The organism is Paraburkholderia sp. RL17-381-BIF-C (assembly GCF_046026435.1).
GTDB lineage: Bacteria > Pseudomonadota > Gammaproteobacteria > Burkholderiales > Burkholderiaceae > Paraburkholderia.
Genome location: NZ_JARESX010000034.1, coordinates 1 through 83,472 on the forward strand (window position 1 = coordinate 1; position 83,472 = coordinate 83,472).

73 protein-coding genes are annotated in these 83,472 nt (G+C 63.0%); 32 read left to right on the forward strand and 41 right to left on the reverse strand.

Translation table 11 applies throughout. From position 1 onward, the window contains the following. Nucleotides 1-467 precede the first annotated feature (467 nt). Nucleotides 468-1,379, reverse strand: coding sequence for a GDP-mannose 4,6-dehydratase (locus P0D70_RS20995; RefSeq protein ID WP_408185906.1), 912 nt, complete (start codon nucleotides 1,377-1,379; stop codon nucleotides 468-470). Between the two features lie 204 nt (nucleotides 1,380-1,583). Between P0D70_RS20995 and P0D70_RS21000 the strand changes: the two genes are divergently transcribed. Then, a complete protein-coding gene (locus P0D70_RS21000) occupies nucleotides 1,584-2,462 on the forward strand; it encodes a symmetrical bis(5'-nucleosyl)-tetraphosphatase (protein WP_095420179.1) in 879 nt (292 codons plus the stop codon). 141 nt (nucleotides 2,463-2,603) lie between these two features. Here the strand turns inward: P0D70_RS21000 and P0D70_RS21005 are convergent, their stop codons facing one another. The 8 genes from P0D70_RS21005 to P0D70_RS21040 form a co-directional block, all read right to left on the reverse strand. Further along, nucleotides 2,604-3,464, reverse strand: coding sequence for a lysophospholipid acyltransferase family protein (locus P0D70_RS21005; protein WP_408185907.1), 861 nt, complete (start codon nucleotides 3,462-3,464; stop codon nucleotides 2,604-2,606). Nucleotides 3,465-3,525: 61 nt separating this feature from the next. Next, the gene (locus P0D70_RS21010) at nucleotides 3,526-4,806 is read right to left on the reverse strand and encodes a dihydroorotase (RefSeq protein ID WP_408185908.1); all 1,281 of its coding nucleotides are present in this window, start codon (nucleotides 4,804-4,806) and stop codon (nucleotides 3,526-3,528) included. Between the two features lie 126 nt (nucleotides 4,807-4,932). After that, entirely contained in the window at nucleotides 4,933-5,958 is a 1,026-nt protein-coding gene (locus P0D70_RS21015; protein ID WP_012431924.1) for an aspartate carbamoyltransferase catalytic subunit, read from the reverse strand. 196 nt (nucleotides 5,959-6,154) lie between these two features. Next, nucleotides 6,155-6,709, reverse strand: coding sequence for a bifunctional pyr operon transcriptional regulator/uracil phosphoribosyltransferase PyrR (gene pyrR / locus P0D70_RS21020; RefSeq protein ID WP_408185909.1), 555 nt, complete (start codon nucleotides 6,707-6,709; stop codon nucleotides 6,155-6,157). Further along, nucleotides 6,696-7,136 carry a Holliday junction resolvase RuvX gene (gene ruvX, locus P0D70_RS21025; RefSeq protein ID WP_408185910.1) on the reverse strand — a complete coding sequence of 147 codons (441 nt, stop codon included), beginning with the start codon at nucleotides 7,134-7,136 and terminating at the stop codon, nucleotides 6,696-6,698. The genes pyrR and ruvX overlap by 14 nt, the downstream gene beginning before the upstream one ends. Continuing rightward, nucleotides 7,133-7,711 carry a YqgE/AlgH family protein gene (locus P0D70_RS21030; RefSeq protein WP_007178990.1) on the reverse strand — a complete coding sequence of 193 codons (579 nt, stop codon included), beginning with the start codon at nucleotides 7,709-7,711 and terminating at the stop codon, nucleotides 7,133-7,135. The genes ruvX and P0D70_RS21030 overlap by 4 nt, the downstream gene beginning before the upstream one ends. A gap of 252 nt (nucleotides 7,712-7,963) precedes the next feature. Further along, the gene (locus P0D70_RS21035; protein ID WP_408185911.1) at nucleotides 7,964-9,376 is read right to left on the reverse strand and encodes a FimL-related protein; all 1,413 of its coding nucleotides are present in this window, start codon (nucleotides 9,374-9,376) and stop codon (nucleotides 7,964-7,966) included. A 269-nt stretch (nucleotides 9,377-9,645) separates the two neighbouring features. Beyond that, nucleotides 9,646-9,816 (reverse strand): rubredoxin, encoded by a 171-nt coding sequence (locus tag P0D70_RS21040; protein WP_006047743.1) that lies wholly within the window; start codon nucleotides 9,814-9,816, stop codon nucleotides 9,646-9,648. Nucleotides 9,817-10,106: 290 nt separating this feature from the next. Between P0D70_RS21040 and P0D70_RS21045 the strand changes: the two genes are divergently transcribed. Then, nucleotides 10,107-10,967, forward strand: a complete 861-nt coding sequence (locus P0D70_RS21045) for a hydroxymethylpyrimidine/phosphomethylpyrimidine kinase (RefSeq protein WP_408185912.1) — start codon at nucleotides 10,107-10,109, stop codon at nucleotides 10,965-10,967. 173 nt (nucleotides 10,968-11,140) lie between these two features. On the opposite strand, the gene groL is transcribed toward P0D70_RS21045, so the two are convergent. Together groL and groES are read right to left on the reverse strand one after the other, a co-directional pair. Continuing rightward, nucleotides 11,141-12,781, reverse strand: coding sequence for a chaperonin GroEL (gene groL, locus P0D70_RS21050; RefSeq protein WP_091796573.1), 1,641 nt, complete (start codon nucleotides 12,779-12,781; stop codon nucleotides 11,141-11,143). 54 nt (nucleotides 12,782-12,835) lie between these two features. Continuing rightward, nucleotides 12,836-13,126: a co-chaperone GroES gene (gene groES / locus P0D70_RS21055; RefSeq protein ID WP_007178996.1), complete on the reverse strand. Its 291-nt coding sequence runs from the start codon at nucleotides 13,124-13,126 to the stop codon at nucleotides 12,836-12,838. A 438-nt stretch (nucleotides 13,127-13,564) separates the two neighbouring features. Between groES and P0D70_RS21060 the strand changes: the two genes are divergently transcribed. Further along, complete coding sequence (locus tag P0D70_RS21060) at nucleotides 13,565-13,873, forward strand: DUF4148 domain-containing protein (RefSeq protein WP_408185913.1); 309 nt, start codon at nucleotides 13,565-13,567, stop codon at nucleotides 13,871-13,873. A gap of 113 nt (nucleotides 13,874-13,986) precedes the next feature. Here the strand turns inward: P0D70_RS21060 and P0D70_RS21065 are convergent, their stop codons facing one another. Beyond that, complete coding sequence (locus P0D70_RS21065; protein WP_408185957.1) at nucleotides 13,987-15,645, reverse strand: NRAMP family divalent metal transporter; 1,659 nt, start codon at nucleotides 15,643-15,645, stop codon at nucleotides 13,987-13,989. 117 nt (nucleotides 15,646-15,762) lie between these two features. Further along, a complete protein-coding gene (locus P0D70_RS21070; RefSeq protein ID WP_408185914.1) occupies nucleotides 15,763-15,903 on the reverse strand; it encodes a hypothetical protein in 141 nt (46 codons plus the stop codon). A gap of 1,327 nt (nucleotides 15,904-17,230) precedes the next feature. Between P0D70_RS21070 and P0D70_RS21075 the strand changes: the two genes are divergently transcribed. Beyond that, on the forward strand, nucleotides 17,231-18,733 hold the full coding sequence (locus tag P0D70_RS21075; protein WP_408185915.1) for a carbohydrate porin: 1,503 nt from the start codon (nucleotides 17,231-17,233) through the stop codon (nucleotides 18,731-18,733). Between the two features lie 156 nt (nucleotides 18,734-18,889). Here P0D70_RS21075 and P0D70_RS21080 read toward each other — a convergent pair whose 3' ends face one another. Next, a complete protein-coding gene (locus P0D70_RS21080) occupies nucleotides 18,890-19,609 on the reverse strand; it encodes a Crp/Fnr family transcriptional regulator (RefSeq protein ID WP_091796578.1) in 720 nt (239 codons plus the stop codon). Nucleotides 19,610-19,971: 362 nt separating this feature from the next. Further along, the gene (locus P0D70_RS21085) at nucleotides 19,972-20,835 is read right to left on the reverse strand and encodes a sensor histidine kinase (protein WP_408185916.1); all 864 of its coding nucleotides are present in this window, start codon (nucleotides 20,833-20,835) and stop codon (nucleotides 19,972-19,974) included. A 491-nt stretch (nucleotides 20,836-21,326) separates the two neighbouring features. Here P0D70_RS21085 and P0D70_RS21090 point away from each other — a divergent pair, with 491 nt between their 5' ends. From P0D70_RS21090 to P0D70_RS21115, 6 genes are all read left to right on the forward strand, one after another. After that, nucleotides 21,327-21,569, forward strand: coding sequence for a hypothetical protein (locus P0D70_RS21090; protein ID WP_408185958.1), 243 nt, complete (start codon nucleotides 21,327-21,329; stop codon nucleotides 21,567-21,569). After that, on the forward strand, nucleotides 21,484-21,717 hold the full coding sequence (locus P0D70_RS21095) for a hypothetical protein (RefSeq protein ID WP_091796581.1): 234 nt from the start codon (nucleotides 21,484-21,486) through the stop codon (nucleotides 21,715-21,717). Before P0D70_RS21090 ends, P0D70_RS21095 begins: the two co-directional genes overlap by 86 nt. A 130-nt stretch (nucleotides 21,718-21,847) precedes the next feature. Then, nucleotides 21,848-22,021: a hypothetical protein gene (locus tag P0D70_RS21100; RefSeq protein ID WP_408185917.1), complete on the forward strand. Its 174-nt coding sequence runs from the start codon at nucleotides 21,848-21,850 to the stop codon at nucleotides 22,019-22,021. A 256-nt stretch (nucleotides 22,022-22,277) separates the two neighbouring features. Beyond that, nucleotides 22,278-22,802 carry a universal stress protein gene (locus P0D70_RS21105; RefSeq protein ID WP_408185918.1) on the forward strand — a complete coding sequence of 175 codons (525 nt, stop codon included), beginning with the start codon at nucleotides 22,278-22,280 and terminating at the stop codon, nucleotides 22,800-22,802. Nucleotides 22,803-22,861: 59 nt separating this feature from the next. Further along, a complete protein-coding gene (locus tag P0D70_RS21110; protein ID WP_408185919.1) occupies nucleotides 22,862-23,947 on the forward strand; it encodes a lysylphosphatidylglycerol synthase transmembrane domain-containing protein in 1,086 nt (361 codons plus the stop codon). Nucleotides 23,948-24,665: 718 nt separating this feature from the next. Then, complete coding sequence (locus P0D70_RS21115) at nucleotides 24,666-24,890, forward strand: hypothetical protein (protein ID WP_286161988.1); 225 nt, start codon at nucleotides 24,666-24,668, stop codon at nucleotides 24,888-24,890. A 74-nt stretch (nucleotides 24,891-24,964) separates the two neighbouring features. On the opposite strand, the gene P0D70_RS21120 is transcribed toward P0D70_RS21115, so the two are convergent. Beyond that, a complete protein-coding gene (locus P0D70_RS21120; protein ID WP_408185920.1) occupies nucleotides 24,965-25,396 on the reverse strand; it encodes an ester cyclase in 432 nt (143 codons plus the stop codon). Between the two features lie 678 nt (nucleotides 25,397-26,074). Between P0D70_RS21120 and P0D70_RS21125 the strand changes: the two genes are divergently transcribed. Continuing rightward, a complete protein-coding gene (locus P0D70_RS21125) occupies nucleotides 26,075-27,136 on the forward strand; it encodes a Dyp-type peroxidase (RefSeq protein ID WP_408185921.1) in 1,062 nt (353 codons plus the stop codon). Beyond that, nucleotides 27,129-27,932 carry a family 1 encapsulin nanocompartment shell protein gene (locus P0D70_RS21130; protein WP_408185922.1) on the forward strand — a complete coding sequence of 268 codons (804 nt, stop codon included), beginning with the start codon at nucleotides 27,129-27,131 and terminating at the stop codon, nucleotides 27,930-27,932. The genes P0D70_RS21125 and P0D70_RS21130 overlap by 8 nt, the downstream gene beginning before the upstream one ends. 225 nt (nucleotides 27,933-28,157) lie before the next feature. Here the strand turns inward: P0D70_RS21130 and P0D70_RS21135 are convergent, their stop codons facing one another. After that, nucleotides 28,158-28,538 (reverse strand): TraR/DksA family transcriptional regulator, encoded by a 381-nt coding sequence (locus P0D70_RS21135; RefSeq protein WP_408185923.1) that lies wholly within the window; start codon nucleotides 28,536-28,538, stop codon nucleotides 28,158-28,160. Nucleotides 28,539-28,801: 263 nt separating this feature from the next. On the opposite strand from P0D70_RS21135, the gene P0D70_RS21140 reads away from it, so the two are divergent. The 3 genes from P0D70_RS21140 (at nucleotide 28,802) to P0D70_RS21150 (ending at nucleotide 31,513) form a co-directional block, all read left to right on the forward strand. Beyond that, a complete protein-coding gene (locus tag P0D70_RS21140) occupies nucleotides 28,802-29,149 on the forward strand; it encodes a DUF6566 family protein (RefSeq protein WP_408185924.1) in 348 nt (115 codons plus the stop codon). A 437-nt stretch (nucleotides 29,150-29,586) separates the two neighbouring features. After that, nucleotides 29,587-30,189, forward strand: a complete 603-nt coding sequence (locus P0D70_RS21145; protein WP_408185925.1) for a hypothetical protein — start codon at nucleotides 29,587-29,589, stop codon at nucleotides 30,187-30,189. Nucleotides 30,190-30,460: 271 nt separating this feature from the next. Next, a complete protein-coding gene (locus P0D70_RS21150; protein WP_408185926.1) occupies nucleotides 30,461-31,513 on the forward strand; it encodes a hypothetical protein in 1,053 nt (350 codons plus the stop codon). Nucleotides 31,514-31,576: 63 nt separating this feature from the next. Here P0D70_RS21150 and P0D70_RS21155 read toward each other — a convergent pair whose 3' ends face one another. Both P0D70_RS21155 and P0D70_RS21160 read right to left on the reverse strand, forming a co-directional pair. Further along, complete coding sequence (locus P0D70_RS21155; protein WP_408185959.1) at nucleotides 31,577-32,650, reverse strand: glycosyltransferase family 4 protein; 1,074 nt, start codon at nucleotides 32,648-32,650, stop codon at nucleotides 31,577-31,579. Next, nucleotides 32,650-33,903: an oligosaccharide flippase family protein gene (locus tag P0D70_RS21160; RefSeq protein ID WP_408185927.1), complete on the reverse strand. Its 1,254-nt coding sequence runs from the start codon at nucleotides 33,901-33,903 to the stop codon at nucleotides 32,650-32,652. Before P0D70_RS21160 ends, P0D70_RS21155 begins: the two co-directional genes overlap by 1 nt. Nucleotides 33,904-34,244: 341 nt before the next feature. On the opposite strand from P0D70_RS21160, the gene P0D70_RS21165 reads away from it, so the two are divergent. Continuing rightward, on the forward strand, nucleotides 34,245-35,435 hold the full coding sequence (locus P0D70_RS21165; protein WP_408185928.1) for a glycosyltransferase: 1,191 nt from the start codon (nucleotides 34,245-34,247) through the stop codon (nucleotides 35,433-35,435). A gap of 118 nt (nucleotides 35,436-35,553) precedes the next feature. On the opposite strand, the gene P0D70_RS21170 is transcribed toward P0D70_RS21165, so the two are convergent. Beyond that, a complete protein-coding gene (locus P0D70_RS21170) occupies nucleotides 35,554-36,708 on the reverse strand; it encodes an acyltransferase family protein (RefSeq protein WP_408185929.1) in 1,155 nt (384 codons plus the stop codon). Nucleotides 36,709-37,052: 344 nt separating this feature from the next. Between P0D70_RS21170 and P0D70_RS21175 the strand changes: the two genes are divergently transcribed. Both P0D70_RS21175 and P0D70_RS21180 read left to right on the forward strand, forming a co-directional pair. Next, entirely contained in the window at nucleotides 37,053-38,546 is a 1,494-nt protein-coding gene (locus tag P0D70_RS21175) for a hypothetical protein (protein WP_408185930.1), read from the forward strand. Beyond that, a complete protein-coding gene (locus P0D70_RS21180) occupies nucleotides 38,543-39,757 on the forward strand; it encodes a glycosyltransferase (RefSeq protein ID WP_408185931.1) in 1,215 nt (404 codons plus the stop codon). The genes P0D70_RS21175 and P0D70_RS21180 overlap by 4 nt, the downstream gene beginning before the upstream one ends. Nucleotides 39,758-39,900: 143 nt before the next feature. Here the strand turns inward: P0D70_RS21180 and P0D70_RS21185 are convergent, their stop codons facing one another. Next, nucleotides 39,901-41,640, reverse strand: coding sequence for an FAD-dependent oxidoreductase (locus P0D70_RS21185; RefSeq protein ID WP_091796595.1), 1,740 nt, complete (start codon nucleotides 41,638-41,640; stop codon nucleotides 39,901-39,903). A gap of 220 nt (nucleotides 41,641-41,860) precedes the next feature. Further along, the gene (locus P0D70_RS21190; RefSeq protein ID WP_408185932.1) at nucleotides 41,861-42,481 is read right to left on the reverse strand and encodes a DapH/DapD/GlmU-related protein; all 621 of its coding nucleotides are present in this window, start codon (nucleotides 42,479-42,481) and stop codon (nucleotides 41,861-41,863) included. 185 nt (nucleotides 42,482-42,666) lie between these two features. Between P0D70_RS21190 and P0D70_RS21195 the strand changes: the two genes are divergently transcribed. Beyond that, nucleotides 42,667-43,158 (forward strand): hypothetical protein, encoded by a 492-nt coding sequence (locus P0D70_RS21195; RefSeq protein WP_408185933.1) that lies wholly within the window; start codon nucleotides 42,667-42,669, stop codon nucleotides 43,156-43,158. A 31-nt stretch (nucleotides 43,159-43,189) separates the two neighbouring features. On the opposite strand, the gene P0D70_RS21200 is transcribed toward P0D70_RS21195, so the two are convergent. The 9 genes from P0D70_RS21200 to P0D70_RS21240 all read right to left on the reverse strand — a co-directional run bounded on the left by P0D70_RS21200 (nucleotide 43,190) and on the right by P0D70_RS21240 (nucleotide 55,585). Next, on the reverse strand, nucleotides 43,190-44,524 hold the full coding sequence (locus P0D70_RS21200) for a glycosyltransferase WbuB (RefSeq protein ID WP_408185934.1): 1,335 nt from the start codon (nucleotides 44,522-44,524) through the stop codon (nucleotides 43,190-43,192). Nucleotides 44,525-44,582: 58 nt separating this feature from the next. Beyond that, entirely contained in the window at nucleotides 44,583-45,725 is a 1,143-nt protein-coding gene (locus P0D70_RS21205) for a glycosyltransferase family 4 protein (protein ID WP_091796599.1), read from the reverse strand. Between the two features lie 110 nt (nucleotides 45,726-45,835). Next, the gene (locus P0D70_RS21210) at nucleotides 45,836-46,795 is read right to left on the reverse strand and encodes a GDP-L-fucose synthase family protein (protein ID WP_408185935.1); all 960 of its coding nucleotides are present in this window, start codon (nucleotides 46,793-46,795) and stop codon (nucleotides 45,836-45,838) included. A 6-nt stretch (nucleotides 46,796-46,801) separates the two neighbouring features. Then, nucleotides 46,802-47,920 (reverse strand): GDP-mannose 4,6-dehydratase, encoded by a 1,119-nt coding sequence (gene gmd, locus P0D70_RS21215; RefSeq protein ID WP_091796601.1) that lies wholly within the window; start codon nucleotides 47,918-47,920, stop codon nucleotides 46,802-46,804. 96 nt (nucleotides 47,921-48,016) lie between these two features. After that, entirely contained in the window at nucleotides 48,017-50,251 is a 2,235-nt protein-coding gene (locus P0D70_RS21220; RefSeq protein ID WP_091796602.1) for a polysaccharide biosynthesis tyrosine autokinase, read from the reverse strand. Between the two features lie 49 nt (nucleotides 50,252-50,300). Then, a complete protein-coding gene (locus tag P0D70_RS21225; RefSeq protein WP_408185936.1) occupies nucleotides 50,301-51,440 on the reverse strand; it encodes a polysaccharide biosynthesis/export family protein in 1,140 nt (379 codons plus the stop codon). 66 nt (nucleotides 51,441-51,506) lie between these two features. Beyond that, a complete protein-coding gene (locus P0D70_RS21230) occupies nucleotides 51,507-52,892 on the reverse strand; it encodes an undecaprenyl-phosphate glucose phosphotransferase (protein WP_408185937.1) in 1,386 nt (461 codons plus the stop codon). Nucleotides 52,893-52,945: 53 nt separating this feature from the next. After that, nucleotides 52,946-54,505 (reverse strand): mannose-1-phosphate guanylyltransferase/mannose-6-phosphate isomerase, encoded by a 1,560-nt coding sequence (locus P0D70_RS21235; RefSeq protein WP_408185938.1) that lies wholly within the window; start codon nucleotides 54,503-54,505, stop codon nucleotides 52,946-52,948. Nucleotides 54,506-54,592: 87 nt separating this feature from the next. Further along, entirely contained in the window at nucleotides 54,593-55,585 is a 993-nt protein-coding gene (locus tag P0D70_RS21240) for a helix-turn-helix domain-containing protein (RefSeq protein WP_091796606.1), read from the reverse strand. A gap of 803 nt (nucleotides 55,586-56,388) precedes the next feature. On the opposite strand from P0D70_RS21240, the gene P0D70_RS21245 reads away from it, so the two are divergent. The 4 genes from P0D70_RS21245 to P0D70_RS21260 all read left to right on the forward strand — a co-directional run bounded on the left by P0D70_RS21245 (nucleotide 56,389) and on the right by P0D70_RS21260 (nucleotide 62,024). After that, a complete protein-coding gene (locus tag P0D70_RS21245; protein WP_408185939.1) occupies nucleotides 56,389-58,689 on the forward strand; it encodes a hypothetical protein in 2,301 nt (766 codons plus the stop codon). Nucleotides 58,690-58,815: 126 nt separating this feature from the next. Further along, nucleotides 58,816-58,965, forward strand: coding sequence for a hypothetical protein (locus tag P0D70_RS21250; protein ID WP_177205023.1), 150 nt, complete (start codon nucleotides 58,816-58,818; stop codon nucleotides 58,963-58,965). Nucleotides 58,966-59,049: 84 nt separating this feature from the next. Next, a complete protein-coding gene (locus P0D70_RS21255) occupies nucleotides 59,050-59,502 on the forward strand; it encodes a GDP-mannose mannosyl hydrolase (RefSeq protein WP_408185940.1) in 453 nt (150 codons plus the stop codon). Nucleotides 59,503-59,633: 131 nt separating this feature from the next. After that, nucleotides 59,634-62,024: an RICIN domain-containing protein gene (locus P0D70_RS21260; RefSeq protein WP_408185941.1), complete on the forward strand. Its 2,391-nt coding sequence runs from the start codon at nucleotides 59,634-59,636 to the stop codon at nucleotides 62,022-62,024. 27 nt (nucleotides 62,025-62,051) lie between these two features. Here P0D70_RS21260 and P0D70_RS21265 read toward each other — a convergent pair whose 3' ends face one another. The 3 genes from P0D70_RS21265 to P0D70_RS21275 form a co-directional block, all read right to left on the reverse strand. Then, nucleotides 62,052-63,137 (reverse strand): glycosyltransferase family 4 protein, encoded by a 1,086-nt coding sequence (locus P0D70_RS21265; RefSeq protein WP_091796610.1) that lies wholly within the window; start codon nucleotides 63,135-63,137, stop codon nucleotides 62,052-62,054. 479 nt (nucleotides 63,138-63,616) lie between these two features. Further along, nucleotides 63,617-63,997, reverse strand: a complete 381-nt coding sequence (locus tag P0D70_RS21270) for a hypothetical protein (RefSeq protein WP_408185942.1) — start codon at nucleotides 63,995-63,997, stop codon at nucleotides 63,617-63,619. Next, nucleotides 63,976-64,428: a hypothetical protein gene (locus P0D70_RS21275; protein ID WP_408185943.1), complete on the reverse strand. Its 453-nt coding sequence runs from the start codon at nucleotides 64,426-64,428 to the stop codon at nucleotides 63,976-63,978. Before P0D70_RS21275 ends, P0D70_RS21270 begins: the two co-directional genes overlap by 22 nt. Between P0D70_RS21275 and P0D70_RS21280 the strand changes: the two genes are divergently transcribed. After that, nucleotides 64,403-65,944 carry a glycoside hydrolase family protein gene (locus P0D70_RS21280; RefSeq protein ID WP_408185944.1) on the forward strand — a complete coding sequence of 514 codons (1,542 nt, stop codon included), beginning with the start codon at nucleotides 64,403-64,405 and terminating at the stop codon, nucleotides 65,942-65,944. The two genes, P0D70_RS21275 and P0D70_RS21280, sit on opposite strands and share 26 nt — an antisense overlap. Nucleotides 65,945-66,066: 122 nt before the next feature. Here the strand turns inward: P0D70_RS21280 and P0D70_RS21285 are convergent, their stop codons facing one another. After that, on the reverse strand, nucleotides 66,067-67,605 hold the full coding sequence (locus tag P0D70_RS21285) for an amino acid permease (RefSeq protein WP_408185945.1): 1,539 nt from the start codon (nucleotides 67,603-67,605) through the stop codon (nucleotides 66,067-66,069). Nucleotides 67,606-67,688: 83 nt separating this feature from the next. Continuing rightward, entirely contained in the window at nucleotides 67,689-68,465 is a 777-nt protein-coding gene (locus P0D70_RS21290) for an SDR family NAD(P)-dependent oxidoreductase (RefSeq protein WP_408185946.1), read from the reverse strand. A 251-nt stretch (nucleotides 68,466-68,716) separates the two neighbouring features. On the opposite strand from P0D70_RS21290, the gene P0D70_RS21295 reads away from it, so the two are divergent. The 4 genes from P0D70_RS21295 (at nucleotide 68,717) to P0D70_RS21310 (ending at nucleotide 72,102) form a co-directional block, all read left to right on the forward strand. Beyond that, entirely contained in the window at nucleotides 68,717-69,694 is a 978-nt protein-coding gene (locus P0D70_RS21295) for a helix-turn-helix domain-containing protein (protein WP_408185947.1), read from the forward strand. An 83-nt stretch (nucleotides 69,695-69,777) separates the two neighbouring features. After that, nucleotides 69,778-69,918 (forward strand): hypothetical protein, encoded by a 141-nt coding sequence (locus P0D70_RS21300; protein ID WP_177205024.1) that lies wholly within the window; start codon nucleotides 69,778-69,780, stop codon nucleotides 69,916-69,918. 379 nt (nucleotides 69,919-70,297) lie between these two features. Then, a complete protein-coding gene (locus P0D70_RS21305) occupies nucleotides 70,298-70,957 on the forward strand; it encodes a LysE family translocator (protein WP_408185948.1) in 660 nt (219 codons plus the stop codon). 356 nt (nucleotides 70,958-71,313) lie between these two features. Further along, nucleotides 71,314-72,102 carry a sulfite exporter TauE/SafE family protein gene (locus tag P0D70_RS21310; RefSeq protein ID WP_408185949.1) on the forward strand — a complete coding sequence of 263 codons (789 nt, stop codon included), beginning with the start codon at nucleotides 71,314-71,316 and terminating at the stop codon, nucleotides 72,100-72,102. Between the two features lie 80 nt (nucleotides 72,103-72,182). On the opposite strand, the gene P0D70_RS21315 is transcribed toward P0D70_RS21310, so the two are convergent. After that, a complete protein-coding gene (locus P0D70_RS21315; RefSeq protein WP_091796617.1) occupies nucleotides 72,183-72,431 on the reverse strand; it encodes a hypothetical protein in 249 nt (82 codons plus the stop codon). A 249-nt stretch (nucleotides 72,432-72,680) separates the two neighbouring features. After that, a complete protein-coding gene (locus P0D70_RS21320; RefSeq protein WP_091796618.1) occupies nucleotides 72,681-73,034 on the reverse strand; it encodes a BON domain-containing protein in 354 nt (117 codons plus the stop codon). A 584-nt stretch (nucleotides 73,035-73,618) separates the two neighbouring features. On the opposite strand from P0D70_RS21320, the gene P0D70_RS21325 reads away from it, so the two are divergent. The 3 genes from P0D70_RS21325 (at nucleotide 73,619) to P0D70_RS21335 (ending at nucleotide 77,131) form a co-directional block, all read left to right on the forward strand. Beyond that, nucleotides 73,619-75,175 carry a TAXI family TRAP transporter solute-binding subunit gene (locus tag P0D70_RS21325; RefSeq protein WP_408185950.1) on the forward strand — a complete coding sequence of 519 codons (1,557 nt, stop codon included), beginning with the start codon at nucleotides 73,619-73,621 and terminating at the stop codon, nucleotides 75,173-75,175. A gap of 92 nt (nucleotides 75,176-75,267) precedes the next feature. Further along, nucleotides 75,268-75,918, forward strand: a complete 651-nt coding sequence (locus P0D70_RS21330) for a 2-hydroxychromene-2-carboxylate isomerase (RefSeq protein ID WP_408185951.1) — start codon at nucleotides 75,268-75,270, stop codon at nucleotides 75,916-75,918. A gap of 232 nt (nucleotides 75,919-76,150) precedes the next feature. Beyond that, nucleotides 76,151-77,131: a LysR substrate-binding domain-containing protein gene (locus P0D70_RS21335; protein ID WP_408185952.1), complete on the forward strand. Its 981-nt coding sequence runs from the start codon at nucleotides 76,151-76,153 to the stop codon at nucleotides 77,129-77,131. 80 nt (nucleotides 77,132-77,211) lie between these two features. On the opposite strand, the gene xdhC is transcribed toward P0D70_RS21335, so the two are convergent. From xdhC to xdhA, 3 genes are all read right to left on the reverse strand, one after another. Beyond that, on the reverse strand, nucleotides 77,212-77,778 hold the full coding sequence (xdhC, locus tag P0D70_RS21340) for a xanthine dehydrogenase accessory protein XdhC (protein WP_408185953.1): 567 nt from the start codon (nucleotides 77,776-77,778) through the stop codon (nucleotides 77,212-77,214). A 90-nt stretch (nucleotides 77,779-77,868) separates the two neighbouring features. Then, nucleotides 77,869-80,235 carry a xanthine dehydrogenase molybdopterin binding subunit gene (gene xdhB / locus P0D70_RS21345; RefSeq protein ID WP_408185954.1) on the reverse strand — a complete coding sequence of 789 codons (2,367 nt, stop codon included), beginning with the start codon at nucleotides 80,233-80,235 and terminating at the stop codon, nucleotides 77,869-77,871. Nucleotides 80,236-80,264: 29 nt separating this feature from the next. Further along, on the reverse strand, nucleotides 80,265-81,788 hold the full coding sequence (gene xdhA, locus P0D70_RS21350; RefSeq protein ID WP_408185955.1) for a xanthine dehydrogenase small subunit: 1,524 nt from the start codon (nucleotides 81,786-81,788) through the stop codon (nucleotides 80,265-80,267). A gap of 389 nt (nucleotides 81,789-82,177) precedes the next feature. On the opposite strand from xdhA, the gene P0D70_RS21355 reads away from it, so the two are divergent. After that, nucleotides 82,178-83,389: an MFS transporter gene (locus P0D70_RS21355; protein ID WP_408185956.1), complete on the forward strand. Its 1,212-nt coding sequence runs from the start codon at nucleotides 82,178-82,180 to the stop codon at nucleotides 83,387-83,389. Nucleotides 83,390-83,472: the final 83 nt, after the last annotated feature.

Consider the following 83,472-nt stretch of genomic DNA (forward strand, 5'->3'; position numbering starts at 1 on the left):
GAAATTCCCTTCTAGATGTTGGCGGCAGGTCGAAAATGGTTCGCTGACCTGCTACCGCGCGTTGTGGTGCGGAATTTTTGTCGACGCCCGCCCCGCCCCTCGCAGCGCGGGCAGGCGCTCAAACGCCAATCTTATGAAGCCCCGATTATAAAGCGGCCAAGGTTAAAAACTAGAACCCTAACAACTTGAAACAGCTTGACAAATTTGGTTTCCATCTCTTAATTCGACCGTTAGTTTGACGGCGAATGCCGCGGCAAGCGGTCGCAAGTATGTCGAACCATTGTGCCGATGAAATGTCCAGCGGCCTGAATCAAGGGGTTGCACCGGGGGCAACGCGAGTCAAACGCTGCACAAGTCTGATCAAATCAGCCGCTCACACGCGACGCATTACGATTGTTTATACGCGAACGAAAGTCGCACGTCACCACGACTCAAAAAGAACAGCAGACGGACGTAGATGCGGCCGCTTAGGCCGCAAGCATCCAGCGCAGCGTATCCATGAACGGAATCGCCTCGACTTTCGGCACGAGCGTGCGCAACCTGGCGGGCGAACCGGCCAGCATCTTCACATCGGTTTGCCGCACGAAGGCGGGGTTGATCTGGATCTCGAGTTCGTGCCCGGTCAGGTCGCTTGCCGCTGAGAGGATTTCGCGCAATGTGAAGGGAGTGCCGGTACAGACATTGACTGTCTCGGCGGCGGCTTCGGAGTCGAGCAGCGCTTCATAGGCGCTCGCCACGTAGCGCACGTCGGAGAAATCGCGCGCAACATCGATATTGCCGAGTTCAATCGACGGTTCACGGCGCGCAAAGTGCTCGACGATCTTCGGCACGAGGAAGTTCGATGCCTGGCCGCGGCCGGTGTAGTTGAACGGCCGCACGATCAGGATCGGCAGCCGGTCGAACCAGGTCCGCACCATGGTTTCCATCGCCGCCTTGCTGGCGGCGTAGTGATTGACCGGCGTGACCGGAAAACTCTCGTCGATCGCGTCGCTCGTCACATTGCCGTAGACGTTCGCGCTGCTCGCAATCAACAGCTTGCGCGGCGTGTGACCCACGGCGGCGCAAGCCTCCAGCAGATTCAACGTGCCGAGCACGTTGACGCGGTAAAAGTCGAGCGGATCGTTATGGCCCACGAAGCTGATTGCAGCCAGATGGACGATGTAGTCGGGGCGCGCAATCTCGATCGCGCGCCGGCAGGCGTCCGGCGACGTGATGTCGAGCCTCACGCGAGTGGGCGTTTCCGGCTCGTTGCGCCCGGCGACCGTTTCGATCACAGTGTGGCCTCGGCCGAGCAGGTTATCGACCAGATAGCGGCCAGTGAAGCCGCTCGCGCCGGTTACGAGCGTACGGATGGGTTGCTGCGCATGAAAAGACGACATGCTGTTCTCCGTTCACGAGGGTCATCGTGTTGTGCTGCAATATCGCGCGCGCCGTTCGCCGGGGCGCTTGCCGGCGGCGTCTTGCGCCGCCTGACGCGATACGGGCACTTCAAACGGGCTATTATGTCACGCTAGCATGCTGCACTGCCCAACGCGGCACGCCTCGTGCGTAACAGCATGTATCAAACCGCCCTTATTTCCTCGATGACACCCGCCACTCCGTCTTTCGCTTCCTCCGCCCAGCACCCGGTCCCGCTCGCGTTCGGGGATCTGCAAGGTTGCCGCACGCCGTTCCAGCAACTGCTCGCCAAGGCGGCGCCGCCGGCCGGCACGCCGCTGTGGTTCGCGGGCGACCTGATCAACCGCGGCGCAGAGTCGCTCGCCACGCTGCGCGACGTGATCGCGCTGGGCGAGCGCGCGGTGCCGGTGCTGGGCAATCACGATCTGCACCTGCTGTCGGTGTCAGCGGGGATTCGCAAGTCGAAGAAAGGCGACACGATCGACGAGATTCTCGCCGCGCCGGATGCCGCCGACCTGCTCGAATGGGTCCGGCACCGTCCGCTCGCGCACTTCGACAACGGCATGCTGATGGTCCATGCCGGCGTTCTGCCGCAGTGGGATGCGACCATGACGCTCGAACTCGCCGACGAATTGCAGCGCGCCCTGCGCGCGCCGAACTGGAAGGAGACGCTCGCCGGTTTGTACGGCAATGAGCCGAACCGGTGGAAGCCGGGACTGAAGGGCATCGAGCGGCTGCGCCTGACGTGCAGCGCGTTGACGCGACTGCGCTTCTGCAACGCCGAAGGCGCGATGGATTTCAGCAGCAGCGGCGGCCTGAACGCGGCGCCGCCCGGTTGCATGCCGTGGTTCGATGTGCCGTCGCGCGAGACTGCCGACGTGACGGTCGTGTTCGGTCATTGGGCCGCGCTCGGCTTGACCTTGCGCGACAACCTGATCGGACTCGACTCAGGCTGCGTGTGGGGTGAAAAACTGTCTGCCGTGCGACTCGCGCGGAATCCCGCGGAACGCACGCTGACGCAGGTCGATTGCGATAACTGTCGTGCGCCGGGCGGCGGCAACTAAGGCAGTCACTAAGGGCGGTCACTAAGGGCAGCCACTAAGCGCCACAATTACGCGCGGGCAAGTGAGGAAGACAACCAGGAGCGGCAATCGAGCGCGCCAACCAGGGGCGCCACATAAGCGCAGCGACCCGGCCCAACGCCGTTAGGCCGAACGCCCTGATTGATCGACCTCACTAACCTGATTCGCCTGATCGGCCACTTCGATCGACGTTACCGTGGAGGCGGGTGTGGCACCCCGCTCCACGATCACCGCGCCGCTCACCGCGGCGCCGCTTTGCATCTGCCGCAACGCCTGCGCAATCACGCCTTCCGCCTCCGCCGCCAGCGTGCGACGGTCCGCCCCCGGCGCGAGCGGCGCGCCCACGTAGACATGCGCGGTCAATGGTCCGCCACGCAGCAGCAGATTCAACGAATCGGCGAGCGACAGATCGTCGATATAGGCCGGCGCGGTGGACTGCCGGCCCTGCGCGTCCTCATACATGATGCACAGCGGCTGCACCGGCACGCACGCCGAGACGGCAGCCTGAAACATGTTCGCGTGAAACGGCAGCACCGCGAGTCCATTGGACGTGGTGCCCTCGGGAAACACGCACATCAATTCGCCTGCACCGAGACGGTCGGACAGTTCGTGCATGATCCGCTTCGCGTCGCTGCGCTTCTCGCGCTGAATGAACACCGTGTCCAGCTGCTGCGCGAGCCAGCCGACCACCGGCCATTGCCGGATTTCGGCCTTCGAGACAAACGGCGTGGGACGCCACGCGTTGATCACGTAAATGTCGATCCACGAAATGTGGTTGGCGACCACCAGCGCGCCGCGGTCGAGCCGCTCGCTGTCGTTATGCACGACGAGCCGCATGCCGCACAGGCGCAACATCTTCAGCGACCATTCGCGATTGAGCGCGTGCCGCACGTCGGCGCCGGCTTTGGGAAAGCGCGTCGCCACGATCCACATGCCGTGCAGCAGATGAGCGACGAGGCGGGCCTTGCGTAACGCGAGCTTCATGGTCGGGGCGTTCCTTAACGAGCCAATGAGGGGGCCGCTAAACGGCCCAATGCTGCGGACATTAGCGCTGTTCGAATGCGACGTGACCGGACACGATGGTCGCACGCACGCGCGCCGGCAACTCGTAGCCGAGGAACGGCGTGTTGTGCCCCTGGCTCTTCAACGCACGCGGCTCGACGCGCCAATGCGCGTTGCGATCAAACACGCAGAGATCGGCCACGCCGCCCACGGCGATACGCCCCGCCGCTTCCAGCTTGAGCACGTCGGCCGGCGCCGTGGTGATGCGATTCAGCGCCTTGGCGAGCGGCACGCCCGCTTCGTCGGCCCACTTCACCGTCAGCGACAGGAACAGCTCCAGCCCGGTCGCCCCGGGCGTCGCTTCGGCGAACGGCAGCAGCTTTTCGTCGTCGTCGACCGGCGTGTGGTCGGAGCAGATCGCGTCGATCGTGCCGTCGACCAGACCCGCGCGGATCGCTTCGCGATCGCGCTGTTGGCGCAATGGCGGATCGAGCCGGAACTGCGCGTCGAAGTAACCGATATCGAGGTCGATCAGATGCACGTGATTCACGGTGACATCGCACGAGACCGGCAAGCCCTCCGCCTTCGCGGCACGCATCAGCGCAATCCCCGCCGCCGACGAGACGTGCGACAGATGCACCCGCGCGCCCGTCACACGCACCAGCTCGAAGATGGTGTGCAGAGCGATGGTTTCCGCCGACACCGGCACGCCCGACAGCCCCAATCGCGACGCCAGCGCGCCGCTCGCGGCCACGCCGCCCTTGCCGAGATACGCGTCCACCGGACGCAGCCACACGGTGTAGCCGTAGGTCTTCGCGTATTGCAGCGCGCGCATCAGCACCTGCGTATCGACCACCGGCACGTCGGCCTGCGAAAAGCCGATGCAGCCCGCCTCCGTCAGCTCGACCATCTCGGTGATCACCTGGCCTTTGAGGCCGACCGTGAGCGCGCCGAGCGGATAGACGTGCGCCTGGTTCAGATTGCGCGCCCGGAACTTGAGCATCTCGACGAGGCCCGGTTCATCGAGCGTCGGATCGGTGTCCGGCGGACAGACGAGGCTCGTCACGCCGCCGGCGAGCGCCGCGGCCATTTCGGATTCGAGCGTCGCCTTGTGTTCGTAGCCTGGTTCGCGCAAACGCGCGGACAGATCGACCAGCCCCGGCACGACACAGAGGCCGCGGGCGTCGATCGTCTTCGCCGCGTTGAAGTCCGCGGGCGCGTTGCCGATGGCGACGATCTTGCCCGCTGCGATAAAAATGTCCTGCTGCTGTTCGGTGCCCGCTGCCGGATCGATCAGCGTGCCGCCTTGAATATGAATCTTCATGCGCTGCCTTATGTTCAGCCTAACGTTCAGCTACGTTCCGCGTGATATGCCGCGTGTCCGCACTGTGCTTTCGGGACGCCGCGCCGTGACGCCCATGCGTGACGGCGGACCGAGCGTCTTTCGGAATTAGTCGTGATTGCCCGCGACGATCCCCATCACCGCCATGCGCACCGCGATGCCGAAGGTCACCTGGTTCAGAATCACCGATTGCGGGCCGTCGGCCACTTGCGAATCGATTTCGACGCCGCGATTCATCGGGCCCGGATGCATCACGATCGCGTCGGGCGCGGCGAGCGCGAGACGCTCGGGCGTCAAGCCCCAGCTCTTGAAGTACTCCTGCGCCGACGGCAGCAATGCGCCGCTCATGCGCTCGTTCTGCAGACGCAGCATGATGATCACGTCGACGTCCTTCAGGCCTTCGTCGAGGTTGTGAAACACGCGCACGCCCATCTGTTCGAGGCCGCCCGGCAGCAGCGTGCGCGGACCGATTGCGCGCACTTCCGGCACGCCGAGCGTGGTCAGCGCGTGAATGTCCGAACGCGCGACCCGCGAGTGCAGAATATCGCCGACGATCGCCACGCGCAGCTTTGTGAAATCCTTCTTGTAGTGGCGGATCGTGTACATGTCGAGCAGCCCCTGCGTGGGGTGCGCATGACGGCCGTCGCCGGCATTGATCACGTGCACGTGCGGCGCGCAATGCTGGGCGATCAGATACGGCGCGCCGCTCGACGCGTGGCGCACGACAAACATGTCGGCGTGCATTGCCGAGAGGTTGTTGATCGTGTCGAGCAGCGACTCGCCCTTGCTGGTCGACGACGCGTTGATGTTCAGATTCAGCACGTCGGCGGACAAACGCGTCGCCGCGATCTCGAAGGTGGTGCGGGTGCGCGTCGAGTTCTCGAAGAACAGGTTGAACACCGACTTGCCGCGCAATAGCGGCACCTTCTTCACTTCGCGATCGGTCACGCTGACGAACTGGTCGGCGGTGTCGAGAATGTGATTGACGATCGCCTTCGGCAAGCCCTCGATCGACAACAGATGTTTGAGCTCGCCGTTTTTCGTGAGCTGCGGGTTGCCCTTCAGGAAGCCATAACGGAAGCGCTCGGTGGCGCTATCGGCGGAATCCTTGGGAGCCTGGGTGGCGGTGTTCATGATTTACCTGCTTCAAATACGGGCTTCAACGTGATCGGTGTCGATGCTGACTGCGTGTGACCATCCCGAACCGGTCTTCGCGCACGAGGCTGCGGCGACCGGCTCGAAAAATCCGGTTTGCGTGGCGTGGGATGGCTCGATGCGATGCGCCAATGGCCACGGGTTCGATGCGCGGCTCGCGCACCTCGCGCCGCATTCAATCGACGCGTGCTTCTGTGTGAAAAGTAAAACCTTGCGAATGAGGCGCGCCGCCTGCTTCGCCGCCGTCCGTGCGGGCCAGCACGAGCGTGGCGTCGGCAGGAACGTTCACCACGCCGCCGACAAAGCGCGCCGCCACCGGCAATTCGCGCCCGCCACGATCGGCGAGCACCGCCAGTTCGACCGACGCCGGGCGGCCGTAGTCGTACAGCTCGTTGAGCGCCGCGCGAATCGTGCGGCCGGTGTACAGCACGTCGTCGACCAGCACGATATGGCGGCCGTCGACCGAAAACGGCAGCGAGGTCGGGCTTGCCTGCGAATGCAGGCCCTTCTTCGCGTAATCGTCGCGATGCAGCGCAACGTTCACCACGCCGAAGCTCGGCAGGTTCAGGTCGCTCGCGAGCCGTTGCGCAAGCCACGCGCCGCCGCTATAGATGCCGGCCAGCACGGCGCCTTCAGTGCCGTCTTGTGCGGCGCCGAGCTTGTCGCCGTACACCGCGCGAATCTGGTCGAGCAACGCGCGATAAAGCGCTTCGGCGTCAATGGAACTCATGATCGTCGGAAAGTCCGTCTAGATATTGCTGGAGGATGATGCTCGCGGCTTCGGCGTCGAGCATGTCGGCGCGGCCGTTGCCGGCGCGGATTTCCGCCTTCGCCTCGACCGACGAATAGCGTTCGTCGATCCACGTGACCGGGAGATTGAAGCGGCCGTTCAGCTGATTGCCGAAGCGCTTCGCGAGTTGCGTCATTTCGTGCGGCGTGCCGTCCGGATGCATCGGCAAGCCGACAATCAAGGCGTCCGGCTTCCATTCGGCGATCAGTTTGCCAACCGCTTCGAACCGGTATTCGCGGCTGCGATTCTGCACGATCACGAGCGGCCGCGCGCTCTTCGTCAGCGAATTGCCGACCGCCACGCCGATGCGTTTTTCACCGTAGTCGAACGCAAGCAGCGTCGCCTCACGTCCGGCCGGCAGGCTCATGCGTGACCCGCCTCGCCCGAGAGCATGGACAGGTTGATGCCCAGAAGCGCCAATGCGGCTTCGAGACGCTCTTCGGCGGGCACGTCGAAGACGATTTTCGGGTCGGCTTCGACCGTCAGCCAGCCGTTTTTCGAAATCTCTTCTTCGAGCTGCCCCGCCCCCCAGCCGGCATGGCCGAGCGTGAGCAGGAAACGTTCGGGACCCGTGCCGCTCGCCACGGCTTCGAGCACGTCTTTCGACGTGGTCATCTCGAGACCGCCCGGCACCGACATGGACGAGGTGTACGCATTGCCGTCTTTCGGATCGTGCAGCACGAAGCCGCGCTCGGTTTGCACCGGGCCGCCGAAATACACGGGTACATGGAGAAGGGGTTCGATCTCGAGCTTGAGATCGATGCGACTGAAGAGCGCTTGCAGGTCGATATCGGTCGGCCGGTTGATCACGAGGCCGAGCGCGCCGCGCTCACTGTGATCGCAAAGGTAGACCACCGTTCCTGAAAACGTCGGATCCGCCATGTTCGGCATGGCGATCAGGAACTGGTTGGTCAGATTGATGCGATCGGTACTCTTGGACATAGTTCGGATTTTAGCAAAGACGATGCAGGATGGCGGGCTTTGAGCGTGGAACCGCGATGTGTGCCATGGAGCGTGCCGCGAGCCATCGACGGCGAATCAAGTTGCACTCTATCACGCACGCGGGCGCTCGCCACGGTGCGGCTTCGCGCTGTTTTGCGGCACGGCTGTTGCGTGCCGCCGGGTTGCGCCATGGCGGCCCGGTGCGGGCGCCTTACCAACGGACCAGCGCGCCGAACCTGCGACGGCGGCCGCTCATGCGCCGCCATGTTCGATCGAACGGGTCAACGCGGCCAGCGCGGCATTGCCGCCAGCCGGTGCGACACCCGCCGCCACTTTGTGCAGCGTGGCACGCAGCGCCTCCGCGGCCTGCTCGAGCGTGCTCGCCGCCGGTGCGCCGACGATCACATGGGCGCGCACCGCGGGCGTCGACACACCGGCATGCGCGCGACGCCGCCACGCGAGCCCCAGCGCGTCGGCCAGCAGCGCGACATGGCCGAGACCCAGCGCGCACGCGGCGGAGCCGAGACGGTAGGCGGCGTCGCCGGCTTGCAGCGCTTCGCTGGGGTCGGCCTTCTCCGGCTGGTCGGCCGCACGGGCATGCTCGGTCAGCGCGGCGATCGAGGCGTCCGCCGTCTGCAGAAAATCTTCGTACGCGTTCGCATTGACGGTCAGCACGCCCAATTCGCGCGTCAATGCGCTGCGGGTCGCGCTGATCGCCTGCGCCTGTACTGCACCCGCCTCCCAAAGCATTTCCGATGCCTGGGTGCCCGCGACGTGCCAGTCCACCGTCAAGCCATAGTCGTGCAGCACCTCGACCTGATCGGCGTCTTCCGCCGCGGCGCCAAACAAGGCGTAATCGCGCCACAGCAGCGCGAGCGTGGCGCGCACGAGAGAGCGTGGCGCAAGCTGGATCCCGCGCGCATGATCGGCCAGCGCGAGATTGCAACGCGCGTAGAAACGCCGCGCGTCGGTTTCCGCCGCGGCCCGGCCGCTGACCCGCAAGGCCTTGGCGCAGGCCTTGGCGAGGCGCCAGAAATCGTAGGGGTCCGGGCCGGCCAGTTCGCTGAAAACGGCGTCCAGTTCGTCGAGCGCCGCGTTGGTGACGGCAAGCGCCGCCGCACTGCCGGTATTCGCCTGCGAGCGCAGCACCGGCAAGAGCGCGCGCTCATAGCGTGCCCGCAGATGCGCCAGTTGGTCAGCGGACTGCGCGTGAAGCGAGACGGGCGGCACCGGCCGCGCGGTCAACGCAAGATCTTCGAACGCGACGGTAGTGCCGGGCGTGTGCTCGGACAGGTGCGTGCAGAGTGACCGGTAATGGTTGAACAGAACGGGCGAACAGGACAGCTCGCGCAGATTGTGACGCTCCAGCGCGCCGCGGAACTCGCGTAAAGCCGCGCCGAAGACGGGCCGCGCGCTTGCCGCGTCGGACGGGTCGCCCTCCGCGAGGGGAGAAAGCCGCACCAGCGCGTCGGCGAAGCGCTGCGCGCTGAGCCAGCCGGCTCCACGCAATGCATGTGATGCACGCAGCAGCGCCGAAGTGCTCTCGCTGTGCTGTTCGAACGCCAGCAGCGCCTCGGCCAGGGCGAGTTCGGCGGGACGGACGGCGCCGCCGCGCGGATTCGGCAAAGCGTCGAAGGAAACGGGTGCAGCGGATCGAAGGGTCATGGGCAGGCGACACGAAGCTGACGGGCCGTCGCTTCGCGCCGCGCGCCGACTGATCGGCTAACGCGCGAACCGGCGACAGGACAATGACAGACTAACGTTGCGACACGGCGCGCCCAGGGACGTTCCGTATCGACGCATTGGGGCACACTTCAGAGCACGCCTCGCGCGTTCGATCCGGCGCGACGCGCTGGCCGCGAAACACCTGCCAACGCCGCGCCGCAGACACGCGGCGCGCCCCCCAAGGCCGACATGCCGGCCGCCCCCGAACTTCAGATCTGGACCATCTCGAAGTCTTCCTTGCGCGCACCGCACTCCGGACAGGTCCAGTTAATGGGAACGTCTTCCCAGCGGGTGCCCGGCGCAATGCCTTCGTCCGGCAAACCGGCTTCTTCGTCGTAAATCCAGCCGCAAATCAGGCACATCCAGCTTTGATATTCCATTCTTGTGTCGCGTCGTAGAGTCCGTGGAAACGGGAGCCATGATGGTACCGTGTTGCCGCCCCAATGCCTAGCAATCAGAAACGCGCAATCGTAGCCTGCGACGGCCTTTGACTATGCCGTCTGCGTCGGCCGCCACGGTGATTGCGGCGCGATGCCGCGCGCGTGCCGCCGCCCGCTTGCCGCAATGCGTCGCAGAATGCGAAAAAACGCCCCGGCGGCGGTTTAGGCCGCATAATTGAGCTGATTGCGCACCCTCTGCGCCCAAATTCAGCTCTTTTTTGTCAATCTTCATGCCCAGCGATACGCCTCCGATCGTCCTCACCTTCGGCCTTTCCGATCCCACCGGCGGCTCCGGCCTGCAAGCCGACCTGATGACCCTTGCCAGCATGGGCTGCCACGGCGTCTCCGTGCTGACGGGCTACACCGTGCGTGACTCGGCGAGCTGCGACGAAGTTACCGGGCTCGACCCCGAAGTGGTCGCGACCCAGGCCCGCATGCTGCTCGAAGACATGCCAATCGCCGCGTTCAAGGTGGGGGCCTGCACTCGCGCGGAAGTGGTGAGCGCGATTGCCGAAGTCGTCGCTGATTACGACGATATTCCGCTGATTCTCGCCCCCGACTTCACGCTCGACGACGAGCACGTCCTCTCCGCTGACGAACTGCGCGAAGCAATCGCCGATCTGCTGGCGCCGCAAACCACCTTGCTGGTCGCCGACGCGGCCACGCTGCTCGCGCTCGCCCAGCCGGACGGCGACGCGGAGGCGCCAAGCCTCGACGCCGCGATCTCGCATCTGCTGTCGCAAGGCTGCGAATATATTCTGTCGACGGAGACCGGCACGCACCGCCACGTCAACACGCTTTTCAGCGAAGACGGCCAGTTGCGTCAGGACATGTGGGACCGTGGCAGCCACCGGATCATGGGGCTGACGGATACGTTGGGCTCGGCGATTGCCGCGTTGCTGGCGAACGGCCAGGAGCCTGCTGAAGCCGTGCGCGAGGCGCAGGAGTATTTGTACCAGGCCGTGCGCAACGCGTTCCGGCCGGGCATGGGCGCGTATATGCCGGACCGTTTCTTCTGGGCCCGCAGCAGCGACGACGATACGCCGCCCGCGGCGGGCAAGGACGCGGCGCCGGGCGAAGCGCGGCATTGAGCGCCAGCACGCGGCTCGCCGGCCGCGTTCAGTAATCCGGGCGCCTAAGTCTACGGCGAGCGCCCATAAAAAAACCCGCATTGTCTGCGGGTTTTTTCTTTTGGGAAGCACCCCTCGCGGCGCGCTTCCCCATGTGTTCCCAACCGGGCCTCGAAACGAGGCCCGATCCGGAATTACATGTCCATGCCCATGCCGCCCATGCCGCCGGGCATGCCGCCAGCCATCGGTGCATCTTCCTTCGGCAGTTCGCAAACAGCTGCGTCGGTCGTCAGCAGGAGACCTGCGACCGAAGCTGCGTTTTGCAGCGCCGTGCGCGTCACCTTCGTCGGGTCGACAACACCGGCGTCGACCAGGTCGACGTACTCGCCGGTTGCTGCGTTGTAGCCGTAGTTGCCTTGGCCAGCAGCAACTGCTGCCACCACGACGCTGGCTTCTTCGCCACCGTTCGTGACGATCTGACGCAGCGGCTCTTCCATCGCGCGCAGCACGATCTTGATACCTGCGTCCTGATCGGCGTTAGCGCCCTTCAGGCCAGCGATAGCCGTACGTGCGCGGATCAGCGCGACGCCGCCACCTGCCACGATGCCTTCTTCCACAGCTGCGCGCGTTGCGTGCAGTGCGTCTTCGACACGTGCCTTCTTTTCCTTCATTTCGACTTCGGTCGCAGCGCCGACCTTGATCACTGCAACACCGCCTGCCAGCTTGGCAACGCGCTCTTGCAGCTTTTCACGGTCGTAGTCCGACGTTGCTTCTTCGATTTGCGTGCGAACTTGCTTCACACGTGCTTCGATGTTCGCAGCTTCGCCAGCGCCGTCGATGATCGTGGTGTTTTCCTTGCCCACTTCGATACGCTTCGCCTGGCCCAGTTCAGCCAGCGTTGCCTTTTCGAGCGTCAGGCCGGTTTCTTCAGCGATGACTTGACCGCCGGTCAGGATCGCGATGTCTTCCAGCATGGCCTTACGACGATCGCCGAAGCCCGGAGCCTTGACAGCAACAGTCTTCAGGATGCCGCGGATGTTGTTCACAACCAGCGTTGCCAGTGCTTCGCCTTCGACGTCTTCTGCGATGATCAGCAGCGGACGGCCAGCCTTAGCGACTTGTTCCAGGACCGGCAGCAGATCACGGATGTTCGACACCTTCTTGTCGTGCAGCAGCACGAACGGGTTCTCCAACACGGCGACTTGCTTGTCCGGGTTGTTGATGAAGTACGGCGACAGGTAGCCGCGGTCGAATTGCATACCTTCGACAACGTCCAGCTCGTCTTGCAGCGACTTGCCGTCTTCGACGGTGATCACGCCTTCCTTGCCGACCTTGTCCATCGCTTCAGCGATACGATCGCCGATCGACGAGTCGCTGTTTGCCGAAATCGCGCCAACTTGTGCGATTTCCTTGTTGGTCGTGCACGGCTTGCTGATCTTGCGCAGCTCTTCGATTGCGGCCGTCACAGCCTTGTCGATACCGCGCTTCAGGTCCATCGGGTTCATGCCCGATGCAACGTACTTCATGCCTTCGCGGACGATCGACTGAGCCAGGACCGTTGCGGTCGTGGTGCCGTCACCTGCGTTGTCGCTGGTCTTGGAAGCCACTTCCTTGACCATTTGCGCGCCCATGTTCTGGAGCTTGTCTTTCAGTTCGATCTCTTTCGCGACCGACACACCGTCCTTGGTGACCGTCGGGCCGCCGAAGCTGCGTTCCAGCACAACGTTGCGACCCTTCGGGCCCAGCGTGACCTTCACAGCGTTCGCGAGGATGTTCACGCCTTCAACCATCTTGGCACGGGCGGAATCACCGAATACGACGTCTTTAGCTGCCATCTTCTAACTCCTTGAATTCTTTGGGATATGACCGGGAAAAGTAGCGGGTTGCGCTTACTTCTGCACCACGGCCATGATGTCTTCTTCGCGCATCACGAGCAGTTCGTTGCCGTCGACCTTGACGGTCTGGCCTGCGTACTTGCCGAACAGGACGCGGTCACCAACCTTCACGTCGAGTGCGATCTGGGCACCCTTATCGTCACGCTTGCCCGGGCCGACTGCCAGGATTTCGCCTTGATCCGGCTTTTCCGCTGCGGCTTCGGGGATCACGATGCCCGACGCAGTCTTGGTTTCTTGATCCAGACGTTTGACGATCACGCGATCATGCAAAGGACGAAGGTTCATACATACTCCTCTCTTGATTGAGACTGAAGAACGCTGAGAAAACCCGGCTGGCTGAGCCAACCGGCGATGTTGTTAGCACTCTCGTGCAGCGAGTGCTAATTATATGGACGGGTGGTGACAAATTCAAGAAGGGAGGGAGCGGAGATTCAGTTAACTTTGAACGCCGTTCGCTGAGCGTGCATTCCCAATGCACATCCGGACCGCGCCTCGACCGGCGATTTTCCGCTAAAACAGAGACTTAGGAACGAATCGTTATCACCCGTATCGCGTGAGCAGTGCAACGCAATGCCCTGACTAACTGCATTCGACCGCGCGTTACGGCGGCTTCCCCAGGGAAAGCCCTAACCAGGTCGTACGCAAAGCTCCCCGCCGGCACGGCAGTCGCTTCAGCCGTTCGACGCCGCAGCATTGTGACGATTGAATGGAAGGAGACGCAACATGGAAAACTTACGGGAAAAGTGGCTGACGCTTTCCGCGCTGGCTTTGTTGCTCGCTGGCTGCGCGGCGGGCAGCAGCCCGCAAAGCGAAGCGCATCTGAGCACATCGCAATGCCGCGACCTGGCCGCGCTCAAGAACAACGCCCCTCCGACCCTGGAGCGAAACCGCAGCGAACTGGCTGCTCTCAGGAAAGCGGGCTACGACCCGTCACCGTGGTTCGACCCGCACTACCCGGAGGATCTACAAGCGGCACAGCGCCAGGTCGACAGCTGGTTCCAGGCGGAATGCCCGCAGGCGCCGCCCGCCTGACGGTCAGTTCATTTGAGCTCTAGTACACCCGACGTGCTTTGGCCAACCTCGCGAAGCGAAAAGTCTGTCCTCCAGGACGCTTAACGGCTGTTCGCCGACGCGAAGTGGTTCGCTCACCGCAGCAGGGTCATCTGCACGACTTTAGCGATGACCAGGCACACAGCGACGATGAGATAGCCGCGCAGCACACCCATCCAGATGCGGCTGGACAACGTCAGCCGCGGCGCCGGCAACTCGTTCAACGGTGGCATGCGCCACGTGTCACGCGCCTCCTTCGGATCGCCCGGCACGTCGCCGTGAGTTTCGCCATCCGCCGGATCCTGGCGAAGCTTGCGAAACCCCGTCGTGCCGGCATAGCCCGCGATCGCAAGCAGCGTGCCCCCACCGAGCACCTCAAGGATGGTCTGGCCGGAGATATCTGGGTACATGACCGAAGCGGTGAGGATAATCGACAGCATCACCAGAACCCAGATGACGGCGCCCGTGAACAGGTTCAGCTTCCTCGAATTGACCCACGGACCCAGCACGGCCTTGTCGTTACACAGAAGCAGCAGGAACACCGTCGCACTGGGGAGCAACACGCCAGCAAGCGTTTGCACGGCTTCAGTCAGGAGTCCGAGCGGGCTTCCGGGAATCAGAACGAGCGCCGCAGCCAGCATGACAATGCCGAAGTACACCAGGTAAAAGCCCTTCGCGTCCGTCACGCTGCGGTGAAGCGAGTGGCGAATCTTGAACACGTCGCCGATGGCATATGCGGTCGATAGCGATACCGCCGCCGCGCCGATGATGCAGGCATCGAGCAGCGCCACGGCGAAGATGACAGCCGCCGTGCGCCCCACGTATTTGTCCAGGCCGGCGATGACGCCACCCGCGTCCGTGAAATTGCCAAACTCGGGCTTCCCGGCAAACAGCGCGGCACAGAACGAAATCATCGCCACCGCACCGATCAGCACGAACACAATGCCAATCCACAGGTCTGCTTTTTCGTACTTCATGAAACGCGGCGTGATGCGTTTGTCGACTATGTAGCTTTGCTGGAAAAACAGCTGCCACGGCGCGACGGTAGTACCGACAATGCCGATGACGAGCAGCATCACGTCGCTCAGTTTCGAGTGGGCAGGCCAGTTGGGAATCAGGAAGTCTCGCGTTATCTGGGCAACCGGCGGGTGAACCGACACCAGCACGGGCACCAGCAACAGACTCAGCAGGCACAGCACCAGGGCGAAGCGTTCGAAGCGCCTGAAATTGCCTGTGCTGACAGCAGCCATGGTCAGCGCCGCAGCAATGCAGACGCCCAGAACCTTGGAGACGCCGAAGAATTCGAGCACGAAGGTGATGCCGATGAACTCGGTCACGATAGTGAGCGCGTTCAGGATGAAGAGGTCGACAACGCTGAACGCGCCCCAGAATTTACCGAATCGTTCGAAGATGAGGCGCGCGTGGCCGACACCAGTGACGGCGCCGAGTCGCAGCACCATCTCCTGGTTGGCGAAGAGGACTGGCACCAGCAGCAGCATGGTCCACAGCAAGGTGGTCCCATAGTTCTGCCCGGCCTGGGTGTACGTACCAAAGGCGCCGGCGTCGTTATCGCCGACCATCACGATAAGGCCGGGGCCGAGAATGGCAAGCAGCGTACGCAAGCGTGCCCACCAGTTGGTGCGTGGCGCAGTGTCGTGGTGGGCGATCGTGCCCAACGCACCCTTGATGTCGCCAATGTGCGCAGAGTCGAGCACGGCGCTGCGTGGCGGTGAAACGTTAGCTGGAGTGGCCATTTTGTTTTCTTTCCCGATTCTGATTATCAAAAGGAAATTGCGCGCCTCGGCCATACGTCTGGGCGTGCACCGTCGAACGACGGAGCCGCGTGGGTATGGCGGAAATAGCGCAGTGGATTACGAAACGAGAGCTTTGAGGCGTTGCCAGAATGCAGCGAACCTGTGCGATTCATTGGCATGCAGCGCCAGCATGGCGTCGTAGTGGACGCGTGACTCTTCAACGTGCGGCAGTTTCGACAGAAGGAGGCCGAAGTTCATGATATTTCTCCAGGCGTTGGCTCAACGCGGTTCTCGGAAAGCCAGCGGACATGGAGGTCGGGCGCACTATGCGCGCATCGACGAACGTCTACTCGCTTTCCTCAGGCAAAGGTAAAGGTGAGTGGCATAAGGGATAACTGTCACTGTCCGGCATGGCGGCTCCTTATCGGCGATCTGGTACGCGTGTTTGCGACACGCGTGCTTATCCACGCGTTGGTTCTCGCCTGAATCGAACAGGCACGAACGAACGCTGCCACGAGCCAACGCTCGCGGCGCGGTGCCATATAGACGCGCACAAACGCTGCGTCCACATGGCGCTAATCAAGGTGCACGGGAGAGGGATACTACGGCGCGCACCGTCTGCCTGAAGGCAAGACGGCGGCTGGGAAAAGAGAGCGCGGACGTCCTGCCGGTCAGGCAGCGAAACTATTCGAAGGTCGACTACTGCAGGTGTCCAAGGCATTAACCCCGTTTGTGAAGATGCGCGAATTTTAGGCGGCGCCTTAATCCAAAGTCAACATGATTTGCTAAGCACCACCAATATAATTTCCCCGCACCACTCAGCCTTTCAGAATGACAGGAACGACAGGCATACGAAAGAAAATACCTGCTTCTGCGGATGTGAAGCAGAACCGTTTGCCCGCTGTATTGGCGGCAGATTCGAAGTGCGCTTTTCGTTACGGTTTTTTTACTTGCGGTTTGCCACGCGTGCCGAATACAATCCGCCCGTCTCATCGAAAGGAGTCCCCCGTGGACACATGCTCTAGTAGTGAAAGTACGCTGCCGGCCCAGGCCGGCGTAGTCACCGCGAGATAGCCGCCGCAGGATCACTCCTTCGCCGCTAACTCGCTTTTGTCGGGTTAGCGCGCTTCATTTACTGACTGGCTTTGCGCCGGTCTGTCAGTAGCACGCTCCCTTTGTTTGGCCGCTTATCGCAAGTCCGCTTGCGAGACGCAGTCACGTCGTCACACGTCGCCCGGCTTGGCCGGGCAGGACGGGGGTGCGCTTATGTTCATCAAATCATTCGTTACGTTTTTCGGCAGCGGCATGCCGGGCCGAAAAAATAGCCGTGCGTTCCGCACTTGGGGCACCTACACAGGCAACTCCCTAACGCCTATCGGGTACGCGATTGTCGCCGTCACGGTCGCTGCTTTTGCGTTGGTCGCGATGCTATGCACTTCCTCTGTCGGCAATGAACTGGGGCGCTCGTTACGGCTGAGCTGGTGGTTCTCCTGAACCAGGCCCGGTCACGGCCCTGTCTCACATCGTGCGTCATATCGATCAAATAAGCGGACTGATCCGCCTGACAATCTCGACTCCACCTGTTATGAAGAAAACCCTCAAGACCACATTGCTGATGTGCGGCGCGCCCCTCAGCTTGACCTGCCTGCTCTCTCTGGGCATTGTGCAGCCCGCGCTGGCCCAGGCGAGCGGCGAAGCCTCGCCTGCCACGACGCCGGCCGAGTCCGCGCCGTCGTCTTCGCCGCTCGCAACGGACGCGACTCAGGCGGAACAAACCCCGCCGGCGCCTACCGGTTTCTGGGACCGTGCGGCACTTTTCGGTGACATGGGTGGCTTGCGGCCCTGGCTCGGCGACCACGGTGTGACCTTAAGTCTGCAAGAAACCAGCGAGTACTTGAATAACCTCTCCGGAGGCGTCAAACGCGGTGGCGCCTACGACGGGCTGACGCAACTTGCTGTCGTGGTGGATACGCAAAGGGCGTTCGGGCTGCCGGGTGGGACGTTCAACGTTTCGGCACTGCAGATTCATGGCACCAACCTCACCCAGCGCAATTTGCTGACGCTGCAGAGTGCGAGCGGCATCGAAGCCGATGCGACGACCCGCCTGTGGGAACTCTGGTATCAGCAATCGCTATCCGGCGGCAAGGTGGATGTCAAAGTCGGTCAGCAAAGTCTCGACCAGGAATTCATGGTGAGCCAGTTCGCGACGCCGTTCATGAACGCGACATTCGGATGGCCCGTGCTCCCCTCGGTCGACATGCCGGCGGGTGGCCCGGCTTACCCGCTTTCGTCACTGGGTTTGCGGGTACGCGCCAAACCGTCCGACTCGTGGACAGTGTTGGCCGGCGTGTTCGACGGTAATCCCGCGGGCAGTGATGTCGGCGACCCGCAGAAACAGAACAGTCACGGCACGAACTTCAACCTGCACAACGGCGCGCTGTTCATTGGTGAAGTGCAGTACGCGCTCAACCCGGCACCGTCTGACCCTTCTGACCGGAAATCTGCCGGCCTCCCCGGCACCTACAAGCTGGGCTTCTGGTACAACACCGGACAATTCGCCGACCAGCGCCTCGACAACACTGGTGTGTCGCTTGCGAGCCCGGCGACCACGGGTGTCCCGCAGCCTCACCGGGGCAACTACAGTTTCTACGCCGTTGCCGACCAGATGATCTGGCGCCCGAGCGCGGACAGTCCGCAATCCGTCGGCGTGTTTGCCAGAATCATGGGCGCGCCGGGTGACCGTAACCTGGTTGACCTTGGCGTGAACGCCGGCGTGACATTGAAGGCGCCGTTCAAAGGACGCGACAACGACATGGTTGGGTTGGCGGTGGGCTACGCGAAAATCGGCTCACACGCGCAGGGCCTTGCCAGCGACACGGCCTCTCTGACCACGCCGGGTTATCCGTCGCGCAGCGCCGAGACCATCATTGAGGCGACCTACCAGTTTCAGGTCACACCGTGGTGGCAGATGCAGGCCGACTTCCAATACGCGTTCCGTCCGGCGGGTGGCATCCCGAATCCGGAGAAACCTTCGGAGCGGGTCGGCAATGAAGCGGTCGTGGGCGTGCGCGCCACTATCGTGTTCTGACCCGCTGCAATTGGGACCTTCCGCGTTGTACGAAACACTCGTGAGGGTCCAGAAGGATGACACCCCAAAAGCACGTGCACGACGACCTGGCCAGGCCGGAGCGCGGCCGTCGCCAGGGAAATCCCTTGGCAATCTGAAAACGAATGACCGCGTTCCTCATAACGCTTTCAAAGCGGGCAGCAGCCGGTCGAATTCGCGCCTCACCACGCCGTAGCATTCGCACACACGTTTTTCGAGTCCCGGCCTGTCCAGCACCTCGATATGACCATGGCTGTAGCGAATCAACCCCGCGTCCTGCAATTTCAGCGCGGCCTCGGTGACGCCGGATCGGCGCACGCCCAGCATATTGGCGATCAGTTCCTGCGTCATCTTCAGTTCGTTTGAAGAGAGGCGGTCGATGCTGAGCAGAAGCCACCTGCACAACTGCTGATCGATCGAGTGGTGTCGATTACAGACTGCCGTCTGCGCCATCTGCGTGATCAACGCCTGCGTATAGCGCAGCAGGAGGCGCTGCACAGGGCCGGCGCGATGAAATTCTTCTTTCAGTATCTGGGCGTCGAGGCGATAAGCCTTGCCTGCGCTTTGTACGACTGCCCGGCTGGGTGTGGTCTCGCCGCCCATGAAAAGCGCGATGCCGATGAGCCCTTCATTGCCGACGATCGCGATTTCGGCGGATGCACCGTCCTCCATCACATACAGCAGCGACACGATACAGGTGGTCGGAAAATAAACGTAATTGAGCCGATCGCCCGATTCGTAGACGACGTTGCCAAGCGGCATATCCACGAGCACCAGATGCGGCGCCAGTCGCTCCCACTCGAGGTCAGGCAGCACGGCCAGCAGATGATTTTCGTTTTCTTGATGACCTTGGGCCATTTCGCACTCTCCGCAGCTCGCCCGGAACCGCGCCGCTTTCGCCGACGATTTCCTGACGGTAAATATCGATAGAAGGAGGAATGCTCCAACGCCTTGACGGACAGTGCCGAAGCACGAAAACGGGCGGCAAGCTTCACGCGCCCGAAGTCTGGCCCATATGTAATGGATTATAAGTCGCGTCGAGATGACGGCGCAGATCCGCGCCCTGGCGTGACACCGCATGACGGCGCAACCGTGGACGCGCATCGCACGAACTTCGAGAATGACGCCCCCGTTCGCCTGTCAACCTCAGTTCACAGGCTGAAAAGCGATCGCGCGCTTCACTTATACGCTGACATAAAAAGACCTGCTGCCAGACGTGACTACGCGACGATCGGCAGCTTGAGCGTGAACTCACTGCCTTGCCCCGGACCTGCGCTCGCTGCCGAAACCGCCCCGCCGTGAGCTTGAGCAATCGCGTTCACAACCGCGAGGCCAATGCCAAGGCCGCCCGCGCTGAAGGCGATCGTTCTGCTGGATTGCGCGAACAACTCGAAAATGTGCGGCAGCAGGACGGGCGAGATCCCCGTCCCATCGTCCTTGATTTTGATGACAACGTTGTTTCCCTCGGCAAGCACGGTCATGCGTATATTGCCGCGCGCCTGCGTGTATTTCACCGCGTTGTGCAAGAGGTTGCTGACGGCCTGCGTCAAACGCACGGGGTCACCCTCAACGCGCAAGGTCCGGTCTGGAATCGACACGCTAAAAGCCTGATTTTTTGCCGTGGCGGCGGCGGCCGTAATCTCGCAACTGTCAGCGAGCAGGGTGGCAATCTCCAGATCGACTTTGTTGAGCCGGAGCGCGCCCCGATCGACGCGGGTTGCATCCATCAAATCCTGCGCGAGCCGCGCGATTCCATTGACCTGCCGATCGATCATATCGATCAGCCGGAGTATCTCCGGACGTTCGGCCGAGGCGCTGCGGATCAACTCGCTGGCCATCCGCAGCGGCGTCAACGGACCGCGCAACTCGTGCGCCACCATCGCCAGAATCTCATTGCTCAATGGTGGCGCTTCGACAGGTTGCTCCGTCGCATACGCACCCGTCAGGAAGCCACCCGCGGAAGCACGGCAAGCTGGCTTCATCATCGCGTCGGTCACGACCAGACAGTTCAATGCAGAACCAACCGAAGAGAATTCGGTGGACGCCAGATGTGCTGACATGTTGATCCCCATTTCGCGGCCCATTGGGCAACGAAGAGCAAAGCGAGATGCGTATCGGCCGAGTGTTCAGGGAAAGCAGCAGGGCTGCTTGCAAGGCACCGGCACCGCGCGGTTCGCTAGTGCCTGCCTCGCCTGACACGATTCAGGAATCCGCGGGCGGTGGGCAGGTTGAAAGAACAGCATCGCAAATGCGGTTCGGTAAGTCTGTACGGTGGCGTTCAGATCGGCAAGAGCGACCGATTGACATGGAATCCGGTCGAGCCCCAAAAGGGAAAGACACCTGGTAATCCCCATCAGTCGGCGGGAGTATGCCTGTCCGACTGCACGGCTGTGTCTGTGACGATCAACATGGATTGTGCGTTCGAACATAGACAGCCGTCTGTACGTTGTCGTACCGCATTTCTGCGTGCGGACGCGTAGCGTGGTGGTTCGAGGGGCGTGCGTGAAACCGCGAACGCAGCGTCGGTCACGTATCGGATGTCATCTACGACGACGCCGACGGGGCGATTCGCTATCTGGTCGTGCAGACCCGCAATAGGTGGTCTGGCGGCAAAGCCAAACAACTTCCAACGGACTGGGGCGCCACGCGGACCGCGGCTCTCGTCGAATCCGGAAAGCACCGGATCGATTGGAAGCGAAAAGCTTTAAATGCACCAAAGGCAGGAGCAGGTCATGAGGCAAAACATTCAGAAGTTATATCAAGCGCGCATCCACACATTCACTCCCGAATGCCTGGAACTGCAGGACGGCACATTTAAATTTCACCTTCGGCATGCGGTGGAAGGCACGCTTCCTTCAGCGGATAAGCACTACGAGGTCGGCATTTTTTCGACGAGCGAGGAAGGCTATGCGGCCGCACTTGCCTATGGCGACAAATACATTGCGGAGCATAAATTCGGCATGTAGCAGCGCCGACGCTTATCGGTGACCCGCAAGCCTCAACCAGCACGGACGACAACCAGTATGGCTATCGTTCAATCAGACGGACGGCGCTATGGCAGAAAGAATCATTTCAAGCACGACACACGACGCGTACATGAGCGTCAAGGATCATATAGCCGATGGCTGGGTGGCAAGTGTACGTATCGTTCCGAAGGGCGCATCGAAGGGCGGCGAGCGCATCGAACTCGACACGGTCTTCGAACGTGAAGATCTCGCATGGGAATCCGTCGAGACGCTAGCGCGTGCCGAGCTCAACAATCTGAAGTAGCGCGCCGCCGCACTTTCGGACCTCGGCGTGCACGATGCAGCGCCCGATGCGCCCGTGCAAAAGCTGATCGACATCAAACTTCTGACGGGTTCCGACCGGCTGTTACGCTGCCGATGTTCAGACCGGGGCCAGCGGAATAAACTGTCGGAAGAAATGCGTCATCGTCGACGGCAAGGTTCACGCTGCGGCGCTTTGAGCGCAGACAATCCAATCCCACGGCGGGGCTCGCCATCCTGGCCAATTCCTGGAGGCCGACATGTATCAACGCATTCTGGTAGCGATCGACGGCAGCGAGACGTCCGAACATGCATTCGCCAGCGCGCTGCAAATCGCTCGCGACAATGGCGCACAGTTGCAGCCGCTCTATGTGATCGACAACCCACTGATGCCATACGACGCGTCCGGCTACGATCCGACCATCTTGCGCGACGCCTGCATGCAGGAAGGCCAGCGGTTGCTCGCGGACGCTCTGGCGCGGATGAGGCATGAGAACGTGGCCGGCGAGCCGAGGATCGTCGACGTCGCACCGATCGGCGAAGACATCGCGGAACGGATCCGCATCTCGGCCGACGAATTCAATGCGGACCTGCTGGTGCTAGGCACGCACGGGCGGCGGGGATTCAAGCGCATGGTTCTGGGCAGCGTGGCCGAACGTGTCGTGCGCGGTGCGCACCTGCCGGTGTTGCTGGTGCCGAGCCGGCAAGCGCAAACCACCGTCGCGCCGACCGCCAGACACGGACACGCCGACGTCGCCGCGGCGATGTACGAATTGCGCCGCTAACCGCGGCGCGGTCACTGCGACAAGCCAGGACCGCACGGCCCTCTATGGCGTCTCGACCCATGAGTACTCCGCAGCACCGCGCCGCCAGCGCCCCGCTCATGCCGGAAAGCGGCGAGCTGCCGCCCACGGCGAAGCCCGGCGTCGAGACCGGCCTCGTGCGCATCGCTCCCGGCTTGCTCGGCAAAACATCGCGGCTGCGCTCCGTCATGTTCTGGATCGTCGGGGTGACGGGCTGTATCGCGGTCGTTCTGGTGGTGCTGCACCTCGGCTCACTACAGAAGATGGCCGAACTGATCCGCTCTGCTCGCCCCGGCTGGATGCTGGTCGCGCTTGCGGTTCAGTGCGGCACCTATGTCAGCGCGGCGTTCGTGTGGCGCGAGGCATTGCGCGAAGCCGGACATCCGCTGTCTCTACGCACCCTGACTCCACTGGGCATCGCCAAGGTATTCACCGATCAGGTGCTGCCTAGCGGCGGCATCAGCGGCACGATGCTGGTGGTGCGCGGTCTCAGCGGCCGGCATGTCCCAGCCGGAATCGCGATGGCCGCCATGCTGGTCGGCATGGTGTCTTACGACATCGCCTACCTGCTCGTCGTGCTTGCCAGCGCAAGCATGCTGTGGCTGCAGCATCGGCTGAACATGGCACTGATCGCAGGGGTGGCGATCTTCGTCGTGATCACGGTGGCGGTACCGGCTGCCGTGCTGGGACTCAAACAATGGGGGCAACGCGCGCCGATCGCATGGCTCAGCAAATGGCTGGGTGTCACCACCCTGCTTCGGCAGTTGACCGACGCGCCCACGCTGCTGCTGCACAACCCTCGCCTGCTACTGCGAACCGTCGGGCTGCAACTGGCCATCTTCGTATTCGATGCGTTGACGCTCTGGCTCGCGTTCCATGCGATCGGCGAAGTGCCGCCGTTCTGGGTCGTATTCGTCAGCTTCATCATCGCGTCGATGGTGGCCACCATCGGTCCGATTCCGGTCGGCCTCGGCACTTTCGAAGCCACCTCCGTGGGCATGCTGAGTTTGCTCGGCGTGTCGGTGGAAGCGGCGCTCGCCGCCACGCTTCTGTTGCGCGCCCTGACCTTCTGGCTGCCGATGCTGCCCGGCATCTGGCTGGCGCGCCGGGAGATCCGGCTTCAGTAGGCGGCCCCGCTCGCTTGCGAAATCAGCGATCCCACTCGCGGTACGCTAGCGCAAACAGGTGCGGACGCCTCGCCGGCGATCCTATTCGAAAGCTCACTTCGGGCTACGAATCGTCATAAACGGCGAAAGTGCCTGCATTTCGCGGCAGTCAGGAGTGGGGTCTGACCGTTGCGGCTGCAACCTTTGTAAATGAAAGCGTGCTTGCGCCGACCGAAGGGTATACAGTCAGTGTACGGGTCGCGTTCGGCGCCCCTTGTTCTGGAATGACCATGCGATCACAAATCAAAGTTGCACCACGTACGAGCGGCACGATGAGCGAATATGCTCTGTCTCGTCAGGCACAAGCACTTCTGCTCGAACAGGCGGACCGGGCACGCGCGGAACAACGGCGCGTCAATGACGCTCGCATTGATTCCAACGCGAGCAAGTGGCGCTATTCAGTGGCGTTGGCAGGGAGTTGATCCCGGTCAGCCAAAGTTGAGGAGGGAAAGATGACCACAGCTATGTGGGGCGTTCTAGTCGGGATGATGTTAATCATCACAGTATCCCATTACAGGTATCGTCAAGTTCCAGTGGGAAAGTGAAAAGCAGGCTGACTGAATAAGAATGAGATGGTCGCGAAATCAGACCACGTTATGCAGTAGGGCTCTGTGCGCGCAGCGGCGGAGGGACCGGTCCGACATTGGCCGAAACATCAGTATTGCGGAGACTCTCCTCCATGCAAAGGACCGATGTGTCGCACCATCAGCTTGAACAAGATCTCGTTCATCTCGAACACATATTGCCGCAACTCGTTGCCAATAGTGCGCTCGGCATGGTCTATTGGCGCCAGCGTATTACCGCACTCGAAACCGCTCAGTCATTGCTTCCCGATGGCGCTCGCAGAGTGACGCGCCTCCTGTCGATGATCAACCAGATAGACGACGCAACGCGCCGATCCTGAAGGCAGCGTACGCAGTCTTTGTACCGGTAGCGTAGTGCACTCAACGACGCGCCTCTCCGCGAACTGAACGCCCCTCAAAGAGTTGGCGGTAACGTGCCAAGTTGCCGGAACACGGATAGCCAATCCTCCAGGTGCCATGTTTTCGCAATCAGACTTCCGCGCATCTGGTGAAAAGAGTGAATGGCGAATCTGATGTGTTTAGAACTCGCCGCAATGCCAAGCAGTGTTCCGGTTTGAGTGCCGCTGATCTCCGCGCGAACGCCCACGCGGTCGCCATGAACGAGCACGTCGAGAATAGTCACCTTCATATCGGGCAGCGCTTTAGCGATGTCGTCGAACAGTTGCACCATCTGGTCCGGTCCCGCAATAGCGCCAACGGGCTCGGGAATATATTCCCAATCAGGCGTGACGACCTGCCGCAGCAAGGCAACGCTCTTCTGCTCGAATGCGCGATAGAACCCTTCAGTCGCTTGACGAGCAAGAAGTTCATCGGCGGGCAAGGTCATCTCCAATACTCCTGACGAATGTGCGGTAAAGCGTCGACTGACGATACTACACGCTTTCCCTGTCTAATTCAGCGACGTGCCGGCGAGCGGACATGGCAGTGCAAATGCCCGCGACACATCTGTCTTGCCGAAACAGTGATAGTCGCGACACGAATGCTTTCCTGAGGGCCTGCTTGTGCGGCATTAGAGATACTCGCTTGCTCACCCGCCCTGCAATGGATGCGCATGGCACCTAAAAGACAAGCGCAGAAAAAAGAAGGTATTCTTCCTTATCGACATGCCGCATTGAGCCCGGAATGAACGCATGATAATGATGTGACAGAGAATGAGAAGGCGCCGAATGCGATATGAAGCATCGGAAACGAGTATTAACGTCGCAATGCGATACCGACAAAACACGCTCATAGAAATTGAACGCCAAAGCCTTGATGAAGTTTCATAAACAGCCTGGGCGGTATAAGATCTGTGAAAATCGTGAACGTCAACTGCGTCGCGCACTGGTGCTCCTCATCCTGGTGAGGTGAGGCTAAATGGTCGCGCGAAGCGGTACAACAGCCAACCTGCTTCAGTCATTCGAACCAAAGATTCCCGCTTGCCTCGAGCAGGCAATCGCGCAGTCGCAAAAGCATTCGCTGTACTGCTGTCGGAATTCGCAACGATCCATTCATACCCAACCCGATGCCCAACGACATCCCAGAGCCGCAAGCCATTTGTAACGACGTCACCCGCAGCGCGATCTTTATCGTCGCGACGATCGAAGCCGGCAACGACCATGCAGAAAAGGTACGCGCATGGTGCGGCGACGTCGCCGCTCTCGTGCGCTCTGTCGGCAAGCGGGTTCCTGCCGGCAATCTGTCGTGCGTGTGCGCCTTCGCCTCCGACGCGTGGGACACCCTGTTCGGCGCCCCTCGGCCCGCCTCCCTGCATCCGTTCCGGGAGTTCGGCTCGGGTGAGCGCCGGGCAGTCGGCACGGCGGGCGACGTGCTGCTGCATATTCGCGCCGACCACATGGATCTCTGTTTCGAGCTAGCCACGCAGCTACTGGGCGCACTCGGCGACGCAATCACCGTGATCGACGAAGTTCACGGTTTTCGCTACTTCGATATGCGCGCCATGGTGGGATTCGTCGACGGCACGGAAAACCCGACGGGTCGCGCCGCCAATGAATTTACCTTGATCGGTGACGAAGATCCGGCGTTCGAGGGCGGCAGTTATGTTGTCGTGCAGAAATACCTGCACGACATGACGGGCTGGAACGCGCTTTCCGTCGAGACTCAGGAACGCATTATCGGTCGCACAAAACTGTCCGACATCGAACTCGACGAAGCGGTGAAACCGTCCTGCTCGCACAGTTCGCTCACCACCCTCACCGAGAACGGCAAGGAAGTGAAGATACTGCGCGACAACATGCCGTTCGGCAAACCCGGCTCGGGCGAGTTCGGCACCTACTTCATCGGCTATGCCCGCTCGCCCGCGCCGATCGAGCAGATGCTGGAAAACATGTTCGTTGGGCGGCCGCCGGGCAATTACGACCGCCTGCTCGACTATAGCCGCGCGGTGACGGGCGGCCTCTTCTTCGTCCCGTCGGCGACCCTGCTTGAAGAACTCGCAGACCGCGATCCACAAACCGCCGCTGCTGCCCATGTCGAACAGCAGACCGATACGTCTTCGCCCGCAGAGCCGCATGAAGCCGGCTCGTTGAACATTGGCTCTCTCAAGGGAACGTCCCAATATGAATAACCTGCATCGCGAGCTCGCCCCAATCTCCCGTGCTGCCTGGTCGCAGATCGAAGACGAAGTGGCGCGCACCTTCAGGCGCAGCGTCGCCGGCCGTCGCGTGGTCGACGTCAAGGGTCCTGGCGGCACCGAACTGTCGGGCGTCGGCACCGGGCATCAGATCGCGATCGCCGCGCCGCAGCAGGGCGTCGTGGCGAAACTGGCGGAGGTCAAGAGCCTCGTCGAGTTGACCGTGCCGTTCGAATTGCAGCGCGAGGCAATCGACAGTGTCGTGCGCGGCGCAAAAGATGCTGACTGGCAGCCCGCGAAAGAAGCAGCAAAACAACTCGCCTACGCCGAAGACCGCGCGATTTTCGACGGCTATCCGGCTGCGGGCATAGGCGGGATTCGCGATGGTTCGTCCAATCCGCCGCTCGCCCTGCCGGCCGATGTTAGCGACTATCCGAACGCCATCAGTAACGCGCTCGAACAACTGCGGCTCGCCGGCGTGGACGGCCCCTATTCCGTGCTGCTCGGCGCCGATGCGTACACCGCATTGGGCGAGGCACGCGACCAGGGTTATCCGGTTATCGAGCACATCAAGCGGATTGTGAACGGCGACATCATCTGGGCGCCCGCGCTCGCTGGCGGCAGCGTGCTGTCCACACGCGGCGGCGACTTCGAGTTACACCTCGGCGAAGATCTGTCTATCGGCTACACGAGCCATACCGACACCGTGGTGCGACTTTATCTGCGCGAAACACTGACATTTTTGATGCTGACGAGCGAAGCATCGGTTTCAGTGACGCAGGTGGAATGAGCAGGTTGAGCGGCTCGATGTTCCGGTAAGGCCTCACCCGGCTGAATGCCCTTCTGGTCCGGCATTCAGCGCCTTCCTCTGCGCAGTGATGCAATCACATCATGGTTAGCATAACGAACCCTGAATCCGTCCATGTATTTCATGAACGGACTGCGCAGAAGGGAATATTGATTTTCCAGTGTTGAGCATTGGCGGATCGACCCGACAAGTATCACCGGAAAGCCGTCATTTGCCGGTCTCGCGGCGACTCTGTTCCTCGACAGTGAAAATAGCTTCCGGCGTGACTTCGAGCCGAGCTTTCGGTATCGGAAGACCGCTCCCGTCGGAAAGACCGTAGGTGCCTTCCTTGATCTTCTGCAACGCGCGCTCGATGTCCGCGATGCGGTGGTCGTTCACGTCACGCAGCGCCTGGTTGACCTCCTTCTGGGCCATTGACTGCGCTTCGTCCTCGTACTCCTCCGCTTCATCGCCATGCTGCTCCTGCGTTGCCTGCTCGTCGGCGAGCGTGTTCTCCTCCCCGCCCAGCAGTTCCCGGCGAAGCGCCTCGAGGCGCTCGCGCTGCTGCGCGATGAACCCCTCACTCAACTCACCCTGTTGCTCCGCCATGATTCTCTCCCTTGCGTCGATTCGCTTTGCACGCGGTAGCGTGAAGCGTCACTCACCCAACTCCCGAAATGCGTGGCCATTCAGCTTCTCGTCTTGAAGTCTACGAGCAAGTCATGCCCAAGTGAAGCTGGGCTTCGCCGATGAGAGCGATTGACGGCATGCGCGCGGCGCTTTGCTGTTCAGGCTGAATATCCCGCTGTCGGCATGGTGGAATTACGGCATGATGGATTCTTATGAGAAGCATGCGCGCTGAATGCGGGCGGATGTCGATCACGAACGCTGCAAAGGAGAAAACGATGCCAACATGCACAGTTTCTTACGGCGAGTTTGAAATCGTGGTGCGGCCTGAACTTAACGAGCGCGGCGCCTGGGTTGCGAGTGTGAGCGTCAGCCGAGGCGCGGGAGCCGCAGTCTACGACCGTCCGATGACGACCCAACCGGAATGGCTGACTGAAGAGGAAGCCACGAGAGACGGGGTCGAATGGGCTTACCGGTTCGTCGATCAAGACTTGAATGCGCGACAACCCCACTCCAGCGTTGCCGAGCGCTCCCGAGCGGAAACCTGGTTCCGTGACGTCGAGCAATCGCGCAGCGCCAAGCCCACCCCATAGCAACCACAGGGACGGAACATCGTTCCCGGTAGGCTTGCGTAGCGGGCGAGAGACCGGGCGCGCTGAAGACACGCGCCCGCCTTCCGTCAGCCACGACAAGCCAGGTAAGGTTGGTCATCATGCGCCGCCAGAACAGGAATTTCCCGGGTTTGACGACGCCCGCTTCGACTAGCCCGCCGCTCCCGGCACAGCCGGCATGCCCAGGGATAGCCCTGACTTTCCCGCCAATTCGCGCCGACGTGTCTTGATTCGACTGCAGGATGGCGGTTTCGCGCGCTATGGCAGTGTATTGCGTCGACAATACACGGTGTTACGCTCAGGAAAGCAGCCTTCGCGGCAGTGAGCCGCCGTTCAGCGGCAAAATCAGCAGCTATCAGAACATACCGCGAAGCGCGATTGCCTACGACAGGCGAAACATCGCTGCGGGAGCGACTGCGATGCAAATCAAAACATATACCGTACTGACGCTAGTGGTGTGTAGCAGTGCTGCCTTCGCATGGCAGCCGCTCACCTATCCGATTCGAAGTCAAAGCCCTTACCAGCGCAGTATCGACAACGCAACGTGTTACGCGGCGGCGAACAAGCAGACCAAGGTCAACATCACCCGGGAACCGCAGATTCCGCCACGCAAGCCGGCTGCCACCAAGACCTCGTCGACGGGTGTGCCGTCGCGACCGCCATTGCCTTCCAGCAGTTTCTCGAGCGCGCCGATTGGCGCCAGCATGCCGGCCGCGGCCGCCGCAGCAGGCGCAAGCGCGCCCGCCGCTACCACGGCTGCTACGGCGCCGACCAAAGGTGCTTCGGCGCCCAAGGCGGCGAGCGCTCCGGTGGCGGGAACCACGACTACGGCGGCATCGGCGACATCTGCGACAAGCGCGGAAAACGGCGCCTCGGAAACGGCGGCTGCGAGTGCGGCCCAGGTGGCTGCGGCATCCGGTGTGAAGCTGCCGCCTCTGCCGGCGCCCGAGCCGCCAATGACACAGTATTGGGCCGCGTATGGCGCGTGCATGCAAGCGCGGGGTTACGTAGTCGCACAGTAACCTTGCTTGCAAGCTTCGTTACGGTGCCTTGTTTTTCTGATTGTGGCGCCGGCATTCGACGCCCCTTTGCGACACGGCGATGCTTAGCGACTTGACCTCCGATCAGCACGATCCATCCCGATGCGGACACTGCGGTGTCCCGCTAGCAGGTCGCTTCACGCCTTGTCCTTCGTGTCATCAGTGGCCGCACGAGTCGCTCGGCGCGCGCGCTGCCCCGCGTTCTTCCCTGCAAGTCCCGTTACACGAGCCGCTGAACGACTCACAGCCGCTGGTGGACAGCCGACTGCCCATCCGCAAGATCTGGAGTCCGTCCTCGCGCGCGCTGGTCAATCCTTATGAGTTCGTCGAGAAACCCGTCGTCGCGGTGCCCACGTATCAACGGTTGCGCCAGCCACTCGTGCTGGCCGCGTCGGTGCTGGTGGTGACGTCCGCGGTGTATCTGGGGTTCATCCGTAGCAACGACTCGAAGGTCGGCACGCCTATCGCGGTCTCCGGCAAGGTGCAGACACAGAGTGTCGCGCCGCTTGCCGTCTTGCCCCAGAAGTCCGCGCCGGCGGGCGCTCAGCGATCCGCGACCGCCCTGCCTCAGAAACCCGCGACCATCCTCGCGCAGAAACCCGTTGTCGCTGTCCCGCAGAAACCCGTTGCCGCTGCCCCGCAGAAGCCCGTTACCGCTCTCGCGCAGAAGCCCGTGGTCACGCTCCCGCAGAAGCCCGTTGCCGCCCTCGCGCAGCAGCCCGTTGCCGCTCTCCCGCAGAAACCCGTGGCGACCGTGGCCGCACAGAAACCTACGACGGTCGCCGCGCTTCGGCCCGCGCCGGCGCGCTCGCCACCGATTCCGCCACCGGCCGCTTCACCGCCGCTCGCGCGCCGCGTCGCATCCGTTGAGCCCGGCGCGAAAAGCGATTCGGGCGGCCAGTCAGGCAAGCCACCGGATAAGGTACGCGCGGACGTGTCCCGGCATCTGCGCGCCGCGCGCGCCAATCTTCAGGAGAACAATTTATCGGCAACCAAAGCGCGCCTCGCGGCAGCGATTGCCGCGCAACCGGATAATCGCGACGCGTTGAATATACGCTCGACGCTGAGCGCGCGCGAACAGCAACGCGATGCGTTACTGAGTCTCGCGCGAGGCTGCGGATATATCGCGCGATGGACGTGTGTCTCGCACAATGCCGGCACCGCGCTGCAGATCGATTCCAGCAGCAAGGAAGCTCAGCGTCTTGTCACGCTTGCGCAGCGCGAGACTGAACTCCAGATGCCGCCGGCCGCGGAGCCCGCGCCCGAGTCGGTACCCGACACACGCGACCTCACCAGCCATCACTGATGGCACAGTCAGTTGCAAGCCGGTCATGAACCAACGACGACGAACGCTTGCGGGTGACGCGCCCTAACGGGCCGACACGGCAAGGCTTACCTGACGCGCGATCGCGCGATAACGGTCGGCGGTATCCCTGAGCGTCAAGCCAGTCAGCGAACGTTGCGCCCGCTCCTGCCCCAACGCGGCAATCACTGCGTCGGCGTAGCACTGCACACTGTCCGTATCGATCAGCTGGACACCCGGAAAGCCGTTCGCGAAGGCGAAGGCCGGAATTTTGCTCGCCACGATCGGCACGCCGGAGGCCAACGCCTCGAGAAATGCCACACTGTGTGCCTCGGATTCCGACGGCATGACGAACACATTCGACTCGGACAGCACAGTCGCGACGTCGGTGCGCGGGCCCGCGACCACGACGCGTTCCGCAATGCCAAGCGTTTTCGCCAGCGCAATGACCGCGCGTTGATAGTCCGGGTCTTCGACCACGCCGTACAGCACGAGACGCGCGTCTTTCCCCCGCCTGAGTACTTCGCTGAAAGCCCGCAACGTCGCCAGTTGATTCTTCACGGCCGCGTACCGGCCGATCTGCACCACCTGCGCCGTGCGGCCGTCGCGCTCCGCGCCGTCAGTGAACGAAAAGCGTTCGAGGTCCACGCCGTTCGGCACCACGGTCATGGATGGATGCGGCCCGATGGCCTGCACGTAGTCCGTCACGCCCTGCTCGGAAACGCCGATCACCACGCGGGCACGTCCCGAGAGGATATGCTCGACGCGCCTGAACAGCGGGCGCTCGAAGTCGTTGGTCGCCGAATGCATGACGTACACCACCGGCACGCGCAGCGGCAACGCACGCGCGTAGAACGACGGAATGGTCGCGTGCGCAAAAATCACATCCGGGCGAAAGCGCCGCACCGCGGCGAACAGATGACATAGCTTGATGAGCGCGCGATGCCGCCGCTGCGGAAATACGCACTCCACGCCATGGCGCTCCAATTCGTCCTGCAGGGGCGCGAATTCCGCATGCGCCGGCAACAGCGAAGCCACGCACACCGCCATGCCCTCGGCGCACTGATCGAGCGCGAGGTCTTTCGCCAGGACTTCGGCCCCCGACAGGCGCGGTGCAAGGACCAGATGAAATACGCGCATCATGGGGTCCTCGTTGTCAACGTCCTGAACAGCATCCACGCGGCGGCGCAGCCGAGGCCGAGCGTCATGGACCAGGCAATGCCCGTCACGCCCCACCAGTGAACGGCGGGAGGCGCGCTCAGCAGCAGCACCACGACCTGGATCGCCGATGCGTGCACGGTGGCTTTCGCGTCGCCCACTGCGCGCAGATAAGCCACCAGTACCGCGATCAACGCACCGATCGCCATGTTGATCACGAGGATTTTGAAGAGCGGCACCGCCGGCAGCCACGCCGCGCCGAGAACCAGCGAGAAGAGCGGCTCGGCGACCAGCCTCAGCAGCGCGACGAAACCGGTGAGCCCGATCGCGACCGCCAGCAGATAGATCTTGATGACGCGCGCCGCCGACTGCGGATTGCGCCGGTAATGCGCCGCGAACGTGGGGAACAGGTATTGCGACATGGCGATCGCGGCGTCCGCGAGCAGCATCTGTGCGAGCCGCGACGACATCTGATAGCTGCCCAGTTGAGCCGGCCCGAGCAGCTTGCCGACCACCACCTTGTCGAACTGGTTGAGCAGCAGGTTGATCACGCTGCTGGCCCAGATCCAGCGGCTGAAGCCGACATAGTGGCCGATGCCCGACCACACGGCGCGGATCGGCGGGCGCGGTTTCATGGTCGCCCAGGTCAGCGTGCTCTTCAGGCTTTCGCCTGCCACGAGGCCGAGCAGCACGGACGCAGCGCCCGCGCCGAAATACGCGAGCACGAGCCCGACCGAGCAATCGACGAACGCCGCCGCCACCTCCACCCCGGCGATGTGCTGGAACCGCCGCTCGCGCTGCACCACGTAATAAGCAGGCGAAGCCAGCCCGCGCAGCAAAGGCAACAGCGCGGCGAGCTGGATCAATACCAACGAGCCGTTCAGGTGAAACTGATCGCTCAGCAATGGGGCGAGCGCGACCAGCAGCAGCGAGATGAGCACGCCTCGCGCCGTCAATGTCGTCCACAGCGCGCCGAGTTGCGAGCGCGACGGCGGATGTTCGCCTTGAATGACCGCTTGCGCCAGCCCGGTGTCGGACAACGCCTCGGCAATCGCCACCGCGAGCAAAGCCACGCTCACGCTGCCGATCGCCGCCGGCCCGAGCATGCGCCCGATCGCAAGAAATTTGATCGCTACAAGTCCACGCACAGCGAACTGTTGCAGCAGGACCCACGTCGCCGCACTCGCGCCGAAGCTGCCCGCCATCGAGAACGCCGGAAGCCTGATCGCCCGCAAGCTATCTCTCCGTCGAATCGCAGCGCCGGTGAATCGGCCACGCACAGCGATTTCACGCATCGCTGCGAACGCCGCCGGCGCATAATCAGTTAGATTGCACCAGCAAGCTGGCGAAGTTTTTCATCGAATTCCATGCACGACCATACCGCGAGAGAATCGCCGACAACCGCCATCAGCTAGGCGGGTTCCGCCGCGGCCAACACCCCCTAGTACGTTAACTAACAAAGCGGGTCAAATTAGTGCTTCTACCCATTCCGGCGGTGCTAACGTTGCTCAGCCGACGCCGCTCAGGAACAGGCGCACGAGCACTTTTTCACCCAACGTAAATGGCTGCCGACGCAATGGAACAAGACTACGTCCTGATTGTGGAACCGAATCTGACCGGGCACCGCTGGCGCTATGTCGAGTGGACCATGCAGGCCTGCGCGGAGGCCGGCTATCCGTGCATGCTCGTGACCGAATGCGCGAACGAAGACCACCGGCTCGCGCGGCAAATCACCGCCGCCAACCGCCCGGACCAGCAGATCGCTTTCGTCGATCCCGAGGAGCGGCCGCGCAGCCGCCTGCGCGAGCCCAACGAATACTGGCGCTTTCACCGCTACTTCAAGCGCGTGTACACGATCATCAGCCGCATGCAGTCCATCCGTCTCGTGGTGGTGCCTTACGTCGATTACTTCTTTTATTCGCTGCCGTTTCTCGGCTCGCCATTCGGCGACACGCCGTGGATCGGCATCACGATGCGCGCGACGTTTCATCACCACAAGGTCGGCATCAAGGCGCCCGATCGTCCGCTCGTCAATGCGGTCAAGTCGCAGCTATTCAAGCGCGCGATCCGCACCGCCGGCCTGCGCACGCTGCTGACGATCGACCCCACGCTGCCCGAATGGGCGGCCCATAACGCGTGGAAACACAGCGCGGCCATCGCCTATGTGGCCGACCCGTTCCCCGATGAGCAGGCGGAGGACCCGGCGCTGGCCCGCAACCGTCTGGGGCTCGATCCCGAACAACGCTATTTGCTGGTGTACGGCGCGATCACGGAACGCAAGGGCATCTACGAACTGGTTCATGCGCTCACGCGACTCGAACATGCCCCCACGTTGATCGTCGCCGGCGAGCAGGACGCGGGCACGCGCCACTTCATGCGCAACCATGTGCGCAGCCTCAAGCCTGCACCGCTGGTGCTCGACACATTCATTTCCAATGATACGGAGCGCGACCTGTTCTCCGCGTGCGACGCGGTCTGGCTCGGCTATAAGGGGCACTACGGCATGAGCGGCGTGCTGGTGCAGGCGTACCGCTTCGGCAAACCCGTCATCGCGACGGAAGACGGTTTGATCGGCTGGTTCAGCCGGCGTTGCGAGTTGGGGCCGATCCTGAGCGACCTGAGTTCCGCGTCGATCGGCCGTGCGATCACCGAGACGATGACCTCCTGGCCGCACGCGCCTGAAACCGTACCGGGCGCGCGTGAAGATCTGTTGTCACGGCATACGCTTGGACAGTTCAAGCAGACCTTGCTGCAACAAATGGCCTGACTGCACAGCAGAAGTCTTTAAGAAACAAGAGGCGTCCGTCAATACGATGGACGCCTCTCCATTTGTGGCATCTGTTAATTGGCCGGATACACGCGTAACCGGCCGCATTTCCCCCTGCTCAGGACAACTGGCCACCCGCCGCGGCGGCAGGCACCTGCTCGCGCACCGAACTGCTGCGCCTTTCCGGGAACAGCGCGTTGCGCATCAGCAGGAACGGGTACTCGATGGCGCGCGTGGTCACGTAGCCGATAGTAATCGCAATCGCAAACTGCGCCGCAAGCGCGACAACCCAGATTAGGCTCGGCGCAAGACCCAACGCGGTCGCTTTGCGAATCAGCATGTCGCCGGGCGCGAGCGCGAGCGAATGCCACAAGTAAATACCGTACGAATAAAGACCGATCCACGCGACGCCGCGATACAGCCACGATTGACGCAGCGACCCGGAGTACTCCAGCACCAGCACGATCAGCGCGGCGAATCCGATCGCCTGGATCGTATAGCCGATGCTTTCATCCAGTGCGAGATTCTTCGTTGCGAAGGCGAGCCATGCGCAAAGCAGGACGACGCTGAAAATCAGCAGCCACTTACGCTTCGCGAGTTGATGGTAGACGCCGGGTTTCATCCAGTAGATCGCGGAAAGAATCACGCCGACCAGCAAACTGTCGATCCGGTATTGCGTGTACGCGAAAGCCGCCTCGAGGTTGCCGCCCGCCACGGCGAAACAGCGCGCGGTGAGCACTATTGCGCAGATGCCGGTGAGCACGCTGACGATCGTCCAGGCGCCGAGACGCCAGCGCGCGAACAGAAGCAGAAGCGCGGGCAGCACCAGATAGAAGTGTTCTTCGACGGCAAGGCTCCACGTCTGCGTAATCGAGGTGCCCAGATAGTTCTGCAAGTGGGTCAGGTTCTGGATCAGGAAGGAATTCCACGGGTGGCGTCCGGCCAGCACATGAAAGACGATCAGCACGTAATACGCGGGCCAGATGCGGAAAATCCGCCGGATGATAAAGCGCCGTGCGTCGACGTGCCCGGTCTCGGCGTACTGTCGAAGCAGCAGGCCACCCACCAGAAAACCGCTGAGCGTGAAGAACAGATTCACGCCTTCGCGGCCGAAATTCTTCAGCGGGTACTCAATAATCTGAATGAGGTAATTGCCGGTGTGAACAGCATGAAAGTGAAAGCCCATCACCATGATGATGGCGATGCCGCGCACGAAGTCCAACTCGACCGCCCGCCCGGCTGTTGTGGGTCCCGCCCCGCCGAATAATTTCATGTTGTTCCCCCTGTCGACCAAAGTTGGCGCTTTAGCGCTTTTAGCCCTACTCTGATCCCATGCAAGATGGTCGCTGTCGTCGTTCACGGGCGCGTGGCCCTTTTTGCATCTTCGGTGTCGGCAAGCGTGCGTGCGCGCCAACTTCAAGGCATTGGCCGACAAGATACGCAAGTTTGCGCGCGTCTTGCAGAGCATGCGCTTTCCGCCGACGCCAGAACCCAGGCAATGCTCGACGAATGCGGTCCAGCCAACTAACAGCGCGGGAGATTCCTTCAAAATAACCCGATGCGAGACCGTCCGCTATAGACCGACGGCGGATCGAAGGCGACGGGGAGGAATCAGTAATGCGCCATCAGTATGCAACGCCCTGGATATGGATTTTTCTGCTACCGCTTGCGTTCGACTATAAGGCGACCGACGCGAATACCGGCCACTTCGCGCAGTTCATCTTCGTCCTTCCGGCGATCGCCGCGGGCATTGCGCTCCTTCTCATCGCGCCGCGCTTTCGCGAACGTTCGCGGCTACGCTCGGCCGTGACGTGGAGTGTGATGCTGTGCGTGTTCGGCAGCATCGTCGCGCAACTGGTTCAGGATAACGACACCGGCAACTACTTGCGCGTGCTGTTGCCATTCGTCCTCTTCATGCTGGGCTATCTCGTGGCATGTCGCCCGTGGAGCGAATTCCGCATCGCCCAGTTCGAAAAAGCCCTGTTCGTCGCCAACGTCATCAGCCTCGTGTTCACCCTGGTCTACGGCATGGCGACCGGCGGCGGTCTCGACGACGTGCGCTTCCGCATCCTTTCCGTGACCTTGCTCGGTTTGCAAGGCGTGTTGCTCCACGAATTTATCGTGGCGAAGCGTTTTTCCTTTTTCACCGTGTCGGTGTTCGCCCTGAGCGTTGTCATCGAGCTGCTCAGTGTGACCCGCAGCGCGATGATCGGAACCGTGCTGCTGTTCCTGATCGCCATGGCGCTCAGCGCGCCGTCTATCCGCCATATCTGGCGCGCGATGAGCCGCACGATCATTATCAGTGCCGTGCTCGCCGGCGCGGCCGGCGTTGCGGCGCTGAGTTTCCCGACCGTCGCCGAGCACTGGACGCAGCGCATTTTCTTCTCCGAAGAGACCCGCTCCGGCAAGGATCCGACCACCGTCACGCGTCTCGCGGAAATGCGAGACCAGTACGACCAGGTGACGGCGGAACCGGAGACGCTGCTATTCGGCGAAGGCTACGGTCACTACTATCGCTACTCACCGGTCTATCTGCCTGACCTCGCCGGTCAGATCAGCGAGAAAGACTTCTACGCAATCAGCGAGTGGGCCGCGGGACACAATTTCTGGGTCTATCAGTTCTTCGCGGGCGGCCTGCTGTTCGGCCTCGCCATGCCGTTGGTCACGCTCGCGGCGCTGGCGATCTGCTTCTTTTCGTATCGCTACTGGCGCTCTGTCGTGCCCGACGCGCCGATGTTGCCGGTGCTCGGGCGCGCCATCATGCTGTTTGCCGCGTTGCCGGCCACGTCGATCGGCGGCAATCCGCTCGGCCCGCGTTTTTCCGGCCTGATATTCGGCGTCGCGCTCGGCTTGATGATCGCCACTCACGCGCGCTTGCAGCGCGCGCTGCCGGCTCGCGCGCGACGCTTGCACCGTCCGCCGTCTGTACGGGCGGAGGCAATGCCCGAACTGCCCGGCCGAATCCAACCCGGTATGGGCCGCGCCGACCTCCCGGCCACGCTCGGCATGTCGAGCACAGCCAATACCGGCACCGACTCCCGCCAGTACGGCGCGCTCGTCCCGCACACGCCGCAGAGGCACCGCTCCAACCGACCCGGTATCATTCGATGAAAATCCTCCACCTGCTTGCAAGCGTCGACCCACGCGCCGGCGGTCCCGTTGAAGGCGTGCGCCGCAGCGGCGTGGCCATGCAGGAAGCCGGGCACGAGATCGAAGTGGCGACGTGCGATGCGCCCAGCGAGGCCTACCTCGCGGCTTTCCCGTTCCCGGTCCACGCCTTCGGCCCGACCCGCGGCCGCTACAGCTTCAGCGAGCGCCTCGCGCCCTGGCTTGCCGCCAACGCGAAGCGCTTCGACGCGGTGATCGTCCACGGCTTGTGGCAATACCACGGCTTCGCGGCCTGGAAAGTCCTGCACAACAGCGAGGTGCCGTATTACGTATATGTACACGGCATGCTGGACCCGTGGTTCAAAGAGGCCTACCCGCTCAAGCATCTGAAGAAGTGGCTGTACTGGCCGTGGGCCGAGTATCGCGTGTTGCGCGATGCGCGCGCCGTCATCTTCACGACGGAAGAAGAACGCACGCGAGCGCGCCAATCGTTCTGGCTGTACCGGGCGCACGAACGCATCGTGCCGTTCGGCACGGCGGTGCCGCAACTCGAAGCCGCGCCGCTGCGCGAAGCATTCCTGCAGGCCATCCCCAGCTTGCGCGGGAAGCGCATCGTGCTGTTTCTCGGCCGCGTGCATGCGAAAAAAGGCTGCGATCTGCTGATCGACGCATTCGCGCGCATTGCCAGCCGCGATCAAACGCTGCACCTCGTCATTGCCGGTCCGGACGAAACCGGCTGGGCCACGACACTGCGCACTCAGGCGCAGGCGGCCGGTGTCGCGCATCGTGTGAGTCTGCCGGGGATGCTGCAAGGCGACCTGAAGTGGGGTGCTTTTCATGCGAGCGATGTGTTCATTTTGCCGTCGCATCAGGAGAATTTCGGCGTGGCGGTGGCGGAGGCGCTCGGCTGCGGCCTACCGGCGCTGATCTCCGACAAGGTCAATGTGTGGCGCGAGATCGAAGCAGACGGTGCGGGGCTGGTGGCCGCGGATACGGTCGACGGTACGGAAAAGAATCTCATACGCTGGCTCGAACTCGACGACACCGCTCGCGAGGCGATGCGCGCGCAGGCGGCTCGCACATTCAATGCGCGTTTCCGGGTCGAGACCATGGTCAGCGCACTGACCGCCCTGCTCGAATCCAAGGGCCGCCACGAAGACGTGCGTGACAACACGCTCACCACACTGCGCGAAGCCACCCAGCAAAGCCGCTGAACGCGCGGGGCCAGTCACGCGGCGCGCAGTACGCGCACGCGCCTGGCTCATGACATCGCGACACTACAGCGCACAAAGTCCCAACCTGAATTGAAAATGGCGCGCCAGGGGCGCGCCATTTTTCCCTCGTCTTCATTGCGCGTTCACTGCTCCTTCATCAACGGCGTCAAGGTCGATGCCGCGATCGGCAACGTATCGACCTGAGACTGCGACTGAAGCGACATGCTGGCGCTGTTCGCGGCGTCGACGCGGCTCGTGCCGACGAGATCCGGCAAATCGAGTTGCCGCTTCAGATGACCGGCGAGGCGCAGCGACAGCGCGGCAATCGTGATGGTCGGGAAATTGGCGCCGACGGTCGGAAACACCGAGCTGCCGCCAATGTACAGATTGCTCATGCCATGCACCTTGCAATCGCGATCGACCACGCCCTCGCGCGGCGAATCGTGCATGCGCGTGGTGCCCATGTGGTGCCACGTGCCTTCGAGTTTCACCGGCCACGTCCGGCCTTCGAGCGGCTCGTCGAGCGTGACGTCCGCGACGTTTGCCATCTGCAATTCCTGCGCGAGCAACTGGAACGTCTTATCGAAAGTGCGCTGCACCTGTTCGCCGAGGCGCCACTCCACGCGCACGCGCGGCATGCCGAAATGGTCGCGCTTATCGGTCGACAACGTCACGCGGCTATCCGGATCGGGCACCGCTTCGACGATCGCCTGCAGCGTGACGTCCGTGATCAGCGCGGGCCATTGCAACAGCCGCGTCAAACCGAAGCCGACGGTATGCAGCGGGTGCGAAATCATCGTCTCGATGTCGCGCTTCAGGCTGCGACCCGGCTGGTCCTTGCCCATCAACGCTTCCTTGAAGCGGATCAGCGCCTCGGAGCCCGCACTGCCTTCGCCGTACCATTTCGAGTAGAGCCAGACACGCGAATTCAGCAGTTTCTCGCGCTCCATCCACTCCTGCTTTGGCGCGAACTGGGACGAGATCTTCGTACCGTGCGCCGACACCGCCGCATTCTGATAGTGATACTTGATGTCGTATAGCTTGTTGCGCGCGACGCCCGGACGAAAGCGCACTTTGCCCGACATCATGCGCGGATGGTCCATGAAGTAGCGGCCGACCAGATCGTTGGCATTGCCGAGGCCGGCGGCCTGCACATTATTCGACGCGAGCAGCAGGCGCGCGTTTTCGATGCCACCTGTAGCCAGCACGAAAATCCTCGCGGTCACCGAAATTCGGCGGCCGCTGATCGTGCCCACTTTCACCCTCGAAATCGTCGTGCCTTGTGCGTCGGCGTCGATATTGAGCACGTTTGCGTGGAGGAACACGCGCACCCTCGTGGAGTGCGACAGTTCCTCGCGATACGTCTTGCCAAAGCGCACCGGCGGGCTGAACTGCGCGACGGTGTCACGCATATCGCCGGTGGCGAGCGGCAGACGGCGCACATCCTGGCGCCCGATCTCGCGCTCCCAGTAAGCGGGGTCGAAATTCTGCGGACCGAGCTTCAGCAGCTCATGCGTGCGCGCATAGTAGGGCGCCAGTTCGTCCAGACCGAACGGCCAGCCGCTGTGCGCGATCCAGTCGCGCTTTTCGAAGTCCCAGGGGTCGAGCGGGCGGCACCAGCCGCCCCAGCAGTTGCTGCTGCCGCCAAAGTACCGGCTGCGCGAGCCGTCCGCGAACGTATAGGGAAGCCCGACGTTCTCGCCGCGATACAGGTCGCGGGTTGCGTCGTCAGGCCCGAAGCCACCGCTTTCGAGCACGCAGGCGTCGATACCCGCCCTGGACATTTCGAGCGCAAGCGTAATTCCGGCAACGCCTGCACCGATGATGCAGACCGTCGTTTCAACAACCGTGTTTTGTTCAACAGTACGCGTATCGATGAACATCCCCTACTCCCGATCTTCTTCACGCATTTCTTGAGCGCGTCACGGTTCGCCGGCCACGGCCGGCAACCATGCTACGCAAACGTCGCAACCGGGCTCTGCAGGCGTGCCGCCTCGGGTGCCGCTCACCCTATCGCGCGACAATCCCTTGCGGCAGCCCACATTCCGGCACTGCGACCTCGGCCTCCTCAGCGTACGAACGCTGTGGTTCTATGTCTGTGGGTCAGGTCACGGAGTCGAACCGTTTCCTGATGAAGCGGCACGGATTTCCACCGTACACGCCCTCGGCGTCCAGCGACCGATGCACGACCGACAAAGGCGTCACGACCGCCGAACGGCCAATCGTCACGCCCATTTGCACCACGCATTTCGACGTGATCCAGACGCCGTCCTCGATGATGATCGGTGCAACGTGCAGATCCATCGTGGTGCTCATGTCGTGTGAGCCGGCGGTGAGGAACGTGCCTTGAGAGATGCACACGTTCGAGCCGATGCGAATCAGCGTCTGGTTGTAGATCCAGACATCGACACCGAACCAGCAGTTGTCGCCCACCTCGAGATTCCACGGCGCCTTCACGCGCACCGGATGCACGAACCGGCAACCTGTACCGATCTTCGCGCCGAACAGCCGCAGCAAGGCGACGCGCACACCGGAAAACGGCAGCAGCTTGTTGTTGATCACGCAGGCTTCGAGCACGAACCAGATCAGTTCGATCAGCGCGCCGCGCCGCGCCTGATAGTTTCCTTTGCCGGCCTGCGCCAGCTCGATGACGCGACCGTCTTCGCGCACAGCATCAGCCTGCGGCATGCGGCCGATATGGGGATTGTCGGCAATGTTACCCATCAGCTTTCTCCGAACCACGAACAGTGGTAAACATACGCAGGCATGCCAGGCAAATTCTTTACATTATGTTGCGGCGCCTTGCGGGACTTTTCACTGTGGCCGTGCCGGCAAGCGTTTTGGCGGCTACACGCGTACTGGTTGGCGCACGATAGCTTTATCCCGACCGCAACTCCTTGGGGAACAAGATGAACACCTCGCTTCGACACACCGCTACCTGGATGCTTCTCGCGATCGGATCGTGCGCGATGCCGGCTTTCGCGCAGAAGGCCGCGCCCGAACCCGCTCCCGCCGCGACCGCGGTCAACGCCTACGGTGTCAATGCTCAGCTTCCCGCCAACCGGCGCGCCGCGCACCGCGACAGCGAGAAGGCGTTGCTCGGCTCGCCGAATCCCTACGGCACGGACAACATGCAAGGCAATACCGACGACGCCCAGCGCGCCGCGTTGCTCGATACGCAACGCATGACCGTGCTGGGTGGGGGGCAGGGTGCGCAACCGGCGATCGGCAAGGGCCAGCGCAAGGCGCCCGCCGCGGCCAACGGCCCGGTGCGTGTAGCGGGCCAGCCGGGTCGTCCGAATCCGGCTGCCAACGCGCTGGCGGCGGACGGCACCGCGAAAACCACCTATGCCGATCCCTACACGTCGGGCAAACGCGGCGTCTACCGTTCTCCGTGGTGAAATCAGCTTCATGATGAGGCCGCGGTCCGGATCAATCCGGCGCGGCTTCCTCCGCCGTCGCCGGCTTGTGCCGACGCCGGCCGGATCCACCTGAAGCGCGCGGGCCGACTGGGGATGCCGCGCCTTTCGATTGTTTTCCTCCCGACTTACGCAACAGCACCGCGAGCCGTTCTTCGAAGGTGCGAATCGTCGACTCCGGCGAGAGCGCGCGCTCCGCATAATTGCGCGCGGCTTTGCCGAGCGCAGTGCGTCGTTCCGCGTCGCTGGCGAGCACCGTGATCGCCGCGGCCAGCGCCTTCACGTCGTCTGGCGGCACGACCACGCCGCGTGGCGCCACGGCTTCGTAGAGCGCCGTGCCACGGCGCGCCATCGCAATGGTCGCGCGCCCGCTTGCGAACATCCCGGTGAGCTTGGAGGGCATGACGAGATCCGCCGCGTCGCCGCGTTGCGGAAGCACGTGTATATCGGCGAGATTGAGCAGTTCGTTCAGGCGTTCGACCGGTTGTAGCGGCAGGAACACGCAATTCGTCAATCCCGAGCAGCGTTCCAGCAGATTCTCTTTGGCGGCGCCGCTACCGCAGAACACGAAGGTGAGGTCCTTGCGCGCGGCGAGCGCGACCGCCGCATCGGCGAGCGTTTCGATGCCCTGCTTCGCGCCCATGTTGCCGGAGTACAGAATCACTTTCTGTTCGGCAGGAATTCCGAGGAGACGCCGGAATTCGCTCGGCCGCCCAAGCGGGAAGATGCTCGACACGTCGACCCAGTTTGGCAGGCACACCACCTTCGATGCGTCGACGCCTTTGGCCGTCGCGCGGGCGCTCATCTGCCGCGTGATCGACGACACCGCATCGAAGCGCCGAAGCAACGCGCTTTCGATCCAGCGTGCCGTGCGAGCCGCGCGTGGGCTTTTCAGCAGGCCCAGATCGAAAGCCGCATCGACCTCGTAGTCCTGAATATGCAGCCACGCGCTTGCGCGCGTGAGACGCGCGAGCATGAGCGAGCCCGGCGCGCACATCAAGGTCGGAGCGATCAGCATCACCGCATGGGGACGCCAGAGCACGTGCCGTGCGAGCAGCGGCAACGAGGTCGCCGCGAATGTCGCCAGATGCAGCATGCGCTTCAGGCCGCTCGGACGCGACGGCACCCACAGCGGCGCGCGCCAGATGGCCACACCGTCGCGCGTCTCGTGCTGATACCGCCACGACGCGTAGCCCTCTCCGACACGCCACTCCGGATAGTACGGCGGCGCGCACACCACCCGCACTTCATGTCCGCGGTTGGCCAGCAGCACGGCCATTTCCGCCGTGTACTTACCCACCCCCGTCAGTTCAGGCGCATAGTTGATGCCGTAGATCAGTATCTTCATCGTGACTGCCAGTGCGAGTGAGGGCGTCGTGCGCGCGACGTGGCTGGGCGTTAGCGACTCAGTCGCTCAACATCAACGCGCAGCCCCGGGCGATATTGGCAGCCGCGGAAGGCGGGTCGAAACGGCGAATCACATCCATGCACCGGCGCGCGGTGCCGCCCGCATCGGCGAACGCTTCCATTGCCTTGAGCATGGTGCGCTGCAGCCCGGCGACATCGCCCGCGGTAAACGCGTAGCCGCTCACCCCGTCGATCACCAGTTCCGGCACGCAGCCACAACTCTCGCTGACCACCGCCGGACAACCATGCGCGAGCGCTTCGTTGACCACCAGTCCCCACGGTTCGCTGTAGCTCGGCAGCACCATGCAGGTCGCGCCGTAATACTCCTGCGTAAGCGGCTCGTCCTGCAGACTGCCGACGAATGTCACCGCGTCGCCGAGTTCGAGCTCGGCCACCTTCGCATGCAAGGCTTCACGCATTGGGCCCGTGCCGACAATGCGCAGCTTCGCCGCCGGAACACGCCGCCGCAATCCGGCGAGCGCCTCGATCAGCGTGCCGATGCCTTTCTCTTCGGACAGACGCCCAACGAACAGAAACACCGGCTGATTGCCCGCGCGAGCGGCAACCCGCTCGACCAGCGCACGCTCCGGCGAAAACGAACCCGGCAACGCTGCCGCCTGACACGGCACGAAAATCTTCTCGCGCTTCGCACCGAGCGAGAGCAGATACTCGCGGCTGCGCTCGCCAAACCCGAAATAGCCGTCGCACAGCGAGAAAAACACGCGCTTGGGAATCGACGTCAGCAGCTTCTTGGGCCGGTCGCGCGCGGTCGAATCACAGAACACCGCGCGCCGTTTGCCGGTCACGATGCAGGCCGCGAGCATGGCCCAATATTCCGGGCGGTGATAGCCCGGCAGCACGATCAGGTCCGACTTGGTGCGCAAGACTTCCCACGTGAGGCGCGCGATCAGCTTCATGGTCGGCACGTCTTCGTAGCAGCCGTCGAACAGCTTCTGCATTGGATAGCGGTGAAACGAATAATCGACGTCGGAAAACCCGACGCGGTCGTGCTCCGTATCGGCGATCTGCACCATTGAATAGCGAATCGCGCCTGAAGCCGAAATGTTATGCAACGCGGAAAACACGACACCCTTGTGGCGCGACCACACGACGTTGTGAAAGATCGTGACTGACGCTGTCATTTTTATGCCACTCCTCGAAGATTCGTCCTGCGTGCATCGCGCGTTCCGCGCTCGCACAGCGTCCCCAGCTAGTCATTTCAAAAGCCGCGTTGAAGCGGCAACCCGTGCGCCTATGCCTCGACGGCGGCAGCGGGTGTCGAACCGGCATGGGATTCAACGAAGTCCCGGTACGTGGATGCGATCCCCTCTTCCAGACCGATCGTTGCGCGCCAGCCCATTTGCGCGAGGCGCGAGACGTCGAGCAGCTTGCGCGGCGTGCCGTCGGGTTTCGAGGCGTCGAACACGAGTTCACCGTCGAAGCCCGCCACCTTGCAGATGCATTCGGCCAGCTCGCGAATCGACAGGTCTTCACCCACGCCGACATTGAACAGGCCTTCCGTCACGTTGTGCTCGAGCACGAACAACGTGGCCGCGGCCAGATCGTCGACGTGCAGGAATTCGCGGCGCGGCGTGCCCGAACCCCACACCGACAGCGTGGCGTCGCCGTTCACCTTCGCTTCATGAGCCTTGCGCAGAAGCGCCGGCAACACGTGGCTGCTATTCAGATCGTAGTTGTCGTTCGGACCGTACAGATTGGTCGGCATCAACGCCACGTACTGGGTGTTGTACTCACGGTTGTAAGCTTCGCACAACTTGACGCCGGCGATCTTCGCGATCGCATAGGCGTCGTTGGTCGGTTCGAGCGGCGAAGTCAGGAGATACTCCTCGCGGATAGGCTGCGGACACTGCTTCGGATAGATGCACGACGAACCGAAGAACACCAGCCGCTCGACCTTGGCCCGGTACGCCGCGTGAATCACGTTGGTTTCGATCACCAGGTTTTCATAGATGAACTCACCCGGGCGCGTCGCGTTCGCGAGAATGCCGCCCACGCGCGCGGCCGCGAGCAGCACCACGTCGATCTGTTCGCTTTCGAAGAAGCGATTCACGGCCGCCTGATCCGTGAGGTCGAGCTGCTGCCGCGAGCGGGTGATCACATTCGGATACCCCTCGGCGGCAAGACGCCTGACCAGCGCGGAGCCGACCATGCCACGGTGGCCCGCGACGAAAATGCGTGCTTGTTTGTTCATCGCAAGTTACTCGTGATGTTCCAGCGCCGTGAATCCGGCCAGCGTGACGAGCGCGTCACGTCGTGCAATCTGATAGTCCGCGCGCACCATTTCCTTGACGAGCGAGGCGAACGACGTGGTCGGCTGCCAGCCGAGCTTCGCATGCGCCTTCGACGGATCGCCGAGCAGCGTCTCGACTTCGGCGGGCCGGAAGTAGCGCGGATCGACGCGCACGATCACGTCACCCGGCGACATCTTGATCTCGCGCCCTTCCACTTTCTCGACGATGCCGATTTCATCCACGCCGGTGCCTTCGAAGCGCACGGTGACGCCAAGCTCGGCGGCCGCGTGCTGCACGAACTGACGCACGCTGTACTGCACGCCCGTGGCGATCACGTAGTCCTCCGGCCGCTCCTGCTGGAGCATGCGCCATTGCATCTCGACGTAATCGCGGGCATGGCCCCAGTCGCGCAGTGCCGACAGATTGCCGAGATACAGCGTCTTCTGCATGCCCACCGCGATACGCGCGACGGCGCGCGTAATCTTGCGCGTGACGAACGTCTCGCCGCGCACCGGCGATTCGTGATTGAACAGAATCCCGTTACAGGCATAGAGGCCGTAAGCCTCGCGATAATTGACCGTGGTCCAGTACGCGAACAGCTTGGCCACCGCATACGGGCTGCGCGGATAGAACGGTGTAGTCTCCGACTGCGGCACCTGCTGCACGAGGCCGTACAGCTCCGAAGTCGAAGCCTGATAGAAGCGCGTCTTTTCCTGCAGCCCGAGAATCCGGATCGCTTCGAGAATCCGCAGCGCGCCGAGGCCGTCCGCGTTAGCGGTGTATTCCGGCTCCTCGAACGACACCGCAACGTGGCTCTGCGCGGCGAGGTTATAGATCTCGTCGGGCTCGACACGCTGAATCACGCGCAGAAGGCTGGTGGAGTCGGTCAGATCCGCGTGGTGCAGAAAAAGTCGCTGGTCCGGATCGTGGGGATCGCGGTACAGGTGATCGATCCGGTCTGTATTGAACAGGGATGACCTGCGTTTGATGCCGTGTACGTCGTAATCCTTGGCGAGCAACAACTCCGCCAGATACGATCCGTCCTGTCCTGTGATGCCGGTGATCAGCGCGACCTTACGTTTCATGGAGCATTCTCCTCGTTAACCTTTGCAATCCCAGTGCCACAGCCTGGTGCCATAGCCTGGTGAACTTCGTCGAACCGCCGGCCGCCAGCCGCCGTCTCAACCGGCGATACTGTCGTACCCGTAATAACCGCCCTGATAGCCCGAGCCGAGGAACGCCCCTTCCTGCGGCACGTCGGTCAGCAGCACGCCTTTGAGCGGCACGCCGCCGTTGCGCAGCCGCTTGGCCGTCTCCATGACCTCGTTGAGCGGATGGCGGCCGTGGCGCACCACCAGCAACGTCGTGCCCGCGTACTTGCCGATCAACGTCGAGTCGGTCACCGCGAGAACCGGTGGCGTATCGACGATCACGAGGTCGTAGTGCGACTTCAGTTCTTCGAGCATCGTTTCGAAGCGCTTGCTCATCAGCAATTCGGCAGGATGCGAGGGCAGCGTGCCCTTGGCGAGCACGTCGAGACCCGGCAGCACGTCGCGCTGGATCATCGCGCTCAGGTCGCCGCCGCTCAGCACGTCGGACAGACCCGGCTGGTGCGCGACACCGAAATGCGAGTGCACGTCGCCGCGCCGCATATCGCCGTCGATGATCAGCACGCGCTTGTTCGCCGAGGCCACCAGCGCCGCCAGGTTCACCGAGAGGAACGACTTGCCGGAATCGGGCCGCGAGCCGGTGATCATCACCACGTTGTTCTCGGCGTGATCGAGCGAGAGTTGCAGCGAGGTGCGCAGATTGCGCACGCCTTCCACGGCGATGTCTTCCGGCGCCTGCTGCGCGAGCACATGCAGCCCGCGACGGCGCAGCATGACGTTCTCCTGCAGCTTCAACTGGGTCTGGCTGCGCGGCACCACCGCGAACACCGGCACGCCGAGCATGCCTTCGAGTTCGTCCGGCCGCTCCACGCCGCCGTACATGGCGCGCTTGAAGAAGGTCAGCAGAATGCCGAGCACGAGGCCGCCGCCGAGCGCGATCAGGATCGCGATCACGCGCTTCGGACGCACGGGTTCGTCAGGTGCTTCGGCGAAGTCGACCACGCGCACGTTGCCCACCTGGCCCGCTTTCGCCACGCGCAGTTGCTGCGCGCTGTTCAGCAGATTGGTGTACAGCTCCGTGTCGACGTGCACGTCACGCAGCAGACGCAAAGCGGTCTGCTCCGTATCCGGCATCACCGCTACGCTGCGGTTCATGTTCGCCGCGGCGCCTTGCAACGCGGCGATCTGCGCGTCGAGCGCGGCCACCGCCGGGTGATTCGCCGTGAAGCGTTGCGACATCTCCGCGCGTTGCTGCTGCAGATCCATCAGCTTGGTCTTGTTATCGACGATCTGTTGCAGCAACAGGCGGCTTTCTTCGCCCAGGTCGACCGTGCCGTGCGTATTGCGGAACTTGTTGTAGCGTTGCTCGGCGTCGTCGAGTTCCTTGCGCAAGCCCGGCAGTTGCTGATCGAGGAAGGCGAGCATGTGCTCGGCTTCGGTCGAACGGCTCTCCACATCCTGACGCACGAATTCGCGCGCCATGCTGTTGACGATCGCCGCGGTCAAGCCGCTGTCGCCGCCTTCCAGGCTCGCGCGGATCACGCCGGACTGCAACGTGGTTTCCTGCACCACGAGCGCCTTTTGCAGGCGGTCCACCGTGCTCAGCGTCGAGGCGCGCTGCAGTTCGAAACGCGAGCCGGCGGGGCCGACCAGCTTGTCGACGCGCAGTGTGATCGGGCCGTCGGCGGTATCCGTTTCCACGGTCTCGCCCACTTTGCCCGACAGAATCGCGATGCCGTTCTTGTCGCGCAGCACATAAGAACCGTCGGCGCCGGAAACCAGCGTGAAGGTCGTGTCGTACATTTCCTTCGACGTGTCGAACTGCGACACCGAAATGCTCTCGTCACCCCAGGCATAGCCGGACAGGTTGATGAACTGCGGCAACTTGAAGCCCCATTGCCCGTTCACCAACCCCGCAATCATTCCGCCGATGATCGGGAAATAACGCGGCCCAGCCGTGATATCCAGGTGCAGTTTCTTGACGGTTTCTTCCGTGACGAGACGCGACTTCAGCAACTCGATCTCAGCCGCCGTCGAAGGCTTGGTGTCGAACATGCCGGTAAGCGGCGGCAAGGAATCCTTGCCGTTCGCGTTGGCATTGGCCGTCTTGTCCTCGACGTGGAACAGGACATCCGCGCGGTAAGTCGGCGGCGCGAGGAAAGCGTACGCGCACCCCAGCGCGAGCGCGATCAGCGTCACCATCACGATCGTGCGCCAACCTCGCACGATCGTACGCAGATAGTCCGACAGATGAAGCTCGTCCGGTCCGGACACGTCGGTGTAGCGGTTTTCGAAGTTGATTGCCATTTTCTTCACCCAACAAAGCCCGGCGGTTCAAGATCACGTTGCACGGTTGTTATTTCGCGAGGACCACACCCGTTACAGCCGCATTGATCGCCGGCAGCAGCAGGTTCAACACACGGTTGAAGCGGACCAGACCGCCTTGACCGACGTACACCACGTCCTTCGGCTGCAGCTCGAACTGGTTGGCTAGCACCATCGACACCGGCGAGGTCGCATCGAGGTGGTACACCTCGGGCTTGTCGCTGGTCGAATTGCGGATCACGAACAGTTGCCGGGCCGCGGCCGTGTTTGAGTCGAAGCTGCCGCTGTCGGAAATCGCCTGCGAAAGCGTCAACGAACCGTTGCGCATCGGCAGGATGGTCGCCGGCTTGTTGACCTCGCCCATCACGTAGACGCCGCTGTCTTCACGCGAAGCCACACGCAGTACGTCGCCCGGTTGCAGATAGATATCCGACGGATTGCGGCCACGCTTGATCAGATCGTCCAGGTTGAGCTGATACGGCACGCCGTTGCGGAGCAACACCACGCGGCTGCGATCCGCATTCGCGCTAAGACCGCCGCTCAAGCTGATCGCGGTCGTGAGCGACATCGGAATGTCGTTGACCGACTGGGCGCCCGGCGTGCGCACTTCACCGTCGACATACACCTGCGCCGCGCGGAACGAGGCCACCCGCACCGTCACTTCCGGCTTCTGATACACCTTGCTCAGACGGCGCGACAGGTCCTTCTGGATCGAGGCGACGTCTTTGCCGGCCACGTGAACGGTGCCTGCATACGGAAACTGCACATCGCCGTTTTCGTCGATCAGGAAGCCAGGTGCGGCATCCGTCGCCTTCGGGTTCTGTGCCGGCTGGCCGAGCGCGGCGGCGAGTTCCGGGTGATCCCACACGACAATCTGCAGCACGTCGCCGGGGCCGACCTTATAAACGGTCGGCTTGCCGAACAGTGCGACCATTTGCGGCGAAAGCGGCGCGGTGCTCTGCGCCTGGCTCATCTTGCGCAGCATCGTGAGGTTGATGTCGGTGATTGGGATCTGTTGCTGCGTGTTCGCTTCGGTACTGAAATCACCACCCGTGTCCTGAATTGCGGCAGGCGTGATCATCCGCTGGCCCGGTGCGATCCCGCATCCGGAAAGCAGTGCTGCAGTAGCGAAAACCAGGAGACTTCCCGTGCGTAAACCAAGCGAGCTCATGATGTTTCCTCCGTGCGCCACGGCGTGTTCCTCGAGAGAGGTAGCGTCTGGCGTTTTGTTAACCACTTAGTAAGCGTTTCGATGCACCAGTCCGGCGACTATCGTCGCGCCGATAATCCGCATGTCGAGTGCGAACGACCAATGTCCCAGGTAATACAAGTCATGTTCCACCCGACGTTCCATCTTCTCGATGCGGTCGGTCTCGCCACGAAAGCCGTTGATCTGTGCCCACCCCGTGATCCCCGGTTTAATCCGGTAGCGATTGATATAGCCCGCGACCACTTTCTGATAGAGGTCGTCGTGCTCGAGTGCATGGGGACGCGGTCCAACGACCGACATGTCGCCAAGCAACACGTTGAAGAATTGCGGCAGTTCGTCAAGACTCGTGCGGCGCAGGAACGCGCCCACTTTAGTGACGCGCGGATCGTTGCGCGTGGCCTGGCTGACGGTGCCTTTTTGCTCGGTATGCAGACGCATCGAGCGGAATTTGTAGATCGTGAATACCTGGCCGTCCGCGCCTTTGCGTTTCTGTTTGAACAGAACCGGACCGCGCGAGGACAGCTTCACTGCGATCGCGATCGCGAACATGACGGGTGCAAGGGCGATCAGCGCCGTCAAGGCGAACAGGCGGTCGAAAATCTCTTTCTTCAGCATGGAGCTCGCCGACAGCGGCGAAGCCACCAGGTTGATCGCTGGCACGCCGAGCAGATCGATCACGCCGCTGCCCTCGAAGAGCGCGAGGCTGCGCACGTCCGGCATGAAGCGGATGTTCACCAGATCGTCGCGGAATTCGCTCACCAGCGAACAGATCAGCGGCTCCTCGCTGAGCGAGAGCATGAGCCACAGTTCGTGTACGTCGTTGGTGCGCATATAGCCGGCCAGCGCATCGACCGTGTCGAAGACCGGCACGCCTGGACTCGTGACCGGAGAGACATCCGGGCGCGCGTTGAATACCGCCGTGGCGCGAAAACCGGTGGTCGGCGCGGCGCCGATCCGGCGAATGATGGCGTCGCACTGCGAGCCGCTGCCGACAATGGCGACCTGATGCAGATTCAGGCCGGCGCTGCGTGCGCGCGCCAGCACGGCATGCGTCATCAGCCGGTACGCGATTAGCAGGCCACCGGTCACTGCCGTCCAGTACGAGAACCACAGACGCGACACGAAGTCGATACGATGCAGCGAATACATCAGCACGAGCGCGCTGCCCTGCACCATCAGCCATGCGAGCGAGACCTGGCCCGCCAGCGCCAGCTTGGAGCGGCCGCGCCATGATTCGTAGACGCCGAACGCCGGAAAGATGGCCAGCGCGAAGGCGGCGGAAAACATCACGAGCGCCCAATAGAACCCGGATTGAGCGAGGTAATCAAAACGGATCTGCGACGCCACCGCCGCACCCGCCAACACCAATGCAACATCAAAAACTCGCGCGAGCAAATCCTGAAACTTGCGCATTTTGGTCACCTCGTTCTTGCCGTTCTTGTCTGCAGTTGAATCCGGCGTGCTGTTTAGGAGCAGCGGCCGTAGTTGTCGTTGAACCTCACAATGTCGTCCTCACCGAGATAGGTGCCTGACTGGATTTCAATGATTTCGAGCGGCACCTTTCCCGGGTTTTCGAGCCGGTGGCGGGTGCCGAGCGGAATGTAGGTCGATTCGTTCTCACTCAACAGGAACTGCTCTTCACCGCGCGTGACAAGCGCCGTGCCACGCACGACGACCCAGTGTTCAGCGCGGTGGTGATGCAATTGCAACGACAGTTGCGCACCGGGCGTCACGACGATGCGCTTGACCTGGAAACGCTCGCCATGGTCGATCGAATCGTAGAAACCCCAAGGGCGGCGCACCTTGCGATGCGCGTCGGCCTCCGGCGCGTGCTGCGCCTTGATACGCGACACCAGACCCTTCACGTCCTGCACGTGCGAGCGGTCGACCACCAGCACCGCGTCGGCGGTCTCGACCACGACGACGTTAGTGGTGCCCACGCAGGCGACGAGGCGCCCTTCCGAATGCGCGTAGCTCGATACCGCGCCTTCGAACGTCACGCGGCCGCGTCCGGCGTTACCGTTGGCGTCCTTTTCCATTGCGGCCCACACGGCGTCCCAGGAACCCAGGTCCGACCAGCCGGCATTCAACCCGACCACGACGCCGGCCGGGTGCGCCGGCGCGTTCGCGGCCACGTCATCTGTCGAGTCCGCTTCGGCCGTCTCGGTCAGGCGCTCCATCACTGCGTAGTCGATCGAATTCGCGGGCGCACTGAGGAACGCGTCGACCAACGGCCGGAAATACGCGCCATCCTGGTGCCCGCCGGTGAATGCGCGTTCACAGGCCGCGTGCATTTCGGGTTGCAAACGCTTCAACGTATCGAGCCACACGCTCGCCCGGACAATGAAGATGCCGCTGTTCCACCAATACATGCCCGCCGCGACGTACTTCGCCGCGAGTTCTTCTGCCGGCTTTTCGACGAAACCGTCGATCGCATGGCCGCCGCCCGCCAACTCCGCGCCGATGCGGATATAACCGAAGCCGGTGTCGGGGCGCGTGGGCGGCACGCCCAGCGTCGCGATCGAGCCCTGTTCCGCGTAACGCGCTGCCAGTTCGAGCGCGGCCTGCAACGCGGGCACGTCGGCGATCGAGTGATCCGCCGGCATGACGACGAGAATCGCGTCGCCACCGTCCGCGCACGCCAGCGATGCCGCCAGCGTCAGCGCGGGCGCCGTATCGCGTCGCGCCGGCTCGACAATAAGACGAGCGTCGACGCCATTTTCATGAAGTTGTTCGGCGATCACGAAGCGATGTTCCTCGCCGCACACGATGATCGGCGACGCCTCCACTTTCCAGCCCGCGGGAAACCCGTCCATGCGCCGCGCGGTGGCTTGCAGCAGCGAGTCGGAACCGACCACGTCGATCAGTTGCTTCGGAAAGTTTTCGCGCGACACCGGCCACAGCCGCGTGCCTGAACCGCCCGCCAGAATGACCGGGACGATGCGCGCGCAACGCCCGTGCGCCACTGCGGCACCCGCACCGTTAGGTTCGACCGACACGGCGCTCACAACTCCCTGAGTCAACATATTCGCATTCCTTATAATTCTCAAAGATCGGCGGAAATTCGGACCGGATGCCGTATTGCCACACGGCCCCCGGCTGGCCCCGTCGCGCTATTCGCCGACCAGTCGGCGGCTTTGAATCCGAAACTCGGTTGGCGAAATTCTCATCCGCTTGCGGAACACCTTCGCCAGGCGGTCGCCATTGCCCATGCCGGTGCGCCGCGCGATCTTGTCGACCGGCAATTCGGATTCGGTCAACAGGCTGCAGGTCACCGCCAGACGCTCGTGCAACAGAAAACTCGAGGGCGTAATACCCATTTCCATCTTGAAGCGGCGCAGAAAGTTGCGCTCGCTCATCGCGGCGAACTGCGCGGCGTCGGCAATCGAAATCGCCTGCTGGCAATTCTCCTGAAGCCAGCGAGCGGCCGCGCGCACCTTGTCGCCAGGGCTCAGTCCGCCGTCTTCACCGAGCAGCGGCGCGAGATTCGAGCACGAATCGGCCAGCAGGCGCTCGGCAACCGTGCGCGCCGTGGCGCTGCCCAGATCGCGCTTGATCATGGCGAGCGCGCTTCTCATCGATTCGAGGCGATCGCCCGCGTCGGCACCCTGTTCAGGCTGGCGCGCCTGCGCGGACTGTCCATTCAGGTCGGCGCTGTCCTTGCTGTCCTTGTTCTCGGGCACGTACGCAGCGTCGAGCAGCGCCCGGCCTTCCGCGATCGGCCGGATCATGCCGGTGTTGCGGCGCACGCGACGCAGCCAGGCAATCAGCCGCTCGTCGCTCGCGGCGGCGAATGCGCCTTTACCGCCCGCCACATACAACGCATCGAAACCGCCGTAATGCCGTGCGTCGAGTCCGTCTGTCCACACCCGCAGCGCGGACGACGAAGTCACCATGCCGCCGTCGGCCGACAGGAACGAAACGTCGTATAACCAGCCGCCCGAACCGGACGAAGCCATTTCATTCGCAGCCTGGAACACCTCGGCAACAACCCCTGCTCCTTGCAGCGAGCAGTCGTTGAACATCAGTATCGCGATGCGACGCATACCCTTGTTCGGAGCGTGCACCCAGCGCAGCATTGCAGACTCGAGACTCGCGCAGGTCATAGTCATCCTCTCACCAGAAAACGGATCTACTTATCACTTCAGGCGGCCACAGAGAGGCCTCCTCTGTGCAGCGCATCATAGTCACCGCCAATCAAGCATTTAGCCGCCATGACCGAAAGCGCGTACATGTTGGCGTATTGACAGGGTGACCACCCAGGGATTTTCGGAACAACCCCGCTACCGCTGTCTTTTCAACGAATTAATTGCCGATTCCACATATGAATGAATTGGCATTCTGCGAATGTTAATGCAAATAAAACCGCGATTTCGTTCGGCACCGCACACACGGCGACTACTCGAAAAAGGCCGACTTACCATTCGAACCATCCATCACCAAACCGATTTGAAGTGACTTTTTCCCGCCGCAACGTCAGAATGAGCGCAGCCGGCTTCGCTATACCGGCACCTGCTCTGCGGCAACGCCAGACTGGCTATCTTCTGACGATAAATCGTCGGAGTGGCAATAAGTAAAACGAACATCCAATATAAGCACTTGAAGGCGCGACAAAATTATTTAATTGGTTGTTATTGGATCGCGTGAATATAAAGCTGGCGATTAATGTTTCAAACGTGAAACACCGGAATAAGACAACTTTAGACCGCGCGGCAATAGACGGGCCAGTGGCGGAATCTGTCGAGTGGGAAGCGGGCCATTTCCGCCAGGGGTTTGCGGAAATACACTATGCGGTTTCCGCAACACATTGCCTGAAGAGGTGCCGCAAGGCGGGTCTGACCTGGTGAACTAGCAAATGGGCGACGCGTTTGTCGTCTGGGGGTAGTACAGCGAACGACACGGGGAACACATGTCGAATGTACGCGAACAGCGCGCGCTGCGAAAGCGCGCCGGCGGCTTGTCCGCCGAGCGTAGAGGACTGCGCATCAGCATGGTCGCCTCGGTGGCGGCTTCCATCTTGCTCGGCGTTTCAACGTTTCGATGCGCGGCGGCAGAAGCCGCACCGCAAGCGAATGGTGTGAGCAATGCCGAGTTCTCCGCGGACGGCAGAAAGTGGACACCGTGCGCGGCCGAATACGGCACCTGTCGGTTCAGTGGCACGCGCGACGTGCTATATGGCACGCCGCAACAGCATGTCGTCAAGACGTTCTCGAATAGCGCCGAATGCAACAACGGCGTATTCGGCGATCCGGCGCCCGGTGTCGAGAAGCGCTGTGCAATGGCGCCCACCGCAGCGGGCAGCACGCTCGTGCCTGCCACGAAGCCTGCCATCAATAGCGACATGGCATCGAGCGCCGCAGCGCAATCCGCCACACCCTCCGATCTGAAGGCGCCGCCCGGCGAGGGCTTGCGTTGCTCGGCGCCTTCGTCACAAGTACCCGCGAGCGCGAACGGCGATGTGCTCGAAGCCGACACGCCCAGCGACGGCACACGTCTGTTCGCCGTGGCGAAACCATTCGCGCTGGTTTTCACCTCACGCCCCAAGCAAAGCGACACGCTCAACTGGCAAATACGCGACGCGTGGAATGTCGTGCGCGCCAGTGGACGCTTCCCCGTTGCGGCCGGCGCGACCCTGTCCACGCTCAGTTGCGCCTCCAGCGTCGCGGGCTACTTCGCGGTATCCGCGTCACTGGAGCGTGCGCATGGCCAGCTCGAATCACGCGGCACACGTCCCGCAGGCATCGCGACGTTCGGCGTCTTGCCCGATCCCTCCGCGGCGTTACCCTCCGTCCGTTTTCCGTATGAAGATCTGCACCGCTTCGGCGGGCAGGGCGCCGCCTATCTCGCACCCGGCCAGCACTGCTGCGACGGCGACGGCTACCGGCCGGTCTACACCGCGCTCGGTCTGACGTGGGTCAACGACAATCGCAACTGGTATATGGAAGAGCCGAAAAAAACCGGCACATTCGACCCCGCGTCCAAACAGCTCACACCGTTCTTCCGGCGCGGCGACCTCTTGCGATTGATCCAGCTCGACGGCATTCCCCAGTGGGCGAGTCCGACCGGCAAAGAGACGCACAGCTATGTGCCGACTTCGCTTGCGCAGATGAAGGACTACATGGCCAAAGTCGGCGCCGAATCGAATCGCGTTCGCACGACTTACTTTCCCAAACAGCGCGACAACTACTATCAGGTGACATGGGAGCCGGACGCCGACGGCGGTCTGCCGTGGCGCGACACCGACGCGAATTTCGTCGCCATGTACAAGGCGGTCTGGGAAGGGATCCATCAGACGGATCCGCATGCGGTGGTGATGGGACTGACCTATTCCTCGGTGCAGGGCAATGTCACGTGGATGCGCAAACTCGGTCCGCTTGGAATCGGCCGCTATATGGATGGCATGACGATTCACGGCTATTACGACATCGGCACGACGCCCTCGCATCCACCCGAACGGGTTGCGGACACCGGCAATCAGGGCACGGTGCCGGGCGCGCTGCCTGCTGCAATGCGGGCGCTGCGCCACGAGATGCGTCAATACCTGAAACCTGGCGCGCCTTTGTTCGTCACCGAAACCGGCATCAGCTACGACATCGGCCAATCGTATGGCAAGAACTATCCCGGCGCGAACGTGTTGTATGCCCAGGCGGCGGTAACGGCGCGCACGCATCTGATCCTGCTAGGCGAAGGCGCCGACATGACCTACGTGTTCTATCTGGCGGATATGCCGGACGCCGCGCCAGGCTACGGCATTTTCTTCGAACTCGATCATCCGACCGGCGCTTACGGTCCGACTCGCATCAGCCCGAAGCCCGCGGCGCTCGCGGTGGCGGCGATGACGCGCATCATCGACGGTACTGTGACGCTCGGCCCGCTCAAGGGCGTGCCCAAAGGCGTCTACGCGTACGCGTTCCGCCGGCTCGGCGGCGGCAAGATCGTGACCGCGCTGTGGACGCATGACAACGACGCATGGAGCGCGAAAACCGGTTTCGACGCGAGCCGGAGCGTGGACTATCGGCTGCGGGTCGATGCGCCGGGCACCACGGGCGAAGTGACGGTGTTCGACATGATGGGCAACGCGACGGCGTTGCCGTATCGCGACGGCGTGGCGAGCCTGAAACTCTCGCCCGCGCCCGTCTATGTCGTCTCCGGCAACGCCGACGTCTTCAGGGAAGCGGTGACGACACCCGAGGGTTACGTGGCGCGCTAGCGGCGCGATGTGACGATACTTCGGCGTGATGTGACAGGCTCTGCGGCGACTGGCGCACATAGCATGCAGACGGGGGCACGTTAGCATGCCTATCAACACGCTGGAGCCGAACGCCGGAGCCGAAACATGAGCGGCCTTGCATGGACGATGCTGGTACTGGCCGCAATGATCGGCGCGTTTCTCTTCGCGACGATCGGCGCGATTCTGCTCGCTCTTTTTCTGGCGAGCGTGTCGCGCCAGCTCACACGGAACGATGACCATCATCGCGACTACTAGCGAATCGTGACGAACGCTCGATACGCTGCGGGATCACGCTGATCGGACACGTTCGAGCGGCGCAAAAAAACCGGGGGAAATGACATGCTGACCGAGATCGATTTTCTGGACGTAGTCCGTCTCACACCGCTGGTCGCATTCGATCTGATCGTCAGCGACGCCCAAGGGCGCGTGCTGATCGGCCGCCGCCGCAATCGCCCGGCCCGTGGCACCTGGTTCGTTCCCGGCGGCCGCATTCACAAAGACGAAACACTCGACGCGGCATTCGCGCGCATCGCCGACGCCGAGCTCGGCATAGCGAATCTGGCGCGCTCGACGGCGCGCTTCGAAGGCGTGTTCGAACATCACTACAGCGACAACTTCGCGGGCGAGCCGGACGTATCGACTCATTACATCGTGCTGGCCTATGCGCTGACGCTCGCGGCCACGGCGCCCCTCGGACGGCCCGAGCAGCACAGCGAATATGTGTGGCTTACGCCGTCGGAACTGCTCGCGCGCGCGGACGTCCACGACAACACCAAAGCCTATTTCCGCTAACGCGCGCGCAAGCAGACGCGCGGGCACGATTCCGTGCCGGGCCGCATTCTGTCGCCGACTGTGAGTTCGGCAACGTGGCCGCCAGAGCCGCTACAGTATGATTCGAGCTCACCGTCAGGGCTCGAATCACTATGCGATCATCGGCAACCCGGCTCGTTCGCGATTCCATCATTGCGTGTCTCGCGCTGCTCTTCTTCGCCTGCCTTCCAGCCTCCGCACGCGCGGCCGACTGTGGCGCCGGCACGCTGGTCACCGTGGTCGCACACCTCGACGACGATCTGCTATTCGTGGACCCCGCCATCAGCGAGCGTCTCGATGCGGGATGGTGCATCACCACCGTCCATCTGATCGGCGGCGCCAATGGCGCGGACTTCGCTTATGTTCAAACCCGCGAACGGGCTTCACGGCTCGCCTATGCGCGCATGGCAGGCGTGCCCGACGAGTGGCTCGAGTCCAACGTGACGATCGCCGGCAAGCTCGTGCATCAGATGGTGCTGAAAGCGAGGCCGCAAGTGCGCCTGCTGGAGCTGCGCCTGCCCGGCGGCGCCGTGCGCGGCGGCCGCGTGCCACTCGGTCTGCTGTGGGAACAACACGCCACGCTCTCGACTTATCCGATGAACGCGGACGGCTCCGTGCGGGTGAAGTACGATCGCGATGCCTTGTCGGCCACATTGAAAGCGATACTCGCGCCGGCCACGCTGATCTATACGCTCAACCCGGATACCGTGCCGTTCATCGAGCATCCCGATCACATCCTCTCCGCGCGCATTACTCGCCACGTCGCCCAGACGCTCGGCAAAGGCGTGCCGATCGTCTACCACGTCACCTATCCGACCGGCAGCTGGCCGGGCAATCTGCCGGCCGCCGAAGTGCAGCGCAAGCGCGACATCGTCGCCAGCTATTTTTCGATCGACGGCAGCGAGTCGTCGCATGTATTCGGTGAATTTCAGTGGGACGGCAACTGGATTTCGCGCCGCTATGCCTTTGCCGACCGTACCGATCGCCGCGTGCCGGACTTCGTGTCGCATCCGGTTCAGCTCTTCAATGCGGCGGCCAGCCGCTGTCTGAGCTCGGCTGGGCCCGGCCGTGCGCCAACGCTCGCGGCGTGCACGGACTCGCCGGCCCAGCAATGGCGCTGGGATCCGTTGAGCGTCTATCCGGGCAATACGCGCAACGCCGCGCTCGTGAGCGTCGCGACTTCGCAATGCATCGCCGAACGCGACGGCTATCTGATCGCGGAGACTTGCGATCAATGGGACGTGGCGCAGCGCTGGACCCCGTGGGATTTCGGCCTCGTCTATACGCCGATGCGGCATTGCCTCGGCGAAAACGACGGCAAGCTGACCATGCGCGGCTGTACCGCGCTCACCACGCGCTATCGTTGGGCCACCACACAACACACGCAGGCGAACGACCTGCGGCTCGCCACCGTGATGGCGGGCGATATCGCCGGCTCGGGCGAGCAGTCCGCGGTGTATGTCCAGCGGCAACACGACGGCCCAGGTTTCAACGTGTATGCGGCCTCGCTCGCCAAGGTGTCGCCGCCCGCGCTGTGGTACGCGAGCGTCGTCCCGTTCGATCCGCGCGCCACCGCGGCAAGTTGCGCCGGCGACAAACTGTGCTTCGACAGCGTGCGCTTTCTGCTCGGCGATTTCGACGGCGACGGCAAGGCGGATCTGATGATCGTCGCGGCGCGCCAGGGCGGCACCGCCTTCTGGTTGCTTCGCAGTGCTGGCGACCACTTCGAGGCGCCGCGCCTCTGGCTGCAAACCAGCAATGCGTTCAGGCCGGAACTGACGCAGCAATATGTGGCTGGAGACCTCACCTCATCGGGGCGGGCCAGCGTGCTGATCGCGCAAAAACGGGCCGACCGCGGACTTGATCTATGGGTCGCGTCGGCGCAAGGAGCAGGAGCCTCGGTGGCGTCAGCGCCGGCGCTCTGGGCACAGGCCAGGAACCTGCCGCAGAACGTCAATCTGCTGGTGCGTGAGACAGCCGGCTCGCGCGCCTCGCTGATCGCGGTCGACGGGGCAAACGGACGCCTCGCGCTCACTTCCATCGCCAATGAAGGTGCGCGCTTGAGCGTCGGCGAGCGCAACGTCTTGCCGGCGAGTTTCGTCCCCGGCTTCGTGAAAGTGACAATGGGCGCCGTGCGTGGCCGCGACAGCAACACGCTGATCCTGCTAACGCCGCATCTCGACGAGACGAGCGAGGAAGCCATGATCGATGTCGCCACGCTCGACGTGAGCGGCGCAGCAAGTTCGCCGGTGCGGGCGGCGACATTGCACGACATGTCGTGGTCGGATGTCTTTCCGGCTTTCGTGCGCGACAAGCAGGGGCCCGCACTGGTGCTGTTTCGCCGGACCGACGCCACCCTCGGCGATTTCTATTTCACCGGCGGAGCGCCGGCGTTGTCGCGCTATCCATCAGGAAACGGACTCGCGTTGGGCGAAGCTCAGGAATTCGGCAACCTGCCGGGGCTTTTCTCGGAGACAGTGCGAATCGACCGGCTCGCGCAATAGCATGCGAGCCGGCCGGTCCGATTGGCGTCAGGCCGAAACCTGGAGCGGTTGAACGAACTTCCGCGCGATCGTCATGTAACGATCCGCCGTGTCGTGCAGCGTGTAGCCGGCCAGTTGCCGGTTCGCGCGCGGTGTGCCGAGCGCGCTCAGCAATGCGCCGCCGTAGGCTTCCGGGTCGGTCGTATCGACGAGGTTGACGCCGGCAAATGCGCTCGCAAAGCCAAAAGACGGAATCCGGCTCGCCACGACAGGAATACCCGAGGCAAGCGCCTCGAGAAAACCGATGCTCTGCGCTTCGAAACGCGACGGCATCGCGAAGACACGCGAGGCGCGCAGCAGCGCGGCCACGTCGGAACGCGGTCCGTTCACCGTCACCTTGCTTTCCAGACCCAGCTGACGGACGAGCGACAGGACCGCACGGTGATAGTCGAGGTCTTCGACGACACCACACAGCAAGAGGCGCGCATCCGGTTCCGATTGCAGCACGCGTTCGAACGCGCGGATCGTGTCGAGCTGGCTCTTGCCTTCGATATACCGGCCAAGCTGGACGATCTGCTTCGGGTGCGCGTCGATATCCGGCGCGCCCGCGTCGCTGGCCTCGGCGAACAGCTGGGCATCCACGCCGTTCGGAATCACGACCATGGACGGATGGCGGCCGATCTCGCGGAGGTAATCGTCGATATTCTGCTGCGACACGCCGATGATCGCCCGCGCCCGTCGCGAGAGCAGGCGCTCGGCCCGCTTGAGCGCGCCGTTTTCGAAGTCGTTGACGCCGGAATGCATGACCCAGGCAATCGGCGTATTCACCGGCAGAAGACGCACATACAGTGCGGCAAGCGTTGCGTGAGCCACGATGAAGTCGGGGCGAAAGCGCCGCACCACGCGATACAGGTACAGCAACTTGCCTACCCTGCCGTAGCGCACATCGGGAAACAGACAGGTGACGCCCGCCGCCTGAAGCTCGGCGTGAATGTCGGCAAAGTCGTCCTGCTGCGGAAGCAGCGATGTCATGCAGACTTCATGGCCACCGCGCTGATGGTGAATGGCCAGCCCTTTTACGAGTACTTCTGCCCCGGACAATCGCGGTGCATGAACCAGTTGAAGAATCCTCACGATTGATCTCTCAGCCTTAACTGCCTTTTTGCGCAGCGGACGGGATGCCGCCCCCGTTATTGCAGACCCCAAATAACGTCGGCACCCATCTTCGTGTATGGCGCGCTCCTTTTTGCGGAGCGCACCAATGTCTCCGTAAAACAGCGACAGTTCCGCCGCGAACTCCATGTCGCGAGGAAACCTTACACCCAAGACCCAGCACTTTTACGCCAAGCCCAAGACTTTTTCGGCTGGCCCATGAGCGCTAGCGCCCATTTCTCAGTCGATTGACGCTGCCGGATAGTTAGGCATCCATTTCAAATAATTACGACCCCAATTCACAGTGGCGGAAAAAGACTGGTCTTACCTGACAGATCTTTTTCATTCGATCAATGTAATTAGTACTGCATTAATGATCATACGTAACGACTCGTTACTTCTTTTAAGCACACTAATGCGTATTGTTGCGGTCGATTCTTCCCAAATTGAGCATTTCTAGCTTACGGAACAGTAAAAAGTTCATCGGCTAGCGCCGTGAACTCAAGTACTGCGATCTGAATCGCGCTGTTCCTCAACACGCTGGCCGGTTCGTCGTACGTTCTCAGGTCGTCCGATTCCGCCAAAACCGCTCGCGTCAGCGGCCCGGTTTCGCGCGACAAGCGTTTCTCTGCAGAGAAATGCGTTCGAGGCCGACAACCCGGGAAGGCATCACCTTCGCGCAGCCGGAAATGCTGCGCATCCAGGACGCCAGTGTCGAAGCCTCGGTCATCGGCTGGCTTGCAAATGAACCCCGATGTTCGCTCCACCTCCTGACGCGCTTTGCGCGAGGAGCCGGACGAATGATCAGCCAACGCATTGCTTACAGATTGATGAAATCGCAACTACTCCTACTCTCGACACTGTCCCTCGCACTCGCCGCATGCGGCGGCGGCGGCGGCAGTAACGGCACCGTCAGCAACGCGGCATCCCAGTCCAACGGCAGCAGTGGCACCAGCAGCCCGGCCAGCGCGGCCACCACGTCCGCCGCTGGCAACGCCAGCACCGGCACCGCTGCGCTGAACGCCACGGGCGGCACCGCGGCCATGACCTGCGCCTCGCCGACCACATCTGCCGGCTCGGGCAGCGCGACGATTTCTGCGGATACGCCGAGCGCCGACGGCACGCGCATCTTCGCCTCCGGCAGCACGTTCCAGATCGCCTTCAACACCAATGCACCGAGCGCCGACACGCTGAACTGGGCCGTCACCGACACGCTCGGCCGCGTCGCCGCGAGCGGCACCACCGCCGTGGCGAGCGGTGCGAAGACCATCACGTTCAATTGCACGTCGACGCTCGCCGGTTATTTCGCGGCAACGGGCACGCTCGCCAAGAACGGCGGCCAGTTGCCGCAGGCCGGCACGCGTCCGGTCGGCATCGCGACTTTCGGCGTGACGCCGAACCTGTCCGGCGTCGTGCCGGCCGTCACGTATGCGCGCCAGGAGCAGCATCGCTTCGGCATGCAGGGCGCGAACGACAACGGCCCGCTGCTGGCCGCGCTGGGCATTTCGTCGACCATCGACGACCGTCAGCTCTCGACCATGGAGCCGAACGGCCCGAACACCTTCAACCCGTCGGCCGACAATCTCGATCCGTTCTACAAGAGCGGCAATGTGATGCGGCTGATCCGCCTCGACGGCATTCCGGCCTGGGCGAGCAGCACCGGTGCCTTCCAGGACGACACCACGCTGCCGACCGATACGTCGTACTACCAGAGCTACATGAGCCGCGTCGGCACCGAATCGAACGCGATTCGCGCCGCGTACTTCCCGACCCAGTCGGCAAACTACTATCAGGTGACGTGGGAACCGAACCAGATGTGGACGGATACCGACGCCAACTTCGTCGCGCTGTACAAGGCCGTCTATCAGGGCATTCATTCGACCGATCCGCACGCGATGGTGATGGGCCCGGCAGATGCATTCCCGAGCCTGACCACTTCGCACCTGAAACGCCTCGCGCCGCTCGGCTTCGGTCAATACATCGACGCCGTCGCCACCCACGGCTACTACGACGCGGGCACGTCGCCGTCGCATCCGCCTGAGCGCTACGACAGCGACCCGTCCACCGCCGACGGTTCGTTGCGCGGCCAGATGCGCAACCTGCGCGCGGAAATGGCCACCGACTACCGTACGGGCATGCATCTGTTCTCGACGGAAGCGGGCATCAGCTACGATCTCGGCTCGTCGTACGGTCCGAACTATCCGAGCGCCAACGTGCTGTACGCGCAAGCGGCGGTCGCCGCGCGCATGCACATCATCACGCTCGGCGAAGGCGCGGACCAGACCTACGTGTTCTACGGCGCGGACTATCCGGATGAAGTGGGCTACGGCACCTTCTTCGACCTGAACGACGCGCAGGGCGCATTCGGCGCGACCAACATCAGCCCGAAACCGGTGGCGATGGCGATCAGCGCGATGACGCACACGCTCGACGGCACCACGACGCTGGGCCCGGTCAACGGCACGCCGACCGGCGTGTACGCTTACGCGTTCCAGCAGGTGGGCAACGGCGCGGTGATTACCGCTCTGTGGGCGCACAACAACAACGTGTGGAGCGCGAGCGCGGGCTTCAGCTCGACTTATAGCGTCGCGTACAGCCTCAACGTCGATCAACCGGGCACGAGTGGCACGGTCAAGGTGATCGACATGATGGGCAACGCGACCAATGCGAACTACAGCAACGGTGTGCTGACGCTCAACCTGACCGAATCGCCGGTGTATGTGGTGTCGAACAACGCGTCGGTCGCCAAGGCCAATGCGACGACGCCGGTCGGATACGTCGGCATGTAAGCCGCGCGTTCAAAGTACCCGGATTCGGGTACTGCGGCCGACATGAAAAACGTCAGCCGGCTCACGGGCCGGCTGACGTTATTTTTTTGGGCGTTCAAAACCTGCATCGCAAGTGCAGTGCTTCAACTCTCTCCCAACTGCCCCTCCATACCGCGCAATTCGCTTTCGCGTTCCGTGGACACCTTGCCGATCGGCGGGCCGGCGAAACTCTTGCGCACGCCCGCGCCATACCAGATCGTCAGCAGCACCGCGAGCAAACCGGCAATCACGTAGACCACTTTCTGATTCGGCGGCTGCATGCCGACATACGCGAGCACCAGCGCGCCGATCACCGCCGCCACCGCGAACGGCTTCGACAGCATGCCCAACTGGAACGGGCCTTTTTCGTTCCACGTACGGCCTTCGGCGAAAATGCCCGCCGCAATCGGCATGGCGTACGAGATGAACAGGAACACCGCGCTACCGGCGCTCAGCACCGTGAAAGCGTCGCCATATAGCGTGACGACGATCGCCAGCACCGCCGAGGTCCAGATGGCGGCGCCCGGCGTGCGATGCGCGGCATTCACCTTACGCAGCCACTTCGATGCGGGCAGGCCGCCGTCGCGAGCAAACGCGAACATCATGCGCGACGTGGAGGTTACTGCAGCAAGACCGCACACGTAGTTGATGAAGAACATCAGCAGTTCGATCACAATGCGCAGCGGCCCCGGAATCGGCGCGAGAATCGCTTCGAAGAAACCCGTGCCCTGCTTCACGGCCGCGCCGATATCCGGCATGACCAGCACGAACGCGCACACCATCACGTAGCCGAAGGTCGTGGACCAGAACACCGAGCCGACGATACCGCGCGGCACATTGCGCGCCGCCTGATGCGTCTCCTCGGAGGTATGCGCCGATGCGTCGAAACCGGTAATCGTATAAGCGGTCAACAGAAGGCCGGAGAGAAACGCCATCGCCATGGTCTGCTTCGGCCATGCGCCGCCGTCCACACCCGTAAAGTTAGTGAAGGTATAGAGCCGCGACAGATCGATCTTGACTGGCGAATACACCAGCAACGCCCCGACCAGCAGGATCGTCACCGCGAAGATCAGATAGCCCGACAGGTCGGTGATCCTGCTCGTGATACGAATGCCGCGATGATTGAGGAATGCTTGCGACGCGGTGATCACGGTCAGAAACAGCGTCTGCTGCCACCAGCCGAGCGACTCGGGCTTAACGCCGAACATCGGCGCGATCAGCGTGCGGAAGAACGGATCATAGGTGCCGAAGTTGATCGCGGCGACCACGAACACGAGGCCGAGCAGATTCAGCCACGCGGTCAGCCAGCCCCACGTTTTACCGCCGAGAATCGAACTCCAGTGATAGAGACCGCCCGCAGTGGGGTACGACGAGGCGATCTGCGCCATCGCCGCGGCCACCACCAGCGCGAACAGCGAACCGAGCGGCCAGCCGAGTCCGATCGACGCTCCGCCTGCCGCCGACAGGCCCATCTGAAACGACGTGATGCCGCCCGACAGAATGCAGATCAGCGAGAACGACACCGCGAAGTTCGAGAACGCCCCCATGCGCCGGGACAGTTCCTGCGCGTAACCCATCTTGTGCAACAGCTTGACGTCGTTGTCGGCGGATTCCGCCGACGGCAAGGCCGTGTTGATGTCCATGACGCGATCCTTTGAACAGGGTTATGACGAAGCGGCCAACCGGCGAGCCGGTTCAACGGCGTGGCCGCGCCAGGCAAAGCGGCTCACGCGGCCGTGAAACAGTTATCGACGTACAGGTGTGCGCCGTTGACGAAACTCGCGTCGTCGCTCGCGAGAAAGAGCGCGGCGCGCGCCACTTCCTCCGGCGCGCACAGGCGGCCCTGCTGCACCGACAAGGCGGCTTCGCTCGCATCGAAGCCGTACTTGGCGAGCGCGCTGATTTCACGGCGCCCATGCGGCGTGTCGATGAACCCGGGGCACACGGCATTGCAGCGAATGCCCCGGTCGCGATACTCGACGGCGATGGCACGCGCGAACATCGCGCATGCGCCTTTGGTGGTGCAATAGAGCACTTCGAGCGGCGTCGCCGCCACCGACGAGATCGACGCCGTGCAGACGATCGAGCCGCCGCCCGCAGCGAGCATGTGCGGCAGCACGGCCCGCGTCATCATGAACATGCTTTTCACGTTGACGTTCATGAGCCAGTCGTAGTCTTCGTCGGTGGTATCGACGAACGGCTTCACGACAATGCTGCCGGCATGATTGAACAACACGTCGATACGTCCGAAGCGCGCCATGATGCCGGCCACGGCGGCATCGACGGCCGCGCGCTTCGACACGTCGGCGGCAAACAGCTCGGCGCTGCCGCCTGCCGCGCGAATCCGCGTCACCACTTCCTCACCGGCATCCGTATTGATATCGACGACGGCGACCTGCGCGCCTTCCTGCGCGAACAGCAACGAGGCCGCGCCGCCCGCGCCCGTCGCGCCGCCCGACACGATTGCGATCTTGCCTTCCAGCCTGCCTGCCGATCTGCTCATACGTCACTCCCTTTCCTGTGCATTGCGTGATGCACAAAGTAGGGGCGGCAAAAAGTGGCGACTATCCAAAATTGGCAAAAAGATAAAAATCCCGTAAAAATTCCGCCTCCTGACAAATGCATTACGAAGGCTTCCAGCCGCGCAGCAGGTAAGCAAAGACGCTTTGCGCCAACCCTACGGCAGGGCTTTTTTTTCGCATACACTGGTCGGCACGAGGCTTTCGGGGAGCGCCATCAGAATCGGGAGAAGCTATGCAGGCGGTCAATCAGACGAGCGGCGCAGTCGAGATTCGTTGTTGCCGCAACATTGACGAGCAGGCCATGCTGCTCGACGCATGGAACCAGAGCTACTGCCAGATCTCACGCGGCGCCTTCGACGGCTCGGTGAGTTCATGCCACGCGGGCGGCGTGCGGGTGCTGGTCGAGCGCCTGAACCGCACGGTCTATCAGCGCGGCCAGGTAGCGGCATCCAGGGTCGCGGTGGGCATTCCGTTTCAACTCGAGGGCCATGCGTTGTTGTGTGGACAGACGAGTCATCGCGACGGCTTGCACGTGTTTTCCGGCGATGGCGGTTTCGAATTTCTGTCGCCCGACAAGCATGTGGTGGTGAACCTCGAAATCGAGCCGGGCGCGATCGGCGACCCGCTGTTGCGCTCGCAGTTCGACGAAATGACCCTGCTGCTCGGCTCGAGACCTGGCGTATTGAACGTCGATCCCGCGAGACTGCAGGGCTTTCGCGAGGTGCTGAAGCAGTTGCTCGACGCCGTCGCGGCCACCCCCACTTTGCTCGACGACGCCGCAGTCGCCGCGGCGTTCGAAAAGTCGGTGATATTCGGTCTTGCCGATGTTTTGCAGGACCTGCGCGATGCCGATCCGCACGGGAACGTCGAGGCTCGCACTGCGCGCAACTGGCAACTGGTGCGTGGGGTTCGTGAGCTGATCGAGGAATCGCCGCAGTGTCCGCTTTCCGTGGCGGAGTTGTGCGCGCGGTTTCGCGCCAGTCGGCGTACGTTGCAATATGCGTTCGAAGATACGCTCGGCGTCAACCCTTCCGCTTATATGCGCGCCGTTCGACTCGATCACGTGCGCCGTGAATTGCGCGGCTCCGCTTCAGTGACGGAGGTCGCCACGCGGTGGGGGTTCTGGCATTTCGGGAATTTCTCCAGCGAGTATCGCGGGCAGTTCGGCGAGTTGCCGTCCGAGACCTGGAGAAGGAGCCGGGCGGTTTAGATTGTTTGCCCGCGCGGACAAAAGTAGCGCACACTAGCTTACTGCTCCTATGCGGAGCAAAAACCGCCAATTGGGAGTCCATCATGGCAAAAGGTCAAATGCGCAGTAACCGCGAAGTCAAGAAACCGAAGCAGGCGAAGAAACCGCAGCCCGCCACTTCGCCATCGGGCGCGCCGCCGATCCGGGTAGCACCAAGCGCCTCGGCCACCGCGAAGAAGCATTAAAAGGCAAGACCGATTGAGCACGCCCGCCGCATCGAGGCGGGCATCCATCCAAAGCGCATTTCCTGCAGCGCCCCATCCCGCATCTTCGGCCCCAGCGTCCCGACGGCTATCCTCATCCGCACTACCAACGCCATTGCTCCGGGCGTCACTACGCCTGCTTCGTTCATGGCGCGGCGGCTCGCACACATCACCCTCTTATTTTCAGGCTCATCAGCAACGCTATAGAAACGCGAGCCTGCGCGAGTCGATCGAGCACGCTCCTCATGCGCGGACTTGCCCGGCGTTTCCGGTCTGGCTATGCTGAAGGGCTCGCCGATACCACGCGTGTCGGCGACACACGAATCGCAACACGAAACAGAACAATCGATCCGGGATAGCCATGTCCACCACCAGTCTTTTCCTCACCGCCGCGGGCGTCGGGCTCGCCATTGCCGCGCCGGTCGGCCCGATGGGCATGCTGTGCATTCGCCGCACGCTAACCGGCGGTCCGCGCGCCGGGCTCGCGATCGGCTTCGGCATCGCGACCGGCGACGCGGCCTATGGGCTGATCGCGGCGCTCGGCCTCGTCAGCATCTCGCAGTTCATGCTGGCGTATGACCGCCCCTTGCATCTGCTCGCCGGCTTGTTCCTGCTGTATCTGGGCGTGCGTACGTTGCTGCAGAAAGCCCCAGCCGACGCAGCGGACAGCACCGCAAACGGCGCGTCAGGCGGCAACGGCAAGCTCGCCCAGGTGGGCCGCGCCGGCGCGCTGCGCGCGTATGCGAGTTCGTTGCTGCTCACGCTGACCAATCCGCAAACGGTCATCATGTTCGCCGCGCTGTTCACAACGCTCGCCCCGCGCGGCGCGTTTTCATCGAGCATTGCGCTGACCACCGTGGGTGGCGTGTTCTGCGGCTCGATTGCATGGTGGTGTTTCCTCGTGACCGTGGTGTCGCTCGCGCGCCACGCGATCGGCAGCAAAATGCGCGTCGCCATCGACCGGATTGTGGGCTTCACGCTGGCGGCGTTCGGCATCGTGGAGATTCGCCGGGCGCTTTGAGCGCGCGTCGCGACCTTGGGGTTGGCCGAAGTTGCGCTTTCAGTCTCACGAGCGCCCGCGCAACGCCGCGACTGCCTCGCCGGCAATCGCCAGCAACGCAACCGGCAAAGAACCGGCAAAGCTTGGGCGCCGCCAGCCAGGCCACGTGAAAACCGCCCCGAGGTTCTTGCGCTGATCGACCGTATGCGGGCAGCGCAGCACACCGTTTCGTACGCGAACGCGGCAGTTTTGCGACAATAGCGGCTTTCGCCGCGCCGCGGCGGCCTTCCCGCCGCCCTTCACCGACTGTCGAAGGCAGGCGCACCGGCCTTGCGGCCTGATCCGTCCAACCCACCCGACCGTCAGCGGTCCGCTCAATGGCTCTTCCCCACATCGATCTGCTGTACTCCGTCTCCGGCCTGTTCGTGGGCTTTCTGGTCGGACTGACGGGCGTCGGCGGCGGCTCGCTGATGACCCCTATTCTCGTCCTGCTGTTCAACGTGCATCCGGCCACGGCCGTCGGCACCGACCTGCTGTACGCCGCGGCCACCAAGGCGACCGGTACGCTCGTGCACGGCCTGAAGGGCACCGTGGACTGGCAGATCACCCTGCGCCTCGCCGCCGGCAGCGTGCCGGCCGCCACGATCACGCTGATTCTGCTGCATCGTTTTGGCATGGATACGCCTGGTGCGAGCCGGCTGATCCAGATCGTGCTCGGCGCGGCGTTGCTGGTGACGGCGGTGGCGCTCGTGTTTCGTCCGCAACTCGCGGCGCTCGGCGCGCACCGGCAACGCGCGCCGCGTCAGGGACGCACGCTCGCGCTGACCATCCTGACCGGCGCGGTGCTCGGAGTGCTGGTGTCGCTGACGTCGGTGGGTGCGGGCGCAATCGGCGTGACGGTGTTGTTGTTGCTCTATCCGCTTCTGCCGACCACGCGCATCGTGGGCTCCGACATCGCGCATGCGGTGCCGCTCACCCTGCTGGCGGGCGCCGGCCATTGGCTGCTGGGCTCGATCGACTGGTCGATGCTGCTGTCGCTGCTGGTAGGCTCGCTGCCGGGCATCGCAATCGGCAGCTTTCTGTCCTCACGCGCGCCGGACGCGCTGCTGCGCAACCTGCTCGCCGCCACGCTCACGCTGGTGGGCGTGCGCCTCGTGCTGGCCTGAACGGGCGCGCAGGCCGGCGCCGCGTATTGCCACGCCACGCCTTGCCGCTCAGGCTCAGGCTCGACTCAAGCAGACGACTGCTATTTGAAAAAGCGGCAGGTCAGATCGGCCTCGAACTGCCGGACCCATTGACCTTGACGGTCGTGATAAGACTGCGCCCAGCCGCCGCGCCGGATGGTGACGAGGCGCTCGTGCGCGGCATCGCTCGGATCCGCGCAGGCGCTGATGTCGAAATGCGCCGGTGCAAAACCGTGCCGCGCGCACACCAGTTCGAAGGCCGCCCGATCGCTGATGGGCAGATCGGTATAGCGCAAAAGCGAGGTTTCCATGGCGTTGACTCCGGTTCCCTACGCATCACAGTACGCTTCGGGTCGCGTCAGCAATGTGTCACAGCGCACAGTCGCACAGCGGCGATGCCGCCGTGTTGCTTGCGACTGCCCGGACCCATCATCACCGCTTCAAAAATCGCCAAATTAAAATAAAAAAGGCTCCGGTTTTTTGCCGGAACCTTGGTGCACAACTGCATCACGACGGCGCAAGGCGGCTTGGCGCCGCCCTCGCCTGATGCGACAGCCTGCTTACTGCTGCTGGACGTTCAGCTTGTTCGACACCGACGTGACGCCAGCGACGCCCTTGGCGGCTTCGCCTGCGGCGTCGATCTGCGCCTGGTCAGGCACCGAGCCCGTCAGCGTCACCGCGCCGCCACGAGCGCGCACGGCGATGTTCGACACGTCGATACCTTGCGCCTTGGCCAGCGCGCTACGCACCTTGCGGCCCAACTGGCTGTTCGCCTTCTTGGTCGACTTGGCGCTCGCAGCCGGCGCGGCGGTCGTGCCCGTTGCCGTTGCGTCGCTTGCCTGAGCGTACACATTGCACGCCACTACCATTGCCACCACCGAGCCCAGCGTTTTCAGAAAACCGACCGATTTCATACTTTTCTTCTCCTTAGCTTCACATTGGACCGCATATAAAAGCGGCTTCGTACGACTTCCGGCAGCCACGCTGGACGCGCGACAAGGCGCGGCCCAGCGACGGCCGACTATGGCTGCAACACGGTGTGCGAGAGGCGAAGAGGCTGGCTGCCATTGCCGCATGCGATGACAGGCATGCAATGCGGTACGACAGACCGGCAAGCCGCGAAGTCCGCGAGCGCGCCCAGTTCTTGTGTGTCTTGCCGGGTCGCGCTGCGCAAACGTCTGTTCACGGCAGCGATGCACAATTTAATCTAGCCGGGCCAGAAGCGCAAAGGGTTTAGTCATACGCGAGGGCTGAATCGCGTCACCCGCACTGGTGTCACACGCCGTTCACGATTTGTTACGGCTTTGTCGGTGAGCGCGGCGGCCATGCGTGCCGCCGTGCGGCGAATCTCAGGTACCATCGGCGCGACGCGCGCTGCCGCGTGGCTCGCGCGCCATTCGCGGCAGCCGCCGTGGCGCGGCGTGAGCGCTTCACCCCGGTTCGCGCGCCGCAGAGCGCCGCCCCTGTTCACTTTCGACCGTAGCCGTCACGTCATCCGATGAAGCCAGCCACCGGCCGCAAAAGCCCTCCCCGTCTCGTCGCCCGATTCGTCGCGATCTCCTGGCGCGATCTCGCCGTCTCGTTCGGACCGATCCTGCTGATCGCCGCCGTCGCGATCTGGGTCGCCGTGCGTCTGATTCAGCCCGCGCCGCCCAGCACGTTGACGATCAGCGCCGGCCCGGAAGGCAGCACCTTCTGGAATGCCGCCCAGAAGTACAAGGAGATTCTGGCGCGCAACCGCATCACGCTGAACGTGCTGTCCTCGGAGGGCTCGCTGCAGAATCTCAAGCGCCTGTCGGACCCGAGCTCGAACGTGGATGTCGGCTTCGTGCAGGACGGCGTCGCGCCCGGCTCCGCGTCCAACGGTCTGATGTCGCTCGGCAGCGTGGCCTATGTGCCGCTGGCGATCTTCTATCACGGCCCGACTATCATGCGTCTCTCTGAGTTCAAGGGCGAGCGGCTTGCTGTCGGCGCCGAAGGCAGCGGCACGCGCGAACTGGCGCTCGCGCTGCTCAAGGCCAACGGCATCGTGCCGGGCGGCGCAACCAAACTGCTGCCGCTCTCGGGAGACGACGCCGCCGACGCCCTCGTCTCCGGCAAGGTCGACGCTGCGTTCCTCGCCGGCGATTCGGCGCAACCGGCGGTGATGGGCAAGCTCTACCGCACGCCGAACGTGCAGTTCTACGATTTCTCGCAGGCCGACGCCTACACGCGCCGCTTTCCCTATCTGACACAGCTCATGATGCCGATGGGCGCGTTCGACCTCGGCAAGAACCTGCCGTCCGCGCCGATTCATATGGTGGCGCCGACCGTCGAACTGGTGGCGCGCGACTCGCTGCACCCCGCGCTTTCCGATCTGCTGATCGAAGCCGCGCGCGAGGTGCACGGCAAGGCGAACATCCTGCAGCGCGCCGGCGAGTTTCCCGCGCCGCTCGCGCACGACTTCCCCATCAGCGACGACGCCGCCCGCTACTACAAGTCGGGCAAGAGCTTCCTCTACCGGATCCTGCCGTTCTGGCTCGCGAGTCTCGCCGACCGGCTGCTGGTGGTCGTGGTGCCACTGATCGTGTTGCTCGTGCCGGCCTTGCGTCTCGTGCCGTCTCTGTATGCATGGCGGGTGAAATCGCGCATTTACCGCTGGTACGGCGCGCTGATCGCGATCGAGCGCAGCGCCCTCAGCGACCATTCGCCCACCGAACGCGCGTCGCTGCTCGAACGGCTCGACGCGATCGAGGAATCCGTCAACGGTCTGAAGATGCCGCTGGCCTATGCGGATCAGTTCTACGTGCTGCGCGAGCACATCGGCTTCGTGCGCGCGCGGCTCACGCAGGCTCGCGACGCGCAACGCGACGGCGCCGCGGATGAAGCGCCGGGCGTCGATAACGGGCGCGGTAAAGCACAAGAAGCTGGAGAAGCAGGCAAAACTGGAGAACATGGCGAAGCAGGCGCGGCGTCCCCACCGCCTAATCCATCCAATCCGCCCAGTCCGTCCGCCGCGAACGAAGCGGCCGAGATCGGCGAAACGCCCAGCGACGACGCCGCGAAACCATATTGACGGATGCAAGCCGCGGCTGCTCCGCGTAAGATCATTACAATTTCGGCGGTCCGCGAGACGGGCCGTTCGGAACAGCAATCCGGGAGACATTTATGACCGTTGGCATCGACGCCAGACAACCGCTGTGGTTTTACGACTTTGTCTCGCCGTTCACGTACCTGTTGCTCGAGCAGCACGACAAATGGCCGGGCTTCGACTTCGTCTTCACGCCGGTCGTGCTGAACGACCTCTACCGTCACTGGGGACAGCGGCCGGCTTACGGCGTGCCCTCCAAACGCACCTTCATGTACCGGCACGCGCTGTTTCGCGCGGAACAGCTCGGCATTCCGTACAAGATGCCGCCCGCCCATCCCTTCGATTCCACGAAGCCGCTGTTGCTCGCCACCGCGGCGAACGGCGACGTCAATTTCGTGCGCGAGATTTTCCGCTTCATCTGGCGTGAAGGCCGCGACCCGTCGACGGACGTGGCCTTTGCCGAATTGTGCGAGCGCGTCGGCCTGCCCGACGGTCCGGAACTCATCAAGAGCCCGGAAGTGAAAGCGCAATTGCAGCGCAACACGGCGGATGCGATCGGCCTGGGTGTCTACGGTGTGCCGACCTTCCGTCTGAACGATCAGTTGTTCTGGGGCGAAGACGCGCTGCCCATGGTGCTGTACTGCGCGCGCACGCCGAACTGGCTCGAATCGAAAGAAGTCAAACGCATCAGTACGCTGCCTTCGGGGCTCGTGGACCAGCAGACGTAGGCGAGACGTAAGCCTGAAGCGGACGCGAGGCGCGTCCCACGGCGCTTTCGCCGGTTCGTCGCGGTAAAACAGCCCTGCTGATGCCGGCCATACCTTGCCTGCTATGCCGCTACACCGCAAACAGGCCTAAGGTTATGACCTTTGCTTCGTGCGCGTTGGCGCCCCGCTCTCGCAGGCGACGCCGTACGACGCTTCATCGGATCCGGTCCGCTTGCCCCGCCTCGCTTAAATCATGGACGACACCGCCGCCTCCCTCGATATCTGGCTCGTGCGCGTGCTGCGCACGCTGCTGGTCGAGCGCAGCGTCACGCAGACCGCGCTGCGTCTGAATCAGACCCAGCCGGCTATCAGCACCGCGCTGCGCAAACTGCGCGAGACGCTGAACGACCCGATTCTGGTGCGCGGCAAGTCGGGCATGGTGCCCACCGAATACGGCGAATCGCTGCTCGCCTCCGCGCAACGCGTGCTGCGCGAGGTGGATTTTGTCGCGACGCCGCATGGCGACTTCGATCCCGGCCGCTCGCGCCGCACCTTTCGCGTGGCCGCGCCGGATTATCTGAACGACTTCTTCATGCCGACCGTGATCGCGCAATTTCGCGAGGCGGCGCCGCACGCGCGGCTCGAAATAGATTCGCTGAGTCCGATGCTCGATCATTCCGCCGCGCTCGATGCCGGCGAACTCGATCTGGTGATCGGCAACTGGCCCAAGCCCGACCCGCGCTTCGAGCGCAGCGACCTGTTCTCCGATACGGTCGTATGTATGATGCGCGCCGATCATCCGCTCACGCGCATGCCGCTTACGCGCGAAGCGTATCTCGCCGCCGCGCATCTCGCGCCGACGCCGTATAGCGGGGCGAGCAGCGGCGCCATCGACATGGGCTTCATGCGGGCTCGCGCCGAGCGCCGCATCGTCGCCACGCTGCCCTACTTCGGCCTGGTGCCGCAGACGCTGCTGCAATCGGACCTGATCTTCACGACGACACGCCGTTTTGCGATGCACTACGCGGACATGTTGCCGCTCGCGGTGGTCGACGTGCCGATTCCGTTTCCGCGCATCAAGTGCTACCAGCTCTGGCATCCGCAGCCGGATCGACCGAGCGATGTGGGCTGGCTGCGTGCGCTGATGTCCCAGGTGTCGGACGGGCTGGTCGCGCAGAAGGTGCGGCGCGCAAAACGGACGCCGAAAAAGGAAACGTCAGCCGCGACGGGCTGACGTTTGGGGTTTGCGGCTCGAAGGGCGCTGCTTGTGCGCTGCTTGCGCGCCGCATCCTGGCCGGCGCTTGGTTCCGCTGATCAGACAGCCGCGCAGAGCTTCTGCGTCGCCACCTGCGCCACGACCTGCCGCGAACGGATCTGCAGCAACTCCGCGCATACCGCCACGGCGATCGCCGCAGGCGCCTTGTCGACGATGCCAGCCACGCCGATCGGACACGTCATCTCCACCAGGCGGTCCAGATCCACGCCGCGATCGAGCAAACGGCGCTCGAATTTCACGCGCTTCGTCTTCGAACCGATCATGCCGAAGTAGGTGAAATCGCGCCGCCGCATGATGCGCGCGGCCAGCGAGAAATCGAGCGCGTGGTTGTGCGTCATCACCAGAAAATAGGCGCCGGGCGGCGCCGTGTCGACGATCGCATCCGGCGTGTCGGTGGCTTCGACCTGCACGTTGGCGGGCGTTTCGTCGGGGAACAGTTCGTCGCGCTCGTCGACCCACTGGACCACGCACGGCAAGCTGCCGAGCAGCTTGACGAGCGCATGCCCGACGTGCCCCGCGCCGAACAGCACGATATGCATCGGCGCCGGACGCGGCGTCTGCACGCCGCTGCGCCGGCCGATCTGAACGGACGAAAAATCGTTCATGGCGATCATTCCAATTCCAGTGAGTGTGTTGTTCACGCGTTGCTTTTCCGGCTCATTGCCGCGCCCATTGCGGTCCGCTTATCGATTCGCTTATTGCCGCGCCGCCGCGGTGGCGGCACGCACCGCGCCGACCGCCTTGAGGATTTCCTCGCTGGTCGCGGGCGCATTCAGCGGCGGGTTGACCTTGTGGTTGCCCACTGCCGACACCGCGTCGCGCACCGCGAAGAACACCGAGAACGGCAGCAGCAGCGGCGGCTCGCCGGTCGCCTTCGAACGATGGATGCTGTCCTCCGCATTGCGGTTCTTGAAGAGGCGCACGCGGAAGTCGGGCGGCGTATCGTTGACGGTCGGAATCTTGTAGGTGGACGGCGCATGCGTCATCAGCTTGCCGCCCGCGTTCCACCACAGTTCTTCGGTCGTGAGCCAGCCCATGCCCTGAATGAACGCGCCTTCCACCTGGCCGACATCGAGCGCCGGATTCAGCGAGGCGCCCACGTCGTGCAATGCGTCCGCGCGCAGCACGCGCATTTCGCCGGTCAACGTGTCGATCACCACTTCCGACACCGCCGCGCCGTACGAGTAGTAGTAAAACGGCCGGCCTTGCAGCTTCGATTGATCCCAGTAGAGCTTGGGCGTCGCGTAGAACCCGTCCGACCAGAGTTGAATACGCGCGACGTAAGCCTTTGCGATGACTTCTTCAAATGGCACGACGATTTCGCCGACCACGACCCGGTCGTGCACGAAGCGCACTTCCGACGCGCTCACCTGCCCTGCGCCGAAGCGCTCGGCGGCGAACGCCGACAGGCGTTCGCGCAACTGCCGCGCGGCGTCCTGCGCGGCCTTGCCGTTCAGGTCGGAGCCCGTCGAGGCCGCCGTCGCCGACGTGTTGGCGATTTTGCTGGTGTCGGTCGCGGTGACGCGAATGCGGTTGAAGCCGATGCCCAGTTCATGCGCGACGACCTGCGCGACCTTCGTATTCAAGCCCTGGCCCATTTCGGTGCCGCCGTGATTCACCAGCACCGAGCCGTCGGTGTAGATGTGCACGAGCGCGCCGGCCTGGTTGAAGTGGGTCACGTTGAACGCGATGCCGAACTTGACCGGCGTCAGCGCCATACCCTTCTTCAGTATTTCGTTGTTCGCGTTGAACTCGTTGATCGCGGCGCGCCGCGCGCGATATTCACTCGTTGCTTCGAGTTCGTCGATCAGTTCGTGAATCACGTTGTCTTCGACGATCTGGCCATACGGCGTCTGGTTGCGCTCGGTCTTGCCGTACAGATTGCGGCGGCGCACGTCGAGCGAATCCTCGCCCACCGAGCGCGCCACGTTGTCCATGATGTATTCGATCGCGAACGCGCCTTGCGGGCCGCCGAAGCCGCGGAACGCCGTGTTCGACTGCGTGTTGGTCTTGCCGCAGAAGCCGTCGATCGTCACGTCCGAGAGCCAGTACGCGTTGTCGAAGTGGCACAGCGCGCGCGTCATCACCGGACCGGACAGGTCGGCGGAAAAGCCGCAGCGCGAGGTCATGTCGACCGTCACGCCGTCGATCACGCCCTTGTCGTCGTAGCCGACTTCGTACGTGTAGTGGAAATCGTGGCGCTTGCCCGTGACCATCATGTCGTCGTCGCGGTCCGGACGCAGTTTCACCGGGCACAGCAGCTTCCATGCGGCGAGTGCCGCGCAGCACGCGAACAGACCCGATTGCGATTCCTTGCCGCCGAATCCGCCGCCCATGCGGCGGCATTCGATCAGCACGTTGTGCGACGCCACGCCCAACGCGTGCGCGACCATGTGCTGCATTTCGGTCGGATGCTGCGTCGAACAGTAGACGTGCATGCCGTCGTCGTCCTTCGGCACCGCGTACGAAATCTGGCCTTCCAGATAGAACTGCTCCTGGCCGCCGAGCAGCATCTCGCCGGCCTCGCGACGCGCGGCGCGGGCGATCTTGTTGCCGGCTTCGCCGCGCGCGAGTTTCATCGGCGGCAGCACGTGCTGGTTCGCGGCGCGCGCCTGCTGCGCGGTGAGAATCGCCGGCAATTCTTCGTAGACGATTTCCGCGCGGCGTGCCGCGAGACGCGCCGTTTCGTGCGACGTCGCGACCACGATGAAGATCGGCTGGCCGACGTATTGCACGAGGCCGTCGGCGAGAATCGGATCGTCGCCGTGAATGATCGGGCCGACGTCGTTCACGCCCGGGATATCGTCAGCGGTGAAGATCGCGACCACGCCAGGCGTGGCGCGCACCTTGTCGAGCGACATCGAGACGATCTTCGCGTGCGCTTTCGTCGACAGGCCGAGTGCTGCGTGGAGCGTGCCGGCGAGCGTCGGAATGTCGTCTGTATAGGTAGCTCGGCCGCTTACGTGCAGATGCGCGGACTCGTGCGGACGCGAGATGTGGACCTGGGTGAAGTCCTCGAGATCCTGAAGGTCTTTCAGGAACGGTTCGGCGTGCTGATTCATTGTCGTGTTCTCCGTATCCTTTCGTCGTCTCAGGCGCCGACCGGCGCGCAGGCCGCAGCGACCGCGCGCACATCCAGCGCGCTCTTCGGCAGCGGGTTGTTCGGACGCGTTTCGAGCCAGAAGCGGTACAACGTGTTCTTCGCCGATTCGAGGCGATAGTTGCTGGTCGCTCGCATGTCCGACAGCGGCGCGTAGTCGTTGCCGAGCGCGAGCATCGCGGCCTGCGCGGTGGCTTCGTGCCATTCGGCGTCGCGCAGCACGGCTTCCGCGTGGGTCGCGCGCTTGGACGTGGCGGCCATGCCGCCGAACGCGATGCGCGGCTCGCGAATCAGGTTGCCGTCGGCGATGAACGCGAACGCGGCACACACCGCCGAGATATCCGAATCGAAACGCTTCGACAGTTTGTAGGTGCGGAATTGCAGGTTCCGACGCACGCCGGTGCGCGTCGGCACTTTCAGGCCGACGACGAACTCATGCTCCGCCATATCCTTCTTCTGATACGCGAGGTACAGGTCCTCGAGCGGCATCTCGCGCTCGATCTCGCCGCCGCGAACGATCACACGCGCGCCGAGCGCGATCAGGCCAGGCATCGAATCGCCGATCGGCGAGCCGTTGGCGATATTGCCGCCGAGCGTGCCGGCATTGCGAATCGGCAGCGACGCGAAGCGTTGCCACATTTCGTTCAATTCGGGATATTGCTTCGCGATCTCCGCGTAGGCTTTTTCGACGCTGACGCCCGCGCCGATCTCGATCCATTCGTCGTTGGTCTCCAGCTTCTGCAACTCGGCGATCTGTCCCACGTAGACGATATTGCCGAGCTCGCGCATCTGCTTGGTGACCCACAGGCCGATGTCCGTGCTGCCGGCGAGAATCCGCGCGGCCGGTTCGGCTTCCTTGATCCTGGCGAGTGCTTCGACCGTGCGCGGCGCGTCGAACTGCTGGCCGGCGTGCTGATAGTGGAAGGTGTCTTTGCGCTCGAGCGTGGCGAGCGTCGTGGCGAGCGCCTCGACATTGACCGGCGCTTTGGGTGCGGGCGCTTCGAACATGCGCACCGCCGCGTCGACGATCGGGCGGTAGCCCGTGCAGCGGCACAGGTTGCCCGTCAGCGCGTTGCTGATCGCCTCGCGCGACGGCACCGTCTTGTTGGCGCAACTGTGCTCGTGACCGTGCTTTTCGTAGAGCGACCACATCGACATGACGAAGCCCGGCGTGCAGAAGCCGCACTGCGAGCCGTGACATTCGACCATCGCTTCCTGCACGGGATGCAGCGACCCGTCCGGCTGGCGCAAGTCTTCGACGGTGAAGAGCGCCTTGCCGTCGAGCGTCGGCACGAACTGAATGCAGGCGTTGACCGCCTTGAAGTCGACGCCGCCCGCTTCGTTGCGCTCGCCGATCACGACCGTGCACGCGCCGCAGTCGCCTTCGGCGCAGCCTTCCTTCGTGCCGGTGCAATGCGCGTCCTCGCGCAGATACTGCAGCACGGTGCGGGTGACGGGCGCGTCCTTGATCTCACGGATCGCGTTGCGGTGATAGAAGCGAATCGGCTCAGTCATGTCTCGTTACTCTCGAATGTTCTGTGTCCGTGGGACGTGCAGCAGGGATGGTTCGAAAACTATCACCGTCAATAAATACAACCCATAGCGGCGGTCGCATGCGGGACATATCCGCAAAACGATATCGAGATGGGTTTGAGGGGCAGTTGACTTATGGTGATCTGAGGTTTTTGCCGTACTTTAGACTTTTATGCGGAATAAAAGCCAATCTGAGTTAGCGTGTCACGGGCCGACTTGCTGAAAAAATAGGCGCCTAGGGGTCGAAAATGGCCCACTATGGAGTTCCGGGAAGGCGTTTTTGTCGGATGAATTATTAAGCAAGTTCTGCAAGAAAACCGGTTCCATGGGAAAATCACGCCTTCCCGCCGAATTCAAGTCTCGTTTTCCCCATGTCCACCGACTCAGCGACACCTCGCAGCGAATTTGCGACGACCATGCAGATCATTCCGGTCGTCTTTTTCACGTTTCTTTGCTATCTGACGATCGGAATTCCGCTTGCGGTGTTGCCGGGCTACGTTCACGACGACCTGGGTTACAGCGCCGTGCTGGCTGGAGCGGCGATCAGCGTGCAGTATCTGGCGACGCTGGCCTCCCGGCCGCTGGCTGGCCGTTCCGCGGACACGTTGGGGCCGAAGCGGACGGTGACGATTGGTTTGATCGGGTGTGGCGCGAGTGGGGTTCTGTTGTTGCTGGCGGTGCTGTGCGGGCGCTGGCCCATGCTGAGCCTGGGGCTGCTGGTCTGCAGCCGGCTCGTGATGGGATTCGGCGAGAGCTTGTGCGGCACGGGCGCGATTCTGTGGGGGATCGGCCGGGTGGGCACGAGCAACAATGCGCGGGTGATCTCCTGGAACGGTATCGCGACGTATGGCGCGCTGGCGATCGGGGCACCGTTGGGCGTGGCGATTGAACACACGGTTGGGTTTGCCGCGCTGGGGATTCTGGTGATTCTGCTGGCGGCGCTCGGGTTTTATCTCGCTCGTCCGATCGCGCCGGTGCCGATCGTGCATGGCGAGCGGATGTCGTACCGCAGTGTTTTTACTCGCGTACTGCCGCATGGGATTGGGTTGGCGCTCGGGTCGGCCGGGTTTGGGTCGATCGCGACTTTCATTACGCTGTTTTATGCGGCGAAGCATTGGCCGAATGCGGCGCTGTCGTTGACGGTGTTCGGGACGCTGTTTATCGGGGCGCGGTTGCTGTTTGCCAATACGATCAAGACTTATGGCGGGTTTCGGGTCGCGATTGCTTCGTTTTCGTTCGAATGCGCCGGGTTGTTGATGTTGTGGCTGGCGCCTGAGCCTCATGTTGCGCTTGCTGGCGCGGCTTTGACCGGGTTTGGGTTTGCTTTGGTGTTTCCGGCTCTTGGGGTCGAGGCGGTTGGGCTTGTGCCGCCGGCTAGTCGTGGGGCGGCTTTGTCGGCGTATTCGGTGTTTCTCGATCTCTCGCTGGGGATTACTGGGCCGTTGGCCGGGTATATCGCTGGTGAGTTCGGGTATGGGTCAGTGTTTCTTTTTGCGGCGGTTGCCGCTGCTGCGGGTGTTGGGCTTTCTACTCTGCTTTATCTTCGGAATGCTAAGGTCACTAATTTGCCTGCGGCGCTTTGAGGGGGTGCGATCGGCACGGTTTTGTTGTGGACCTGGGGTGGTGGCCTTTCCTTGTTTTCTTAGTGGTCTATTTGCGTTGCCCC

Bases quoted from the DNA above. Each gene is read 5' to 3' on its own strand.
- gmd (WP_091796601.1), bottom strand. From the start codon at position 47,920: ATGAAACGTAAGGTCGCGCTGATCACCGGCATCACAGGACAGGACGGA.
- P0D70_RS21105 (WP_408185918.1), top strand. From the start codon at position 22,278: ATGTATCAACGCATTCTGGTAGCGATCGACGGCAGCGAGACGTCCGAA.
- P0D70_RS21145 (WP_408185925.1), top strand. From the start codon at position 29,587: ATGCAAATCAAAACATATACCGTACTGACGCTAGTGGTGTGTAGCAGT.
- P0D70_RS21100 (WP_408185917.1), top strand. From the start codon at position 21,848: ATGAGCGTCAAGGATCATATAGCCGATGGCTGGGTGGCAAGTGTACGT.
- P0D70_RS21135 (WP_408185923.1), bottom strand. From the start codon at position 28,538: ATGGCGGAGCAACAGGGTGAGTTGAGTGAGGGGTTCATCGCGCAGCAG.
- P0D70_RS21180 (WP_408185931.1), top strand. From the start codon at position 38,543: ATGAAAATCCTCCACCTGCTTGCAAGCGTCGACCCACGCGCCGGCGGT.
- groL (WP_091796573.1), bottom strand. From the start codon at position 12,781: ATGGCAGCTAAAGACGTCGTATTCGGTGATTCCGCCCGTGCCAAGATG.
- P0D70_RS21060 (WP_408185913.1), top strand. From the start codon at position 13,565: ATGGAAAACTTACGGGAAAAGTGGCTGACGCTTTCCGCGCTGGCTTTG.
- P0D70_RS21305 (WP_408185948.1), top strand. From the start codon at position 70,298: ATGTCCACCACCAGTCTTTTCCTCACCGCCGCGGGCGTCGGGCTCGCC.
- groES (WP_007178996.1), bottom strand. From the start codon at position 13,126: ATGAACCTTCGTCCTTTGCATGATCGCGTGATCGTCAAACGTCTGGAT.
- P0D70_RS21240 (WP_091796606.1), bottom strand. From the start codon at position 55,585: ATGACCTGCGCGAGTCTCGAGTCTGCAATGCTGCGCTGGGTGCACGCT.
- P0D70_RS21185 (WP_091796595.1), bottom strand. From the start codon at position 41,640: ATGTTCATCGATACGCGTACTGTTGAACAAAACACGGTTGTTGAAACG.
- P0D70_RS21225 (WP_408185936.1), bottom strand. From the start codon at position 51,440: ATGAGCTCGCTTGGTTTACGCACGGGAAGTCTCCTGGTTTTCGCTACT.
- P0D70_RS20995 (WP_408185906.1), bottom strand. From the start codon at position 1,379: ATGTCGTCTTTTCATGCGCAGCAACCCATCCGTACGCTCGTAACCGGC.
- P0D70_RS21285 (WP_408185945.1), bottom strand. From the start codon at position 67,605: ATGGACATCAACACGGCCTTGCCGTCGGCGGAATCCGCCGACAACGAC.
- P0D70_RS21250 (WP_177205023.1), top strand. From the start codon at position 58,816: ATGAGCGGCCTTGCATGGACGATGCTGGTACTGGCCGCAATGATCGGC.
- P0D70_RS21030 (WP_007178990.1), bottom strand. From the start codon at position 7,711: ATGTCCAAGAGTACCGATCGCATCAATCTGACCAACCAGTTCCTGATC.
- P0D70_RS21230 (WP_408185937.1), bottom strand. From the start codon at position 52,892: ATGCGCAAGTTTCAGGATTTGCTCGCGCGAGTTTTTGATGTTGCATTG.
- P0D70_RS21000 (WP_095420179.1), top strand. From the start codon at position 1,584: ATGACACCCGCCACTCCGTCTTTCGCTTCCTCCGCCCAGCACCCGGTC.
- P0D70_RS21155 (WP_408185959.1), bottom strand. From the start codon at position 32,650: ATGCGCGTATTTCATCTGGTCCTTGCACCGCGCCTGTCGGGGGCCGAA.
- P0D70_RS21045 (WP_408185912.1), top strand. From the start codon at position 10,107: ATGCCCAGCGATACGCCTCCGATCGTCCTCACCTTCGGCCTTTCCGAT.
- xdhA (WP_408185955.1), bottom strand. From the start codon at position 81,788: ATGACTGAGCCGATTCGCTTCTATCACCGCAACGCGATCCGTGAGATC.
- P0D70_RS21130 (WP_408185922.1), top strand. From the start codon at position 27,129: ATGAATAACCTGCATCGCGAGCTCGCCCCAATCTCCCGTGCTGCCTGG.
- P0D70_RS21205 (WP_091796599.1), bottom strand. From the start codon at position 45,725: ATGACAGCGTCAGTCACGATCTTTCACAACGTCGTGTGGTCGCGCCAC.
- P0D70_RS21035 (WP_408185911.1), bottom strand. From the start codon at position 9,376: ATGACCCTTCGATCCGCTGCACCCGTTTCCTTCGACGCTTTGCCGAAT.
- pyrR (WP_408185909.1), bottom strand. From the start codon at position 6,709: ATGAGTTCCATTGACGCCGAAGCGCTTTATCGCGCGTTGCTCGACCAG.
- P0D70_RS21245 (WP_408185939.1), top strand. From the start codon at position 56,389: ATGTCGAATGTACGCGAACAGCGCGCGCTGCGAAAGCGCGCCGGCGGC.
- P0D70_RS21255 (WP_408185940.1), top strand. From the start codon at position 59,050: ATGCTGACCGAGATCGATTTTCTGGACGTAGTCCGTCTCACACCGCTG.
- P0D70_RS21120 (WP_408185920.1), bottom strand. From the start codon at position 25,396: ATGACCTTGCCCGCCGATGAACTTCTTGCTCGTCAAGCGACTGAAGGG.
- P0D70_RS21335 (WP_408185952.1), top strand. From the start codon at position 76,151: ATGGACGACACCGCCGCCTCCCTCGATATCTGGCTCGTGCGCGTGCTG.
- P0D70_RS21080 (WP_091796578.1), bottom strand. From the start codon at position 19,609: ATGGCCCAAGGTCATCAAGAAAACGAAAATCATCTGCTGGCCGTGCTG.
- P0D70_RS21320 (WP_091796618.1), bottom strand. From the start codon at position 73,034: ATGAAATCGGTCGGTTTTCTGAAAACGCTGGGCTCGGTGGTGGCAATG.
- P0D70_RS21165 (WP_408185928.1), top strand. From the start codon at position 34,245: ATGGAACAAGACTACGTCCTGATTGTGGAACCGAATCTGACCGGGCAC.
- xdhC (WP_408185953.1), bottom strand. From the start codon at position 77,778: ATGAACGATTTTTCGTCCGTTCAGATCGGCCGGCGCAGCGGCGTGCAG.
- P0D70_RS21200 (WP_408185934.1), bottom strand. From the start codon at position 44,524: ATGAAGATACTGATCTACGGCATCAACTATGCGCCTGAACTGACGGGG.
- P0D70_RS21140 (WP_408185924.1), top strand. From the start codon at position 28,802: ATGTCGATCACGAACGCTGCAAAGGAGAAAACGATGCCAACATGCACA.
- P0D70_RS21040 (WP_006047743.1), bottom strand. From the start codon at position 9,816: ATGGAATATCAAAGCTGGATGTGCCTGATTTGCGGCTGGATTTACGAC.
- P0D70_RS21015 (WP_012431924.1), bottom strand. From the start codon at position 5,958: ATGAACACCGCCACCCAGGCTCCCAAGGATTCCGCCGATAGCGCCACC.
- xdhB (WP_408185954.1), bottom strand. From the start codon at position 80,235: ATGAATCAGCACGCCGAACCGTTCCTGAAAGACCTTCAGGATCTCGAG.
- P0D70_RS21195 (WP_408185933.1), top strand. From the start codon at position 42,667: ATGAACACCTCGCTTCGACACACCGCTACCTGGATGCTTCTCGCGATC.
- P0D70_RS21310 (WP_408185949.1), top strand. From the start codon at position 71,314: ATGGCTCTTCCCCACATCGATCTGCTGTACTCCGTCTCCGGCCTGTTC.
- P0D70_RS21010 (WP_408185908.1), bottom strand. From the start codon at position 4,806: ATGAAGATTCATATTCAAGGCGGCACGCTGATCGATCCGGCAGCGGGC.
- P0D70_RS21290 (WP_408185946.1), bottom strand. From the start codon at position 68,465: ATGAGCAGATCGGCAGGCAGGCTGGAAGGCAAGATCGCAATCGTGTCG.
- P0D70_RS21070 (WP_408185914.1), bottom strand. From the start codon at position 15,903: ATGAACTTCGGCCTCCTTCTGTCGAAACTGCCGCACGTTGAAGAGTCA.
- P0D70_RS21065 (WP_408185957.1), bottom strand. From the start codon at position 15,645: ATGGCCACTCCAGCTAACGTTTCACCGCCACGCAGCGCCGTGCTCGAC.
- P0D70_RS21235 (WP_408185938.1), bottom strand. From the start codon at position 54,505: ATGTTGACTCAGGGAGTTGTGAGCGCCGTGTCGGTCGAACCTAACGGT.
- P0D70_RS21170 (WP_408185929.1), bottom strand. From the start codon at position 36,708: ATGAAATTATTCGGCGGGGCGGGACCCACAACAGCCGGGCGGGCGGTC.
- P0D70_RS21125 (WP_408185921.1), top strand. From the start codon at position 26,075: ATGCCCAACGACATCCCAGAGCCGCAAGCCATTTGTAACGACGTCACC.
- P0D70_RS21115 (WP_286161988.1), top strand. From the start codon at position 24,666: ATGCAAAGGACCGATGTGTCGCACCATCAGCTTGAACAAGATCTCGTT.
- P0D70_RS21260 (WP_408185941.1), top strand. From the start codon at position 59,634: ATGCGATCATCGGCAACCCGGCTCGTTCGCGATTCCATCATTGCGTGT.
- P0D70_RS21220 (WP_091796602.1), bottom strand. From the start codon at position 50,251: ATGGCAATCAACTTCGAAAACCGCTACACCGACGTGTCCGGACCGGAC.
- P0D70_RS21175 (WP_408185930.1), top strand. From the start codon at position 37,053: ATGCGCCATCAGTATGCAACGCCCTGGATATGGATTTTTCTGCTACCG.
- P0D70_RS21330 (WP_408185951.1), top strand. From the start codon at position 75,268: ATGACCGTTGGCATCGACGCCAGACAACCGCTGTGGTTTTACGACTTT.
- ruvX (WP_408185910.1), bottom strand. From the start codon at position 7,136: ATGAGCCTGCCGGCCGGACGTGAGGCGACGCTGCTTGCGTTCGACTAC.
- P0D70_RS21075 (WP_408185915.1), top strand. From the start codon at position 17,231: ATGAAGAAAACCCTCAAGACCACATTGCTGATGTGCGGCGCGCCCCTC.
- P0D70_RS21210 (WP_408185935.1), bottom strand. From the start codon at position 46,795: ATGAACAAACAAGCACGCATTTTCGTCGCGGGCCACCGTGGCATGGTC.
- P0D70_RS21005 (WP_408185907.1), bottom strand. From the start codon at position 3,464: ATGAAGCTCGCGTTACGCAAGGCCCGCCTCGTCGCTCATCTGCTGCAC.
- P0D70_RS21095 (WP_091796581.1), top strand. From the start codon at position 21,484: ATGAGGCAAAACATTCAGAAGTTATATCAAGCGCGCATCCACACATTC.
- P0D70_RS21315 (WP_091796617.1), bottom strand. From the start codon at position 72,431: ATGGAAACCTCGCTTTTGCGCTATACCGATCTGCCCATCAGCGATCGG.
- P0D70_RS21355 (WP_408185956.1), top strand. From the start codon at position 82,178: ATGTCCACCGACTCAGCGACACCTCGCAGCGAATTTGCGACGACCATG.
- P0D70_RS21295 (WP_408185947.1), top strand. From the start codon at position 68,717: ATGCAGGCGGTCAATCAGACGAGCGGCGCAGTCGAGATTCGTTGTTGC.
- P0D70_RS21325 (WP_408185950.1), top strand. From the start codon at position 73,619: ATGAAGCCAGCCACCGGCCGCAAAAGCCCTCCCCGTCTCGTCGCCCGA.
- P0D70_RS21085 (WP_408185916.1), bottom strand. From the start codon at position 20,835: ATGGGCCGCGAAATGGGGATCAACATGTCAGCACATCTGGCGTCCACC.
- P0D70_RS21110 (WP_408185919.1), top strand. From the start codon at position 22,862: ATGAGTACTCCGCAGCACCGCGCCGCCAGCGCCCCGCTCATGCCGGAA.
- P0D70_RS21190 (WP_408185932.1), bottom strand. From the start codon at position 42,481: ATGGGTAACATTGCCGACAATCCCCATATCGGCCGCATGCCGCAGGCT.
- P0D70_RS21300 (WP_177205024.1), top strand. From the start codon at position 69,778: ATGGCAAAAGGTCAAATGCGCAGTAACCGCGAAGTCAAGAAACCGAAG.